The 115343-nt window shown below is 38.5% G+C and carries 83 protein-coding genes, 1 tRNA gene and 1 pseudogene (2 of these 85 running past the window's edge); 27 read left to right on the top strand and 58 right to left on the bottom strand.

All coding sequences use genetic code 11. From position 1 onward, the window contains the following. From nrdA to yfaE, 3 genes are all read left to right on the top strand, one after another. On the top strand, positions 1–94 hold the final stretch of the coding sequence (nrdA, locus tag WNY79_RS07995; RefSeq protein ID WP_024600256.1) for a class 1a ribonucleoside-diphosphate reductase subunit alpha. The gene continues 2189 nt to the left of window position 1, outside the view; only the last 94 of its 2283 coding nucleotides appear in the window; its start codon lies beyond the left edge, outside the window; its stop codon occupies positions 92–94. 65 nt (positions 95–159) lie between these two features. Then, entirely contained in the window at positions 160–1290 is a 1131-nt protein-coding gene (gene nrdB, locus WNY79_RS07990; protein WP_002961159.1) for a class Ia ribonucleoside-diphosphate reductase subunit beta, read from the top strand. After that, a complete protein-coding gene (gene yfaE, locus WNY79_RS07985; RefSeq protein WP_007583035.1) occupies positions 1290–1562 on the top strand; it encodes a class I ribonucleotide reductase maintenance protein YfaE in 273 nt (90 codons plus the stop codon). Before nrdB ends, yfaE begins: the two co-directional genes overlap by 1 nt. A 79-nt stretch (positions 1563–1641) precedes the next feature. Here the strand turns inward: yfaE and pbpC are convergent, their stop codons facing one another. The 4 genes from pbpC to WNY79_RS07965 all read right to left on the bottom strand — a co-directional run bounded on the left by pbpC (position 1642) and on the right by WNY79_RS07965 (position 11091). Then, positions 1642–3987 (bottom strand): penicillin-binding protein 1C, encoded by a 2346-nt coding sequence (gene pbpC, locus WNY79_RS07980; protein WP_231616734.1) that lies wholly within the window; start codon positions 3985–3987, stop codon positions 1642–1644. A 16-nt stretch (positions 3988–4003) separates the two neighbouring features. Continuing rightward, positions 4004–9928: an alpha-2-macroglobulin gene (locus tag WNY79_RS07975; protein WP_342875590.1), complete on the bottom strand. Its 5925-nt coding sequence runs from the start codon at positions 9926–9928 to the stop codon at positions 4004–4006. 65 nt (positions 9929–9993) lie between these two features. Next, positions 9994–10590: a DUF1287 domain-containing protein gene (locus WNY79_RS07970; RefSeq protein ID WP_342875589.1), complete on the bottom strand. Its 597-nt coding sequence runs from the start codon at positions 10588–10590 to the stop codon at positions 9994–9996. Between the two features lie 27 nt (positions 10591–10617). Beyond that, on the bottom strand, positions 10618–11091 hold the full coding sequence (locus WNY79_RS07965; RefSeq protein WP_342875588.1) for a hypothetical protein: 474 nt from the start codon (positions 11089–11091) through the stop codon (positions 10618–10620). A 284-nt stretch (positions 11092–11375) separates the two neighbouring features. On the opposite strand from WNY79_RS07965, the gene WNY79_RS07960 reads away from it, so the two are divergent. Then, positions 11376–12371, top strand: coding sequence for an alpha/beta hydrolase (locus tag WNY79_RS07960; RefSeq protein WP_342875587.1), 996 nt, complete (start codon positions 11376–11378; stop codon positions 12369–12371). A gap of 136 nt (positions 12372–12507) precedes the next feature. Here the strand turns inward: WNY79_RS07960 and WNY79_RS07955 are convergent, their stop codons facing one another. Both WNY79_RS07955 and WNY79_RS07950 read right to left on the bottom strand, forming a co-directional pair. After that, positions 12508–12936 carry a hypothetical protein gene (locus tag WNY79_RS07955; protein WP_024600261.1) on the bottom strand — a complete coding sequence of 143 codons (429 nt, stop codon included), beginning with the start codon at positions 12934–12936 and terminating at the stop codon, positions 12508–12510. A gap of 199 nt (positions 12937–13135) precedes the next feature. Then, positions 13136–13315 carry a hypothetical protein gene (locus WNY79_RS07950; RefSeq protein WP_024592379.1) on the bottom strand — a complete coding sequence of 60 codons (180 nt, stop codon included), beginning with the start codon at positions 13313–13315 and terminating at the stop codon, positions 13136–13138. 282 nt (positions 13316–13597) lie between these two features. Here WNY79_RS07950 and WNY79_RS07945 point away from each other — a divergent pair, with 282 nt between their 5' ends. Both WNY79_RS07945 and WNY79_RS07940 read left to right on the top strand, forming a co-directional pair. Continuing rightward, positions 13598–13987 (top strand): YkgJ family cysteine cluster protein, encoded by a 390-nt coding sequence (locus tag WNY79_RS07945; RefSeq protein ID WP_182736467.1) that lies wholly within the window; start codon positions 13598–13600, stop codon positions 13985–13987. Between the two features lie 215 nt (positions 13988–14202). Further along, positions 14203–16587 carry a TonB-dependent receptor gene (locus WNY79_RS07940; protein ID WP_342875586.1) on the top strand — a complete coding sequence of 795 codons (2385 nt, stop codon included), beginning with the start codon at positions 14203–14205 and terminating at the stop codon, positions 16585–16587. A gap of 156 nt (positions 16588–16743) precedes the next feature. Here the strand turns inward: WNY79_RS07940 and WNY79_RS07935 are convergent, their stop codons facing one another. The 7 genes from WNY79_RS07935 to WNY79_RS07905 all read right to left on the bottom strand — a co-directional run bounded on the left by WNY79_RS07935 (position 16744) and on the right by WNY79_RS07905 (position 22118). Continuing rightward, entirely contained in the window at positions 16744–17364 is a 621-nt protein-coding gene (locus tag WNY79_RS07935; RefSeq protein WP_024600265.1) for an FKBP-type peptidyl-prolyl cis-trans isomerase, read from the bottom strand. A gap of 69 nt (positions 17365–17433) precedes the next feature. Continuing rightward, the gene (locus tag WNY79_RS07930) at positions 17434–17820 is read right to left on the bottom strand and encodes a hypothetical protein (protein ID WP_083707547.1); all 387 of its coding nucleotides are present in this window, start codon (positions 17818–17820) and stop codon (positions 17434–17436) included. A 53-nt stretch (positions 17821–17873) separates the two neighbouring features. Continuing rightward, positions 17874–17964, bottom strand: a tRNA-Ser gene (locus tag WNY79_RS07925). A gap of 158 nt (positions 17965–18122) precedes the next feature. Beyond that, positions 18123–18500 carry a hypothetical protein gene (locus tag WNY79_RS07920; RefSeq protein ID WP_007582705.1) on the bottom strand — a complete coding sequence of 126 codons (378 nt, stop codon included), beginning with the start codon at positions 18498–18500 and terminating at the stop codon, positions 18123–18125. A 203-nt stretch (positions 18501–18703) separates the two neighbouring features. Then, positions 18704–19252: an NAD(P)H nitroreductase gene (locus WNY79_RS07915; protein WP_170070976.1), complete on the bottom strand. Its 549-nt coding sequence runs from the start codon at positions 19250–19252 to the stop codon at positions 18704–18706. 127 nt (positions 19253–19379) lie between these two features. Next, positions 19380–20063, bottom strand: coding sequence for a DoxX family protein (locus WNY79_RS07910; RefSeq protein WP_342875585.1), 684 nt, complete (start codon positions 20061–20063; stop codon positions 19380–19382). 93 nt (positions 20064–20156) lie between these two features. Then, positions 20157–22118, bottom strand: a complete 1962-nt coding sequence (locus WNY79_RS07905) for an NADPH-dependent 2,4-dienoyl-CoA reductase (RefSeq protein ID WP_342875584.1) — start codon at positions 22116–22118, stop codon at positions 20157–20159. A gap of 219 nt (positions 22119–22337) precedes the next feature. On the opposite strand from WNY79_RS07905, the gene sppA reads away from it, so the two are divergent. Then, the gene (sppA, locus tag WNY79_RS07900; RefSeq protein WP_342875583.1) at positions 22338–24203 is read left to right on the top strand and encodes a signal peptide peptidase SppA; all 1866 of its coding nucleotides are present in this window, start codon (positions 22338–22340) and stop codon (positions 24201–24203) included. Positions 24204–24285: 82 nt separating this feature from the next. Next, positions 24286–25296: an asparaginase gene (gene ansA / locus WNY79_RS07895; RefSeq protein ID WP_024600271.1), complete on the top strand. Its 1011-nt coding sequence runs from the start codon at positions 24286–24288 to the stop codon at positions 25294–25296. A gap of 68 nt (positions 25297–25364) precedes the next feature. Here ansA and gndA read toward each other — a convergent pair whose 3' ends face one another. After that, a complete protein-coding gene (gndA, locus tag WNY79_RS07890; RefSeq protein ID WP_010554474.1) occupies positions 25365–26738 on the bottom strand; it encodes an NADP-dependent phosphogluconate dehydrogenase in 1374 nt (457 codons plus the stop codon). 377 nt (positions 26739–27115) lie between these two features. On the opposite strand from gndA, the gene pyk reads away from it, so the two are divergent. After that, the gene (gene pyk, locus WNY79_RS07885) at positions 27116–28552 is read left to right on the top strand and encodes a pyruvate kinase (protein ID WP_007582689.1); all 1437 of its coding nucleotides are present in this window, start codon (positions 27116–27118) and stop codon (positions 28550–28552) included. Positions 28553–28788: 236 nt separating this feature from the next. Here pyk and WNY79_RS07880 read toward each other — a convergent pair whose 3' ends face one another. From WNY79_RS07880 to thrS, 10 genes are all read right to left on the bottom strand, one after another. Next, positions 28789–29613, bottom strand: a complete 825-nt coding sequence (locus WNY79_RS07880; protein ID WP_024600272.1) for a LytTR family DNA-binding domain-containing protein — start codon at positions 29611–29613, stop codon at positions 28789–28791. Beyond that, positions 29606–30682 (bottom strand): histidine kinase, encoded by a 1077-nt coding sequence (locus tag WNY79_RS07875; protein WP_007582687.1) that lies wholly within the window; start codon positions 30680–30682, stop codon positions 29606–29608. The genes WNY79_RS07880 and WNY79_RS07875 overlap by 8 nt, the downstream gene beginning before the upstream one ends. Positions 30683–30933: 251 nt before the next feature. Continuing rightward, the gene (locus WNY79_RS07870) at positions 30934–32490 is read right to left on the bottom strand and encodes a SulP family inorganic anion transporter (RefSeq protein WP_342875582.1); all 1557 of its coding nucleotides are present in this window, start codon (positions 32488–32490) and stop codon (positions 30934–30936) included. Between the two features lie 127 nt (positions 32491–32617). Next, positions 32618–33076, bottom strand: a complete 459-nt coding sequence (locus WNY79_RS07865; RefSeq protein WP_007375323.1) for an Lrp/AsnC family transcriptional regulator — start codon at positions 33074–33076, stop codon at positions 32618–32620. A gap of 107 nt (positions 33077–33183) precedes the next feature. Then, the gene (locus tag WNY79_RS07860) at positions 33184–33825 is read right to left on the bottom strand and encodes an MBL fold metallo-hydrolase (RefSeq protein ID WP_197184994.1); all 642 of its coding nucleotides are present in this window, start codon (positions 33823–33825) and stop codon (positions 33184–33186) included. A gap of 1 nt (position 33826) precedes the next feature. Next, positions 33827–35644, bottom strand: coding sequence for a M14 family metallopeptidase (locus tag WNY79_RS07855; RefSeq protein WP_342875581.1), 1818 nt, complete (start codon positions 35642–35644; stop codon positions 33827–33829). Positions 35645–36166: 522 nt separating this feature from the next. Beyond that, entirely contained in the window at positions 36167–36526 is a 360-nt protein-coding gene (gene rplT, locus WNY79_RS07850) for a 50S ribosomal protein L20 (protein WP_002960711.1), read from the bottom strand. Positions 36527–36541: 15 nt separating this feature from the next. Further along, a complete protein-coding gene (gene rpmI / locus WNY79_RS07845) occupies positions 36542–36742 on the bottom strand; it encodes a 50S ribosomal protein L35 (RefSeq protein WP_002960713.1) in 201 nt (66 codons plus the stop codon). Positions 36743–36954: 212 nt separating this feature from the next. Next, positions 36955–37515 carry a translation initiation factor IF-3 gene (gene infC, locus WNY79_RS07840; RefSeq protein WP_002960714.1) on the bottom strand — a complete coding sequence of 187 codons (561 nt, stop codon included), beginning with the start codon at positions 37513–37515 and terminating at the stop codon, positions 36955–36957. Between the two features lie 59 nt (positions 37516–37574). Then, the gene (thrS, locus tag WNY79_RS07835) at positions 37575–39485 is read right to left on the bottom strand and encodes a threonine--tRNA ligase (RefSeq protein WP_342875580.1); all 1911 of its coding nucleotides are present in this window, start codon (positions 39483–39485) and stop codon (positions 37575–37577) included. Between the two features lie 355 nt (positions 39486–39840). Here thrS and WNY79_RS07830 point away from each other — a divergent pair, with 355 nt between their 5' ends. Both WNY79_RS07830 and WNY79_RS07825 read left to right on the top strand, forming a co-directional pair. Further along, positions 39841–40287 carry a DUF3010 family protein gene (locus WNY79_RS07830; protein WP_007582681.1) on the top strand — a complete coding sequence of 149 codons (447 nt, stop codon included), beginning with the start codon at positions 39841–39843 and terminating at the stop codon, positions 40285–40287. A gap of 185 nt (positions 40288–40472) precedes the next feature. Then, a complete protein-coding gene (locus tag WNY79_RS07825) occupies positions 40473–42206 on the top strand; it encodes an AMP-binding protein (RefSeq protein WP_342875579.1) in 1734 nt (577 codons plus the stop codon). A 98-nt stretch (positions 42207–42304) separates the two neighbouring features. Here WNY79_RS07825 and hflX read toward each other — a convergent pair whose 3' ends face one another. The 7 genes from hflX to WNY79_RS07790 all read right to left on the bottom strand — a co-directional run bounded on the left by hflX (position 42305) and on the right by WNY79_RS07790 (position 50302). Beyond that, complete coding sequence (gene hflX / locus WNY79_RS07820; protein WP_342875578.1) at positions 42305–43660, bottom strand: GTPase HflX; 1356 nt, start codon at positions 43658–43660, stop codon at positions 42305–42307. A 174-nt stretch (positions 43661–43834) separates the two neighbouring features. Continuing rightward, positions 43835–45187: an NADP-specific glutamate dehydrogenase gene (gene gdhA, locus WNY79_RS07815; protein WP_342875577.1), complete on the bottom strand. Its 1353-nt coding sequence runs from the start codon at positions 45185–45187 to the stop codon at positions 43835–43837. A 370-nt stretch (positions 45188–45557) separates the two neighbouring features. Further along, positions 45558–46031 (bottom strand): DUF1456 family protein, encoded by a 474-nt coding sequence (locus tag WNY79_RS07810; RefSeq protein WP_342875576.1) that lies wholly within the window; start codon positions 46029–46031, stop codon positions 45558–45560. A 108-nt stretch (positions 46032–46139) separates the two neighbouring features. Further along, the gene (locus WNY79_RS07805; protein ID WP_342875575.1) at positions 46140–47384 is read right to left on the bottom strand and encodes a lipoprotein-releasing ABC transporter permease subunit; all 1245 of its coding nucleotides are present in this window, start codon (positions 47382–47384) and stop codon (positions 46140–46142) included. Further along, a complete protein-coding gene (lolD, locus tag WNY79_RS07800; protein WP_342875574.1) occupies positions 47374–48072 on the bottom strand; it encodes a lipoprotein-releasing ABC transporter ATP-binding protein LolD in 699 nt (232 codons plus the stop codon). The genes WNY79_RS07805 and lolD overlap by 11 nt, the downstream gene beginning before the upstream one ends. Beyond that, the gene (locus WNY79_RS07795; protein WP_342875573.1) at positions 48065–49282 is read right to left on the bottom strand and encodes a lipoprotein-releasing ABC transporter permease subunit; all 1218 of its coding nucleotides are present in this window, start codon (positions 49280–49282) and stop codon (positions 48065–48067) included. Before WNY79_RS07795 ends, lolD begins: the two co-directional genes overlap by 8 nt. Before the next feature lie 147 nt (positions 49283–49429). Next, positions 49430–50302, bottom strand: a complete 873-nt coding sequence (locus WNY79_RS07790; protein ID WP_342875572.1) for a LysR family transcriptional regulator — start codon at positions 50300–50302, stop codon at positions 49430–49432. Positions 50303–50436: 134 nt separating this feature from the next. Here WNY79_RS07790 and WNY79_RS07785 point away from each other — a divergent pair, with 134 nt between their 5' ends. Next, positions 50437–51558 (top strand): S-(hydroxymethyl)glutathione dehydrogenase/class III alcohol dehydrogenase, encoded by a 1122-nt coding sequence (locus WNY79_RS07785; RefSeq protein ID WP_076923952.1) that lies wholly within the window; start codon positions 50437–50439, stop codon positions 51556–51558. A gap of 66 nt (positions 51559–51624) precedes the next feature. Further along, on the top strand, positions 51625–52467 hold the full coding sequence (gene fghA, locus WNY79_RS07780; protein WP_342875571.1) for an S-formylglutathione hydrolase: 843 nt from the start codon (positions 51625–51627) through the stop codon (positions 52465–52467). Here fghA and WNY79_RS07775 read toward each other — a convergent pair. Together WNY79_RS07775 and WNY79_RS07770 are read right to left on the bottom strand one after the other, a co-directional pair. Beyond that, the gene (locus tag WNY79_RS07775; RefSeq protein ID WP_294120610.1) at positions 52421–52759 is read right to left on the bottom strand and encodes a hypothetical protein; all 339 of its coding nucleotides are present in this window, start codon (positions 52757–52759) and stop codon (positions 52421–52423) included. The genes fghA and WNY79_RS07775 overlap by 47 nt on opposite strands. A 72-nt stretch (positions 52760–52831) precedes the next feature. Continuing rightward, on the bottom strand, positions 52832–54349 hold the full coding sequence (locus tag WNY79_RS07770) for a BCCT family transporter (RefSeq protein ID WP_342875570.1): 1518 nt from the start codon (positions 54347–54349) through the stop codon (positions 52832–52834). A gap of 213 nt (positions 54350–54562) precedes the next feature. Here WNY79_RS07770 and WNY79_RS07765 point away from each other — a divergent pair, with 213 nt between their 5' ends. Next, entirely contained in the window at positions 54563–54979 is a 417-nt protein-coding gene (locus WNY79_RS07765; protein ID WP_024600286.1) for an MgtC/SapB family protein, read from the top strand. 105 nt (positions 54980–55084) lie between these two features. On the opposite strand, the gene WNY79_RS07760 is transcribed toward WNY79_RS07765, so the two are convergent. Both WNY79_RS07760 and WNY79_RS07755 read right to left on the bottom strand, forming a co-directional pair. After that, a complete protein-coding gene (locus tag WNY79_RS07760; protein ID WP_342875569.1) occupies positions 55085–56110 on the bottom strand; it encodes an energy transducer TonB in 1026 nt (341 codons plus the stop codon). A gap of 191 nt (positions 56111–56301) precedes the next feature. After that, on the bottom strand, positions 56302–58209 hold the full coding sequence (locus tag WNY79_RS07755) for a beta-ketoacyl synthase (protein WP_342875568.1): 1908 nt from the start codon (positions 58207–58209) through the stop codon (positions 56302–56304). 126 nt (positions 58210–58335) lie between these two features. Between WNY79_RS07755 and WNY79_RS07750 the strand changes: the two genes are divergently transcribed. Together WNY79_RS07750 and WNY79_RS07745 are read left to right on the top strand one after the other, a co-directional pair. Beyond that, the gene (locus WNY79_RS07750; RefSeq protein WP_342875567.1) at positions 58336–59346 is read left to right on the top strand and encodes a helix-turn-helix domain-containing protein; all 1011 of its coding nucleotides are present in this window, start codon (positions 58336–58338) and stop codon (positions 59344–59346) included. Positions 59347–59434: 88 nt separating this feature from the next. Next, entirely contained in the window at positions 59435–60661 is a 1227-nt protein-coding gene (locus WNY79_RS07745) for an EAL domain-containing protein (RefSeq protein ID WP_342875566.1), read from the top strand. Between the two features lie 15 nt (positions 60662–60676). Here WNY79_RS07745 and WNY79_RS07740 read toward each other — a convergent pair whose 3' ends face one another. Genes WNY79_RS07740 through WNY79_RS07730 form a run of 3 tightly spaced genes read right to left on the bottom strand, consistent with a single transcriptional unit; the run spans position 60677 to position 63709 of the window. Next, positions 60677–61189 (bottom strand): MgtC/SapB family protein, encoded by a 513-nt coding sequence (locus WNY79_RS07740; RefSeq protein ID WP_024600291.1) that lies wholly within the window; start codon positions 61187–61189, stop codon positions 60677–60679. 8 nt (positions 61190–61197) lie between these two features. Further along, entirely contained in the window at positions 61198–62310 is a 1113-nt protein-coding gene (locus WNY79_RS07735) for a GNAT family N-acetyltransferase/peptidase C39 family protein (RefSeq protein WP_342875565.1), read from the bottom strand. Positions 62311–62314: 4 nt separating this feature from the next. Next, complete coding sequence (locus WNY79_RS07730; protein ID WP_342875564.1) at positions 62315–63709, bottom strand: RimK family protein; 1395 nt, start codon at positions 63707–63709, stop codon at positions 62315–62317. 305 nt (positions 63710–64014) lie between these two features. On the opposite strand from WNY79_RS07730, the gene WNY79_RS07725 reads away from it, so the two are divergent. After that, positions 64015–64365 carry a zinc ribbon domain-containing protein YjdM gene (locus WNY79_RS07725; RefSeq protein WP_342875563.1) on the top strand — a complete coding sequence of 117 codons (351 nt, stop codon included), beginning with the start codon at positions 64015–64017 and terminating at the stop codon, positions 64363–64365. A 172-nt stretch (positions 64366–64537) separates the two neighbouring features. On the opposite strand, the gene WNY79_RS07720 is transcribed toward WNY79_RS07725, so the two are convergent. Next, positions 64538–66148: an oleate hydratase gene (locus tag WNY79_RS07720; protein ID WP_342875562.1), complete on the bottom strand. Its 1611-nt coding sequence runs from the start codon at positions 66146–66148 to the stop codon at positions 64538–64540. Between the two features lie 189 nt (positions 66149–66337). Here WNY79_RS07720 and WNY79_RS07715 point away from each other — a divergent pair. Beyond that, positions 66338–66920, top strand: a pseudogene (locus tag WNY79_RS07715) (transposase); the annotation flags it as partial. Between the two features lie 35 nt (positions 66921–66955). Here the strand turns inward: WNY79_RS07715 and WNY79_RS07710 are convergent. From WNY79_RS07710 to WNY79_RS07685, 6 genes are all read right to left on the bottom strand, one after another. Further along, positions 66956–67336 (bottom strand): hypothetical protein, encoded by a 381-nt coding sequence (locus tag WNY79_RS07710; protein ID WP_342875561.1) that lies wholly within the window; start codon positions 67334–67336, stop codon positions 66956–66958. A gap of 782 nt (positions 67337–68118) precedes the next feature. Continuing rightward, complete coding sequence (locus tag WNY79_RS07705; protein WP_342875560.1) at positions 68119–69576, bottom strand: hypothetical protein; 1458 nt, start codon at positions 69574–69576, stop codon at positions 68119–68121. A 265-nt stretch (positions 69577–69841) separates the two neighbouring features. Next, complete coding sequence (locus WNY79_RS07700; RefSeq protein WP_342875559.1) at positions 69842–70318, bottom strand: GreA/GreB family elongation factor; 477 nt, start codon at positions 70316–70318, stop codon at positions 69842–69844. 180 nt (positions 70319–70498) lie between these two features. Then, a complete protein-coding gene (gene secF / locus WNY79_RS07695) occupies positions 70499–71434 on the bottom strand; it encodes a protein translocase subunit SecF (RefSeq protein WP_342875558.1) in 936 nt (311 codons plus the stop codon). After that, complete coding sequence (secD, locus tag WNY79_RS07690; RefSeq protein ID WP_342875557.1) at positions 71427–73265, bottom strand: protein translocase subunit SecD; 1839 nt, start codon at positions 73263–73265, stop codon at positions 71427–71429. The genes secF and secD overlap by 8 nt, the downstream gene beginning before the upstream one ends. Before the next feature lie 108 nt (positions 73266–73373). Further along, the gene (locus WNY79_RS07685) at positions 73374–73835 is read right to left on the bottom strand and encodes a hypothetical protein (protein WP_170071004.1); all 462 of its coding nucleotides are present in this window, start codon (positions 73833–73835) and stop codon (positions 73374–73376) included. 471 nt (positions 73836–74306) lie between these two features. Between WNY79_RS07685 and WNY79_RS07680 the strand changes: the two genes are divergently transcribed. The 5 genes from WNY79_RS07680 to WNY79_RS07660 all read left to right on the top strand — a co-directional run bounded on the left by WNY79_RS07680 (position 74307) and on the right by WNY79_RS07660 (position 82942). Then, on the top strand, positions 74307–76370 hold the full coding sequence (locus tag WNY79_RS07680; RefSeq protein WP_342875556.1) for a hypothetical protein: 2064 nt from the start codon (positions 74307–74309) through the stop codon (positions 76368–76370). Between the two features lie 135 nt (positions 76371–76505). Next, positions 76506–78284: an ABC transporter ATP-binding protein/permease gene (locus tag WNY79_RS07675; RefSeq protein WP_342875555.1), complete on the top strand. Its 1779-nt coding sequence runs from the start codon at positions 76506–76508 to the stop codon at positions 78282–78284. 240 nt (positions 78285–78524) lie between these two features. Next, positions 78525–80603, top strand: coding sequence for a M13 family metallopeptidase (locus tag WNY79_RS07670; RefSeq protein ID WP_342875554.1), 2079 nt, complete (start codon positions 78525–78527; stop codon positions 80601–80603). 258 nt (positions 80604–80861) lie between these two features. Next, positions 80862–81575 (top strand): YebC/PmpR family DNA-binding transcriptional regulator, encoded by a 714-nt coding sequence (locus WNY79_RS07665; RefSeq protein WP_010555049.1) that lies wholly within the window; start codon positions 80862–80864, stop codon positions 81573–81575. A gap of 77 nt (positions 81576–81652) precedes the next feature. Further along, entirely contained in the window at positions 81653–82942 is a 1290-nt protein-coding gene (locus WNY79_RS07660; RefSeq protein ID WP_342875553.1) for a leucine-rich repeat-containing protein kinase family protein, read from the top strand. Between the two features lie 93 nt (positions 82943–83035). Here the strand turns inward: WNY79_RS07660 and WNY79_RS07655 are convergent, their stop codons facing one another. The 6 genes from WNY79_RS07655 to glk form a co-directional block, all read right to left on the bottom strand. Beyond that, complete coding sequence (locus WNY79_RS07655; RefSeq protein WP_342875552.1) at positions 83036–84160, bottom strand: sterol desaturase family protein; 1125 nt, start codon at positions 84158–84160, stop codon at positions 83036–83038. Positions 84161–84365: 205 nt separating this feature from the next. After that, on the bottom strand, positions 84366–85370 hold the full coding sequence (gene gap / locus WNY79_RS07650) for a type I glyceraldehyde-3-phosphate dehydrogenase (RefSeq protein WP_076923935.1): 1005 nt from the start codon (positions 85368–85370) through the stop codon (positions 84366–84368). Positions 85371–85379: 9 nt separating this feature from the next. Further along, on the bottom strand, positions 85380–86000 hold the full coding sequence (gene eda, locus WNY79_RS07645; protein WP_002959756.1) for a bifunctional 4-hydroxy-2-oxoglutarate aldolase/2-dehydro-3-deoxy-phosphogluconate aldolase: 621 nt from the start codon (positions 85998–86000) through the stop codon (positions 85380–85382). Positions 86001–86033: 33 nt separating this feature from the next. Then, positions 86034–87884 (bottom strand): phosphogluconate dehydratase, encoded by a 1851-nt coding sequence (gene edd, locus WNY79_RS07640; RefSeq protein WP_294120447.1) that lies wholly within the window; start codon positions 87882–87884, stop codon positions 86034–86036. 336 nt (positions 87885–88220) lie between these two features. Further along, a complete protein-coding gene (locus tag WNY79_RS07635) occupies positions 88221–89234 on the bottom strand; it encodes a LacI family DNA-binding transcriptional regulator (protein ID WP_076923932.1) in 1014 nt (337 codons plus the stop codon). Between the two features lie 36 nt (positions 89235–89270). Then, a complete protein-coding gene (glk, locus tag WNY79_RS07630) occupies positions 89271–90263 on the bottom strand; it encodes a glucokinase (protein ID WP_170071009.1) in 993 nt (330 codons plus the stop codon). Between the two features lie 291 nt (positions 90264–90554). Here glk and WNY79_RS07625 point away from each other — a divergent pair, with 291 nt between their 5' ends. Continuing rightward, on the top strand, positions 90555–91571 hold the full coding sequence (locus WNY79_RS07625; RefSeq protein ID WP_007582612.1) for a LacI family DNA-binding transcriptional regulator: 1017 nt from the start codon (positions 90555–90557) through the stop codon (positions 91569–91571). Between the two features lie 206 nt (positions 91572–91777). Here WNY79_RS07625 and WNY79_RS07620 read toward each other — a convergent pair whose 3' ends face one another. Beyond that, positions 91778–94705: a TonB-dependent receptor gene (locus WNY79_RS07620; protein WP_342875551.1), complete on the bottom strand. Its 2928-nt coding sequence runs from the start codon at positions 94703–94705 to the stop codon at positions 91778–91780. A 1235-nt stretch (positions 94706–95940) separates the two neighbouring features. Between WNY79_RS07620 and WNY79_RS07615 the strand changes: the two genes are divergently transcribed. Together WNY79_RS07615 and WNY79_RS07610 are read left to right on the top strand one after the other, a co-directional pair. Next, complete coding sequence (locus tag WNY79_RS07615; protein WP_342875550.1) at positions 95941–99126, top strand: TonB-dependent receptor; 3186 nt, start codon at positions 95941–95943, stop codon at positions 99124–99126. A gap of 72 nt (positions 99127–99198) precedes the next feature. Next, entirely contained in the window at positions 99199–101106 is a 1908-nt protein-coding gene (locus WNY79_RS07610) for a prolyl oligopeptidase family serine peptidase (RefSeq protein ID WP_342875549.1), read from the top strand. 290 nt (positions 101107–101396) lie between these two features. Here WNY79_RS07610 and WNY79_RS07605 read toward each other — a convergent pair whose 3' ends face one another. The 6 genes from WNY79_RS07605 to WNY79_RS07580 all read right to left on the bottom strand — a co-directional run bounded on the left by WNY79_RS07605 (position 101397) and on the right by WNY79_RS07580 (position 113766). Next, the gene (locus tag WNY79_RS07605) at positions 101397–103805 is read right to left on the bottom strand and encodes a glucan 1,4-alpha-glucosidase (RefSeq protein WP_342875548.1); all 2409 of its coding nucleotides are present in this window, start codon (positions 103803–103805) and stop codon (positions 101397–101399) included. 10 nt (positions 103806–103815) lie between these two features. Further along, the gene (locus WNY79_RS07600) at positions 103816–105321 is read right to left on the bottom strand and encodes an MFS transporter (RefSeq protein ID WP_342875547.1); all 1506 of its coding nucleotides are present in this window, start codon (positions 105319–105321) and stop codon (positions 103816–103818) included. Next, the gene (locus WNY79_RS07595; protein WP_342875546.1) at positions 105314–107173 is read right to left on the bottom strand and encodes an alpha-amylase family glycosyl hydrolase; all 1860 of its coding nucleotides are present in this window, start codon (positions 107171–107173) and stop codon (positions 105314–105316) included. The genes WNY79_RS07600 and WNY79_RS07595 overlap by 8 nt, the downstream gene beginning before the upstream one ends. 90 nt (positions 107174–107263) lie before the next feature. Further along, complete coding sequence (locus WNY79_RS07590) at positions 107264–109114, bottom strand: glycoside hydrolase family 13 protein (RefSeq protein WP_342875545.1); 1851 nt, start codon at positions 109112–109114, stop codon at positions 107264–107266. A gap of 2 nt (positions 109115–109116) precedes the next feature. Next, complete coding sequence (locus WNY79_RS07585; protein WP_342875544.1) at positions 109117–110607, bottom strand: tryptophan halogenase family protein; 1491 nt, start codon at positions 110605–110607, stop codon at positions 109117–109119. 375 nt (positions 110608–110982) lie between these two features. Continuing rightward, a complete protein-coding gene (locus WNY79_RS07580; RefSeq protein ID WP_342875543.1) occupies positions 110983–113766 on the bottom strand; it encodes a TonB-dependent receptor in 2784 nt (927 codons plus the stop codon). A gap of 662 nt (positions 113767–114428) precedes the next feature. On the opposite strand from WNY79_RS07580, the gene WNY79_RS07575 reads away from it, so the two are divergent. Beyond that, positions 114429–115343: the 5' portion of an alpha-glucosidase family protein gene (locus WNY79_RS07575; protein ID WP_342875542.1), read on the top strand. The gene runs 708 nt beyond the window's last position; 915 of the gene's 1623 nt are visible here — the first part of the coding sequence; its start codon is at positions 114429–114431; its stop codon lies off the right edge, out of view.

The raw sequence follows: 115343 nt of genomic DNA, 5'->3' as shown, positions 1-115343 counted from the left end.
TTACCACAATACTCGCGATGGCGCCTCAGATTCACAAGAAGATGCTCCAGAAGTGGAAGATGACGATTGTGAAGGCGGCGCGTGTAAAATATAACTGCTGATTTTTATTTTAAGCGGGCATTTAGCCCGCTTTTTCTGATAGTTTTTTGAGTGATAAACATGTCTTATACTACTTTTAGCCGAAACCATAATAACCAAATGCAAGAGCCAATGTTTTTTGGCCAAACTGTAAACGTATCTCGTTACGACCAACAAAAATACCCAATTTTTGAAAAGTTAATTGAAAAGCAACTGTCTTTCTTTTGGCGTCCTGAGGAAGTAGATGTAAGTAAAGACCGTTTAGACTTTCAAGCATTACCAGATCACGAAAAGCATATATTTTTAAGCAACTTAAAATACCAAACACTGCTTGATAGTGTACAAGGTCGTTCGCCAAACGTGGCTCTACTTCCAATCGTATCGCTACCAGAGCTTGAAACATGGATAGAAACATGGGCGTTCAGTGAAACAATTCACAGCCGCTCATACACACATATTATCCGTAACGTAACACAAGCACCTGAGCTTATTTTTGATGACATTGTTAGCAACGATAAAATTAGCGAACGTGCTGATGCCGTAACTAAATACTACGATGACTTAATTAACTCTGTTTCGCTTTACAACTTATACGGTGAAGGCAAACACGAGATTAACGGTAAAACAGTTATCATTAATTTATTTGAGCTTAAAAAGAAGCTTTACCTTGCAATGATGTCTGTAAATATTCTTGAAGCAATTCGCTTTTACGTAAGCTTTGCATGTTCGTTTGCGTTTGCTGAGCGCGAGCTAATGGAAGGTAACGCTAAAATCATCAAGCTAATTGCACGCGATGAAGCACTTCACCTTTCGGGTACTCAGCATATTTTAAACATTATGCAAGACGGTAAAGATGACCCAGAAATGGCGATTGTTGCAGCCCAATGCCGCGACGAAGCGATTAAAATGTTTGTTGATGCTGCAGAGCAAGAAAAAGAGTGGGCTGAGTATTTATTTAAAGATGGTTCAATGATTGGCTTAAATAAACATATTTTATGTCAGTACGTTGAATACATTACTAATGCACGTATGACTGCCATTGGCTTGCCAGCACAATTTGAAAATAACAGTAACCCTATCCCATGGATAAACTCGTGGTTAGTGTCTGATAACGTGCAAGTAGCGCCTCAAGAAGCAGAAATTAGCTCATACCTTGTTGGTCAAATAGACTCTCAAGTTGATGCATCAGAATTTGGTGATTTTGATTTATAATGAGTGACAAGTCTACTGCAAGCATAACGCTTGCAGAAAACAGCCAGTGTATAGAATTTACCGCTGGCTGCCCTTCTCTTCTACAGTGCTTAGAATCCATGAAAATAGACGTTGCATTCCAATGCCGCGAAGGTTACTGCGGCGCCTGTAGAGCAACGTTAGTGTCAGGTAGTGTTGAATATAACGAAGAGCCACTTGCGTTTGTGCGCGAAGGCGAAATACTCCTGTGCTGCTGTAAACCCAATGGCAATGTAAGTATTAATTTAAAGTAGTCTAAACGCTAAATACAGTTTATAAACGCCAATCTAATTGTTTAATACCCGATAACTAGCTCTTTAGCTTATTTACGTATCACTGAACGAGCTTTACACGCATTGAAACTGATGCGCTACGCCCTAAATTATCAACCACTCTTACGTCAAATTCGCCTACTTGCGGGTGCCAGAAAAAAGGCGTATCTCGCTCTACTTTACCAACAAAGCTGTTATCTACAAACCAATATAAAATACGTGAGTCTGTATCTGTGATTGCGCTAAAAGGCAGGCCTTCTTGCTTCAATTTACTGGCTCTTATCGTGTAGCTAATTAAATTACTCGGGGATGTAATACTCGGTGCTGAGCCTCGTGTACTCGTGTCATTAATTAAGCATGAATCTAAATAAGGTGGAGGCTGGCGTTTAACAATGCCTGCTTGTTTAAATAATCTGACTAAGTCAGATGGCCAAAATTCATAAACTGCCTTTGTAGTTGTAGATTCAACATACTGACAAGCACGTAATCCCGATACTTTATCAATATAAATTTCACGATGTACATCGGACACTTTAATTGGCGACTTACCTGGAATAAAAAGCCCTTTTTCTGTTTTAGGGCAATGCACATCAGGTAAATCACCTGTTGTTGAACAAATATCTACTTCTGTAATATTTAAACCACCTGGTTTTATATTGCCTTTGATTAAGCCGTAACTATCTAATGAACGTATTATTTCAAAAAATAAAGGCGCGGCTGCTTGTCGCCCAATAAACGATGGGTGCCCTTCTCCTGAGAAATTACCGACCCATGTAGCTAAAACATACGGACCAACAATACCTACTGACCATGCATCGCGAAAAGCAAATGAAGTACCTGTTTTCCAATATACAGGATATGATTGTCTTCTTTCTTTTTGAAATGAAATTTCATCAACTGCACTATTTTTACTTAGCATTTGTAAAGTCAGGTAGGCTGCCTCTGGGCTGATGAGTTGCTTGATATGATTGTTTTGATTATTTGGGTTGTTTTGGTTAATAACAGTGGCGTCTTTTTTTAATATAACTTCATCCTTATACACCCCTAAATTAGCTAACATAGCGTATAACTTAACGAGCTCTAGCATCGTTACTTCACTGCCGCCCAGCGCAAGCGCTAAACCATAAAACTCTTTGGGCTGAAGCTTTTTAACATCGGCTGCAACGAGTAAATCGTATAGCCCAACTTTTTGTAAGCGATACATCAAATTAACAGCAGGCACATTACGGCTCAGCACTAGCGATTCAGTAGCCGATATAGGCCCTAAAAACTGCTGATCGTAATTCTCTGGTGTATATCCTCCAAAGCGTTTGGGGGCATCTTTTACAAGCGTTAATGGATGAATTAACCCTTCGTCTATAGCAAGCGCATAAATAAATGGTTTAAGGGTTGAACCTGGTGAACGTTTAGCTCTTACACCATTTACTTGACCGCTAATGTCATTATTAAAAAAATCCACAGAGCCTAATTCAGCAACTACTTCCATAGTTTTATAATTTAGTAAAATAGCAGACGTATTACTGAGCCCGTCTCTATGCCTGCGATTAATGTAATTTCTTGCATGGCGCTGAAGTAAGTTTTGTAAATTAAGGCCTATCGACGTTTTATATTCTCCAGGCTTTAGGTGCGGGTACTCGCTTTGTAAATTGTCAATAAAATGTGGAGCTTCAAAAGGCAAGTCTGAAGAGGCATATACCTTTATCGGTAATTGCATAGCTGCTAGCCAATGTTTATCGTCTGGGTGGGTTTCAAGCCAACGAGTAAACAGTTTTTTTCTTGTTTCTAGCAATACCAGTTTAGCCGATTTTTTAATGGGATTTCGTTTGGTTGGGTTTTGCGGGATTAAGCTAAGTAATAATGACTCAGGTAAATTAAGATCAATAGCTGGTTTCTTAAAATAAATTAAACTGGCTGCACCAACACCTTCAATATTTGATCCATAAGGCGCTAAGTTAAAATACGCCTCGAGTATTTGGTTTTTACTGTAGTGTCTCTCAATTTGTAACGCTCGAAGTATTTGTTCTACTTTTCCAAAAATAACATGCGTGTTCATCCCAAAGTGCAACCGGGCTACTTGCATTGTTATTGTTGACGCACCGACTCGGTGACTTCTTTTAATATAGCTAGTATAAAACGCATTTATTAAAGCAATAAAATCGATACCAATATGCTCATAAAAGTCTTGGTCTTCATACAATAAAGTAGCTTGTTGAACGCTCAAAGGAATTTTATCTATTGGCGTCCATAATCTATATCTATCGTCTGCGGCTAAATTTAAACGAAGTAATTTATCACTGCTATCGTAAAAAGCCGTTGAGTAAGCATTGGGCTGGGTAATATCAGGCTTTGGAGTAAACAAATACAACAGCACTGCAAGCAGTGCTGTTGTAAAAAAAGCCGTTTTCATTATAAAACTAAACTTTTTATTTAGCGGCGGTAACATCAAAACGACCCGATTTTGAGTGCGCTTTAATACTTAAATCATACATAGATTCAGCATAAGCCGATGGCACTACAAAGCTGCCAGATGTAGTAGCCTTAATCTTGTAAGTAAGCTCAGTCATGCTATCGCCAAAGCTGCCATACAATATAACGCGATCCTCTCGTATATCTTTATAATCAGAGGTCCAGCGATTATAACTATTGCGAACGCTGTCTCTGAGTACTTCAAACCCACCAGGTAGTAAATCAATAACAGCAACATCCGAAATATTTTTACCCGTTGTACTACGCACTCGTAATACAACGTTTAGTTCTTGACCTTGAACAGCGGTGGTTATCACATTACCTTTATCGTCTTGGTATTCTCTGACAACTTCTAAACCATTACTTAATGACTTTTGTGGCACGTTTGTATCAAAACCAGCTTGGCTCATCATGTAAAATGAGCGAGGTGGCGCTAATACATCAAGCGTTTTAACGTCATTTAAAAACGAGGCTTTAGGATAAGGTGTATAGGTTATGTCTAATGCCTCTTTTTCTGCCATTGTCGTTGTTGCCATTATTTTTACATCTTCAGGCTGGGCTTGTGATAACGCAACTTTTGAGTATGCCGTCATAGCAAGTACAGACCAAGCAGACGACAACGTGTTGTAGTCTCCTTTAAAAATAGGGTCAACGACATTAAACAAATCATCTTTAGTTAACTGCTTTAAGCGAGCAGGAAAATGTTTTGATAACAAATAAATATACTGTCCGTCGTGAGCTAAACGTGAGTCGTAAGCGCCCCAATTATCGTGCTGGGTATCTTGCCCAATTTTATAGCTATTGATCAGTGCTTGCGCTTTATCGCTTGCACGTAATAGCTGATAAGTTGCGCCCATAAACGCGGACGTTATATCTTGTTGCCATACTTTGCTATTACTCGCATTTACACTTTTTTCTAAATCAGATAAGTAATTAGTTGTTACCTCACCTTGTCGTGTTAGCAAATAAATAGCATAAGCGCGGTTTCTGTCATTCGTCTCTAAAGTTCCGCTCGCTATACTGCGCACACCTTCAAAACCACTGTTCCACATATCATAAGGTATTGCTACGCCCGCTTCTTTTGCATCTAATAAAAAATGCATAACATAAAGAGAAGAATAAATAGATGCACTAGAATTACCCGGCCATAACATAAATCTGCCATCAGGTAACTGACGTTGACGAAGGGTATCTATTAAGTTGTTTATACGCTCATGTTTATAAGATACATTGCCCATATAACTTGGGTGTTCTAAATAACTCAGCACCGGAAACACACTACTCACTACTTGCTCGGTACACATATGAGGAAAGTTATCTAAATAACTAATAAGACCATCAACAAGCGCTAACGGGCTTTGTGAAGCGGTAATATTATTTTGTGATAAGTTAGGATATAGCTGTCTCGAAACCACTATTTCTTTTTTACCTGATTCACTAAAGCCACTTTCAAAGCTACTAACAAATGCAACCGCAGGGCGCACACTTAACGTTGCCGTGCGTTGGCTAACATTGTCACCCGATAACGCAGTAAATGTAATTGATGCAGCGCCAAGCTTATCAAGCACTTTCACTCTAAACGTTAATGTGTCTTCTGATTTTTCATCAATATTTAGCGTTAATTTTTTATCGCTTATTATTTCAATGTTGCTTGAAGTAAGCGCTTCTACCGTAATTGGCAGTTGTTTACCTGAATCCTCAACGCCATTAGCAATACCAAGTACAATATTAAACTCATCGCCTGGTGCTGCTGTCGTTAATACATTAGGAGTTAATACAAAGGGCCCTTTCACAAGTGTTGTACTTTCTTTAACACCAACACCCTCGTCATTTACGGCAATAGCAATTACACGTACCTGACCTGCAAAAGTATCTGGGATAGTAAACGTATGTTTTTTCGTTTTAGCATCAGCCGATAAAATACCAGACCAAAATGCGACTGGTTTTTGTACCTTACGAGAAAACGGGTTAAGTTGCTTGCTCTTGCGGTTCATTGCCATTGATTCTGCATAACCACCACCCGCAGCTGCAAGCTCTTGCACTAGTTTAAATTCAGGTAAAATAAGATCAACAATTTGCATGGTACTGACTTCTAAAGCACGTTTTTGTAAGAAGTGATTTAACGGCTTTGGCGTCCGATAATTCGCCACTTGTAAAATACCTTCATCTACAGCAAATAACAGAACACGTGAAGGTGATTTGGCACTATATGAAATGACTAAATCGTCACCTGGTTTTACTTTATCAGGTATGTTTACGTCAAAATCTATTGCGCGTTTACTACGATCAATCGCAAATGGTTTAACTGCGTAGCTTAATGGGCTTGTAAATATTTCTTTCGATTCAAGGCTTCGAACAAATGAAACATTAACATACGCATTGCCTTCTATCCCTTGAGGTAACGTTATGGTTTGTATGCTACTTGTTGTTTTACTCTCAAACCATTTAAAAGCGTGTACTTTATTAGTTTCAATTGTAATTAAACCCGAGCCAACATAAGGCGCTACAATACTTATTTCAATTGTTTCGCCCGGTTTGTAATCCGGTTTATTTAATTGAACTTGCAGTTCAGCATTCTTTTCAAGCTTACCCGCTAAGTTACCCGTGCCGGTTATCGTAAATGATACCCTACTAACGGTATTCCCTTTTCCATCAACGAGTTCTATTAAGTAATCACCTGGTTCAGCAGTGGGTAATTCGTAGTTTGCGCCATCTTGTTTAATGTAAAACGGATTGCTTGATACCTGTTTGTTTTTTCTAACCGATTGGTACTTATAAGTGCCGTTATTTTGTTGCACCAACGTAGATACATATTGTTGTTCTATTAAATTTAGCGATAAATCATCACGAGCTACTTGCTCAGTTTCTGAATTAATATTAATAAATTTTACAACACGTTTTGACTCTTTTGATATGTAGCTTAAATCGCCATCGGCTTTATAACCAACTAACTGCTCAACGGGTGAAACAAGCACCGAGCTGCTTGCACGAACACTTTTACCACCGCCTTCTTCATACCCTTGTACTGCAAAATTTAACTGATAAGTACCTGCCTCATAGCGAGTTAAGTCAATATCAAATTCTGCCTTGCCTTGTTCATCAGTTTTGGTTTCGGTTAATGATTCATAACTGTGTCTAATATTTTTTCCTTCACTGTGGGGATCAGAAAACACATAATCTTTGTATTCATTAAAGTAAAAACCAGCTGGAGATAAATGTAAATCAGCAGTAACACGTCTATTTTGAGCAGGTGTACCAAATAAGTTTTGAAGGCTCACCAATGCTTTAAATTTTGAGCTGTTTACCCACCCCTTTGCAGATGATTGAGAAAATTGACTACTAATTTTCAATCTATCGGGTACAAACTCTTCAACTTTAAACTGAGTACTGCCTAATTGGTCGCGGCTATTATTATTTTTAATAAGTTGAACCGATACATAATACGTTCCGGTATTGGCGCTATTTTGTGTTTTAAAGTCAAAATCAAGCAATCCATACTTATCTAAGCTCACTCGTTTATTATAAACAGTTGTCCCTTTAGGATCGGTAATTATAAGTTCAAGCGGTATATCGCCCAGTTTTGCAAAGTTTTGTTGCTTCACAATCGTGGCAAGTTTAACACTATCGCCTGGTCGATAAATTCCACGGTCAGAAAAAACAAACGCATCTATTTTATTACTACCACTGAGCCCAGAACTTACACCGCCGGTATCAAACCGAGAGTAGTTAACCATTCGAGCATAGCGATTATAAGGAATAAAAGACATGTCACTTTTAGTTTCGACTACAAAAGCAACGGGAGTTTGATCATCAGTAAACCACGTTGTGTTGTCGAAAAATGCGTGCCCGTCAGAATCTGTTTTAGCATTTAAAATAACTAATCCGTTTTTACCCAATAACGACACCTTCGCTTTTGCTACCGGTTTTCCTGTTTCAATAGATTGGACAAATATATCGCGAGATCCATCTGCATTATTTTTTACCAAAATACCTAAATCAGTAATAAGGATAAGTCGTTTTTCTTGGGGTCCATATACGTAATTATCTTCTGTATTTAACGCTTGAGCATTTATAAAAAATAAGCCTAAACCAACTGACTCATTATACTTACTACTCAAATCAATAGATGAATAGACCGCTTTTTTAGGGTGCTCCGATTTTAAATTAACTTGTCTGGTAAAAATTGAACTTATGTTTTCTTCTGTAAAGTAATAATTATTAAATTCTGGATTAGAAATATCACCACTGGTTTGACTTATAAGGTGGTTAATTTGATTGGCTTCTACCCTACCTACTTTAACTTGAAGTGCGTTTACACCGCGGGTCAAAAATGACAATTTATGATCGCCATTTTTTGATAATATAGACCCTTTAGACATAATATTTACTTGTGTCGGATAAGCCGGCGTATCTAAAATAGTGTCGTATTTATTCACCATCCTAAACTCACCCGTCGACTTCAATCCCTTATCAATCGCGATATAAACTTGCTGGTTTTGAGGGGCGTCAAACGTAAAACTGTGTAACTTAGCGGTATCTTGCGCGGTAGGAATCGCATTTAACTTAACTTTTTGAGATTGCTTAAGCACTGCATCAGTAACCTCTCGTGGACTACCGAAGTACTTATAATTACCTTTTGAATCTTTAGTCGGTAATACGTAAGCAACTGTTTTACTAACCACATCTTGCGATGAAATATCATCTGTGAAGTCTAAAACAAGTGTTTGTTCGGGCTCCCCTTGCGTATTTTTTACCATCAACACATTGGCAGTATTTACTCTAAAAAAGCTATTTACACTTGGGATCAACACGGCGTCTTTAATCTCTACTGTTGTTTGAGAAGGACCCATAACCGGCTTTACACCGCTATTAAGAACAAAATACAGATAGCTTTCGGTATCTTGAATACGTATTTGCTCTGAAGTAATGTAAATCTCTCGTTGATGCTTGTCGTAAGTAACATCAAATTTGTATTGTGCTAGTTCGTTTTTGCCATCTTGCTCAAGCGATTGAGTCAGCTTTAAATTATTTTTTATGGTGCTTATATCTGTTGGGTGAGTCGCTTTTAATGTTGCAATCACCTTGTGACTTTTTTTAACGTTAGGATCTTGATAAAAAGCGAGTGAGCTAAGCGTTAGTTCAAAATCGGGAGTTTTAAATACATGCTCATTATCGCTTAGATGTATATCACTTTTAAAAATAGATGAATCAAAACGTACCTTATATTCTTGCCCTGCTGACCAATCTTGTTTTGGGATAAATTTAAGCTGGCTTTCACTATTCCAAGACCACTGTCCAATTAGCTCAGGCGTGACTTTTATACCTGTGGGAATCACTTTGCCAACAAGCGCAAGCTTGGCCACAGAGTAAGACACTGCATCCGTGTTTTCTACATCATCTAAAACGGGAGTAAAATCAATATAAAGCGGTTCAGGGTTTAAAACATCAGATAAAGTGGTAACAGCAGGTGTAGAGTGAGTTGCTTTGTAACTAATTGGCTGTGGTAAGGAAAGAAAAAAACAATAGCCTGCTATAATTAATATCAACATTAGCACGGCGCTAAAAAATGCTGTTTTGCGCTCTTTAGCAAACCTAAGCACATTATTTATAGCAGTAATTAACCATTTCGGTTTATGCCAAATAATGACACCAAATACATTTAAAATAACAAAAAATGTGGTCAGTAAAACCCACACACTGCCAACTGTTTTTTCGGTTACATTCACGTTGCCAAGTAAGCTTGCAACCAAACTAAACAAACCCGTTCCTATGGCTGAAAAAGCAATACTCATAAATAAACTAGCTATTTTGGGAGCGAGTTTACTTTGTTTAAGATTAACCTCTTTTGGGTTAGCCTCTTTTGAATCGGTTTTTGTATTCACGTTCAAAATCCTTTTTATTTATACTGCAATATCAATAAATGAGAGAACTCATACTTATAATCTGGTTATTTATATTCTTGTGGGACGAAACGGTAATGCCCCGTAATTTTAAAATCGAAAAGCATGTCGCTTTTTTCAGGTCCTCGACCAATATTATGAACGATTAATGGATTCCCTGTGTCTTTTGCTAACTCATTCACAACCATACCAATGTGCGGCACATTACCTGGCAGCATCCACGTTACAATGTCACCCGTTTTATAGTCGTTCACGTTACTTGATTTAGCGAGCACTTGGCCATGATTTTTAAAGTAAGCCTGTAAGTTTGGCACACGGCGGTGGTCTATATTTTTATCCGGTTTGGTTAAACCCCAAATACGCTTAGAGGGATATAGCTCAAAGCTTTTTAACATGTCCTCATGCACAAGCTTTTGCAAATCAATACCTAAAAGTCGATATGATCGAATAACTACATCGGTACACACCCCTACATTATTAGCGGGCACATCGCCACCCGGATAAGTAATAGAGCGATAAGACCCATCATAGGTAACGTTATGTGTTGTTCTTTCAAGTAACGCAGCCACAATATCGTCATCAAACGATGCCGCATAGGCATTTACACTCAGTAAGCTCAGTAAAAAAACAGTAAAGCGTGTCATATGCAATCCTTTGAAAATGTTAATTAACTACAACGCTTGAACCACGAGTTCAGGCACGTTTATTTTCTTGCCATTATTTGTAAAGTGCTTATCAAGACCATACGCCATGACTTCAAGTGGCGCAGCATCATAACCAACCTGCTGAATTTCGGTTATGTAACGCAACATAAAAGCCTCGGCGCCAAGTTCACTCCATTGGGCTACGTGAACAAGTTCATGAAAATGCACAGCTAAATTATCAGCTACGTAAGGAAGCATGTAATAAGTGTTTTTGTATGTAGTACCTGCGGCATCCATGTCAATAAAATCGTCTAATCCCATTTCACGCAAAAAAGGAAAGTTAGGTTTGGGTATTTCATCGACAATAACGTAAAAGGCATTTTTTAAAAATTCGACAGGATAAAACCCTGCAAACTCACTGGCAAATTTCTCACAGCTAATTCTTTGGGTTTTATATTTAATATTTGTTGCATCAATCCATTGTTCTATTTGTTCGAGCACGTCCTTCCTCCAAAATACTCACTTAACATTGTATAAATGTTGTAAGCCAACAACTCAATTATAACAAAAGTAAATTAACGAATCTCTTTTTAAAGTACAAAAAGCTGCTAAAAAACCACTTACCCTCTAATCAACTATATATTTGGTAATGTGCTTTAAAAGCACAGGTATTGTTACTGTGTCCTTATTAGTAGTAACTTGTAATTATTAACTGAATGCAATTGTGTAAATAACGGGTCTGGTAAATTAATAAAGCGTCATTACCAAAAATAACGAGTTTACTTATGCCCCCAGATATACAAAAAAGCCTTAAAGTAAAACCTGCTCACATCATCTCATTTATTGTGTTTTTACTAGTTTCAATGTCTACGCTTACCGCTCAGGTATATGCCGCTGATGCTGTATGGCCTTCAAAAACCGCTTACAAATATGCAAATGTAAACGGTAAAAAGATATTTTACCGAGAAGCTGGCATGCAACATAAGCAAACCATTGTGCTTTTACATGGCTATCCGTCGTCTTCACACAGCTACCGAGAATTGATCCCGCTTTTATCAGGTCGTTATCATGTAATTGCACCCGATTATTTAGGTTCAGGATACAGCGAACGCCCAAACCCAGAAACTCAAAAATATACGTTTGAATTACTAGCTCAATACGTTGAAGGGTTACTAACAACGCTTAAAGTAAAGAGATACAGCCTATATATACAAGACTTTGGGGCACCTGTAGGCTTTAGAATGTTGTTAAATAATCCTAATAAACTTGATGCACTTATTGTACAAAATGGTAATGCGTATTTAGATGGACTAACCGTAGCGAGGCAAGCGTTTTTTAAAGCCGCGAATGAGGATAGTTCGAAAGCTCAGCAAGATAAAATTTATTCGTTCACGTCTGAACAAGCTATTATTAATAAGCAGTATTTACGAGACGTACAAAGTAACCCAGAAGTGATGAGCCCAGATAGCTGGACGCACGATCTTCACTTTTTACAAACCAAATCTGATAGAGTAATTCAAGTACAGCTACTACAAGATTACTACAACAACCTTCTCGACTATCCAGAGTGGCAAGCTTATTTACGCAAGTACCAACCACCAACGTTAATTGTATGGGGTAAAAATGACCCTGCGTTTATAGCCGCAGGCGCTAAAGCATACTTAAAAGATGTACCGAGCGCTGAACTACATTTACTCGATTCAGGGCACTTTAGCGTTGAAGAAAAACCAGTAGAAATTGCAAAGTACATTGTCGATTTTATGAATAAGCTAGCTCAATAGTAAGCCTTTTCTTTTGGTTTAGTATTTATAGCGAACATAAAAAAGCGCTGAGGGTATAAACCATCAGCGCTTTATTAAGCTCAAGCTAAATCCACAAAAATCACATTTAATATGGATAAGTTATGCTTTTATGTATTTAACCTTCTTCTTCAATAAGCGACTCTAGTAGGTCGTGTATCTCAGCTTTAAGCTCTTTGTCTTCAATTTTATTGGCGCTGACTTTAGCATTTTGAAGGTTTTTAATAGCTTCATCTTTTTGGCCAAGCTCAAGCTGTAATGTAGCCATTGAAAAAGAAACCGACGACATGTGATCTTTGTTATTAATCGCAATCGACTTTTCTAATGCTTTTTCGTAAGTAGTGATTGCCTCTTCTAACTCTTCGGTAAAATCAGCTAAGGTTTCCCATTGTACAGGGTGATCTTTTGAGGTGTTTTCGTTTTCAATACAAATAGCTTTTAACTCTGCAAATAACGACTCAAACTTTTCACGGTTATTTTTGTTAGCCGCCGCCATTAAATCTTCTGCAAGGTCGTGTACCGCTTTATATACTTTTGTGTTCATCATCACTGGTTATCCTTTAATGCAGCTAAACTTATTTATTCACTCAATTTAGCTAAAATGTATCATTACAGTCATTATAAAATGTATTTTAACAACTGATTTATTTAATTTGGTGTATAGCGTAATAATACATTAATAATGAACATCGCGTAGGCGTTAAACACTCTGTGATTAAACTTTATCGCAATTTCTCTTGGTAAACTTACACGCTGAATAAACTTGCAACCCAATCCAACGTAAAAATGGTCGTAAACACTTTAAGTGCAATGACAACTAAAAATAATAGGATGATTGCCGCTTTAGCTTTGCTACTTTTAAGATTGTTCCAATACAATAACTTTGCATTAAATTCTGTTTTTAACTTAGTAACAGCCTCTTTCATAATAACGCCCTGCTTAGGTATCTGCGCTCAGCAACATTTAACAATCACACAATTGCTCAAGCGGGGTTTGTAACATTTTTCGCTACCTTTAGAGTAAACCATTAAATAAAGCCTGTACTATATAAAATGTAACAAGAGGTTTTAACAAGTTATTGTATCTAACTATTGTTTAAGCACCCAAAAATTAAAGGATAGGTAAATTCAGTAGAGCGTTAATAATAAATTTGGTGCTACACTAATAAATAACTTAAATTCGTTAACAGCCAACTAAATTAGCCAATTATGAAAGAATGCAACCAGTGTGGTAAATGCTGTATTAAATATGGCGGTGGCGATTTAAGCGCAACGAAAGAAGAAATAGATTTATGGGAGCTTTTTAACCCCGAAATTTATGAATACGTTAAAAACTACGAAATTTGGTTTGACCCAAAAACAGGCTTAAGACTTCAAGTGTGCCCATTTTTAGAAATTGCGCCCAAAAAAGATCCACTCGCTAAAAACATGTATACCTGCAGCATTTACCTCGACCGCCCAGAAGACTGCCGCCACTACCCTAGTCTTATTTCAGAGATGATCCGCGACGAATGCGAAATGATTGAATCTGTAGATATAACAAACCAGACAAGAGCGCAGCATAAACTAGATGCGATAATGATAGATAGCCGCTATTAAATACATAGAATTACCAGCTAGCGCTATGAGTTATTCGGCCATATGGATAAGTTTTCTATTCACAAACCTATTATTTGAATTTCTATAATATTGGCTTAATCGTCATTTTTAGATTATTCATCGCAAAATACAAAGTTATACTATAACATTGTTGATTCGTTAATTTTGCGGTGTTATATTATATCACAACATAATAACCACGAACCAATATATCCATGACAAAGTTAACATTAATCTCCTCTGCTATTTTTTCTGTTTTATGTTCTCAATCAGCTTTGGCTGCAACCGTTACTGGTAAAGTAATGGATGATAAAAATCAACCAATTAAAAATGCCTCTATCCATGTTCATGGCAAAAACCAAAGCGTAAAAAGTAATGATTTAGGCGAGTTTGCTATCGAAATCGATGCAAACAGCCAATTACATATTAGTAAAGACAACTACATAGACTCTCGTATTGCTGTTACCGAATCTTCAAACAATCTGTCTGTATCACTTAAACCAACATCGGTTGAAACAGTGGTTGTTTATGCCTCTGCACTTCATAAAAACAGCTTAGAAATGATATCGCCAGTAAGCGTGCTCTCAGGTGATGAATTAAGAAATAAATCTAAACCAACACTTGGCGAAACTCTTAAAGGTTTACCCGGCGTAAATGCAAGTTACTTTGGCCCAGTATCATCAAGCCCGATTATTCGCGGTTTAGATGGCCCTCGCGTTAAAATCACACAAAATGGATTAGATGCCAGCGATGCATCGCGTATTGGCCCAGACCACGCGACATCAAGCGACAGCCTAGCGGCAGAACAAATTGAAGTATTACGCGGTCCAAGCACCCTACTTTATGGCTCTGGTGCAATTGGTGGCGTTGTAAACGTGGTTGATAACCGTATTCCTACTAGCAATATCGACGAGCTTACAGGTGCAGCTGAATACAGCCACGATACTGTATCTAACGCAAATACAGTTGCTGCAAAACTTGAAACCGGTAATGAGGGTTTTAACTTTCATTTTGATGGTACAAAACGCAGCGGCGATGATTACCAAACACCAAACTTTACTATCACCGATGATGATGGCGATGTCGAAAAAGAAGATTCAGTAGAGAATACCTTTATTGATAGCGAAACGCTTAACTTTGGTACTAGCTATGTTGGAGAGCACCTAACGGTTGGTTTTTCTTACGGTAGCATTGATACCGATTACGGGATTCCGGGACATGAACATCACCACGAGCATGATCACGAAGGCGAAACTGAAGAAGAACACGAAGAGCATGAAGATGAAGAGGCTGAAGAAGCCGTTTATGCACATTTAGAGCAAGACCGTTGGCAGGGTTTAATAAGCTATGCACTGCATAACAATTGGATTGAAACCATTAACCTACGTGTTGGCTATACCGATTACTCGCATAGCGAAATTGAAGACGGTGCTATTGGTACAACTTTTACCAATAAAACCACTGAAGCACGCTTAAATGTAGAACATAAATTTGCTGATTGGCATGGCATGGTTGGCTATCACTACAGCGACTCTGATTACGATGCAATTGGTGAAGAAGCATTTACACCAGCAAGTGTAACGACAACTAATGCACTTTATTTATTAGAAGAACGTGAATTTGGTGATGTAACCGTTGAACTTGGCGCGCGTATCGAAGATTACAAAATAGAAAGCCAAATTTCGGAAGTTGAGCATGGTCATGATCACGACGATGACGAAGCTGAAGAAGAACACGACGAAGAAACACTTGGTTACAGTCAAAGCTTTACTAATTTAAGTGTATCAGCGGGTGCAATATGGCAGTACAAACCGGGCCATAGTATTGCGACAAGTATTTCTCATTCAGAGCGAGCTCCACTTTCTGCAGAGCTTTTGTCAAATGGTTTACACATTGCAACAGGTACGTATGAGCTTGGCCTTGGTTACAACATTGAAGGTAATGAAGCGCATTTTGAGCCTGAAAATATTAAGCAAGAAACTTCAACTAACTTAGATTTAAGCTTTAGACGTTTTAGCGGTGATTTTGGTTACACAGTTAACTTTTTCTATAACGATATTAAAAACTTCTACTTCCAAAAAAATACAGGTTTAGTTTACGATGAAGAAGATGGTTTAGAATCTGCTATTGGTGCACATGATGATGCCGTTGCGGTTTATCAGTTTACCAGCAAAGATGCAGAGCTATATGGTATTGAATTTGATGCTCACTATCAAATTACATCAAGCGCTATGGTTAAAGTATTTGGTGACTCAACTCGTGCAAAACTTAAAGATGATGAAGGTAACCTACCGCGTATTCCAGCCAATAAATTAGGCTCGGAGCTGCAATATGATTTAGGTGATTTACAACTAACGCTTACAGGTACTCATTACTTTGATCAAAACGATGTAACTGCGTTTGAAACACAAACCGATGGTTATACGTTATTTGACGCGCAAGCTAATTACCAACTTGATTTAGGTGCGGTAGATGCACAACTTTATATAAATGTAGATAACATTACCGACGAGTTAGGTTTTGTACATAGCTCATTTATTAAAGATAAAGCACCGTTACCTGGCAGAAACTTTCGCTTTGGTATCCGCGGTTATTTTTAATAGCTAACAAATACCTCTTTACTTTATATATTTAAAAACCGCATTTTATTAATGCGGTTTTTTATTTTTAGCATACATAAAGTTCTTAAATTACAGACACAAAAAAGCCGCGTTCAAATTGAACACGGCTTTTTAAATTCTTAATTAATATTTAAATTAAGAAAGGATTTCGTGTAACTCAACATCAAATACAAGCGTTGAGAAAGGTGCGATTGCAGCACCTGCGCCACGTTCACCATAAGCTAGCTCATGAGGAACGTAGATACGCCATTTAGTACCTACAGGCATCATTTGTAATGCTTCAGTCCAACCTTTGATCACGCCACCAACTGGAAATTCAGCAGGTTGACCGCGCTCGTATGAGCTATCAAAAACAGTACCGTTTACTAGTGTACCGTGGTAATCAACACGTACTGTAGACTCAGCTGTTGGCTTTTCGCCTTCGCCAGTTGCTAATACTTCATATTGAAGACCAGACTCAGTTACTGTGATTTCAGGACGTTTTGCGTTTTCTTCTAAGAATGCAATACCTTCCGCAGAAAGTACTTTTGACTCTTCTTCACGACGAGCTTGAATCTCTTCGTTAATTTTTTCGAATGCAGCTTGGATCTCAGGGATCTCAACTTGAAAAGCGCTACCAGCGTACGCATCTTTCATGCCTTCAAATACTGAATTTAGGTTTAAGCCTTCAAAAGGATTAGACTTAAGTTGTTCACCCATTTGTAAGCCAATACCGTAACTTGCTTTTTCAGCATCTGTAGTAAAATTATCTGACATAATGTGTTTTTCACGTTTTGTTAGTTAAAAGACGCATATATGCTATCACAAAATAAACCGTGTTTGGGGCTAGTTTTTGCTGAGTTTCACCTTAATTAGGCCAACAATGTAGCTACAAAGCGGTAAACTGAATAAAATTCCAGCAAGTAAAGGAATTGCTAGCAATGCTGACTCACCAAACAGTAAATAAGGTACGCCAAGGAGTCCTACACAACCAATAAAAATAGAACCGATTACCGGCCAATGTTTGTCGTATTTGGTAATTAGATGAGCAGCTAAAATATTAAAGCCCACACAATAAACTAAAGCGGTAATAAGAGAATTTTCTGGCTGTGCGTCACTCGCCATTTTGACTAATAAAGTAATGGCACTTTGATAGCAGTAACCAAACACAGTCCATAATAAAACATGCTTTATTAATTGCTGCGAGGTTGAAAGGTTTGTTGCTTTTGTCACTTACTAAACTCCACAAAGCAAAAAACCGCCCATAAGGCGGTTTCTTTAAATAATGGTGGAGAGATAGGGATTTGAACCCTAGATGGGCTATAAACCCATGCCGGTTTTCAAGACCGGTGCATTCGACCACTCTGCCATCTCTCCGCACGGCGCGAATAATATGGCTAAATACGTAACTTGTAAAGAGCTAAATATAAATTAATATAAAATATTAATTTATTGGATGAAATACATCCACTTTGTTATTTTATTAAGCTATTCACTTTAATGAAAGTCTAGTTAATGGACTAAAATGAAACGCATTAATAATATTGTTTTGGTCTGCGAGCAATCCAAGAACAAATTAAACAAGCCAATATACTCAGTGCAGTAAAGGTAACGCCTTGAAAAATTAAATCAAATCGATTTAAATCATCACTTGGTACTACAACAAACATAAAAGCAGGTAGCACACTAAGCGATAAAACGTAGCAGCATACTTTAAATGCACGCCCGAAGTCGAAACGTTTGGACTGGTGCATCCACCATGTTAACAACACAAGCATACCCATTGCTGAACCGGCTATGAAATGTGATGCGTTTGTGCTCATTGCAACATACAGTGTTACAAAAGCACCAATGATTCCCCAAATTGACCATGCTAGCCAATTCTCTTTTTCACGTAAAAATAAATTTCCCATAGTTTTCGTCTTCTTTATCGTTATTTTTATTAAGACTTTCCATAATGTATCAAAAAACAACCGATTAAAAAACAAACTGAAGAAGATTTAGTAAATTTAGTGCTTCCAAGCGCTTCTTACAGCCAAGCCATTAACTTTTGAATAATACTCTTTGTAACCTTAATGAATTATGACTATGTAAATTGCGCAAAGTTCATACTATTTCACAAATTACTAAAATAGTGTTCTGGCTTATGGCGAGGCGACTTTTTACAATCGACTTCTGGTGTACCTATATATAAATACCCTACTATTTCATCTTGCTCATGTAAGTTAAGCGCTTTTTTAACTGCTGCACTTTGTGCAAAGTAGCCTGTACGCCAAACACCACCTAATCCTTGAGCGAATGCAGCTTGTTGCATCGCAAGTACGCTGCACCCTGCGCTTTGTACTTGTTCTATTCGAGGAACTTTTGGGTGTTCTTGATATTTAGCAATTGCTATTACAATCATAGGCGCACGAAGGGGAAGCTCTTTAGCACGATTAATTACTTTTTCTGCCTGTTGCTCTGCTACCGCACTTTGATGGTAAATTTCACCTAGTTTATCGCGTGCATCACCTTGAGCAACAATAAACTGCCAAGGCGCAATACAACCATGATCAGGAACACGTAATGCTGCTTGCTTAATTATGTCGAGCTGCTCAGGCGTAGGACCCGGCTCTGTTAGTTTAGAGTCTGATTGGCGGGTAAGTAAAAGCTCGATAGCGTTCATAACGATTCCTCAAAATTCAAAACGCTAGAGTAACATTTAAAACCTTAATAAATAAATACTGGGAGTCTAAAACGTAAAACAGCCGCACAAAATGGGTTTATGCGGCCTTTTTTTAATAGGTTTAGCGCTATTGATTTAAAATATTTCGCTTTAACCAGTAATCAATACTAACAAAGCGCCCTCCTCCCATAAAAAATAAGCTAAGGAGCATTGCAAAGTATATTGCCGAAAATTCTATACCATTATTTAAAATAGAGGGTTTGCCTTTTTCGTAGAGATAATCAGGAAAACCGTGTTCTTCAACTAAGCCACGAATTTTTTCTATTCGCTCTTGTACTTCTAATGAGTTTTCGAGGCTTTCTTTAGCGCCCGGAATTGATAACCAATTGAGTACTTGTGCAGCGCTTGTTTCTGGATTAGTTGGCGCAATTGCAAACCAACCATTATGCCAATGCACTGATGTTGCAGCAACGACCATTGTGAACATGAGCGGAATACTGACCAAACGAGTTAAAAGGCCAAGTAATAAAAACCAACCCCCTAAAAACTCACTCCAACCCGCTAAAAAGGCTAGTAAGTCTGGAAACGGTAATCCTAAACCCCATTCATTATTACCAAACCATTGAACTACATCTGGAGATGCTAAAAAGTTATCGAAAAAACTTTCTGCTTCACCGCTTATAGCAAGTTTGTTATAACCTGCAATGATCATAACCGGGGCTAAAATTAAGCGAAATAGCAATGCAGGTAAACCATCTAAAAATGATAATTTACTCAATATTGCATCGTAAAGGCTGGTTAGTTTATTCATGCGTATCCTGTGTGTTCAATGTTTATTAAGTTATAGACTATAAACATCAAAGACCGCACGAATTAATAAACTATTTCAACTTGTTTACAAAGCTTAAATACTTCTAGCTACCTGAAGTGCTTCAAAAATAGCGCGTTTGGCATCAATAGCAGCAGCTAGTTGAGCGCCGCCTATAACATGTACCTTTGCGTTATCTGCGTAATTTTCTAGCACTTCGTTATTAGAAACCTGACCAATACAGGCAATAACCGTGTCTACCGGCAGTACTTGAGTTTCACCAGCAACATTAATAGTAAGTCCGCTTTTATCAAAGCTTTGGTATTGGCAATCAGCAATTTGCTTCACGCCATGCTGCTTAGCAACTTGGCGATGTATCCAACCCGTTGTTTTACCAAGCTCGCTACCAAAACGACCCGCACTGCGTTTTAACATATACAATTGGCGTTCGTCTTTATGTGGTTGGGCTTCACACTCAATACCCCATTGCGTTTTAAACTCGCTAATAGTTTGCGATTTGTGCTCGCTTAAAAACGCAACCATATCAAAACCTATACCACCGGCACCTAAAATGGCAATTGATTTACCAAGCTCTACTTCGCCGCGTATAACTTCGTCATAAGCAAACACACGCTTGTTATCACTACATTTAATTGATGCTTCACGTGGGCGAACGCCAGTTGCAAATACAATATCGTCATAGTTTTTAAGCATTGAATCGTCATAAGCTTTGCCAAGCTCTACAGTTACTTTGAATCGTTCGAGTTCATTAGTAAAGTAAGTAAGTGTATGGTTAAAGTCTTCTTTACCCGGTATTTGCATAGCTAAATTAAATTGGCCACCCATTTGCGATTTTTGGTCAATTAGCGTGACGTTATGCCCTTTTTGTGCCAAGTAACAACTTGCCGATAAACCAGCAGGGCCTGCACCGACTACTAATACATTTTTAGCTCTGGTTGCTTGTTCTAACGGATAATCTAGCTCAAATGCAGCTTGTGGATTAACTAAACACGTTGCACGTTTATTTTTAAATACGTGATCTAGACAACCTTGGTTACACCCTATACAAATATTAATTTGCTTGGATTGATTATTCGCATATTTATTAAAAAACTCTGGATCGGCAAGTAGCGGCCTTGCCATCGAAATTAAATCGGCTTCGCCTGCATTTAAAATATCGTTAGCAATTTTTGGAGTATTAATTCGGTTAACAGCAATAACTGGCACGCTCACCACGTCTTTTAAGCGTTTTGATGCTTCTTTAAATGCACCCGGAGGTACCATACTCGCAATAGTCGGTACACGCGCTTCGTGCCAACCAATGCCTGTGTTAAAAATATCAACGCCCGCTTTTTCAAGCTCGGAAGCTTGAATGACAACTTCCTCTGGCGTTGAGCCGTTTGGAATTAAATCAATGACCGACAATCTAAAAATAATTAAGAATTGTTCAGATACTTTTGCTCTTACAGCTTTCACTATTTCAAGCGCAAGTCGCATTCTATTTTCTAGGCTGCCACCAAATTCATCTTCACGTTTATTGGTGTGCGGCGCCATAAACTCATTAATCAAATACCCTTCAGAACCCATAACTTCAACGCCATCGTAGCCGGCTTTTTCAGCCATATAGGCAGAATGCGCAAAGTCTTTAATTGTTTTTTTAATCGAGCCAAGCGACATCGCTTTAGGTTTGTAAGGATTAATCGGTGCTTTTATTGCACTTGGTGCTTGATTGAATGGATGATACGCATAACGTCCAGCGTGTAATAATTGCAAACAAATTTTTCCGCCGTGTTTGTGCACAGCATCTGTGTAAGCGCGATGTTTGAATACATCGTAATAGCTATTAAATGAAGATGAAATAGGTGTTAATTTGCCACGTAAATTAGGGCTATATCCACCCGTAATTAACATTGCGGTGCCGCCTTTTGCACGTGCTTCATAAAATGCACGTAAGCGTTTGCGGTTATGCCAGCCCTCTTCAAGGCCTGTATGCATTGAGCCCATCACTAAGCGGTTACGTAATTGTGTGTGTTTTAATTGTAATTGTTGTTCTAACATCCTGTGCCCCGTTAACTGGTCTAACCTGTATACCTTAGCTAATTCTGCTTTAATGGCAAGCAATAAGCAATATGTGCCTTCATTTAATTAAAAAAAGCCGTAAAACCATGTATTAATAGCACCTCATAAACACTTCGTTACGATTTAGCAGTTAAATTTATTTTTATTCTAGGCTAAGATGGAACTAATGTATTAACTGTACCAAATTAAGGAGCTATTTTGATAGCAAAGGTATTTAAAGGTATTTGGGCTGGAATTAACTTTTCTCGTCGTTTAATACTCAACATTCTGTTTTTATTACTGGTAATTGTTTTCTTAGTGTCACTCTCAAGTGACGACGATAAAATAATAGTTGAAAATGGCTCTGTGCTTAGGCTTAACCTAAATGGCCCTATTGTTGAAGAAAAAACATACATAGACCCGTTCGAAGCTGCAATTAGTGATGCGACTTCTGGTTCTGAAGCGCCAAGCGAAATATTACTCGATGATATTGTTGAAGTAATAAACGAAGCAACTAAAGACGATCGCATTACGGTGATACTGCTTGATTTACAAGAAATGCCTAAAGCGCATTTAAACAAACTTAAGCAAATTACCAATGCTATTGATGCATTTAAACAAGCTGGCAAAAAAGTGATTGCATCGGGTTATTACTATACCCAAGCACAATACTATATTGCATCACATGCTGATGAAATAGCTATGCACCCATACGGTAGCGTAGGTATTGAAGGTTACGGCATGTATCCGCTTTACTTTAAAGATGCACTTGAAAAGCTTGAAGTAACGCAGCATATTTTCCGTGTTGGTACCTTTAAGTCAGCAGTAGAACCTTTCATTCGTAACGACATGTCTGAAGCAGCCAAGGAAGCTAACCGTGTTTGGTTAGGTGCTCTTTGGAGCGAATACAAACAAGATGTTGCTGCGGTTCGCCCATTTGATGAGTCAAATTTTGACGAGACAATGGACGTATATCTTGCAAAAATGAAAGCTGCTGATGGCGATGCAGGTAAATATGCACTTGACCACCATTGGGTTGATTCTTTAAAAACAAATCAACAAGTTCGCCAACAGTTAATAGACTTAGTAGGCGCGCAAGAAGATGGCAAAACATTTAAGCAAGTTTCATTTCGTGAATATTTAAGCTTGGTTAAACCACCTATTGAATTTGATAACCCTATTACCGAAAAAGTGGCCGTTGTTATTGCTAAAGGTACGATTGTTGATGGTGAGCGTAAAGCGGGCGAAATTGGTGGCGACTCTACAGCAGCTCTACTTCGTAAAGCACGTCTAGATGACAAAGTTAAAGCGGTTGTACTGCGCATTGATTCAGGTGGCGGTAGTATGTTTGCCTCTGAAGTTATTCGTGCAGAAGTATTAGCGCTTAAAGCTGCTGGTAAGCCAGTTATTGCCTCTATGAGCTCTGTAGCTGCATCAGGTGGTTATTGGATTGCCTCTGCTGCTAACGAAATTTGGGCAGCACCAAGTACAATTACAGGCTCAATTGGTGTATTTGGTACGTTTATGACATTTGAAAAAACTTTATCTAAGATTGGTGTTTATTCAGATGGTGTTGCAACAACCGAAATGGCTGGCTTTTCAATCACCCGACCTCTTAACGAAAAAATGGGTGAAGTAATTCAAATGAGTGTTGAAGAAGCATACGGTCGCTTTTTAAATGTTGTTGCTGATGCACGTAATATGACGCCTGAGCAAGTTGATAAAATTGCCCAAGGCCGCGTATGGATTGCATCTCAAGCACTTGAGCTAGGTTTAGTAGACAAACTTGGTGATAAACAAGATGCTATAAAAGCAGCTGCTGCACTTGCTAAACTTAATCATTATGAAGTTAAAACCATTAAACAAGATTTAAGCCCGCAAGAAAAAATGATTCAAGACATTTTTGGTAACGCGTCTATTAAATCTATGCTTGGTTTACAAACACAAAAAACATCAGTGCTGGCAACGCAAGCTAACTTGCAAAGCGTTATAAACCAATTAAGTACTGAAGTAGAAAACCTTAAAGATTACAACGATCCACAAGGAGTATATGCTCGCTGTTTAGTGTGTAACGTTGCACAATAAAAGTGCATAGCTTCACCTAATCAGCTGTATTTAAAGTTACTTAACGTTATACTAAGCCCAGTTTTTTTACTGGGCTTTTTTTATGAAACGTAAACGCATTTATATCGCTTATACTGGCGGTACTATAGGGATGAAAAAATCGAGCCGAGGCTATATACCGGCTGAAGGTTTTTTAACAGAAACAGTGGTTAATAACGCAGAATTTAACCGTGATGAAATGCCTTTATTTGATATTCACGAATATTGCCCGCTTATAGATTCTTCAGATATGTCTCCTGAGCATTGGCAACTTATTGCTGATGACATTAAAAACAAATACCAAGATTATGATGGTTTTGTTGTGCTTCATGGCACCGATACCATGGCATATACAGCCTCAGCGCTATCGTTTATGTTTGAAAATTTAACTAAACCTGTGATTGTAACTGGCTCACAAATACCACTTTCTCAATTGCGATCTGACGGGCAAGTCAACTTACTCAATGCCATGTATTTAGCAGCCAACTACCCTATTGCTGAAGTAAGTCTATTTTTTAATAACCAACTGTTTAGGGGTAACAGAGCAACTAAAGCCCATGCTGATGGTTTTAATGCATTTGCCTCCCCTAATCTTGATCCCTTAGCGTTATCGGGTATTAATATTCAATTGATTAAAGGCCAACTTAGTCCTTATGTTGAAAATGAGCTTCAAGTTACCCCCATCACACCTCAAGCCATTGGTGTGCTTTATTTATACCCTGGTATTAGTCAAGAAGTGGTTAAAAGCTTAGTCAACGGCAATATTAAAGCCTTGGTGTTACTTAGTTTTGGTGTAGGTAATGCACCGCAAGATCCTAACTTTTTATCAATACTTGAAGAAGCAAGTAAACGTGGCGTCGTTATTATTAATTTAACGCAGTGCTTAAAAGGCCATGTAAATATGGGCGGCTACGCGACGGGTAATGCACTGTTAAATATTGGTGTTATTAGTGGATACGATATGACCCTTGAAGCATGCTTAACTAAATTACATTATCTATTTAGCCAAAAATTAGAGGTCGAAACTATTCGTCATTTAATGCAAGACAATTTACGCGGTGAATTAAGCCGTTAAATTTCGCAGGACTAAAATACAAAAGGCACGCTAAATAGCGTGCCTTTATCGTTTTAAACAACTGTTTATTATCTAACTTTAGCGTCTATATCCACTAGGTCAGTTAAATGGCATGTTTCACCGCTATGGGTTTTAACGCCGTGCTCACCAAAGTAATCACGCTGGGCTTGAACTAAATGCCCATTACTCGGTGTAGTTAATGTTGCTAAATACGTTTGTGTAGCTCCCAATACAGGGAATGCTAAACCAGTCATTATTGCTTGACCGGTAATTTTACGCAAAGAGTTAGACTCTTTCTCAAGGGTATCAATAAATTCAACACCTTGTGCAACGCTATCGAGGTAGTCAGCACGAATAATACAACCCGCGCGCCATGTTTGAAGCGTTTTAGATAAATCAACTTTCCACTGATGAGTACGTGATGCACCTTTAATTAATGCTAAACCTTGGCGATACGCTAGTAAGCTTGCAAGTAAGAACGCTTCTTTTAGTTCTTCTAAATCAATTTCAACATTGTTAGTTGATTTAGATGCGTACGTCATCTCTTGTGCAGCCGTTGTATTACATGCATTAGTTAAATGACGAGCTTGTACAGCAGCAACAAGTGAAGGCACAGCAATACCAAGTTCTAGTGCATTTTGCGCAGTCCAAAGACCAGTACCTTTAGCGCCAACTTTATTATCAATTAAGTCCGCAAGCGGTACATTATTATGATTTTCAAGTGACAATATGTGGCTAGAAATAGACAGTAAGTAGCTATTTAATTGACCTTCTGACCAGTCATTAAATATCTCAGCCACTTCTTTTGGAGAACGATTAGTACCTAAACGAAGTAATTGGTACACTTCTGCAATAAGTTGCATAAGTGCGTATTCAATACCGTTATGAACCATTTTTACAAAATGACCACTTGCTGATTGACCAACACGTGCAAAACACGAGTCGCCATTATAGCTAGCAGCAACTTTTTCAAACCATGGCTCAATACGTTCCCAACCACCTTCAGAACCACTTGCCATCATTGCAGGACCATGGCGAGCGCCTTCTGCACCGCCAGAAATTCCCATAGTGGCAAATTCAAATTTATTTTGGTATTTAAGTTTACGCGTTATACCGTCTTTATAATTACTATTACCGCAATCGACTATCATATCGTCACAGTTAACGCCGGCCTCTACAAGTTCATTACAAACTGTATCAACTAACTCACCCGCAGGAACAAGTAATAAAATAGAACGAGGTGCTTCTAAACGCCTTACCATGTCTCTTAAATCAGAGACGATGTGAAGCCTATCAGCCATGCCTTGAGATTTAGCACAACTTAGTAACTCTTCACCCGCATGTGGGTTTTTGTCATAAGCGACTAGCGTTATCCCTTTTTCAATCAAGTTTAGGGCAAGATTTTTTCCCATAACGCCTAACCCTACTAATGCAACTTGCATCTAGTGTCCTCCTCGGTAACAACTATTTGGTTAGAAAATTCAGTGTATAAATTAAATAATACCGCGTGCATTATACTCATACAGTCATAAAATACTAATCATGAGCTAATACAACATGCTTTTTTATTACAGATAAATAAGCTACGTAATTATATCAAACATCAATGGTCTCGGGGTGACTAAAAGCAAAGCTAATTGAAATTAAGATCATTGACGCATTCTGACACCGGTGTCATAATGATGACACAATAGTTTTGTATAAAATAGTGGCAAACCTTTGAAGTTTGCACATAACTAAAATATTTTATTCTAATATAGATATTTTAAGTCAACAAAATAACGTCAACATGCTTTCACCAAGCAAACAGGAGAAATTGATGCTAAGACGCACGAAAATAGTCGCTACCCTTGGACCTGCTACCGATAGAGATAACAACTTAGAAAAAATTATTATCGCTGGGGCTAATGTAGTACGTTTAAACTTCTCACATGGTGTTGCCCAAGATCATAAAGACCGTGCACAAGCTGTACGCGATATTGCAAAAAGATTAGGCAAGCATATTGCTATCCTTGCTGACCTTCAAGGTCCTAAAATCCGCGTTTCTACTTTTAAAGAAGGTAAAGTAACGCTTGCTGTGGGTGCAAAATTTACCCTTGATGCAAAAATGGAAAAAGGCGAAGGCGACATAAACTCTGTAGGTATTGATTATAAAGAATTACCTAACGATGTAAGCCCTAACGATTTACTACTTCTAAACGATGGCCTTATTCAATTAAGTGTTGATGAAGTAGCTGGGCATTTAGTGCATTGTACAGTGACTGTTGGCGGTGTTTTATCTAACAATAAAGGTATTAACCGTTTAGGTGGTGGTTTAACTGCTCCAGCATTTACTGAAAAAGACAAAGAAGATTTAATAACTGCCGCTGAAATTGACGTAGATTACATTGCCGTATCATTCCCACGTAGTGGCGACGATATGCGCTACGTGCGCTCGCTTGCTGAAGCTGCTGGTTCAAAAGCACAGTTACTTGCTAAAATTGAACGTGCTGAAGCCGTTGAAACGCAAGAAGCTGTTGATGACATCATTTTAGCGTCTGACGCTGTAATGGTTGCTCGTGGTGATTTAGGTGTTGAAATTGGTGATGCTGCTCTTATGGGCAAACAAAAACTAATTATTCGTCGTGCTCGTTCATTAAACCGTACTGTAGTAACAGCAACGCAAATGATGGAATCGATGATCGATAACCCTATGCCTACACGTGCAGAAGTAATGGATGTTGCAAATGCTGTTCTTGATGGAACAGATGCAGTTATGCTTTCAGCTGAAACAGCTGCCGGTGATTATCCTGAAGAAACCGTTGCAACTATGGCACGTGTTTGTTTAGGTGCTGAATCGCAAAAAGAAACGCACGTTTCTAAGCACCGTTTAGATAGTCGCTTTTCTAACAATGCTGAATCAATTGCGCTTTCTGCTATGTATGCAGCTAATCACTTAGATTCTGTTAAAGCAATTATCACACTTACTGAATCTGGTAGTACGGCTAAATTAATGTCGCGTATCAGCTCAGGCTTACCAATCTACTCGCTTTCACGTCATGCGAGTACATTAGGTCAAACAGCACTTTATCGTGGTGTTTACCCAGTATTTTTTGATTCTACAAAAACTGAAAAAGACGGTATGGTAAAAGCCGCGCTTGATACTTTAGTTTCTCAAGGGTCTTTACAGTCTGGCGATACAGTAATTATTACTCACGGTGACTCAATGGAAACTGTGGGTGCAACTAACACAATGAAAATTGTAACCGTTGCATAATACCAATTTTATTAAAAACATGATTATTCTATCGCATTAAATAGCGCTCTCACTGCGTTGAAAATTATTCATATAGAACAACTATATGTCATAATTTTCGCCTTATTATAGCGCTATTTACTTAGCGCTATAATAGATTACTTATTTAACGCAATTGGTATAATTAATTACAAATATAAAAAATGCGAGCTAAGCTCGCATTTTTTGTGTCTGTAATAAAAGCGTTGGTTTTGGTTTTAACTTGCTAACGCTGCTTTAACCTTATCTCGATAGCTACGGCTCACTTTTAATTCTTGTCCGTTTTCAAGTACTAATAAATACTCACCACTTACCTGCGTAACCAACTTACTAATTTGCTTTGTATTTACTATTGCACTTCGGTGTACGCGTACAAACAACTGAGGGTCCAACTCTTGCTCTAGCTCTTTCATTGTTTTGCGTAAAATATGCGTTTGTCCATCTTCACAGTGTAAACACATGTAGTCACCCGCAGCATCAACCCATTGGATAGTCGCTACTGGTACACGAATAATTTCGCCCTGCTCTTTCACTGCAAGTGATTCTGGGTAACGCCTGTCTGTTAGCGTGTCGCCAGTGGCTAATTTTTTAAGTATTTCTTCGCAATTGTTACCAGTAATACCGGCTACAAAACTCGCTAGTTTTTTCTTATGGGCGTTGTCTTGCTGCGTTTTTAAGTAGGTATGCACTTTTTCTACCGCCTGTTTTAGTCTGTTATCATCAACGGGTTTTAAAATGTAATCGAGAGCATGAATTTCAAACGCTTTTACGGCAAACTGATCAAAGGCAGTTACAAACACAATCGCAGGTAGTGCTTTTGTACTTTCGCTGAGCGCTCTTGCTACCTCAAAACCATTCATACCTGGCATTTGAATATCTAAAAAAACCAAGTCGATTTTCTCACTTTGGCACATTTCAATTGCATCAGCGCCTGAACTACACAATTTAATTACTTCAATATCAGAGTATTCTTCAAGCCTTACCGCTAAACCCTTTCTTGCTAACGGTTCATCATCAACAATGAGTGTTTTTATTTTAGTCATTTTTCACAGCCTTCTCAAAAGGTACTCGCAGATTAACTTTTAATCCACTTGGCGTATTATGTGATAATACAAACGAATAATTATTTTCATACAGCGTTTTTAATCTATCTTTAGTATTAGCGACACCTACACCTTGAGCGTTAACTAATTGACCATCAAGTATGTCAGTACCTGGGCCGTTGTCACCCACTTCTAGTAATAATTCATTCGCAAATACTTGTGCTTTTATATCAATTACACCACCTTCTGTCAGATGGGCAATGGCATATTTAATCGCGTTTTCTATAATTGGTTGCAAAATTAAGCTAGGTACTAAAGCCTCTTTTGCTTGCTCGCTAATATCTACATTTACTTTCAATCGCTCATCAAAACGGACGCGCTCTATTTCTAAATAAAGCATGAGCGCATGTAGCTCTTGCTCTAGTGGTACTTTTTTAATTGGATCGGTATTTAATGTATAACGTAAAAAGTCACTTAACCTTGCTACCATTAAGTTAGCATCTTTGTTTTCTTTAACCAAAATTAAAGTAGAAATAGCGTTGAGTGTATTGAATAAAAAATGGGGGTTGAGCTGATACCTAAGCATTTTTAATTGCGCTTCGTGTGCCATAGTTGTGGCTTTGAGCGCTTTTTGTCGCTCGCTTTGTAATAGTTGGTAATATTTAACGCCAAAGTACAGACCACTCCAACATAAAATAATATAAACAGAATCTAAACCTTGCTGCAGGTAATAAAACCACTCTTCGGGTCTATAACCATGGCGGTATATTTCCCACAAATTAAATTTTTGAACGACAGCCCATAAAGTACCCGTTACATAAGAGGCACCAAATACTACAATCATTAATACCCAAGGCGAGGCATTCCAAATTTTACGGTAAATATACCTAAGCGGTACTGTCATTAAGCAACCAGCGTAAGCATTTAATAAAATAACAAATACGTATATATCACGCATTTCAAATACTTTAGAGCCAATATAATTTACTAACGCATAACCAATCCAGCCTGCAATTTGCAAAAGCCAAAAGAAACGTTGTCTGTTATCGACTAAAGATTGCCAGTTCAAAATAGATGTTTACTCCGTATAGTTAAAGACTAATTTCATAGAATAGGCGCTTGTTATTCATTATTATTTTTACCTATGTAGGGCTAATTTTCATAAAATTAGATAATCTTATTATATAGATTTATGAGTTTGCATAGCACTACAGCCTACCTTGCTTTTTAAGAGTCTTACCGCAAACAAATAGTAGAGACACTAAAAAAGCGAAAGGTTATTCACCTTTCGCTTTTTAAATATAAATAGCTTTGTGTAAATTAAGCTAGTTTGTCTGATGCTACTTTGTATGTTGGATCTTCAATCACATTCACTTCAACCAAATCGCGTGCTTTATGCAGCAACTGCGTACAGTCTTTACTTAAGTGACGTAAGTGAAGTTGCTTACCTGCTTTTGTGTACTTATCAGCAAGTGTGTCAATTGCTTCAATTGCACTGTGATCAGATACGCGGCTATGCTTAAATTCAACAATTACATTTTTAGGGTCATTTTTAACATCAAATAACTCTGCAAAGTTTTTAACTGAACCAAAGAAAAGTGGGCCATGTAACTCATATACTTTAGCGCCTTCTTCATCTATATAGTTAGTTGTGTATATGTGCTTAGCATGCTGCCAAGCAAATACTAATGCAGATACAATAACACCTACACATACTGCAATTGCTAAATCAAATTTAACCGTCACTCCAGATACAAGTACGATTACAAATGCATCAGATAATGGCACACGCTTCATCATTTTAAAGCTCGCCCATTCAAATGTGCCAAGTACTACCATAAACATCACACCAACTAATGCAGCAAGCGGAATCATTTCAATTAAGCTAGATGCAAAAATAATGAAGGCTAATAATATTAATGCAGCGCTAATACCTGATAAGCGTGAACGACCACCTGAATTAATGTTGATCATAGACTGCCCAATCATGGCGCAACCACCCATTGCGCCAAACATGCCACAAGTAACATTTGCAGCGCCTTGCCCTATACACTCTTTATTACTATGACCACGTGTATCTGTTATTTCATCAATTAAGCTAAGTGTTAATAAAGACTCTATTAAACCAATAGCTGCTAAAATAATCGCATACGGAAAAATAATATAGAGTGTATCTAGTGTAAATGGCACTATAGGAATGTGAAACTCAGGTAAGCCACCTGCAATAGTTGCCGCTTCATTTCCTGTCATCCCTTTTAAGAAATCAAGTACTGTATGCGCTTCTAAATCAAGACCAATAACTAAAGCGGTGACTGTAATAATAGCGACTAATGTAGAGGGCACAGCCGTGGTTAGTTTTGGTAAAAACTGAATAATAGCCATAGTTAAAGCCACTAAACCAAGCATAATGTATAGCGGATTACCCGTCATCCACTCTTGTCCGCCCATACCATCAGGCACTTTAAATTGTCCTAATTGGGCTAAAAATATAACAATAGCTAAGCCGTTTACAAAACCAAGCATTACCGGATGAGGAACCATGCGGATAAACTTACCGAGTTTAAATACACCCGCGAGTATCTGCAGTATGCCCATGAGCAATACGGTCGCAAATAAATACTCAACTCCATGATCAAGCACTAAACTTACCATAACAACAGCTAGTGCACCGGTTGCACCTGAAATCATACCAGGGCGGCCACCAAATATAGCCGTAATTAAACCAACGATAAACGCGGCATATAGACCAACTAAAGGTTCTACATTTGCAACAAAAGCAAACGCAACAGCTTCTGGCACTAGGGCAAGCGCCACAGTTAATCCAGATAGAATATCGTTTTTAGCAGAGCTAGGCGCCCTACTGAGTAAGTTAAACATTGAGTTCCTCAAATGGTGTTATGGGTATAAAAAAAGCGCTAAATTCTAACAAATTAGCGCTCAGTTAACAATTGTCATTATGTGGTTAAGCTAAACTAAAAGAGGTTTAGCTTTTAAAGAAGTGCTTTTATAAAGGAAGAGATGTACTACGTTTTACACATGTCATTGTTACATTAGAATGTACTTCTTGTACGTATTCTAAGCTTAGTAAATTATCGCGTACAAAGTGCTCATAACCTTCTATGCCTTGTGAAATTATGCGTAGCATAAAGTCCATTGTTCCGGCCATGGTGTAACACTCTGTTACTTGATCATAACTCATTATAAGTTTTTCAAATTCAGCAAGGTTCTTTTTACCGTGGTTTGATAAACGTACATGTGCATATACAAGCATATCAAAGCCAAGTTTTTTCTCATCTAAGAGAGCCACTTTGCTTTTTATATAACCATCTTGCTCTAGCTTGGCAATTCGACGCCAGCATGGAGATTGAGACAAGCCTACTTTATCAGCAATTTCTGCGGTTGATAAACTAGCATCTTGTTGTAAAAGTGCCAATATTTGGCGATCTACGTGATTTAGAGACATTTTATTTCTTATTTATCAAATAAACTGGTTAAATTATACAACCATTTTAAAACTCAGTCTGCTTATTTTTAATTTTTATGCAGTTTGCCAAACTTAAAATAAGTAACTTAACCAAACTTACCACTCACAAAAGGATTTGTTTGTTTTTCAAATCCAACCGTAGTGTCGCCCCCATGCCCTGACAATATTTTAGTATTATCAGGTAAGGTTAGAATATGCGTCTTAATCGACTCTATAAGTTGTTCGCTGTTCCCCTTAGGGAAATCAGTTCGCCCTACTGAGCCTTTAAAAATAACATCACCTACAATAACGCATTCATAGTCTTGTTGATAAAACACAATATGACCAGGTGTATGCCCCGGACAATGCTTCACTAAAAAGCTAAGTTTACCTACGCTCACGGTGTCGTTATGGTTTAGCCAAATATCCGGGTAAAAAGGCTCAATGGGTTTAAACCCGAACATTTGTGCTTGCATAGGTAAATTTTCAAACCAGAAGTACTCATCTTTTTGTGGGCCAATAATTTGTACGTTAAATTGATTACGTAAAATATCAGCCCCACCCACATGGTCTAAATGCCCGTGCGTTAACCAAATAGCACTTAACTCTAGTTTATGCTCATTAAGGGCTGCTACTATTTTATCAGGGTCACCACCTGGGTCTATGACTACGGCTTGTTTAGTTTCACTACACCAAATAATACGACTATTTTGTGCAAATGCAGTGACGGGTATGGTTATAATTTGCATATTAGATTTCTTTACTTTTTTGATCCGGGATAACAACTTCTTCTTCGAATGACATCAATATTGGGTACTTTAAGTACGCTTGATCATAAAATGGACTTTGCTCATATAACCAGTTTAATCTCGCTTCAGCGTCGCTTGCGAACGATTTATCTTTAAGCTTTTCATCAAACTTAAGCGCTAGCTTTGGATTGTCTTTTAGCATTTGGCGCGCAAACGGAATTAGTGCATAGTTTTCCATATACTCAGTACGCTGAAAAATAGTATTAAATTCCCCCCATGCAAAAAACGAATCGGGTGCTTCAGGATGCAATAAATGCACAGCAAGCTCACCTGCTTTTTGTTGAGTATTGACTTGATACCAACCATCTAAATCTACATTTATAGCGGGGACATAATCAAAACTTGCTGACACTCTAAAACGGCCTTCAAATGGTGCTTTATCAAACGTGTAGTCTGCCACCTTTGCTACTTTTAAAGGCTGTGTGTTTGCCCCTTCAAGTTTATTAATAGAGACGCCGTGTAACTTTAGTTTCTTAATAATATTGCGATATACAGGCGGAATAAAAAAAGCTTTAGGTACTTCAACTGTATGTTGTACATCTTTTTGCCAATAAATAGGTAAGTCGATATATGTATGTGCTTTACCCAAATACTTCACTTCATTTTGGCCTGAGAGTGCACTCATGCTTGATGAATATTCAATACCTTTAAACTGTGTAATCGTGTCAGCATTCTTGGCATAGCCACGCTTTACTATTAACTGTTTAGGAACAAATTCTTGCTCTTTTTTTACTGCATTAGCTAACTCATGACTATGCTTTGATAGCGCAGTAATAGCACCATCTAAAAATACGTAAGTTCCTAATACACGTTGCTTGTAAGGTTTTAATGAATGATTTTCAACTAAAATAGTCGGTAATGACTTTAAATCCCCCCAACCATTTGAAAAGCGCGGTGTAGCAACCCACCCCGCTAATCCTTTTTTAAAGTCGCGCTTATCCATAACAAAAATAAGTGGCCCTGGCATGTGCCCTTGCTTAGCGAGCGTATCGTCAATCAGAGGTTTAAAAAACTGGTTTAGTGCATCAGATACCGCAGGCGACTCGCTTGAAAAAACCGGGTTGTAGCCATAAGTCACATCATATTGATAATCTGCGCCATCGGTTACGTGTACATCAATATATAAATTTGGGCTGTAGTCGTTAATAACCTTTAAAACACTTCTAACTTCTGGGGTATCTAATTTGGTAAAATCACGATTTAAATTAAGGTTATTAGCATTTGTTCTAAAGCCCATTTTTGCAGGGCCCCGTTGATTGATGCGATTGAATGCACTACTACGTTCGTGTCCATCAACATTTAAAATAGGAATAAATAATATATTTACCTTTTTTAAAATGTCACGGCGCTTACCCGTTGCTATATCCCTAAGCAGCATAAACATGGCATCTTTACCGTCTATTTCACCAGAGTGTATCCCTGCCTGAATAAAAATAGTTGGCTTAGTGCTATTAGCCATTTGCCTTGCTTCAAAGAAGCCTTGCTCACTGGCAATCAGCATTTTGATTGCACGTTTGCTATTACTATAGCCAATGGTTTGAGATTGAAACTGAGTAGGGTTTGCAGCAACTAACCTATCTACAAATGCCATTGTATTTGCATAATCGGGTGACGCTTCACCTGCTGACAACTCAAAATCAGTAGTTAACGGCCCTTGTTTTTGTAAAAGCTCCACGCTTTTCCCCTGCCACTCAATTAATGGAGGTAAGTGTGCGTCATACGCAACACTTGCAGATAAAACTAGTAAACTTGCAAACATAAAATTCTCTAACAAACGCCTCAATTATATAAATTATATCAACTAATTTTTTTATAATGAGGAAACTGCGGTGATTCAACAAAAAAATGCAGCCAATTACATATCCCCTATTTACGGCTGTCTTTAGGGGCTTTATAAACTTATTAAGTCTAGGGCGTGTTGTTCTTTGTGGATTGAAATTTGTTCAATCTAGGGGAGGTTTAATCGCGGTGCGAGGTTTGTACCTGTGGGCTCGATAACTGCTCCTACGTTATTCTATTGGGTTACATCCATTTAAGCATAAGTAAAAACCGAGCAACAAAGGGTTAACCGTCCCAAGATCGAGCTCAAAGGGCAGCATATATTTGGTATTTGCTTAAAAGCCAAGCATACTACTGCAAATTCAACCACCAAGGTTCAACACGCCTTGGCAGTTCAGTACATGACTATTTATAAACTTAATTCCAAAAAAATGTATGTTACTAAATAACAGGCACAAAAAAAGGAGCCATAGGCTCCTTTTTAATACTTATATAAAAAAGCTTAAGCGGCTAGGCCTTCTTTTGCTTTTTCTACAAGCGCTGCGAATGCAACTTGGTCGTAAACAGCGATATCTGCAAGGATCTTACGATCGATTTCTACAGATGTCTTTTTAAGACCATTGATAAAACGGCTGTAAGACAGACCATTTTGACGTGAAGCAGCATTGATACGTGCAATCCATAATTGACGGAAAGTACGTTTCTTCGCACGACGGTCACGGTAAGCGTATTGACCCGCTTTAGTAACAGCCTGGAAAGCTACGCGGTAAACACGTGAACGTGCTCCGTAGTAACCTTTTGCTTGTTTTAAAACTTTTTTGTGACGTGCACGTGCGACAACGCCGCGTTTAACTCTTGCCATTTCTAAAAACCCCTATTAAGCGAACGGTAACATACGTGAAACTAGACCATGGTCATTTTTATGAACCATCATCTTAGGACGTAGGTGTAACTTACGCTTAGAAGTTTTCTTAGTCAGAATATGACGAAGATGCGCTTGTTTACGCTTGAAACCGCCAGAAGCAGTCTTTTTGAAACGCTTAGCAGCGCCACTGTGACTTTTTAGCTTATAAGCCATTGCAATAACTCCAAATTGTATTGCTTTTAAATTAGTAAGCAGGCGTGAGATATATTTCTATAGCTCCACTTTTAGGCCTAACTTACTGCCATGTTCCGGTGAAGACCCAACATAAATGCCGCAATCTTACTTTAATACCGGTTAACTCAGGTGAATATTCGCATATTACTTGCAGACCTGAGCTAATTTCGGTGCGTATTATCGCTTAAAAATTATTTTTTAGCAACAGGCGCCATCATCATAACCATTTGGCGACCTTCAACACGATTTGGGAAAGACTCAACTACTGCAAGTTCTTCTAAATCGGCTTTGATACGGTTTAATAATTCTATACCAATTTCTTGGTGAGCCATTTCACGGCCACGGAAGCGGATCGTAATCTTAGCTTTATCGCCAGCTTCTAAGAACTTACGTAAGTTGCGAAGCTTAACCTGATAGTCACCTTCATCCGTACCAGGACGGAATTTGATTTCTTTAATCTGGATTTGCTTTTGCTTCTTTTTCTGCTCTTTTAGTTCTTTGCTTTTTTCAAAGATGAACTTACCGTAGTCCATGATTCTACAAACAGGCGGCTCAGCGTTTGGACTGATCTCAACAAGATCAACACCCGCTGCATCGGCCATAGTTTGCGCGTCTTGTAATGACTGAATTCCAGCTTGTTCGCCTTCAATGTCAATTAAACGAACTTCTTGCGCTGTAATTTCTTCGTTAATACGATTTTTTTGAGCTGTTTGTTGCCCTTTCTTGCCGCCTCTAATAGTACGTTCCTCCAAGAATATCAATAATATAAGCGTGTAATTGGCTGTTTGTTAATGCCTTACACGCTCGATTTTTACTGTCGATTTTTAATTTCTTCGCTAATTTTAGCTACAAAATCATCAACATTAAATTTGCCTAGGTCTTCACCTGTGCGAGTACGCACTGCTACTTCTTGTTGTTCAACTTCTTTATCGCCAACAACAAGCAAGTATGGAATACGCTTCAGTGTATGCTCACGGATTTTAAAGCCAATCTTCTCATTTCTCAAGTCAGCAGCGGCTCTAATTCCAAGTTTATTTAATTTTTGTACAACTTCTTTAACATAAGGAGCCTGTTTATCGGTAATATTCATAATTACCACTTGCTTTGGCGCAAGCCACGTTGGGAATAAACCAGCGTACTCTTCAGTTAAAATGCCAATAAAGCGTTCGATAGAACCTAAAATAGCACGATGTATCATTACAGGTGTACGACGTTCGTTATTTTCTGCTACATAAGTAGCACCTAAACGACCCGGTAATGCAAAGTCTAATTGCACTGTACCACACTGCCACGCTCTGTCTAAACAATCGTATAAAGTAAATTCAATCTTCGGGCCATAAAACGCGCCTTCACCCGGAAGATAATCAAATTCAATATCGTTTAGCTTAAGTGCTTCGGCTAGTGCAAGCTCAGCTTTATCCCACATATGGTCTTCACCAATGCGTTCTTCTGGGCGAGTAGATAGCTTAACTACAATCTTCTCAAATCCGAATGTCTCATATGTATCATAAACCATCTTAATACATGCTGAAACCTCGTCCATTATCTGCTCTTCAGTACAAAAAATGTGAGCATCATCTTGTGTAAAGCCACGTACACGCATTAAACCGTGTAGTGCACCTGATGGTTCATTACGATGACAACAACCAAATTCAGCCATACGAAGTGGTAAATCACGGTACGATTTTAAACCTTGGTTAAATATTTGCACATGGCCTGGGCAGTTCATTGGTTTAATTGCGTATTCACGCTTTTCAGACTCAGTGGTAAACATTGCTTCTGAATACTTTTCCCAGTGACCTGATTTTTCCCAAAGTGAACGGTCCATCATCATTGGACCTTTTACTTCTTCGTACTCATATTCACGTAATTTTTCACGTACAAACTCTTCAAGCTCGCGGTAAATGCTCCAACCATCGTTGTGCCAAAATACCATGCCTGGCGCTTCTTCTTGCCAGTGCCATAAATCAAGCGCTTTACCAATACGACGGTGATCGCGTTTTTCAGCTTCTTCAAGGCGTTTTAAATACGCTTTAAGTTGCTTTTTATCGCCCCACGCTGTGCCGTAAATGCGTTGTAGCATTTTGTTTTCTGAATCACCGCGCCAATATGCACCCGCCACTTTCATTATTTTGAAGTTTTGGCAAAATTTCATGTTAGGCACGTGAGGCCCACGACACATGTCTACATATTCTTCGTGATGATATAACCCTGGACGATCGTCTTTAGCAATATTCTCGTCCAAAATTTCTATTTTGTATGTTTCGCCACGCGCTTCAAAAGTATCGCGTGCTTCTTGCCAGCTTACTGTTTTTTTCACTACGTCGTAGTTTGTTTTTGCAAGTTGCAACATACGCTTTTCAATTGCTTCAAGATCATCTTGTGATAATGAATGTTCCATATCGATATCGTAGTAAAAACCGTTATCAATGGTAGGACCAATTGCCATTTTTGCGTCTGGGAAAAGTTGCTTAACTGCATGACCAATTAAGTGAGCACAAGAGTGACGAATAATTTCAAGACCGTCATCGTCTTTTGCGGTGATGATCTCAAGGCGAGAATCTTCACTAATTAAATCACATGCATCAACACGGTCGCCATTAACACGACCTGCAATGGTCGCTTTAGCTAAACCAGGACCAATATCGTTTGCAACATCAAGCGTACTTACAGGGTTTTCAAAACTACGTTGACTTCCGTCTGGAAGAGTAATAACTGGCATTATAAATCCTTACTACAGTGGTGACACCTACAATGTATCACGTGTATTTTTATTAAATTAAATGAGAATGGCTCGACAACGCTTTTACGAATAAGCATTGACTAATTAATGTAGATGACGAGTCTGTTCAACTACAAGGATATATTGTCGCGTGCTGTGCATTTAATTACAAGTTTAAAGGGGTGAAATCCTCCCGTTTTGAGCACTAAATGCAGCTTTTAGTGCAAAAAAAATCATTTAGTTAAAATATAAAAGCATCAACGCGCTAATTACGCACCTACAACTATACCTATACTCGCATTTTAATGTGCGTTGCGTATAATACTGCGTAATTAAGTTATTTTAGAGAATAGACATGAGAACATGTGGTGTAGAAATTACCGGTAGTGATGTACTACTTTGTATTTTAAGTAAAGATAATGACGTATTTGATATTCGCGATGTGCGCCAAACACGCTTTACCTTAGGTAACGGTAACGACACTGAAGTAATGCGTAAATTTCAATTCGATTTTGCAAAACTAATGCAAGATTACCAAATTGATTCTGTTGCAATCCGTGAGCGTCAGCCTAAAGGTAAATTTGCTGGCAGCGCGAAGGGATTCAAAATGGAAACTGCGATTCAATTAATCGACAATTTAGATGTACGTTTGTTTACCACAACTGAAATTAAAGAACAGGTAAAGCGTAATCCTATCCCTATTGATTTTGAAGAAACAGGCCTTAAAAAGTACCAAGAAAATGCATTTGTAAACGCTTACGTTTACATCATGAAAAAAACATACCGCAGCGACGAAATGTAAACTCATTACTCGTTAAAAAACGCGTACTTACATTGTAAGACGCGTTTTTTTGTGTCTAAAAAGTAGTATTAGCTTTTATTAATCTAATAATACATTAGTCTAACTGCACTTCTCTTTGTCGACAATATGTGTTTATTTTAACTTTGTAGTTTACATAACTCACACACATTTTCATGGAGAGAGCAATGCACACACACACTATTGCGGTAAAAGAAGTAGAACAAATAAATCACTTACCGTTATCGCAAAGCTATTTTAAAGGTATACAAAGCACACCTTTAACAAATTCAACCATTGGCGAGTACTTTGACTTTATTGTCGACAAAAACCCAGAGGCGTTAGCTGTTGTAGTTCATCATCAGGGTATTCGTTTAACGTATAAGGAATTTCAAAAAGAAGTTAATCAACTCGCTATGGGGTTGCTGGCACTTGGCGTGAAACCAGGCGAACGTGTTGGTATTTGGTCTCCTAATAATATTGAGTGGTGCTTAACCCAATTCGCAACAGCTAAAATTGGCGCAATAATGGTGTGTATTAACCCTGCATATCGCCCTAACGAATTACAATACGCCTTAAATAGTGTTGAATGCTCCACCTTAATTACAGCATCAAACTTCAAAGGCAGTGATTATATAGAAATGCTTAATTGTTTGGCTCCAGAACTTGCAACTTGCGATAAAGACACACTTAATTTAAAAGCACTGCCCACTCTTAAAAATATAGTCCGCATTGGCGATGAAGCATCTCCTGGTATGCATTCTTTTAATGATGTTATTAACTTGCCAACAGCAGCACATGAGCGTGAATTAAAAGCAATAGGTGCACACTTAAATGCTGAGCAAGACATCAATATACAATTTACATCAGGCACAACAGGCAACCCAAAAGGCGCAACGCTCACTCATAAAAATATTTTAAATAATGCGCTATTCGTCGCCGAATCCATGCATTTTACAAGCAATGACAAGTTATGCATTCCGATCCCGCTGTATCATTGCTTTGCTATGGTACTAGGTAGCTTATTATGTGTAAGTAAAGGTGCTGCAGCCATTTACCCAGGTAATTCGTTCGATGCAAAAACAACCCTTGATGTAGTGCAACAAGAAGGCTGCACAGCGCTGCATGGAGTACCCACTATGTTTATTAGTGAGCTTGAACTAAGTAATTTTAACGACTATGACTTGAGTACTTTACGCACGGGTGTAATGGCAGGCTCAACGTGCCCTGAGCAAGTAATGCGGAAAGTACAAACACAAATGAACATGCATCAAGTGCTCATTGCTTACGGACAAACTGAGTGCAGCCCAATAAACAACATTACCGAAACAGACTCTTCAATAGAGCGCCAAGTAACGACTGTTGGCCGTGCGCTTGCACATACCGAGGTTAAAATTATTGACGAGCTGGGTAACATTCAACAAATTGGTCAACCTGGCGAAGTGTGTAGTAAAGGTGCAGGTATAATGCGCTGCTATTGGAATGACGAATCTAAAACAAAAGCCACAATAGATGACAGCGGTTGGTTGCACTCTGGTGATTTAGGTGTTATGGATACTGAAGGGTTTGTCACCATAGTGGGCCGTATTAAAGATATGATTATTCGCGGCGGCGAAAACATTTACCCGCGCGAAATAGAAGAAGTGCTTTACACCTACCCGGGCATTCAAGATGCAGCCATATTTGGTATAACAGATGAAAAGTATGGCGAGGAAGTGTGCGCTTGGATCCAACCAAAAGAAGATGCAGTGCTGGATGAGCTAGCAGTTCGTGAGTTTTTGAAAGACAAACTAGCCTACTTTAAAATGCCACGACATATCCGTTTTGTAGAAAACTACCCAATGACAGTAACAGGTAAACTGCAAAAATTTAAAATGCGAGAGCAAATGCAAGAAGAGCTAAGCGATAAGGCTTTCTCTTAATTTCTCTTCTATGGAAAATCTGTATTGCGAATAATAAACCCACCTCAAGCAACTATTAAAAAGCACAGCCAATTGGCTGTGCTTTTTGTGTTTTGAATTTATTTTATATCCAACATTCTCTTTTTTAAACGCTCTAAATCAATCGCACTTGAGCGTACTGTTAATTTAATATGGCTGTATTCATATTCTTCTTTAACAACACTCATACTCGATCGAATTTCGCCCACGATACCTTTGGCTGTGTACGGTATAACAATCTCTTCTTCAATCATGTCTTCTTGAGCAATATCAACAATATATTTATGCAGTTTACTAATATCATCAGGGTTACGCGTAGAGGTCATCATTGCATCAGGAAACTCATCCATTAGCGATTGCTGCTGCTCAGTACTTAATTGGTCTGATTTATTCAGCACTAATAATTTTTTACTGCCTTCAACACCGACTTCTGCCAGTACTTTATGTACTACTTCAAGCTGTGAACGAAAAGAAGGGTCTGATGCATCAACCACATACAAAAGTAGCGACGCATCATGTGCTTCAGCGAGTGTTGAGTGAAACGAAGCAACCAAATCGTGCGGTAACTTTTTAATAAAACCAACTGTATCAGATACGAGTATACGAGGCTGTGTAATGGGATATAACGCACGAACTGTAGTATCTAGCGTAGCAAAAAGTTTGTTTTCGCCTTCCACATCACTGCCTGTAATTGCACGCATCATTGATGACTTACCAGCATTGGTATAACCAATTAAAGCTACTGAAAATAGCTCAGAGCGCTGCGTACGTCTGTCCATCATTACATCTTGGACACTAACAAGCTCACGCTTTAATTCTGCTAATTGATCGCGCACCTTACGGCGATTTAGCTCAAGGGTGGTTTCACCCGCCCCTTTACCCATTTGGCGTTCTTTATCACCTGTTGATGTTTCACGAAGTCGTGGCGCGACATAATTAAGGCGAGCAATTTCAACTTGTAATTTTGCTGTTTTAGTTCGCGCATGGCGGCTAAATATTTCAATGATTATGCCTGTGCGGTCAAATACTTCTACACCTAATTGGTTCTCAACATTACGTAGCTGAGAAGGCGTTAGATCGCAATCAAATACTACAACATCGGCACACGCAAAATCTAAATCGTCTGATGGGATTTCTGACGGCATGTCAGATAATGGATCGTCATCAAGAACATTTTCATCTTCTTGCTCATCTGCAGCAGACCCTTTATTACCGGTAAGGTGCGCTATTTCTGCTAGTTTGCCTGAGCCAAGTACATTAACCTTTTGGGTAGAACTTTGCTTTTGCGATTGAGTACCTACTACTTTAAACCCTAAAGTAGTCACCAAGCGCGCAAGTTCTGCAAGCGACTCTGTAGCTTCGTCTCCTTTAAACTGTGGTGTGCTAATAGAAATAAGTAAGGCGTTTGGAAGTGATGCTTTTGCAGTTGTTTGCATAAATTTTTGTGTTAATGCACTAAGGTGCAAACCTATTTTTCATTCGAAAGTAAGTTGATCCTACGCTGTTATAGCTCAGCTTTATAGAGTTATAATTAACTAATCACTTTTATAACTAAATCTAGCCACAATTAGGTATAAATTTATGGCTAAATTTGGCACTCAATCGTATTTTTATACTACGCCTTGCTCAATCATTGCATCGGCAACGCGCCTAAAGCCTGCAATATTAGCACCCAATAAAAGGTTTCCTGGCTCACCAAATTCTATAGCGGTATCGTTGGCTGTCACAAATATATTTTTCATAATTTGCTTTAGTTTCTCGTCAACCTCTTCAAAGGTCCAACTTTGCATACTCGCATTTTGTGCCATTTCTAATTGGCTTGTTGCAACGCCGCCGGCATTGGCCGCTTTGCCTGGTCCATACGCAATTTTTGCAGCAATAAAGCAATCAATAGCCTCTTTTGTTGAAGGCATATTTGCGCCTTCACTTACTAATAAACAGCCGCCAGATAATAATGCGTTAGCGTCTGCCTGTGTTAATTCATTTTGTGTGGCGCACGGAAAAGCAGCGGCAGCATTAAAGCGCCAAACAGCATGCCCATCTTTAGGGTAGTCATTTACAGCAATATAAATAGCATCAGGATGAGTTTGTTTGTATACGCTCAAGCAATCACGCGATTGCTCTTTCAAACATTTAACAAGATTTAAATCTATACCCGACTCATGATACACAGTGCCACGAGAGTCGCTGCAACTTACTGGTGTTGCACCCATTTGATAAAGTTTTTCCATAGCATAAATAGCAACATTACCTGCGCCCGAGACTAAGCAGCGCTTACCTTGTAGGCTATCACCGCGCGCTTGCAACATGTAGTCAGCAAAATAAACAGCGCCGTATCCCGTGGCTTCTTTTCGTACAAGCGATCCACCCCACAATAAGCTTTTACCTGTTAAAACGCCTTCATAGCGACCAGTTAAACGTTTATATTGACCAAACAAGTAACCTATTTCTCTCGCCCCTACTCCAATGTCTCCAGCGGGTACGTCGGTTGTAGGGCCAATATGACGATAGAGCTCGCTCATAAATGATTGGCAAAAACGCATTATTTCAGCATCCGATCGCCCTTTTGGATCAAAGTTTGCCCCGCTTTTACCACCACCGATTGGTAAACCTGTTAAAGCATTTTTAAATATTTGCTCAAACCCTAAAAATTTAATTATGCTGGCATTTACACTTGGGTGAAAACGTAAGCCACCTTTATAGGGGCCAAGTGCAGAGTTAAACTCAATTCTGTAGCCTTTATTTACCTGAATATTGCCTTCGTCATCAACCCAAGGAACTCTAAACATAATTTGGCGTTCGGGTTCAACTAAGCGTTGTATAATGGCATTTTTTTTGTATTTTTCTGAGTTTTCTAAGATCGGTTCGAGTGATTCAAGTACTTCTTCAACAGCTTGATAAAACTCGCATTGTGCAGGACTACTATTTTTTAATTGTGCAATTGTGCTATGGATATAATTCATAATTATTCTTCCGTGTTAATAATAAAAGTATTTATCAGATGTTAAAGTAAACGTGATCAAGTTTATGACTCATGCTTTAAGGTCTTAATTTAATATAATTAACTGTTACCTTAGCATGGAAAATTAAGATATTTAACGTGCAGCACTTGAATTATTTTGATTGGAAGCTTGATTTTTATTTATTAAAGATGAATTTAAATTCACAGCTGTACGTAAGTATTCGTACAAGCTAAATTGTAATGTTTTAAAAGGGAATTTTAGAAGTATTAGTTAGGTGTGGGTTTGTTTAAAAATATAACAATTAATGGGCTTTATACTGCATTGCGCTCGCAAAAAACCCATTAACTAAAAGCTAATTAGCTAAAACCAGTTACTCAACAGACTCTTCTGGACGGTGCTGCTTTTGTACGCCGGTTAAAAACAAGCGTAATATTTGATCGTTACAAACACGGTAATGTTTGTTATCTACTTTTCGAGAAAACGCACTTAACTCATGTTTACTTAAATCAAAATCAACAAGTGCAAGTGTTGCTATAACATCTTCTGCTTTCATGTTTAAAGCAATACGTAGCTTCATAAAAATAATATTGTTATTTAGCTTTTTCTCAGGCTCTGGCTGCTCACCTTCGCGTTTGCCACGTTGGGTATTAATAAACCCATTTAAAAAGCTAGCAAACTCAGTATCACTTATTGGGGTAAAAGCCTCTTCATCTTCTTTAGTTAACCATGCAATTACTTGCTCTTTAGTGACCGTATGCTCTGCTGATGCAAAAACATTGACCATAGCAGTATCAGTTAAGTTAAAAGTGTAGCGAATGCGGCGTAAAATATCGTTATTAGTCAAAGTAAATCCCAAAGTGAGGTATAGCAACCAAGCAGTTATTGCTTAATTTTAAATAAGCACCTAGTTTAACAGGTTTACTAATACCACCCTATTAATTTTTATCTGAGCTTAATTACCAAGCACCTTGGCAGGATCTACGCGCGTTGCTTGCCATGCAGGATAAATAGTGGCAAGTATCGCAAGCACAAACGTAACAATCACTGTAATACCAATGTCTTCAAGTACTAATTTACTTGGTAAAAACTCTATAAAATAAACACCTTCAAGCGGATTGGCTCCAAATAATAGGCTTATCCACGTAAAAAGCTCACTTATATTAAGCGCTAATACCACACCAATTAGTGTTCCTAGTGCCACGCCTACAAATGCTTGCATTAAGCCCTGCATTACAAAGGTGGCTAAAATAGTGCTGTCTTTCGCGCCCATGGTTTTTAAAATAGCAATATTGCCTTGTTTTTCGCGCACTTCCATCACCAAGGAAGACACAATATTAAAACTAGCTACTGCAATAATTAAAAACACCACAATATAAACAATGGTACGTACCATTTGAATATCTTGATACAGGCTGCCTTGGGTTCTGAACCAACTAGAAATATACACATAGTCGTCAATAGTTTGGCCCACTTTTAACGCTATTTGATGCGCTGAAAATACATCATCAACACTTAATCGCAGCCCTGTGACTTGAGTCTCGTCGTAACCCAATGTTTGCTGCGCTTTGTTAATATGTATAAACGCAGCGGTACTATCAATCGGCCCGCCCATTTCTATAACACCTGCAAGATTAAGTGTTACGCGTTTCGGCGCTAATAACGACTGACCTTTTTGACTAATTTGCGGAATAAGTAACGTAATGTTGTCGCCTACTTTGGCATCTAACTGTTTTAATATTTGCTTGCCTAAGATAACGTCATCAAAGCCTAACTGGCTCACTAATTTACCACTGGTAAACTGGTTTACCGCCGATACATTACTCTCAAGCGATGGCTCTACACCACGAATTTCAACTGCTTTTAACTGGCTTTTATATTGCGCCATCCCATTTACAGCAATAAATGGCGCAGCCCCTGTTACATGCGGTTGTGTTTGTAAATCCTCAACCTTTTGCGACCAATTCGCGATGGGTCTACTTGGTGCTACATATTCAACCTGCGGTACAACACTCAGTAAGCGGTGTACTAGTTGCTGCTCAAAGCCATTAATTACAGACAGCGCCACAATTAAAACCGCGACACCTAATAAAATACCAATAGTCGATGCTTTAGCGATAAAACTAACAAAGCCGTTTTTTTCGTCTTTATGGCCTGAGTAAGCTCTAAAGCGTTTACTTAAAAATGCACTAAGCAACATACTGCGACTCTTTAATAGCTAGTTTTCCATCGTCTAAATACGCTATTTTACCCAGCTTATCGGCAAGCTCTAAATCGTGTGTAACCACTACAAAACTCGTGTTTAAACTTTGGTTCAGCTCGTTAATTAAATCGTAAATTTTAATCGCGTTTTGTTTGTCTAAATTACCGGTTGGTTCATCAGCAAGCACAAGCGCAGGTTTTGTAACCAGTGCACGGGCAATAGCCACGCGTTGGCGCTCTCCACCAGAAAGTGCAGACGGTTTATGTGAACTGCGATGTACAAGGCCTACTTTTTCGAGCATATCGAGCGCTTGTACTTTGGCCTCTTTTGCACTTAAACCTTTAATTAATAATGGCATAGCTACGTTTTCTACCGCGCTAAACTCCATTAATAAATGATGAAATTGATAGATAAACCCTAAATTTTGGTTTCTGAATGCGGCTTGCTCTGTTCGCGAAAGCTTGGCAACTTCTTGGTTTTTAATTTTAGCGCTACCCGAACTTGCGGTATCTAATGTGCCAAGTATATGTAAAAGCGTACTTTTACCTGAGCCAGAGCTACCCACAATCGCGAGCATTTCGCCTTGCTGAAGTGCTAAATCAACGCCTTTTAATACTTCAACTTGGTTGCTGCCGTCTTGATAAACCTTACTTAAATTTTCACAACTAATCACTAAATCATTCATAACGTAATACCTCTGCTGGTTTTACTTTTGCGGCTTTACGCGCAGGATATAAGGTAGCTAAAAAGCTCATAGCAATACTGGCAAACGCTATTATTACTAAACTCAAAATATCAAATTTTACCGGAAGCTCTATACCCGCCAGTAAGTTTAAACCTACTAATGCAAGTAACTCATTTATATACAAACTAAATATCAAACCTAAAAACGCACCTATTGCAGTACCTATTACACCGTTATATAAGCCTTGTACCATAAAGACTTTTTGTACTTGCGAAGGAGTTAAACCTAACGTTTGTAGTATGGCTACCTCGCCTTGTTTTTCACTCACCATCATGGTTAAAGCCGATACAATATTAAACACAGCCACCAATACAATGAGGGCAAGCAACATAGACATAATGCGCTTTTCCATAGCAACGGCTGCAAATAGAGTACCTTGGGTACTGCGCCAATCACTATAATTATGATCGTTTAAAATACGCTGGCTGGCTTCAATAAATTCATCTAGCTCGAACGGTTCGTGCAACGAGATACTTAAATTAGGGGCGGTGTTTTTATCGAGCTTAAGCACGCGTTGCAGCGAAGCGCCGCTGGTAAACGCAAGTGCCATATCGATTTCAGAGCCGGTTTCGTATATTGCGGCAACTTTAAATAAACGCTGGCTAGGTACTCGCCCAAGTGGTGTATAAGTTGAAGCATTAGGCATAATAACGCGCAGCTTATCACCCACGCTAACGCCTAATTTACGACTCAAATAACGGCTTATAGCAATACTGTAGTTTTTGTTAAGTACGGTTTTCCAATCGCCTTGCACTATTTTGTCGGTAATTTTATATAAAGAGCCTTTATCGTCGTAAAGGCCTTGCAGTAACACGCCGTGTAAATCTTTATTAGTTTGTAAAATAGCTTCGCCGTGGCGATACAAGCTTACATGGTCAACATAGGGAGATTGTTCGAGATCGGTTTTTAAGTCATTCATTTGTGTAGCGGTATGTGCTTCCGCTTTTATTTCAACGTGAGGAATAAGCCCTAGCATGTTCGTTTTTAAGCTATTTTCAAAGCCATTCATTACACTGCTGACCGTAAATAAAGCCATTAAACCAATAGCGATACCGGCAATAGAAAAAAACGATATAAAGGATATAAACGCATTTCCCTTAGAGGAGCGACTGTATCTAAGCCCAATAAATAAGCTAACCGGTTGAAACATATTATTTTTAACACTTATCCTAAAAGTATTGAGCAATAGTAGCACGAAAAAAGTGCCTTTGGGTATGGCATAAAATGTAAGAAATAATTTAAAAATCTGATACTTGGCTATATTTAAAGCAATATGTATTTAACCATTAACTCGTGGTTAAGTTTTAAGCCCTTTAACTAAATAATCGAGTAAAACGCGTACATTTGTGGCCACAAACTGCCTTGGTGGATACACGCCCCATACACCCTCTTGCTGTGGTTGATAAGCCGTTAGAATAGGGACTAATTCTCCAGAGGAAATTTCGTTGCCAATGTAGTAGTCGGGTAACTGTACAATACCCAACCCTTTTTTTGCTCCATCTACCAGTGCCCAACCGCTGTTACACTGCAATCGGCCCGTAATTTTAATATGTTTATCACGATTATTTTCGTTTACGCGCCAATAACTACTATTGCCAACCAAGCATTGATGATTATTTAATTCACCTAAAGTATGTGGCTCACCAAATCGCGTTAAATACTGTGGTGCGGCGCACATAATAAAGCGCCTTGCACTTAACCTGCGCGCTTTTAAGCTCGAATCTTTTAAGTGCCCTAGCCTTATTGCTAAATCAAATCCGCCTTCTAGCAAGTTTTCTTGCTCGTTGCTTAATGTGGCAACCACTTCTACCTCAGGATGGTCATACATAAAGTTATTCACTAAAGGCATTATGAACGTTTCCCCGTACATAACCGGAGCAGTGAGTTTAATTTTACCCTTTGGTGTAGTTTGGTGCGTGGCAAGACCTTGCGTTGCTTCATCCATAGCATATTGTAAATGCTTTATTTGATGTAAATACGCTTCACCCTCTTTGGTCAAAACGACTTTACGGGTTGTACGGGTTAAAAGTTGAGTATTTAAACGTTGCTCAAGCGCTGTAACATGGCGGCTAATATGCGCAACCGAAAGCCCAAGCATTTTTGCAGCCGCGGTAAAGCTGCCCTCTTCACCAACCGCTATAAACTCATCAATTCCATCCCAACGCGCCATTATTACCATACTGTAAAAGTGTTTTAATAAATCAGAGATTATCATTGTTTGAGAAACAAATACAATACGCGCATCACCCAAGCAAATTGGGTCTACAATTATTTTTTAATAGCCAGTTAAAGGAAATAAAACACATGTCTGAATTTATTAAATCAAAAGCTGCCATTGCTTGGGGTCCTAATCAACCACTTAGTGTTGAAGAAGTTGATGTGATGATGCCTAAAAAAGGCGAAGTAATGGTAAAAATTACCGCTACTGGTGTATGTCATACCGATGCATTTACATTATCGGGTGAAGATCCTGAAGGCATATTTCCTGCTATTTTAGGCCATGAAGGCGCTGGTGTTGTCTATGCCGTTGGCGAAGGTGTGACAAGTGTTGAAGTAGGCGATCATGTTATTCCTCTATACACTGCTGAATGTGGCGTATGTAAAATGTGTACTTCAGGTAAAACTAACCTGTGTTCAGCTGTACGCGAAACTCAAGGTAAAGGTCTAATGCCAGATGGCACAACACGCTTTTTTAAAGACGGCCAACCAATTTATCACTACATGGGTACATCAACGTTTTCTGAGTACACCGTACTACCAGAAATTTCACTCGCTAAAGTAAATAAAGAAGCCTCTTTAGAAGAGATTTGCTTACTAGGCTGTGGTGTAACAACAGGTATGGGTGCAGTAACAAATACAGCTAACGTAAAACCTGGTGATACGGTTGCTATATTCGGCTTAGGTGGTATTGGTTTATCGGCCATTATTGGCGCAAAAATGGCTGGTGCGGGTCGTATTATTGGTGTTGATATAAACACCACTAAATTCGATTTAGCAACAAAACTTGGTGCAACTGATTTAATTAATCCAAAAGATTTCGACAAGCCAATTCAAGAAGTTATTGTTGAAATGACTGACGGTGGCGTTGACTACTCGTTTGAATGTATTGGTAATGTTGATGTTATGCGCTCAGCGCTTGAGTGTTGTCATAAAGGTTGGGGCGAATCGGTAATTATTGGTGTAGCCGGTGCTGGCCAAGAAATATCAACCCGTCCGTTTCAACTGGTAACTGGGCGTGTATGGCGTGGCAGTGCATTTGGTGGCGTTAAAGGCCGTTCACAACTTCCTGAAATAGTAGAGCGTTATATGGCTGGCGAATTTGCTCTTAACGACTTTATTACCCATACAATGGGCCTTGAAGATATTAACGAAGCATTTGATTTAATGCACGAAGGTAAAAGCATTCGTACAGTAATTCATTACTAATATTTGCTTAAATACGTTTAATAATGAGCCGTAATACTTCTAAGTTTACGGCTTTAAGGATTAAGTATGTTAGAAAATATTTCAAGTGTAAAAGTGTCTGGCGGTTGGCATAAACAATATACTCACAGCTCGCAAAGTACACATTGCACTATGCGCTTTGCCGTATTTTTACCACCTGGTGCAAGTGAAGCAAACAAAGCACCGGTACTTTATTGGCTATCAGGTTTAACTTGTACTGACGAAAATTTTATGCAAAAAGCCGGCGCATTTAAAAAAGCTGCCGAGCTGGGTATTGCTATTGTAGCGCCTGACACTAGCCCACGCGGCGAAAACGTCCCCAACGAAGACAGCTACGACTTTGCTCAAGGCGCAGGCTTTTACGTAAATGCTACGCAAGCTCCTTACAACACCCATTTTAATATGTACGATTATATTGTTAGTGAGTTACCAGCACTTATAGAACAACATTTTCCGGTAACAAGCACAAAAGCAATTAGCGGTCACTCTATGGGCGGGCATGGTGCATTGATGGTTGCACTTAAAAACCCGACTGCGTTTGTAAGTGCCTCGGCTTTTAGCCCTATTGTAAATCCGATTGAATGCCCTTGGGGTGTAAAAGCATTTTCTGGTTATTTAGGAAATGATAAAGCGCTTTGGTCACAATATGACAGCTGCGAGTTAATGAAAAGCGCAGAGCAAGCTAATTACTTACCCATGTTAGTGAGTCAGGGTGATGCTGATGGCTTTTTACAAGAGCAACTTAAGCCAGAAAACCTAGTCGCTATTGCTGATAAAAAAGGCTACCCGCTTACACTTGAAATGCAAGCCGGCTACGATCATAGCTACTTTTTTATAAGCAGCTTTATTGACCAACACTTATTATTTCATCATCAGTTTTTAACTGCTTAGATTCAGTAGTGTGTAGAGATGACTTTTCTACCTCTACACACTCTTTCAATACTTTACTCACTTGCCTGCATACTTGTACCGTATTGTTATTGCCCTTACCTTTAATAAATTCAACTATAGCCATATCGGCTTCAACACCGAGTTTAGTAAAGCTAAATCCCTCTTTATCTTTTACAACAGGCCCCGCATTTACTGGGCCAGGTTGAGAGCGCGCTGCCCCATCGAAAATTATACCCGCAGCAGCGCAACCAATTAATACATTTGAAAATAAAATAATCAATAAAGTACGCATTATTAACCCCACCAATATAATTACCTAAATTATATACAATTTTAAAAATAGCATTGTAAAAAAATGTAAGCCTTAGTGCTTAAATTCACGTATGAACTCTTTAATAAAACCCACCAGCTGTAAAATAAAAATAATCAAAAAAGGAAGCGCGCCAATAATAGCAACGCTTCTGTTTAATGGTTCATTGTTTTGTACTAACAAAACAAAAGCGCATAACCCTAGTGCAAACGACCAAGCATACAAACTCCATGTTTGAGCTTCACTTGCACCACTTAATTCACGAATTACCAAAACAGCAGAGTCTGCTGATGTGGCTACAAAAATGAGTAAAAGCAATAAACTTGACCAAATTAATAGACCGCCTTGCCACCCTAATTGATCGAAAAATACAAACAGCCCTTGTGTATAATCAGCTTTAATAGCCGCTAAAATGCCTGCATTGTGCGTTTGATCCCAGGAAATTGCAGAGCCCGAAAACACACTAAACCATATAATAGTCACAAAGGTTGGTACAAATACAACACCTACAATATATTGCCAAACCGGCCGTCCTTGGCTAATTTTTGCCAAAAACACACCAACAAACGGGCCCCAAGCTAACCACCAAAAATAGTAATTGTATGTCCAACCTGTTGCCCATGCGGGGTCATTAAGTACGCTTTCAAACTGCCATGTACCTGTGGTTATAAGCTGAATGTAATCCCATGTTCCGCCTATCGCTATGTCTATAATTGGCTGTATAGGCACAAAAATTAATAGCCATGCTATAAGTGCAAAGGCTAAAAACATATTAAACTTACTAAGAGTTTGAATGCCTTTTTTAAGCCCCAACTTTGCAGAAATGGTATAAAGCAGTGCAATTAAAAAAATAATAATAAACCCCGAAAGTAAAGCCGATTCAACCCCTAGCTCAAGCTCGAGCCCTTTACGCAGTAATAAAGTTGAATTAGCAATTGTGCCCACTACACCAAAAAATATTGCAAGTATGGCAATTAATTTAATGCTAAAGCTCAGCTGTAACTGCCAAGCCCGATTAATAACGCCCTTAGTTGCACTGATCACTGGCGCACTAATATCGCCCGCTTTACCACTATTGCGAGTAAACCCAGCTAATACTAAGCCAAATACTGCATAGAGCGCCCATGCATGCGCACCCCAATTAACTAGTGTAAGTGCCAAACCACTTGTTTGATTGTTAGGATACAAGCTTTGCTTTAAAGGCGAGTTAACCGTGTGTAGTGCAGGCTCTGCTACTCCCCAAAATATTAGTCCTGAGCCCATTCCTGCTGCAAACAACATAGAAAACCAACCAAAGGTACTAAACTCAACAAGTGCTTGCGATCCTCCTATTTTTCGTTGCCCTAATGGGCTTATAGCAATAGCTATCACAGAAAAAAGTAACAAGTTTACCAATATAAAAAATGGCGACCCTAAATAACCTAAAATTTTATTAATAGCGGGTTGTAAGTGCTCTATGAGTAATTCAGGAAATAAAAAAGCAATAACAGATAGCCCAACGCAAAATAGTAAGGCTGTTTTTTCAAGCTTAGTGGGTGTGCTTAATGTTTTATTTAAAGGCAAGAGATTCACATAGGTGTCTTTTAGTCTGGATAAAAGAATACGGGGCTTTAAAACTCAGATCAAATTAACTATTGCGTAAAATAGTAATAAAAACATGTAAAAGTTTCCTCAATAATTCTTATTAAACATAGATATTAACAATAACTCATTGATTAATGGTCATTTATACTATGGCTTGCTGTTTGCTTATTATTAACAAAATTAACCAGCACAGGCTCAATAATGGAAATTGATTTACAGTGGAATGAAATCATCGATAATTTAATACATTTAGGTATTGCTTACCTACTTGCACTACCCATGGCTTACGACAGAGAGCGTAGTCATGATGGCGCAGGGCTTAGAACCTTTCCGCTAGTTGCGGTAGCATCATGCGGGTATGCACTTATTGCTATGTCGGTTTTAGATGGTGCAGAAGCTCAATCTAAAATGTTGCAAGGTATAATTACTGGTATTGGTTTTATTGGCGGTGGCGCAATTTTAAAAAATAACCGTACGACCTCAGGCACTGCAACCGCAGCCAGTATTTGGAATATGGGCTTAATAGGTATTGCTGTTGCGTACAGCCGTTACGAAATAGCCATTTTACTTGCCATTATTAATTTTATAACGCTTAGGTATGTAAAAAAGTTTAAGTGATAGTTTTTTAATAAGTATTGCAGCAAAATTTCAATGCATTGTTTGAATAGCCAATACTTATTAATACGATAACTCCCCATAATTTATATGTGGGGAGTTACATTTTTATAAAAAACTTTCACCGCTTTGCTTAAGTGTAATTGTTTGTACTTGAGCGCTTTTTATTAATAATCCACAACGTAAATCATTTTTCGAAATAACAATTTTATCAATTGTATTAGTGTCATAGTCAACGACTTTGTTTTCGCATCTAAGTTGCACTTTGCTCAGTGGTAATTCTGATTGTAATTTAACCTCAGACTTCGACATCATAGGCATTACAGCTTGCTCTGAAGCTAAACTAAATTGTTGTTCAATATCTCCCGAGTTTTTATAAATATCGTTCACTTGGGTTAACAACTGTTCCTTATTTTGATCTGTAAAAGTTATAGATTCAATATTGCCTAGTGCATCTATTGCATCATAGGCTCGTACATAATCTTGCTTTGATATAAACCACTGTAAAGCATTTTTAATCACACGTTTTTGAATTTGATCAGGTAAGTTACCTCTAAATAAGAACGCTTCGTTGATATGCTGATCAAAGCTCTTCCAATCTTGTACAAAATAACTGTGCTGGCTTTTAAGCCACGCAAGTAAAACAATTTCAACCGTATTTTTGGTATGTTCATTTTCTAGTTCATCAATAAGGCTTTTAGCTTCATCGTATTTCTTTTCATCGATTAATTTACTAGCTTGCTCATAATCATTAAAAAAGCCACGCGATGCCTTATCGTTTGAAAACCCAACATGTAAATTTTGTGAACTTACAGTAATAGTTTTTGCTACAGGTATAGTCTCACCATTTAATTTTGCGCTTTTGTAATTTAGTTTAGATACGTAATCCATTACTTCTCTTTGGTACTTTTTTTGCCCGACCGTAGCTACAATTTCTATATCACTAACCTGCCCGCTTTTATCGACCACGTAACTGCTTAAGTTAATCCCCTCTAACCTCGAAGCGCGCGAGGAAGTATTAGTGAGCTGATCGTAGTTTTTATTAATCACTTCTGCAGGAACAAAGTCGTCTGCAAAAGCAGGAAGTTGAGTAAAAGCAGAAGTTAAAGAAAGCGCTAATATGAGTTTTTTCATCGGTTTTATCCATCCTAGATAGTGTTTATATAATAGAAACAAACGATCAACATAAAAGCAAGTATAAACACAAAAAATAAGTTCAATTAATAAGCTAAATTTGGGGGGTAACAAAAATAATCTAATAGCTACATATATTTTAGGCATTAAAAAAGGCGCTTAAAAAGCGCCTTGCTAACAAGTATGTGTGCTTAAAACATATCTTGATAGGAATTTGTTGTGCTAAACGTAATTGCTTTTTCAAAGCCTGGTAACTGAATACTTTGCTCGTCTATTAAAATGTCATTGTCATCAATAAGTCCGTCGCCAAAGCGGTAAATTAGCTCATACTGGCCTAAATCAGCTTGAGCTTGATACGTTTGTTGCGCGGCTTTAATTGCCACGTTTTTTTGAGCGTAACTAGTCATAACGTCATCGCCGTGGCGCTTAGCGAGCATTTGCATTGTCACTTTTGGTGAAAGTACTATTGCTGTTGCATTGTTACCGCCAAAGCCTTTTGAATTTATAAAAGCTATATCCATTTCACTGCATTCGTAATGGCTATTACGAATATCAAGATGATCGGTGTAAACATCATCAGCCACTTTATCAATTGTGGTAATGCCCGGCATAATGTTGTGACTAAATACACCGAGAGCTATCGCTAATTGGTCGCCACTTGCAGGAGCTATAGTATGACCAACATAGGCTTTAGGCGCTGTCACTTTCCAATTATCAATAGCGAACGTTTGTGCCACTTTGTGATATATCAGCGACTCTGTTACGCGGTTTAACGGTGTACTTGAGCCATGCGCTAAAATAAAGCTACGTTCTTGCAAAGCTTCTTTGCCTAAAAGGCTCGTTGCTAAAGCAGCCGATTTAGCCATGGTAATGTAGTTACCAGGACCAGGTGACGTAATTGATTTTTTTATACCATCTGCATTTACAAATACATCCGGCACAGAGCCCATTATGTCAGCGCCTAATTCAAGGGCTAATGCATCGTCCATTAAAATAGCAACTTGTGCGCCTTCACCTAATGTAAAGCCGCAGTTATCCCCAAACGGGCGGCTACTTTTGCGATAATCTGGTTCTTCATCATGTGATAAGTTATCTAAGCGGCGCAAACCTTCAACATTTGCAAGTGCGCTCATGTTACCAAAGCCTTCAATCACTTCGGGTGTAATAGCACACTCAACACTTGCGACAACCGCAACGCGTGTACGCCCTGCTTGTATGTCGTTTACTGCTGCACGTAAGTTGTATAAAAACGTAGCACAGGCGCCCGAGGTCGAAAACGTAGTTCCCACATTGCCCGTAACATACGCGTTAATAAAATCGGTAGACATTGTATTTAAGCCCAGTGCTAACTGCTTAGTACTAACACGGTCGCCTTGTTGGCGCGCCTTTACTAAACCGCCTAGGCCTTTGTCGTCCATTTGGCCAATTACCGATGCTGAATAGGTACCAATTTTATCTGGCTCTACGCTATTCATAATGTGTTGCCAATCAAGCCCTGTTGATTTAATCGCATCGGTAGCTGCAAAAATAGTCGCTTGCAAACCACGAGGCTGATAGCGGCTGTTATACATAACAGACGGATCAAACCCAGTAGGAAATTGCCCTGCAGATTTAATTGGATTATCGCGTGTTGAGTCATGCTTAACATCTAAGTCGGCTGCAATAGTTACTTTTACTTTTTTGCCTTCAAGTTCTTCAACTTGCCAGCTAGCTGGAACAGGTACCGGTAAGTCGCGAGCGCGAGTTTCAAACACAATTGCGTTATCGCTTGATGCGTTTAGCGTCATTTTTTGCTGCCACGGTGTGGCATCGGCATCAAAGTGTTCTTTTTCAATTTTACGAATAAGTGTACCGGCAATAATTTGCTCACCAAAGCGTGCTTCTATGTCGCTTTGCTCAACATTATTACCTTGTGTATCTTGTAATTGGCCGTTTACAACGCTTACTAGATTCATCAGTGTGGCGAGGCCTAAAAATGTTTCACTGCGATCTTTAGCGTTTAAACTATCTAACACGATACGGCGATAACCTTGATGAAAAGAAGTACGGCCAGCGGCGTTAATGCCACCCATGCCTACTATAACGGGTAATGCAGTCATAATTTACCTTTAAAAAACGTGTTATAAGATGAACACGCAGTTTAAATGGATTACGCACCATGCATTGTGCTTTAATAGCCAAATATTCAGCACAAAAGGCCAAAAAGTACTGGTCGGAGCATTTACATGACTGAAAAAAACACTAATCCACCATTAAACATTGCTATAGCGGTTTATCCGCATTTATTAGTTACCAGTTTAACGCTACCTATTGAGATGTTAAGAGCCGGCGAGGCCTTTGCTAAAGGCCATCTTGATAAGCAAAATTTTAGACCGCTTGCTATAAATTTAGTGGCTAAAAGTGCAGAATCTATAGCTACTCGCGCAGGCCTTGCGATAGTTCCTGATTGCATAACAACTAATGCGCCCTACAGCGATTTAATTATAGTCCCGGGTATTTGGCGAAACCCGCGCCCAGTAGTGCGTACAAATCAAGACGTAGTTGATTGGCTAAGCGAAAGCTTTAGCGCAGGCAGTCATATAATTGGTGTAGGTACTGGCAACTGCTTATTAGCTGAGGCTGGCTTACTTGATGGGCACCCAGCTACCACACATTGGCACTACGCCAATCAATTTAGCCATGACTATCCGTTAGTGCGTTTAAAACCCGACTTTTTTATAACCCAATCAGAGCGTATGTATACCGTAGCGAGTCTTAATGCCCTTGCAGATGTGATCGTACATATTATTAGTCAGTACTATACAAAAGCCGCAGCTCAGCATGTAGAGCGTAATTTTTCGCACGAAATACGTAAACCCTACGAAGATCAACGCTATTTAGAAGGTGCAGTAGACCGTCACCCCGATGAGCTAATTGCGCAAATTCAGTTTTGGCTAAAAACCAATTTAGCCACCGAGCTAAACCTACAAGAAGTCGCTGCCCAATTTAGCTTGAGCTACCGTACTTTTACCCGCCGTTTTAGAGCAGCCACTAATCAAAGCCCTATTGAGTATTGGCAACAATTACGCGTAGAAGGTGCGAAGGAGTTATTAGCATCATCAAATTTATCAATTCAAGAAGTGGCTTTAGAAGTGGGATATAACGACCAAGGGCATTTAACACGCGTGTTTAAAAAAGTATTAAGCCAAACACCCAGTGGTTACAGAAAAGTAGTTAGACGAAAGTTATTTGGATAACCAGCGACGGCACTCTAAATTGGCATTTTTTTATACATAAATTATACTCTTATCAATAATATAATTTATGCCATACCAAGGTAACTGCATGAAAGATAAACTTAGTAAGCACCTTTTTGATCCACAAAGCGATGCTTCTATTGAATCAAAGTTATTAAAGTTACTTTCACTCGTACGAAAACATTTGAGCATGGAAGTTGCGTTTATTTCAGAATTCACCAATAATGATCGCGTTTTTAAAGTGGTAGATAACCAAACCACAAATATCTGCGTATCCGTGGGTAACTCAGATCCAATTTGCGAAACTTACTGTAAAAAAATATCCGATAACGAGCTAGAACAAATAATCCCTAATACCCTTGAGCACCCTATAACCCGCAATATGCCAGTTACAGAAAAGCTAAATATTGGCTCGTATATAGGTGTACCTATTGTCTTATCTACAGGTAAAGTTTACGGCACTTTTTGCTGTTATAAAACCATATTAGATAATACCTTGAACGATAAAGATTTGTCATTTCTTAGGTTAATTTCTGAAATAGCTACGGAGTTAATCGAAAAAAATGTTCAATCTAACATTTTAAATAATGAGTCAAAGTCGCTTATTGAAAATATTATAAAAACAAACGATATTACGATTTATTTTCAGCCCATATTTAATTTATCAACCAATCAACTTTCGGGTTATGAGTCTCTGTCACGCTTTTTTATTGAACCCTATAAAACACCTGACATTTGGTTTAAAGATGCTGAAAAGCTAGGTCTAGGAGAAGCATTAGAGATACTTGCTATACAAAATACATTACATTGCTTGGATAAATTTGATGAAAAAGCTTATATCACTATCAACACTTCACCTCAGCATATTTTATCAGGCTCAATAGACAAAGTATTACAAAGCATCGATTGTAATAGAATAATTTTAGAAGTGACTGAACATTCACCTATTTTAGACTACCAAGCGATGCGAACCGCACTTCAACCATTAAGAAACCGAGGTTTAAAACTCGCTATCGATGATGTAGGTGCTGGATTTTCATCTTTTCAGCATATTTTAGAATTAGAGGCAGATATCATTAAGTTAGACATAAGCCTTACTCAAAATATAAATACAGATCGTAGAAAGTTTTTATTAGCTAAGGCACTATGCGGATTTGCCAAAGCGATTAATTGCTCAATAGTTGCAGAGGGAATAGAAAATCAAGAAGAATTAAGTACGCTGAGAAAGCTAGGCGTTGATAACGTGCAAGGTTACTTTATAGGCCGCCCTGCCCCGCTTGAAGACGCTATTCATTTTCAAACAGTCAGGCTTTAATAAAAAACGCCACTTTTAGTGGCGTTCTGAGTCGTTAAATTCTTTTCGATAATAGCGTTTTTGATAGTTTTTTACTTTAGTGTGTACGCCTTTGCTTAAGCTTTTAAATTTAGCCTCGAGTACGTCTACACCGTATAAAATACCGACCACCAGCACCGAGAGCTTTATTGCAGCGCCAAGGTTTTCGGTCGCTATCATAACGCCTATTGATGCAAGCACCCAGATGGTTGCAGCAGAGGTTACACCAACTACCGCACCATCTTTTGCGAGCATAACACCAGCCCCTAAAAAGCCAATACCTGTAATTATTTGCCCAACTACACGAGAATGATCTATCACATCCCCTTGTAAATTAAACGCGGTCGATAAAAACAAATACGTACCCAAGGTTATTAACGCAGAGGTACGAATACCTACAGGTTTGCCGCGCAATTGGCGCTCTATACCAATAATGGCACCGCAAAAAGCTGCAGTACCAATAGCTGCCCACGAATACGGGGCTACATCAATTAAATCTAAAAAAGTCACTGTTAACCCTATATTTTATTAGCTATAGCCACCGCCGTTCGTAAACGTTGGCTACCAAACGCTGACATTTTACTAAAATCACTTCGCGCAATAGGTACATATTGGCAATCTATTGCGAGCTGTTTATCACTGCCCGGCTCACAAAACGGATCGTGAACATACACGCAGTGCTCATCAAGGTGCGTAACACACACCCAGTGTGGCGATTTTTTACCATCAAAACTGTATGTACTAATTAATAACAGCACACTAAAGCCTTTACTTAACCACTGCTCAATATGCCCAAGCTCTACATCTTTATACGTAAGCGGTATATTTGCTTGCGCTATGCCATCTACAAATTGCTGGTGTACGGTAGCTAACACCACTTTTTTGTTCTCATTGCGTACGCCATCTAAAAACAAAGGCTCGGTGGTATTAACCATTACCTCGCTTTTAAAACCACGCTTATTAGCGGCAAGTGCCAAACCAAACGGATGGCAACCACCATGACCCGAGGTCATAAAAATGGTGGTACCTTCACGCCAAAGTGCTAACTCATGTGATTGGCTAAGCTCAGTTGTTGGCTCAAGTGCCCCCATTGCCATTAATAGTGCAGCAGGTCCGCATGTAAACTCGGTAGTTTGCTGATACCACGGCGTTAAACGCGCCACTTTTAACTCACTCGTTTGTCGAATGTTTTTTTGCATTCGTAGTGCATCACTGTGGTCATCGTAATAATCGCTATATTGGCCAAACACTCTGTAACCTAAACTTTTATAAAGCCCTATCGCACCTTCGTTATTTACAGCCACTTCTAAACGAAGGTAAATACGCCCGCGCTCACACGTTTCTTTTTCAAGGCTAGTAAGCAGTGCTTTTGCAATCCCCTTACCTTGCATTGTGGGTTTTACAGCAAGCGAATATAAGCGCGCTAAACGAGTCCCTTTATGGCACCACACTAGCCCATAGCCGCATATTTGCTCGCCATTTTCTGCAACGAGTAAAATACCGTGCTTAGCACTTAGCCAGCGCTTTAAACTGCGCGGGCTCAATTTATCGTTATTAAAGCAGGCGTTTTCAACGTCAATCAATGCGTTTAAATCACTGCCAAGCGCCTTTCGAATAACAAGGTTGCTCATGTTATTACCCACGACCTCGTGCTTCTAAGCGTTGTTTAAACTCATCCATAATGATCATATATAACTCGTCACCTAAATAGCCGTCTTCTACTTTGTGATCAATACTTGGGTTGTCGTTTACTTCAAGCACGTATGCTTTGCCTTGATGCTCTTTAACATCTACGCCATATAAACCCCTGCCCACTGTTTTACATGCTTTTAATGCGGCATCTAATACCGTTTTTGGTAACTCAAAGGTTGGCAACGTTTCAAAGCCACCAGAGAAAAACCGTTTAGCATCGTGGTTATAAATTTGCCAATGGTTACGCGCCATTAAATAACGACATGCATAAATTGCACGGCCATTTAATACACCCACTCGCCAATCGTATTCGGTATACATGTACTCTTGTGCAAGCACTAATGCGCTAAACTCAAACAGCTCTGTAAGCTTAGCTTCAAGCTCATCACGATTTGAAACTTTAAACACACCTTTTGAGAAAGATCCTTCAGGCATTTTTAAAACAAGCGGATACGTAAACGCTTCTTCTAATTGCTCAAGCGTTTCACTTGATTGATCAGCCACTACAACCGTTTTTAAACTTGGCACTTTTTGATAATTAAACGCATCGTGTAAATACACTTTATTACAACAACGTAAAATAGACTCAGCGTCGTCAATAACCACTAAACCCAGGCTTTGCGCTTTGCTTGCAAGGCGATACGTTGGATGGTCAATCGCTGTAGTTTGGCGAATAAATAACGCATCAAACTGGGCAATATTGTCAATTTCGTCAAAGCTTAATGCTTGTGCATAAATGCCGTGTTTAGCGGCGGCTTTAATAAAACGTGCAATGGCGTCTTTATCACTCGGCGGTACTTTTTCGTTATGATCAACAAGTATTGCCATGTCCCATCTAAAACGACGTTGCACTGAGCCAATACGCCACTGCGTTTTAGTAAAGTTATCTAGTTTGGCTACAAATTCGCTGTACTGCTGCTCGCTTAAAGACGATAAAGACCCTTGTTGCAATAAGCCTTGTTCATCAACAAATAAAATAGGCGTTGGGTATTGTTTAAATACCGACTTTGCCGCTTTTGATTGTAAATCGTTTTGTGTATTACCAAAGTAAAGTGTGCCATCTATTTGGCCCACATTTAACATAGGGGCTTGACCACTACGCAATGCGTTTATTGTTTTTACACTTGGCAAAACTTGGTGCTTGCGCGCCTCAGCAAGTAACGAGCAATAATAACCTTTGCTCAAGTATTGGCTTGAGTCGCACAGATTAATAATGCGTGTTTTTGGTTCATTTTGTTTTGGGTAATCACGTAAGTAGGTATTGAACGTAATTACATTTTCGAACGATTGAGCAAGCGTTTGCTCGTTGTTATCAACCACAATTAAGGTTTTAAACACGACTTTTCCTAGTTAAGTCAAAATATAAAAAGCATGCTTAAGTAACATTACTAAGCATTATAAATAGAAACACCCATCGTACTAAGTGGGCATTGCGCGTATCACTTAATATGATGGGTGCTTTAACAGGTACCTACTGTACGAGTTAGCGCTTAAATTGCTTAAGCGACATGTGCTTTATATGCCCTTTTTTAAAAACGCACAAACGAGATATTTTTAGCGTGAAGATGAAAAATATTGATTAACTATATTTTCCAACTAATGCCGATTAAAATACGCAAAACAATACCTTAAGAGAGTTAAAAATGTCGCTGCCTGCTTGCCCAAAATGCCAATGTGAATATGTTTACCAAGACCTACAACTGCTTATTTGCCCCGAGTGCGCCCATGAGTGGAACCCAAATAATATAAACGATGAAGCCGCCATTTTAGTTAAAGATGCCAACGGCACTGTACTAAGTGATGGCGACAAAGTGACAGTAGCCAAAGATTTAAAAATTAAAGGCAGCTCGCAAGTCATTAAAATTGGCACCAAAGCGGTCGTTAGAAGAGTGCTTGATAAAAAAGATCACGAACTTGATTGTAAAGTAGAAGGCATTGGCGAAATGATGGTAACAGCAAAGTTTGTGAAAAAGGCGAACTCGCAGGTCGGATAAATGGCGAATCCATGCCATCCAAAAATCAATTCATAAATATTAATAAGCGCGTTTATTGTGTTAGTAATTAGGATGGGTGTCATCCTAATTATTTCATTAAATAGATAGCTTTTGTTGTTTAATTTTTTATACCTCACTTATAGCACTCGTTACAAACGAGCGTTCGTGGGGATTAACTTAAAATTGCTTTTGCATTTTTTAAATTATCCCATAGATGGTGTTGACCAAAGTACATTTCAGGTGGCTTTATTGATGGGTCTATTAATTTGTTAATGGCTAATATAGCTCCACGAACACTATATTCGGTTGTGAAAACTATCCCATCTGGTATTTCAACAAATTGTCCTAACAGCGCAAAGTTTTGCGAGCCTTTAGGTACAACAGGAGGTCTGTCACCTTCGGTTCTAGGTAAGAACTGAGAGATCCCGTAAGGTAATCTACAAGGTATACAGTAAGATGTTTCAAGCAGTTCTGTTTTTTCATCTTCATCTAAATCACCCCATAAATGTCCTAAAAGCTCTTCTAAAATCTCTTTTCCAGTACATTCATACATAGGTTTTTTTACAAACTGACCAATCTTATCTTCACCTAATGCTGAAACCCAAATTACACAAGTATCTGCCGCTTGACCCGGGAAAAAGGGCTGACGATAGGTGTGCAAATGCATTACCCATGGAGATTGTGTTAAAGGTAAGGGGCTTTGTACTCCCATTTGTCGTTCAACTAACCATTGGAATTTTCTTTCAAACAGGTTTCCTCTAAACGTGACGGTAAAGTGCATCATTCTAGAAAGTAAAACATCACGTAAATAACGCTCTGGTCTACCTAAGTCAGCTTGTTTAGCTACAATGTTTTGCCATAACTCGTAAGCTTCGCCTTGTTTTTCTACCGATGTTGTAGATACAGGCTCATCATGAGAACCATAAGAATGATTAGAAACAATTGAGCCAATTGTCAAGAATGCCTTGTCTTGTGGTCTAACTTCTATTGAATCTAAGGTTTTATCTTCTGAATTTTTTAAATGTAAGCGTTCTACCCAGCGTTTATCATCACTTTCTTTAAAGTCCACGTCCGTAATACAAGTATCATAATGTATTTGAACGCCTTTTTTTGTTATGAGTTTAATAGCCGGTAGAACAAACGAATGGTAGTTTGTGTAACGTGTACGTTCTAAAGAGGTCATTTTATCCATATCAGACATACGGTGATAAAATAGTTTCATGTAGCGCTTCATTTCTATAGCAGAATGCCATGGCTGAAAAGCAAAAAGAGCACGCCACATATACCAGTAATTACTCTTGAAAAAATCGTCACTAAAATAATCAGTGATTTTAGCATCCGCTGTTATTTTAGATTCTGGTATTTCTATTAATCGAGCCATTTGAAGGGCTTCAGTCGCACCTAATCCAAGATCGTGTCCCGTATCTTTCTCACCATTTGCATGTAATAGTCTAACCACAGTGTCCATATGGCATTCTTCAGCATTGGCTTCATAATCGTCTAGGCATGAACCATTTTCGTCATAAGGTATTAATGACCAAAATTCTTTGGTGCAGCTATATACTTTATCTTCGTACATGCGGCTGCCTCGCATTATGTAAACAGGTTTACCATCAACCATTTTAAAAGAAGCATCCATTGACCCACCGACTAAATCAGTTTCAGGATTTTTTTCAAAAATGTGAATGTTTTCTGGGGCGAAGCCAACTTTTTGCACTAAGTAAACAGCAGCTGATAAGGAACCTAATCCTAATCCGTTTAAATAAATTTTAGAATTGCTCATAGTATGTACTTCGTTAAAAAATGATTTTATAAGTAAAAATATACGCTTCGATTTTTTTCAGTCAAATGTTTGTTCACACAAATTAAAGTTTAAATGATATAGAATAACTTTAGTCAGTTTTGAGAGAAAACTGTTTGCATAGCTTAGCTTTTTGTATTCCAGTTATTAATTTAATTAGATACTCAGAAAGGACAACGTGCAAAAACAGATAAATTAGATGCTCAACTGATTGCGCATTATAGCGAAGCAATTAAGCCTAAATTATCACAGCTAAAACCCGAAACAATGCAAGCTATGAGCGATTTAGTAACGCGTAGAAATCAATTATTAACTATGCAAACCATGGAAAAGAATCGCTTACAAATTATGCCTTAAGCATTAGCCATGACGATTAAACTTATTCAAAAACCAAATTATTAAAATAGAAGAAAAAATAGCAAAACTGATTGAGAGTTGTCCTGAATATAAAGCTAAAAATTAAATACTACAAAGCATGACTGGCATTGGAAAAATAGCCGCAGCTTCTATCATCAGTAACTTGCCTATATTGGGCTATATAAACAGTAAACAAGCAAGTAGCCTGATTGGTGTTGCATCGATAAATCGAGAAAGTGGACTATTTAAAGGTCATCAAAAAATACAAGGTGGACGACCACAAGTCAGAACCGTTTTATACATGGCCATTATTGCATGCATTAGAAAGATAATTGTTATCTTAAATTCAATGCTAAGAGACGGTGTTTCATGGGAAGCGTCAAAAGTTATAAATTAACTATTGACGCCATAGTCTCTTGTTAGGTGCAAATTTTAATACTGCCCTTTTAGCCATCTTTTTGCTGTGATTTTTTCAAGCTTTCGTCTGTACTTTTTTGGTGAAAACTCTTCTACAATACCATTCATAACATCGAAAATATCTGCTGATATAATTGTTCCAATAGCATGAATTGTTTCATGCCTATTCAAGCCTTGTCTAATGAGTCTTGCGAAAGTTTCTGGTATTAATTCAACCTTCATAGCTAATTGATTTTCCACTATTACATGAATTGATGAATGTACACTTAAAGCATCCTCGGTTAATTCGTGATCTAAACCAATATGGAAATCATGAACTAATTCAATTCTTGTAGCTTCATCTAGGGCTAACCAGTTTTCGGGTTCTACTGCTTTATTGGGATTATATGTATCCATGTTGCCTCGAATGCTGAGTTGTCTTTGCACCTAACGAGCCTGTAGATTAACTCGTTTTTTATTTGTTTTTATTGATAAACAAACCATAGCTGAGTTCCTATTTTGGTTCAATCGATTACTGTACTTTGCGTAGAATATAAAGAAGTGTTTGGTGTTGTTTTAATTGGTGTTTTGGACAGAATTACGGGTGGTTGAGTAGCTTTAATTTAGGTTAAAAGGGCTTCCCTTCTTAATGCATCGCGTTTTGCAGTTTTTCTATATTATGAACTAGGCAATGTTGCCGTACAATAAAGTAAAGGCATTCACTTTCACCTGACCGCGTAAGATCAATTTATTCATTCCTTTATTCACTGTAATGTTCCGCTATTTATTTAATGGAAAGCCGGTTCGATACAGCCGAGTCGTTTGCCACTCTTTAATAAACAGCTATCGTCGCCCGATTGGGCTGTTTATTTTTACTTTCATTTTTTCTACATAGCTCAGCTTTGTGCGTGATTCATTATTTATAATAACGTACTCTTCATGCTGTTTTTATTGGCTTTTTTCGTAATAATTAGGATGGGTGTCATCTTAATTATTTGTGAAAGAGGCTAACTCGTAGGTCGGATAAGTGGCGAAGCCATGCCATCCGACAATAGATTTATGAACAAGGATAGGCGTTTATTGTGTTGGTAATTAGGATGAGTATCATCCTAATTAAACCTCTTTTAAAATTAGGCAATACCTAAATCTTTACTAGTCGCCCACTTTAAGGCGTGTTCTTATACGCCTTTATTGACTTATTATGTAACTGCTTTTTTGGTTCTTTCTATTGCGCTTAAAAAACCATCGACACCTTCATGCATAGGAGATTTATCTCCATGTTTTTTATCCAACGTATCTGATGCATTTTTCGATACTGCATCGATAGCTGAGCTAAGTAACTTTTTCATTAAGTCAGGATCTGATTGACCCAATGCTTCAATTTGCATTTTGAAATTTTGATATGATTTTGCTAATGCCTCTTTATGAGCATACTCTTGTTGTAATCGCTGACTTTCACTTCTTCTCTTAGACGCAAATAAAGTAAGCCATAAAACTGGTAACACAATAGGTAACTTATACAAAATGTTTGAAGCTAGCTTACTTAGGTCTGTAATTTCAACAAACTTAATAAAGAAAAATCCAATTTCTTGAGTGATAGATAAAAAAGCAACTAAAACTAATACGGATATTGAGCTATAAAATAGCTTTGAATAATTTTCAATTGGTGTATTAAAAGACTCTTTAAGATCATAGTAGGCTGTTGCTAATCCTGCACTTGTTGCCCCAGGTAATAAGCTTTCAATTTCATCATTTAGAGTTTTATATTTTAATTCTTGTTGCTTTTTAAATTCTTCTAAATGTCTTTCTCTAGCAATAATTTCGTCCTTTAGACCTCCTTCGAAATTCCCTTCGTCATTCTTAATTCCAAATACATCTGAATGATATTCTCTAAAATCTTTTAGCTTACCTTTAACTTCATTAAGTAAACTTTTGATAGTTTCTGATTCTGTTTCTGCTAATTCCAATGCACTATTTATTTCAGAAGCAATTGATTCATTACTGTTATCCCCATCAAGCAAATTGATTTTATACTGTTGAATTTTTTCATAGTTTTCTTCAATTTTTTCCTCAAAACTATCAATTTTTGTACTTAAGCTTTCTTCTTCACTATCATCAAAGTAACGTGTTTCTAATTCTTTAATACGTTGATTAGAAAGCTCTGATTCTGAAGCGAGGCTTAACGCACTCTCCTTATACTTAGATATTATATCCAAAATAGAACTGGCTTCAGTTTGAAATGAATTTAACTTCGAATTAATTGTTTTAGTGTACGCTACGAATGAAGCACTTGCAGACTTTGCAGCTTTACCTGCCACCACTTGATAAGGCCTAATATAAGTTAATAAATTATCTAGATGCTTATTAGCATTTGTAATATGAGCAATATTCCGATTACTTTGATAGCTTTTTATTTGCTGTAAGCACGAATTACATTGAGCGTGATAATTATCCCAAGTTGAAGGCGGTATTAGTTCTGGATCACAAGCTTCTAATAGACAATCTAAATAATTAACTACTTTTTTTAATCTTGCTATTTCCTCAACACTCGTTACGACAGTTTCATCGTCAACAAGCACCTCCTCAGTTACATCAAGTATTTTCCCCCATACTGGTTGAAAAGCATGATTTTCAAATTGTTGAATCCAACGACTCATATAGTTCCCTTATATTTTAATTCGCCGAAGCTTAAATACAACGACTGCCATATAGCATGATGCAGAACACCATTTTAGTGATTAATAACACCCCAAAACGGCGTATATTACTTAGCTCAATAATTCCACTAAATAACTTCAATGTAAACAAATGATTAGCCATGTAATAAAATAGGCTCTGTTGTTTTGCACCAAAATGACTTTTAATAATGCTAAGAGACCGAGTTACCTTTGTCGGATAGCGTATCACTTAAAAACCAAAGCTTTATAAAATCTCTACTACCGCATATTCGTGGACTTTACCTGCGATTGTTAACGTAATTTCATCATCACATTGTTTGTTTAATAACTGCTTACCCATTGGTGCGCCTGGTGTTACAACGGCAATTGCGTGCTGTTTAACGTTTACCGTTAATCCACCAGCGGCTGGGCCTAAATAAAACCATTTTTGGGCTGCGTTATCATCTTCTAAACATACCAGCGAACCGATAGCTATTTTGTCGGTTGGCTTTTCGTTAAAGGCAGGTTCGAACAATTCTATGCTTTTATAGCAATCGTTTACGCGCTGGGCTTGGCCTTGAGCTAAATAAGCGGCTTCGAGCCCTAGCGTATCGTATTTATTTTCGGCTATGTTTTCTTCATGTGTGGCGGTGTCGTGCGCAGTTTTTGCCGCTACTTTTGCTGTTGTAAGCTGCGCTTCTAGCGCAAAACGAAGGTGTTCGATAACGTGGGTTTTATTCATGGGGATTAATACAATACAGGCTGTAAAAATAAGGCAGATAGTTTAACATTTTTGCGGGGCCTAAAACCATTGTTTTAAACCCCGCAAGTTTGGTTGGGATACTAGCGGGGTTTAAATAAGCATTAAACAAGCAAAGAGCCGTTGATTGGTGCAGCTCTTTGCTTATGCTTTATTAAAACCTTATGGCATATCTAATAATGTTTGCGTGTGGGCATCTACTTTAACTTCGTAGTTTTTAGCGCTTAATCCCAATAGCTCTGGCAAGGTTGCCGCTATACAAATAGATGAGAACGTACCCACTACAATGCCGGTAAATAATGCAATAGCGAAGCCTTGCAGTGGTGCGCCTGCAAGTAACCAAACGCTGGCAACCGTTGCAAGTGTGGTACCCGACGTTATTAAGGTGCGCGTAAGTGTGCTTTTAATCGCATTATTAATAATAGTCGCTGAGCTAAGTACATTATTTGACTTAACACGTAAAAGCTCGCGCACTCTATCCCCTACTATTATTGAGTCGTTAAGTGAGTAACCAATAATAGCCAGCAAGCTTGCCAGCACGGTTAGGTTAAATTCAATTTGTAATAGTGAAAATAACCCAAGTACAAGTATTAAATCGTGCACTAGCGCAACCACAGAGCCGAGTGCTAAGCGCCATTCAAAACGCACTGCAAGGTAAATCATTACCGCAATCATTGCAGCAAACATTGCTAAACAGCCTTGATCAAATAACTCATCGCCCACTTGTGAGCCAATATAAGCTGACGATAATACCTGTGCGTTTATATCATCGTTTTGTGTAACTGCGCTTTGCCAATCAAGGCTATTAGCTGTTGTTGATGCACTTGGTGCTTCTCTTAATTGAAAATGGCTATTACCTTGCGCGGTTAGCTCAAACTCACCGTTATGATTTTTAGCAATAAACGATTGAAGCTCTTTTAGCTCAACACTTTGGCTGGTTGTAAACTCAGTTAAATAACCGCCGGTAAAATCTAGGCCAAAATTTAGACCCTTTTGCGTAAGCGTAAATACGGATAGCAGCACTAACATGGCGCTTAAAAGCATGCCCATAAAGCGTAAACGTGTGCCCGCTTCGCCTTTCAAAAAATAATTAAGCATGTACTTTTACTCCTGCTTTTTTACCCATTTTTAAATACAACGTTTGGCTTAATATTTTTGATACATACACACCTGTAAATACAGACGTTAAAAGTCCCAGTGCGAGTGTAATGGCAAAACCTTTAACGGGCCCATAGCCTATGCCGTATAAGATAAGTGCGGTGATCATGGTGGTTATATTGGCATCAAATATTGTATTTGCGGCTTGTTTATAACCCTCTTGAATAGCTTGATATGGTGCACGGCCTTGGCGACGTTCTTCTTTAATGCGTTCAAATATTATTACGTTAGTGTCTACCGCCATACCTATGGTTAGCACCAAACCTGCAATACCCGGCAGCGTTAACACAACCCCTGGTAATAATGACATTAAGCCCACCAGCGACGTTAAATTTAATATAAGCGCCACGTTTGCAATAAGGCCTAAACGGCGATACCAAAGCGCCATAAATGCAAGGGTAATACCCATACCTAACATAAGCGCGGCTAAGCCATTACTAATGTTTTCGCTGCCGAGGCTTGGCCCTATTGTTTGTTCGTGCACAATTGTAACAGGTGCTGTAAGCGAGCCTGCGCGTAGTAACAATGCTAGGTCGGCTGCAGCTTGTTGGCTTTTCATATTGGTAATACTAAAACGAGAACTTAAATGCTGAGCAATATTGGCAACATTAATAACTTCGCTTTTTTTAACTACTTCGCCTTTAGCGTTTTGAGAATACTCAGAGTAAACCGTTGCCATTGGCTTCCCAATATTGGCTTTTGAAAACGCCGACATTGCATCCCCGCCTTGACCGTCTAAGCTTAGTTGTACCAGTGGTTTACCCCAATCATCGCGGCCTATGGTTGCATTATTAATATGATCCCCTGTAAAAATTGGCACAGGATCGAGCTTTATCGTTCCGCCCGATTGCATATTAAATGTTTGCCCGCCTATTTCTTTTAATTGATAAAAACCAAGCGATGCGGTTGCACCAATAATACGCTTAGCTTCGGTTGGATCTTGCACGCCTGGTAGTTCTATACGAATACGGTGCTTACCTTGTCGCTGTGTTACGGCTTCGGTAATACCTAATTCTTCAATACGTGAACGAAGGGTTGTAAGTGTTTGCCCCATTACTTCTTTATCAAAGCTGCTGCGGCCTTGCTCTGAATAACTAAATTTGGCAGTTTTAACGCTGCCGTTATTGCTTGTTACCACGGCTAAATTAGCAAATCGGCTTTGTAGCTCTTCAATAACGGGGGTTAACTTGTCGGTTGCATTAGGCAGTGCGTTTATTTCAAACCCGTGCTGAGTTTGCTGTGCTTTTACGCCATGTGCTTTTTGCTTAATAATAATTGATTTAGCTTGTTGATACGCACTGACTAATTGCTCATCAACGGCTTTATCTAAATCTACGTCTAGTACAAATAGCACACCGCCATTTAAATCAAGACCTAGCTTTATTGGTGATAAACCAAAATCTTGTAACCATGTGGGGCTAGTTGCATGCTCAACAATTTTAACTTGCGTGTTTGGGTACTGTGCTTTTATAGCCGCTTGCGCCTGAGCGCTTTTAGTTGGCTCGTTTAAAAGTACATTAATAGTTGATTGCTTATCTAAACCCTGCTCAACCTCTAACCCTTGGTTATTTAAAAAAGTAACTAGCGTTTTAGTGCTCGGTAAAGATTGCATTTCGCTGTGCGGGGCAGCACTTATGTGCAACCATGATTTATTTGGATATAGGTTTGGTAATGCGCTGATAGCTAATAAAACCAATACTATTAGCATGGCGATATAGCTTAATTTAAATTTAGCCGTAGACGGCTTTTTATCTTTTTTAAAACTTAACATCTTTAATCCTTATTGCCAGCAAAGCTAGCAACGTACTTTTTAAAAGCACAATTAATCTGCAGGCTAAAACTTTAAAAGTTAAAACCTAATAAAATTAAATAAGGAAAATTAAGCGTGGTAGGTAGTTACAGCTCTGTAGAGTAAGTTAACGTCTTTCCAGCCACTCAAGCGCGACTTTTTACTATTAGTTACAAGCGTATACCAAGGCTGTATAGGATTAACGGCTCTTGGTCGTAAGAATATATGCCTAACAAGGTTTTGAGCGAAAAATTCAAAAACCACATCGTATTCTGGTTCACTTTGAACAGTGTGCAAAAACAATGATGAATTATTGGCAGTTAACCTTGGTTGGTGCGCGTCAAAATCGGTTTGATGCGTTTTTTTATGCTGCGTAATATCTACAGACTTACTAATAGGCTGTATTTTAGTTAAATCGCCAATATCAGTAAGCGAAACCTGCGTACTAACAGAAATATTTAAATTTTGTGAGGCGCCCATAGCATTGCTCTGCACACTAAAAAGTGCAGCAAGTAGCAAAAAGGCAGTTAATAACACTCTAAATTTAAACATTCACGTTTTAAAACTAAAATAAGGGATGCGTAGTATATTAGGGCTAGTATTTGAAATACAATAGCCTGCTATGTATTTAGTTTAACTTTCCCCGTAGCTTTACTTTCGCCTCAGAGCGCTAAAGTTACTTTAGATCGAGCGAATTATTTAAATTTTCTTTTGAAAATCTAATTTACAAAATATGTTACGTTTAAATCTACTACTTCGGCAACATACCTTCCCCTTACCCAACGAAAACCGAGTAATGATTTAGGCTTGCTAAGCTTCTAATATTTGCAGTTTTATTATTCATTTAACATTCATTTAGTGGTTTTTTTTGGTAAAATAACAGGTAACCTCTGATGCTTCGTACTATTAAATGCGTTAGTTGCAGCGGATATACGAAATTAGTATAATTAAATGTAAACAAATAGCTAAATTTTGATTTTCTTAATTATGTTATGGATAGTAAATAAGGCAGGGAAAGTCATTATGAAAAAAAACATATTTAGTAAAATTGTCGCAAAATTTTACAATAAAAGCTTAAAGCTAATAAATACCCTAAGTAATGACACTGACCTAAAAAAGCTAATAGACAACAGTGAAATAGTCTCTTTCGATATTTTCGATACAGTGATCCTCAGAAAAGTCCTCGAACCAGCTGATATTTTTACAATAGTTGAAAATTTATATAATGATGAACATAAAAAGCTAGACATAGATTTTAAAAGTATCCGAAGTAAAGCAGAACCAGAAGCGACAAAGATACTAACTGAGCTGAATGGTACTCAATCCATAGGTTTGGATGAAATATATGCACACATACAAAAAACACAAGATCTAGATAGCAAAACAATAAATACATTGAAAGCGCTAGAAATCGAAATAGAATTAAAATTTTGTGTTAAAAATGAATATATGCACTCTTTTTATCAATACTGTATTGATAATGATAAAAAGGTAATTTTCACCTCAGACATGTACTTACCAGAATGCGTGATAAAAAAAATTCTTTCCGATAATGGTTATACAAAATTCCATCAATTATTTTTATCCTCTGTAATCCGTAAATCAAAGTCTAAAGGTGGATTATATCCACATATACTTAAAGAACTATCCTGTAAACCATCTAAGCTATTACATATTGGCGATTATTACTTCGCCGATGTGATTAATGCGATGAAAGAAGGCATCAAACCTTACTATTACAAAAAAACCAGTGAATATGCGCTTAGCCATCATTCATTTAAAAGGCTAAGGGAGCTATATCCTTCGAAACTCTCTATAGAAGAATCTATTTATTTTGCGACTATCATCAACAAAACGTTTACCCAAAGAAATAATAACAATGAAAATATTTGGTACGACTTCGGTTATGTTTATTGTGGAATAATATATTTTGGCTTAACTCGCTGGCTTACTAGTCAGGTAATACATCAAGAAATAGAACATATATTTTTCCTTGCGCGCGACGGCTATATAATGCATAAAGTGTATAGCCTTATGAATCAAGGAATTAAAACCCCTGTTAGTAAATATATGTATGCATCAAGGCGAGCTATAAACATCCCCACTATATACAATGGCATCGATGAATATTCGATAAAGGTACTTTGTCATTTTGTTCCTAATTTGAGCGTCGCAAACTACCTTGATAGAGTTGATATAGAAGCGGAAAAACATATTGAAAAAATAAAAAAAGTAGGCTTTTCTGATCAAAATCATACAATAGAAACAGATAGCGATAAGGATAAATTAGCAAGACTCTTTCATTTATTAGTTGATGATATATGTAGTAATGCAGCGCTCGAAAGAGAAAACCTATTAACTTACCTGGATCAAATTGGGTTTATGGATACCAAAAAAGTCGCGATTGTTGACATTGGATGGCAAGGGACAATCCAGAATTCACTGAATAAGCTAATGCTATTAGAAAATAATGAAATAGATATTCATGGTTATTACCTAGGTACATTTCAAACTGCAATGAAGTTTGCTGAAAAAGGGTTTCCGATGTCTGGCTATATGTGTAACTTTTCAGAACCTAAAAATAATTTTCAAGTGTTATCGGAAGGTGTGCATATGCTCGAATTTATTTTTTCAGCACCTCACGGCTCTGTAATTAAATTCGATAAAAAAAATGATGACATAGTAGCTATATTCGAACCTAATGACTTTTCTAATGATAAGCTAAATACAATAAACGAATTTCAAAAAGGGGCTATGGACTTTATTTCTGATTTTATGGCTATTGAGAGAGACTATAAAAAAATAAATATCGCTCCTGAAACGGCTATAAAACCTATATCTCGACTATTAAAGACCCCTACTTATAGCGAATCCGTAAACTTTGGTAATCTAAAACACTCTGAGTATGTCGGAGCAAATAGCCATGAAAGTTATTTTGCTAAAACGTCCGATCCATTAAAAATGTTTCTTAACCCGATTAAGTTTAAGCAAACCTATAGCAAATCATTATGGAAAGCTGGTTTCAGAAAACGTTATATGCGATATATTCTACCGGAAAATATATACTGCTATTTTAGAAAGCATTAAGTTGGTAACTCCATTTTAATGCTTATAAATTAATATTCAAAAAAACTAAAAAATATCTTCCCTTGTTTCAATTTACTGCGTTTACTTAACTTATAAGTGATTTTATCTACCCACATACCAATTCTGAGATACTGAATGCGCCCCAGACAAAGCAGTGAAAAACGACCAGACGCCATGAATTTACGCCAAAGTGTAAAAACGCTGTGGCCCTACCTTACAAAATTTAAAGGCCGTGTTTTTATTGCACTTATGGCGCTTATTGGCGCAAAAGGTGCCACGCTTTTGATGCCTTGGGCGCTCAAAGAAATAATAGACTCGGTAGATAAGTCGATTAACCCACTGTTAGTTATTCCCGCGTTATTGTTATTAATGTACGGAGCACTGCGTTTTGCTAGCGTATTTTTAGGTGAAGTGCGCGATGCTGTATTTTCTCGTGTAACCGAGCACGCTATGCGTGATATTGGTTTAAAAGTATTTAAGCATTTGCACTCACTTGAGCTGGCTTTTCATTTAGATAGGCAAACCGGTGGCATTAGCCGCGATATAGAACGCGGTACTAGCGGGTTAAGTTTTTTAATGCGTTTTTTAATGTTTAACATTGTGCCTACTTTATTTGAAATACTGACCGTTGCGATTATTTTTGGCACGTTGTTTTCTGTTTGGTTTGCGCTTATTACATTATTGGCAGTTGCTATTTATATTACCTTTACTGTGGTGGTTACTCAGTGGAGAAACCGCTTTATTAGAGAAGCAAATGCTGCCGACAATCAAAGTAATACCCGTGCCATAGACAGCCTGCTTAATTATGAAACTGTAAAATATTTTAATAATGAGCAGTTTGAAGCAAAAACGTACGACACCTTTTTAGCAAACTGGGAAAAAGCCCGTTTAAAAAATAGAATGTCGTTGCTCGCCCTCAACTCAGGCCAAGCACTTATTATCGCTTGTGCTATTACCGCTTTAATGTGGTTGGGCTCAACCGAGGTAGTTGCAGGTACACTCACTATTGGTGAACTTGTGATGATTAACGCGTATATGATTCAGCTATTTTTACCACTTAACTTTTTAGGTTTTGTGTACCGCGAAATAAGACGCGCCCTAACCGACCTTGAAAACATGCTTGGGCTACTTAACAAAAAACCACAAATAACCGATGCACTTAATGCTAAAGAGCTCAATATTAGCCAAGGTGAAATAACATTTAATAATGTAAATTTTAGTTACGATGCGCACCGCCCGATCCTTAATAACCTTAGCTTTAGTGTTAAAGCTGGCAGCAAAGTAGCCATTGTTGGTGCCAGTGGTGCTGGTAAAAGCTCATTAGCCCGACTGCTTTATCGTTTTTATGATGTAAGCGCTGGTGAAATTAGTATTGATAATCAAGCAATAAACTCAGTAACACTTAATAGTTTACGAAAAGCCATTGCAATAGTGCCGCAAGACACCGTGCTGTTTAACACTACTATTCGTGAGAATATCGCTTACGGCAGACCATCAGCAAGTGATGCAGAAATTGATGAAGCCATTGCTATGGCGCATTTAAAAGACTTTATAGCAACACTTGATAAAGGCGATAAAACACTGGTTGGCGAGCGCGGTTTAAAAGTATCAGGCGGCGAAAAACAGCGTATTGCCATTGCACGTGCTATTTTGAAAAAGTCCCCTATTTTAATTTTTGATGAAGCAACATCTGCACTCGATTCTCATTCTGAGCAAGCAATACTTGCTGCAATGCGTGAAGTTGCCAGTAACCATACGAGTATTGTTATTGCCCATCGCCTTTCTACTATTACCGATGCAGACACCATTATTGTGCTCAAAGCCGGACGAATTATTGAGCAAGGTAAGCACGATGAGTTACTTACACTCGCCGGAGAATACGCCCGTATGTGGGAGCTTCAGCATAAAAAATAAATAGTGTGTGACCCCTCTTAGCTCGGATACTTTCAAGTATTCGAGCTAAATAAAGCTTTTATAGCGCCTATTAGCCTTTCTCTTTTCCTCTATATTAGTTTTATCGAGCACTGTGGTGATTCACCTCAAAAGGTTTGTTTGTCTGATTAATATCAATAACAATCGATAAGTTAAATATTCGTAACAATAAAAATGATTCACTGCTGCTTTAATTCAATCAGTGATACTCAGGAGTAAGTAATGAAAAAGAGTTTAATTGCCGCAGCATTAGCTGCCACATTTATTACCGGTTGTTCAGAGCCGCAAACAACAAAAACAGACGAGCAACAACCTAAAGTAGCCACTGCAGCAGTAGCAGAGAAAGCAGAGTTAGGTAGTTTTGGTGTTGATTTAACAGCCCGCAACGAAGCCGTTAAACCAGGCGATGATTTTTTTATGTATGCCAGTGGCACGTGGTATGACAACTACGTAATGCCTGCAGATAAAACCCGCTACGGTGCATTTTCAGGATTAGCTGAGCGCAGCGAAGACGATGTTAAAGCTATTATTGAAGAAATAGCCGCACGTAAAGATTTAAACGCAGAAGAAAAACTCGTTGCTGATTTTTACAATGCCTATATGGATACCGAAACACTTAATAAACTAGGTGTAGCGCCTATTAAGCCATTGTTAAGTGAAATTAATGATATATCGTCGACTGACGATTTAGCTAAAATGTTTGGTAAGTCTTGGTTAACCGGTAATAAAGCCCCTTTTGGCGGCGGTATGTGGTTTAACCGCTTAGACCCTAATAAATATGAAATGTCACTAGGTGCGGGTGGGTTAGGCCTACCAGATCGCTCTTACTACCTTGAAGACGCTGAGCGTTTTGTTAAAACACGTGCAGCTTATGTAGCTCACATTGCTGACATGCTTGAGTTTACAGGAGTCGAAAATACCGCTGAGCGCGCTCAAGCAATTGTTGATCTTGAAACCAAAATTGCACAAGGTCACTGGCCACGTGAAAAGCGTCGTAATCGCGATTTAACCTTAAACCAAGTTGAACGTGCCGATTTAAGCACTGCTTATCCTGGCTTTAACTGGGATTTATACTTTGCACAAACAGGTTATAAAGTACCTCAGTTAAATGTATCTCAGCCTGAACCAATAAAAGCGATGATTGAGCTAATCAATCAAGAAGATATTGCAGTATGGAAAGACTACCTAACGTATCACGCTATTAGCGGTAACGCAGGTTTACTATCAGAAGACGTATTTAATACTAACTTTGCTTTTTTTGGTAAAGAACTAAACGGACAGCAAGAGCCTCGCCCTCGTTGGAAACGTGCAATAAGTGAAATGTCGGGCACAAGTTCGCTTGGTTTTGCTATTGGTAAAATATACGTAGCGCGTTACTTCCCTGAGTCATCAAAACAACAAATGTCAGAGCTGGTTGAAAACCTTCGAACAGCCCTTGGTGAACGTATTGATAATCTAGAATGGATGGGTGATGCAACTAAAGTAAATGCGCGCGCTAAGCTTGCTGCATTTGTACCAAAAATTGGTTACCCCGATGTTTGGCAGTCTTATGAAGGTTTAAGCATTACTAAAAACGATTTGATTGGTAATGTGAAAAACATGCGTGAGTTTTTCCACGCAGAAAGTGTTGAAAAAGAGCTACAAAAAACAGACCGTAACCGCTGGGGCATGACGCCACAACGCGTAAACGCTTACTACAATAGCTCGTTTAATGAAATTGTATTTCCGGCTGCGATATTACAACCGCCGTTTTTCGATCCAAATGCCGATCCGGCTGTAAACTATGGCGGTATTGGCGCTGTAATTGGTCACGAAATGGGTCATGGATTTGACGATCAAGGTTCAAAATCAGACGAAAACGGTGTGCAACGTAATTGGTGGACTGATGCTGACCGCGCTGCATTTGACAAAAAAGCCGATCAACTGGCTGCGCAGTACAGTAAATACGAGCCAATTGAAGGTAATTTTGTTAATGGTCGAAATAGCCTTGGCGAAAATATTGGTGATGTGGGTGGTTTGTCGATGGCTTATCACGCTTACAAGCTAAGTTTAAATGGTAAAGAAGCGCCTGTTATTGACGGCGTTACTGGCGATCAGCGTTTCTTCCTTGCGTGGGCACAAGTATGGAAAGAAAAACGTACTGAGCAAAGCATGCTTAACCAACTGCGTGGTGGCACACATGCCCCAGGTCGCTTTAGAGCACAAGCGCCGCGTAACCACGATGCATGGTACAAAGCGTTTGATGTAAAACCAGGCGATGAGTTATACCTTCCTGAAGATGAACGTGTACGTATTTGGTAAGTAATACTTACTTTTTATTACTTAGTAAGGCAACCTGTTATACAGGTTGCCTTTTTTATTGAGTTAAATTTACAATAATAGATATAATTCCAACGTCAAAATCCCTCGATAATCTCCTCACTAAAATGCACTTTAGATGGACTTTAAACGCTACAGTTTTAATCGGCTTTAATACTTACTAGCCCTTGAATGCATTTACCTTTAGAATACGCATTATAATTTTATTCTATTATTTACATATATTAAGGCGAAACGCAGATGGGAAGAGCTTACCAAAACAAAAAAGATTCAATGGCTAAGACTGCGGGTGCTAAAACTAAAGTTTATTCTAAGTACGGCAAAGAAATTTATATTTGTGCTAAAAACGGCGGTGTAGATCCAGATGGTAACTTATCATTACGTCGTTTAATTGAACGCGCTAAAAAAGACCAAGTGCCAGCACACGTTATTGACCGCGCAATAGACAAAGCAAAAGGCGGCGGCGGCGAAGACTACTCAGCAACACGTTACGAAGGTTACGGCCCAGGTAACTGTATGATTATTGTTGATTGTTTAACAGATAACAACAAACGTACCTTTGCTGATGTACGTGTTTGCTTTACTAAAGCAAATGCTAAAATTGGCGCTCAAAACTCTGTTTCACATTTATTTGATCACCTTGCTATTTTTGTATTTGACGGTGATGACGACGAAGCAGTACTTGAAGCACTAATGATGGCTGATGTTGATGTAACTGACGTAGAAGTTGATGACGGTAAAGTCACTGTTTTTGCTCCTCACACAGAGTACAACAACACACGTACAGCGCTTGAAGAAATGGGCGTGACTGAATTTGACGAAGACCTAATTAGCTTTGTGCCACAAATTGAAACGCCTATTGAAGGCGAAGACGTAGAAGTTATGGAACGCTTTTTAGCCATGCTAGAAGATTGCGACGACGTACAAAACGTTTACCATAACGCGCAATTCTAAAATTAGTTAACTAAGTTAGAACGACTTTAAGCCAACAGCTATGTTGGCTTTTTCATTTTAGAACGTGGTATAAATATATGAATAATCTTACGGAGCTTAAAAGTGGCAAACTTGTTGGTGCTACTCGCCTGCAATTAGTAGAAGAGCTAAACACATTCCCTGAAGAAATTTTTAGCTTAGCTGACACGCTTGAAGTACTCGATTTATCAAATAATAATTTATCAACACTACCTGATGAATTTGCCTGTTTAGCACGCCTTAAGCGAGTATTTTTATCGTTTAATCAGTTTAAACATATTCCTGCGGTTTTAGCTAAATGCCCTGCTCTGATAATGGTTGCATTTAAAGGCTGTAAAATAACTGAGTTTGGCGATTATTGTTTACCAAAAAATATTGAATGGCTCATACTTACCGACAATAATATTACTGAGCTTCCACAAAGTTTTGGCCAATTTACTCAGCTCAAAAAGCTCGCGCTTGCGGGCAATCAACTTAAGCAACTACCAAGTAGCATGGCGCAGTGTAAAAACCTCGAGCTTGTTAGGCTCTCTGCTAATAACTTAACACACGTAGACGACTGGCTGTTTGAATTGCCTAAACTTGCTTGGCTTGCGTTTGCCGGTAACGATTTTAATAAAGCCCAGTGCCTTACAAAATGCAGCTTAGAAAATAAACCTCTTAACGATTACACACTTAGTCATGTTATTGGCCAAGGTGCATCGGGCGTTATTCATTTAGCACAAGCTGCTGATAGCGCTGTAGCGATTAAATTATTTAAAGGTTCAATTACCAGCGACGGCTACCCACTTGATGAAGTAAATTGCTGCTTACAAGCAGGCGATCACGCTAATTTAATTAAAGTACTTGCCTACATAGAACAAAGTGATCAGCTAGGTTTAGTAATGGAGCTAATAGATAAAAGCTTTGCTAATTTAGGGCTGCCTCCAAGCCTTGAAACCTGTACGCGTGATACATTTAACAATGATTGCCATTACTCAACTCAAGCTATTTTAAGAATTACACAGCAAATGGTAAGTACACTGCATCACTTGCATGTTCGTAAAGTAAGTCACGGCGACATTTATGCACATAATACTATGGTTAACCAAAACCATGCCGTTCTGTTTGGTGACTTTGGTGCTGCAACTAATTTAACGATGCTAAGTGAGTATCAGCAAAAGCAACTAGAGTTGATAGAAGTAAGCGCTTTAGGCTGTTTAATTGAAGACTTATTAAGCACGGTAACCGGCGATGATAGACAAAGCGAGCTATTTGTTAAAATGTCCGATATGGCAAAACGTGCTATGCAACCTTTATTAAATCAAAGACCTACATTTACTGAGTTATTAGAAGAGCTAAATATATGACTCAGTATTAATTAAATAAATTCTAAAAGGGAGCAACGTGTAACACGTTGTTCCCTGTTAGTTTGTATTGTGTATTTATTCGATCATTCGAATTTATTTAGTGCGCTTAAACGGATAAACCTGTTGTTTTAGCATACCTATCGGCATGTAATCCCCGACTACACCATATGCTTCTGGCCACTCTTTTTGGCCTTTAACAGCTGTACCAAACGCATAATCTAAAAACGAAAAATGCGCAGCGTAATTACGATCAATCGCGGCTTTATCTGACGCATGATGCCAATGGTGAAACTGCGGTGTAACCATAAAATATTTTAGCCAACCAAATCTAACACGTACATTTGCATGATTAAACACAGCCTGCAAACCCACAATTATTACGTATAAACTAATTATTTGCTGTGAAAATCCAAGTACAAATATGGGCGTGAGCACTAAGCTGCGAGTAACCAGTATTTCAAGAATATGTTGGCGAGAGCCCGCTAACCAATCCATTTCTTTAGCGCTGTGATGTACGCCATGAAAACGCCATAACAAAGGGACTTCGTGATAAGCACGATGCACCCAATACTGCATTAAATCGGCCACAAGTATTATTAAAAACAACTGCACTACAAAGGGTGCTTGCTCTATATAACCTTGTACTGTAGATGATACAGCCCAACCAAAGCCATAATGTACAAAATGGTTAGTAACAAGTAATACAAAACCAATAATTAAATGATTTACAAAAAAGTGGTTTAAATCACCTCGCCATTCACTACGCAATATTTTTTGATCTTTCCGATGCGGTAGCAGCTTTTCAATAACAATAAATATGAGTGTTGAGCCGAGTAAGTCTAAAATAAACCAATCGAGTCCTATGTAAGGTGTGTCGCTGGCAAACTCGTTTACCTCAACATTTGGTCCGCCAAAAATAATAGCCAATATAATAAAAAACCACGCTGTAGCTCCTAAGCGCTTATTGGTATTACGTACAAAGTTAAGTAGTCCTAAACTGCCCGAGACCAATAATGATGCGAACATAAGCTGACGTAAAAAGTCGACGCTGTAGCTTTTTCTCAGTTCTGGTGTGGTTAAGTATTCGGGAAAGTGAAAAGCTAATACGCCTAAACAACTCAGTATTGCTAAAAAACAGGCTATGTAGCCACTTATGTTGCCCTCACCTATCTGAAGGTGGTTTGTGCGAAATACCTTTCGTGATAAAGCTCTGATCATTTTTATTATCCCTTGCTTCGTTGAGTTGATTACATACAACGAAATTCCATTGATTTATACACCCACATATTAACAAAATTCAGGGTATAAAAAATACAAATAGTTCCCTCCATAGTCTGAGTTGCAAATATACAGATAAACCAAACGCAAAAAAGCCACGCAATGCGTGGCTTGGTTGGATAAAGCTAAACTTTTACAAGGTCAATTATAAGTACTGACCTAGTGCTTTAACTTGGTCTAGCATGCGGTTTGAGAAACCCCATTCGTTGTCGTACCAAGCCATTACTTTAACTAGATTACCATCGGCTTTAGTTTGCGTTGCATCAAAGATAGATGACGCTGGGTTATGGTTAAAGTCGATAGAAACAAGCGGAAGCTCGTTGTATTGTAAAATATCTTTCATTGAACCCGTAGACGCTTCTTTCATGATTGCATTGATTTCTTCTGCAGTCGTATCGCGCTTAGTAATAAACGTAAAATCAACTAAAGATACGTTGATTGTCGGTACACGTACCGACATACCGTCTAATTTACCAGCAAGTTCTGGTAATACTAAACCAACAGCTGCCGCAGCACCTGTTTTAGTTGGGATCATAGATTGAGTTGCACTACGAGCACGGTATAGATCTGGGTGATATACGTCAGATAGGTTTTGATCATTCGTATAAGAATGAATCGTTGTCATACTACCTTTTTCAATACCTACTGTGTCATTAATTGCTTTTGCAAGTGGTGCTAAACAGTTAGTAGTACACGATGCATTTGAGATAATTTGGCTATCAGCGTTAATTACATCACTGTTTACACCATGAACCACTGTTGCATCCATGTCTTTACCTGGAGCAGAAACGATTACTTTTTTAGCGCCCGCTGTAATGTGCTTAGCAGCGTCATCACGTTTAGTGAAAAAACCAGTACATTCTAAAACGATATCTACGTTTAGTGCTTTCCACGGTAAATTTGCAGGGTCACGCTCTTGCGTTAACGTAATTACGTCGTCATCAATTAACATGGTGTTATTTTCAAGTGTTACTTTTTTAGAAAATTGACCATGAACTGAGTCATACTGCGTTAAATGTGCATTAACGTTAGCAGGTGCTAAATCGTTAATTGCTACAATTTTAATTTCGCTGTTTTGAGCTGACTCATAAAGTGCACGTAAAACATTTCTACCGATACGGCCGTAACCGTTAATTGCTACATTAATCATTTTAGACTCCTATTTAAGTTCACTTGCTTGGCGAGCAAGCGCTTCAATTGCTTGCCAGTCTTTATTTTCAATTAGTTGTTTATCTAGCATCCACGTACCACCAACACAAATAACGTTGTTAAGCGCTAAATAGTTCGGTGCAGTTGCTAGGCTAATGCCGCCAGTTGGGCAAAAAGTAATATGTGGTAACGGGCCACCGATTGATTTAAGCATTGCTGTTCCGCCTGCAGCTTCTGCAGGGAAGAATTTTAAATACTTAAAACCATGCGACGCAAGTTGCATAACTTCACTTGCAGTTGCAGCGCCTGGTAAAAATGGTATATCTGATGTTTTAGCCAAAGCAATAAGCTCATCGCTAACACCTGGACTCACCATAAAATCTGCACCTGCGGCAACCGAAAGATCAAAGCTTGCTTTATCTACTACCGTACCAGTACCTACATAGGCTTCAGGTACTTCTGCTTTCATCAGCTTTACAGCTTCTGCAGCAATAGGTGTACGTAGTGTTATTTCTAAGGCTTTTAAGCCACCGTTATATAACGCTCTTGCAAGTGGTGCTGCATCTTCTAATTTTTCGATTACAACCACTGGCACTACGGGTGCCGATGCTAAGATTTTTTCAATACTCATTACTTGTTCCTCATTACCCAGTATGGCTAATATTTATTCAAGTCCAAAAGCACTCGCGCCTAAATCGGCACTGCTTACGATATTTCTAAATCCAGTAAATAATTCACGTCCTGTACCAAATGTTGCACTTGGCAGGCTAAGTTCTGCTTCACGTTTAGCAAGTTCTTCGTCGCTAACGTGTACTTTTAATATTCCGTTTGGCGCATCAAGTGTCACTAAATCACCTTCTCGGATTTTAGCAATAACGCCGCCTTCGACTGCCTCTGGTGCTAAGTGAATAGCAGCTGGTACTTTACCTGATGCACCCGACATACGACCGTCAGTAACAATGGCTACTTTAAAGCCTTCATCTTGAAGCGTTGCCATTACTGGCGTTAATTTATGTAGCTCTGGCATACCTTTAGCTTTAGGGCCTTGCTCTTTTAGCACGGCAATAAAGTCTTGGTTTAATTCGCCACGCGTGTATGCATCTTGCAGAGCACTTTGTGAGCTAAATACTTTTGCAGGAGCAGTAACAACCTGATGTTCGATAGCAACAGCTGACACTTTAATAACAGCTTTACCTAAGTTACCCGTTAGGAGTTGCAGACCACCTTGCTTACTAAAAGGGTTACTCACTGGGCGAAGTACTTCTTCATCATGTGAGTTTGCTGGGCAATCTACCCATTTTACTTTAGTTGGGCCCGTTGAGTTGCTCATGATCAGGCTATCGTCTTTATCTAAACGTGGCTCTGTCATGTAAGGTGCTAAACCATCGCCTAGCATTGTTTTAACATCTGTGTGTAAGTAACCAGCGCTTGCTAGCTCTCGCATTAAGAAACCCATACCGCCAGCTGCTTGGAAGTGGTTTACATCAGCTGAGCCGTTAGGGTAAATACGTGTAAGTAGTGGTACAACTTCTGATAAATCAGACATGTCTTTCCACGTAACCTGAATGCCCGCCGCTTTTGCTATCGCAACAATATGAATAGCATGGTTAGTAGAACCACCTGTAGAAAGCAAGCCGACTAAACCGTTTATGATCGTTTTTTCGCTGATCACATCGGCTAAACACGGGCTTTCTTTATCATCTGTAAGCTGCTTAAGCATGGTTTCTACAGCATTACCTGTAAGACCATCGCGAAGCTCAGTGTAAGGATTAATAAACGAGCTACCAGGAAGGTGTAAGCCCATTATTTCCATTAACATTTGATTTGAGTTTGCAGTACCGTAGAACGTACAAGTACCTGCGCTGTGATAAGACGCGCTTTCAGCCTCTAATAAGTCTTCGCGACTTACTAAACCTTGTGCAAATTTTTGACGAATACGTGCTTTTTCTTTATTAGGAATACCTGATTGCATTGGACCTGCTGGTAAAAAGAACACAGGTAAATGACCAAACGACAATGCACCAATTAATAAACCCGGGACAATTTTGTCGCAAACGCCTAAACAAAAAACGCCATCAAACACATCGTGTGAAAGCGATATTGCCGTAGACATAGCAATTACATCACGAGAAAAAAGCGAAAGCTCCATGCCGTCACGCCCTTGCGTAACACCATCACACATTGCAGGAACACCACCAGCAACTTGTGCTGTAGCATCGAATTTTGTTGCAATGTCTTTAATTAAATCTGGGTAATCTTTGTATGGCACATGAGCCGAAAGCATGTCGTTATATGAGTTGATAATAGCAAGATTTGGCTGCTCATCAGCCTTTAAGCGCGCTTTGTCATCACTGCTACATGCAGCCATAACATGGGCTATATTTCCGCAACCTAAACCGGCACGAACTCTTGTTTGTTTTTTTGCGTGCGAAATACGTTCTAAATAATCTTGACGGGTATTTTTACTGCGTTCGATAACGCGCTGGGTAACTTCTTGGATACGAGGATGTAACATAATTTAACTCATCTCTATTAGTTAGAGGATAAAGGCTCAGTAGCAACTACAGACTCCACGTAAATAACTGTACTGAGCATCTTTGATTTACCCGTTCAAAGGTACGCTACCAGGGAGCCTCTCACAACAGCCCTGACACCGGTGTCACTGTATTAACGCATAGCAATGACACCGGTGTCAACCCCGGGTAACAAAAATAGTTTAATATTTTAACATGACCGAATAATGACCTAATTGATTTTTAGGCACAAAGTATATTTTAGCAAGTTCAGAGCAAAAAAAAGCCCAAATAAGCGTCACTCATATTCGGGCTACTGTGAAAGTTTTTTTAACTCACTATTTTATCGCAGAGGTAGACTCGCGTGTAATTAAGCGCGACTCAAGTGTTACCTGATAAGGCTTTTCTTGTGGTTGAGCTATGTGTGAAATAAGTTGAGTTACGGCCTGTTTAGTCATCTCTTCAACCGGTTGTGCAATAGTTGTTAAACCAGGCCAAATATGACGCGCAATGGGTGCATTATCAAAACCAGCTATTGAAATGTCATCAGGCACTTTTAATTGGCGCTGGGTAGCTAATTTTAATACCGCTGCCGCCATGTAATCGTTGGATGCAAATACAGCTGTTGGCCTAGGGGACAAATCTAAAATACTGCGTGCACTATCTACACCTGAGTGATAACTAAAGTTACCCTCCTCTACTAAGCGCTCATCAAACTCTATTCCATGGCTTGCAAGTGAACGCCTGTAGCCTTTAAAGCGTTGTTGCGTGGCACTGTGATCCGGGTGCCCTTTAATAAACGCTATAGATTTATGCCCAAGACTAATTAGATGCTCAGTAATTTCAAATGCGCCTTGTTCATCATTACTACGAACTGAAATAGAATCATCTTGAAGTAAAGCTGATGCAACTCTTGCGTAAGGAATTTTTTTAGATTTTAAAAAAGAAGCCAGCTCAGCAAAATCACCAAAAGGAGGTGTTAGCACAATGCCATCTAATCGAGAAGTCTGCAGTAATTGCTCAATATTATTTATAAGGGCATCACCACGAAACTCACAGGGGTGTATCAATAGATTATAATTATTTTCTTTGCATGCTTCTAGAGCACCCGTTTGCACGCGAGTGATGTAGCTTTTACTTGGGTTATCGTAAAGACAGCCAATAATAAAGCTACGATTTTGTGCAAGCCCTCGTGCAATTGGGTTTGGGGTATAATCGAGTTCTTTAAATACCGCAAGCACCTTTTCTCGGGTTGCAGCACTAACATTAGGCTCGTTATTTAAAACGCGTGATACGGTTTTTTTAGAAACACCAGCATGACTTGCCACACTGTTTATTGTTACTTTTTTCATCACTCTATTTTTCCAAATGCGAACAAGGAAAGCTCCTTATTTGCTGTTGTGCAAACACGCTGCGGCACCAATTAGTGGAATATTATCTTGTGTTACAAGTGTTACAGGAATTTGCCCTGCGTACTGCGACATAATACCCTTTTGCGAAAATCGTTCAACAAAACGACTTTCTAGAAGTCTTGCTTGCATTCGAGGCAGTATTCCACCGCCGATAAATAGTCCACCTAGAGCCCCGTAAACAACAGCTAAATCGCCAGCTACACTGCCAATCCAATCACAAAACTGGTTTAGCGTTGCATCACACACATCACATTCACCGCTATTTGCTAGGCTACTAATTTGCGCTGCATCTAAATTTTTAGCTGTTACACCCTTAACCGCAGACATCGCTTTATATAAATGCGTTATGCCAGGTCCTGAAAATACAGTTTCGATAGAAACGTGGGGGTGGTCTTTACGTAATTCATTTAATAATAAAGTATCGAGTTCATTAACGGGTGCAAGTGATATGTGCCCACCTTCTGAACTTAAAACAGCGGTAGATTGCGATGTTCTTACTAAACATGCAGCACCAAAACCAGTACCTGGGCCTATAACACCAATGTTTGCATTGTCATCAGCTTGACCTGATTTAACAATTACATTTTGTGTAGGATCTAAGTAAGGAGCAGCGTACGCAAAAGCAGCAAAATCGTTAATGACTTCTAGTTGAAGTAAATTAAAGTGTGCTTTAAATTCACTAACACTAAAATGCCAACCTAAATTGGTTAAGTGTACCTGCCCAGCTTTTATTGGACCTGCAACGGCTAAGCATGCGCGTTTAGGGGTAATATGCGAAACTGTTTGTAAATATTGTTCTAGCGCACTTTCAAGTGAACCAAAATTAGCACTAGGGAATATATTAATGTGCTCTATTACAAATTGGTTAGTGTCTTCATTAAAACCAGTTATTAAAGCAAAGCGGGCATTAGTGCCGCCAACATCAGCAACTAAGATGGGATCAAATTGGGCAGAAGAGTTTAGGCTCATAGTATTATCTCTTTTGTTAAGCGACTCGTGCTTATTATTTTACAATGGTATACCATTGTTATTTATACTTTGAGCTATCACCTCAAAGTAGCTATCACAGTAAAAAATGCTGTCTATAAAAGATATTGACAGCGAATACGTTTTGACAACAAAATGATAAAACACTGACATTATGACACCGGTGTCATGAATTTATCAATAAAAATATACGTTAATTCACAAAAAGCTTGAAATTATTCATTAATAAACGAAAATGACACAATTATTTATCAATTTAATTAAGTTGTAACAATGAAAGGTAAAGCCACCTCATTTGATATTGCCCACTATGCAGGGGTATCTCAATCAACTGTATCTCGCGCTTTACGTAACAGCCATCTTGTTAACGAAGAAACACGTAAGCGTGTGTTCGATATAGCTAAAAAACTTAATTACAAAGTTGATAAAAATGCCAGCAACTTGCGAACTCAGCAAAGCAGTACGCTAGCATTACTTCTTTTCGAAGACCCTACTTCTGATGAGTCACAAATTAATCCGTTCTTTTTAGCCATGCTTGGCAGCATTACCCGTGCTTGCGCTAAAGAAGGTTACGATTTATTAGTATCATTTCAATCGGCCAGCGCTGATTGGCAAGCAGACTATGAAGATAGCCACAGAGCCGATGGTATTATTTTACTCGGTTATGGCGATTACATTGATTACCAACCAAAATTTAATACCTTACTTGAACAAAACACCAAGTTTGTTTGTTGGGGTGCAACGGTAGATAATCGCCCAGATTTAACTGTTTGTTGTGACAACTACGGTGGCGGTAAGCTTGCCGCTGAGCACTTTATTGCTCACAGCAGAACTGATTGCGCTTTTATTGGTGATGCATCTGATCATAGCCCCGAATTTTTTAGTCGTTTTCAGGGCTTTAAAGATGAGCTATTGGCTAACAACGTAAAAATAAACGAACGTAAAATGGCTAATGCTATATCTACGGAAGAATCTGGGTATCACGCCACTCGTTCGCTTATCGCTAATAATATTAAATTTAACGCCTTATTTGCCGCAAGCGACTTAATCGCTATTGGCGCTATACGTGCGCTTAAAGAAGCAAATATCAACGTACCAAAAGATGTTGCGGTAGTCGGCTTTGATAACATAGCCATTGCTAGTTATGTAAACCCACCGCTGACGACGATAGAGCAAAACACCACTGTTGCTGGGCAAATGCTTGTAGAGAACTTATTAAAACTGATACGTGGTGAAGAAGTACAAAGTACCCTATTAGCTCCTATTCTCATTCCTAGAAGGTCAAGCTGAGCCTGCCTGATAAAATAAAGCAGAATTAACAAACCATTTTAATTGGCAGTTACAACTACTTAAATTTTATTCAGTATCTTTTTATCTATTCATTTCACTTTTCTTTCTGATGTATTCATATCTCACAAAAATTCAAAATTTAGATAAAAAAAAGCCTCTAACGAGGCTTTTTTATTAAACAACTTTTAACTCATACTAACAAGTTGTTAGAAATCGTAAGACGCTGATAATTGAATTCTACGAGGAGACTGGTAAGCCTGAGCTAAACCAAATGTAGCATTTCCATCGCCAGCAGCTATTTCTGCAGCTTCGTCGTAACGAGTTTCAGTAGCAGCATCAAATACGTTAAATATATCCATAGCTAAACGAACTTTCTGATCGTTAAAGCGAAGATTATAAGTAAAGTTAAGATCTAAACGTGCTGTCCATGGTGTAGTACCCATGCTGCCACGAGGGAAACGTTTGTCACCTACATAGTAAGTATCACCGTATACGTATTGATCAGGGTCTGGAGTATAACCTTGACCTAGCGCAGTCCAAGGACGTCCAGATGCGATATTTACATTAGCACCAATTAAGAAGTCTTCTGTAACAGCAAAAGCACCATAAATTTTGATGTTATGACGACGATCTGCAGGTAGATTACCATTAGCACCATCCATTAAATAAGGGTAATCCCAATCTTGCGTAAGACCAGCATCATCTTGAGCATTATCAGATTTAACAAAACCTTCTGTATTACCATAGTTGTGAGACCACGTGTATAGAGCTTTTAAAGACCAAACCTGATCCCATGTTTTCTCTAATGTTAAATCAACTGATGCATATTTACGCTTAGCTTCCGGGTAACCTAACTCTTGTGCACTAAAGCTATATTCTTCAGTGGTGCCGTCACCATCAAGATCGAAATTGAAAGTAGCACCATTACCTGGATTGAATAAGAACCAGTTTTCACCTAAGTATTCACCATTTTCATCACTAAAGATATAAGAACCGTCATCAATTTGATTACCTAAAACACGGTAAGTTGCTTTGATACCCCATGACCAATCATCATTAATTGCTGCTTGATAACCAATCATATACTCATCGTTATACATTGGTTCAAGATCTTTATCAGATAATGTATTTGATGGTTTTGCAGTACCGTCACCACCATTAGAAATAGCAGGATCACCTAGCTGAGTACCTAAACCAACAGGAGTACCGTCTGCGTTTAAGCCTTCATATGCATACCATGTTTGAATATAAGTCTCTGCACCAGCTAAACGGATATTAGTATTAGCTGCTACAGGTAGGTAATAACGACCAGCAGTGAAGAACAACTTACTATCGCCATCTCCATTAATATCCCAAGAACCACCTAAGCGAGGGGCAATTTGGTTATCGATAGAAACAAACTCTTCGCCATCTGCATTGTAGTTAGTAAAACTATCATTACGAAGACCTAGTGTTAATGTTAAATCTTCTGTAACCGACCATTGATCTTCAATATAAATAGCCCAGTTTTCTACTTCAAACGAACCGCCATTTTTATAATCGCGTACACGTGTTGTCTTCATTTCTTCAGGTAAGACATAACCATTAGCCAATCTAGCGCCTTCTTCGTATGTACGATAATAGTAGTAAACGCCACCAGAGTTTTGTGTTGTTGAATCAGCTGTATTAGTTTCAGAATCATAACCAAATTTTAGCGTATGCTCATCGTTTAGGTAGTAATCAAAGTCAACGCGCAATTGCTCACGTTTATCTTCATTTTCACCAACGGTAAAGTTTACATAACACGTAGTATCCTCACCTAAATCGGCATCATAACCTGTAGGACAATCATCAAAGTCTGAGTAATCAGTTTCTGAAAATTTAACTTGGCCATACATTGCTGACATACTTAAATCTTCCGTCAGGTTACCAGTGTAACGAACAGCAAAACTTTCACCGCCTCGCTTGTGATAAGCTGTACCACCATCTTCAGTATAATTACCATTTCCTTCAGGATCTGAAATTGTTTTTTCTGAATAAGTTCGTTTATCACTAAAGCCCCAAAGCATTAGTTGATGATCTTCGTTAATATTCCAATCAAAACGAGCTAGATAATATGGGTCATCATCTTTTTCAACTGTTAAATCTGTTTGAGACGCATTACCGTATTCGTAGTCATTATCTCTTGCAGTATAAATACCATAGAAAAATAATGTGTCTTCAACTATCGCACCTGAAGCATAAATACTTGTTTCAAATGAATTGTCGTAGTCGTCTTGGTTATTAACATATAAATCACCAATACAATGCCCGTCTGCATCTTCACAACGATCATTTTGCTTGTAAAGTGAGTTAGGAGCTTGCTCGCTTAACGAGTCAGATGAATAAATCGTTTCAACACCAAAGTGAAAATCATTAGAACCAGACTTAGTAACTGATGAGATTAATCCACCAGTGGTACGCCCGAATTCTGCAGAATAACCACCTGTTTTAACTTGGAAGCTATCGTACGCTGTGAATGGGATTGTTGCACCACCAAGACCATTACGGAAATTAGTCATATTTAGACCATTCACGTAATAAGCATTTTCAGCTACAGAAGCACCACCAAATGAAGCTTGGTCGCCAAAACGACTGTCCCCTTCAGTTGCGCCAGGCGCAAGCAATGCTACTGAAGTTACTGAGCGAGATATTGGTAGTAGCTCTAATTCTTCAGAGCTAATGTTTAATGAAGATTCTGATGCAGAAACATCTATTGCGCGAATAGAACCACCTACAACAGCAATTCTTTCGATATTACCTGTAGTTAGTGGAATTTCAATAAGAGCTGTTTTACCAACTCCTATAACCACATCTTTAACTTGAGCTTGGTCAAAACCAGCTTGAGAAACGACAATATTATATTTACCAACTGGTACCTGTTTTAGATCGAACTCGCCGTTCGAATCTGCAATAAGCGTTTTTGAATAGCCTTTCGTGTCATCTGTTATTGTTATTGATGCACCCGCTAGTGAAACACCTGACTGAGCCGTTAAGCTACCTTTGATAGCGCCGTTAACGTTATCTGCCATTGCAGGCATTGCCGCACTTAACGTCATTGCAACTGCTGCGGCAGTGAATGAGCGTTTAAAGGTCTTAGAAAAATTATGGTTCATTTTTGATTTATCCCTAGATAATTAGATTTTTATTTTTTATGTATTTCATCAAATACTTTATATAACGGTTACTTATTTAAAGTATTTAATCCCCCCTTAATCTATAAGGGGAAACAAATTAATAACACAATAAAAACAAACTTGCCAACAAAATGAGACAGCAATTAACAGGAAAATCACTATAAAAAACAATAAATTAACAAAAAACCAAGGATAAAACCAAAAAACAAAATAAAAGCAAAAAAAACAAACATATAATTTACATTGCTAGTTGTTTGCAAAACTAACAAAATGAATAAAAAGCAGGCTCCATTATTTATAAAAACAGCGCCATAAACACCATTAAAAGACAACCCTTATACAATTCACTTAAAAATCCTACCAAAATACTATCCCACTTAATTAGCATAAATATTCACACCACACTTCACAAACCCTATACCGTTGCAAAAAACGGAATTTAATTTAGAAAAAAAACGCCTAAGTAAAATCTTTTTTTATGTCATATAATTTCAAAACCATTACTTAAAACAACGCGGAAACCACCAAATAATGATCCCAAACTCGTTTACCACAGAGTAAACTTACCTGCTTAATATATTTTGCATATATCCAAACTTTAGGTGTAGCTGAGTTTATGCTCTCACTTAGCTCTTTTACATGATTATTTTAATATTAGCTTTTTTCATCACTTAGCGCATTACTTGCTAGTAACGTAACGTAAAATTAAACTCCTTATTTGCTGCAAGCGAGTTAATTATATCGGCACTATATATGTGCTTAAAAAGGCTAATATTAAAGTAACAAAAGATCTTGCGTTAGTCGGCTTTAATAGCATAACCATTGCAAGTTATCTGACTCCCTGACTACAATAGAACGAAACTCCTCTGTTGCAGAGCTAATACGTGGTTAAGAAATACAAAGTACACTATTACTTCCAATTTTTTGTTCCTAAAAGGTGAATCTGAGCTTTCGCTTTTTGTAAATACCCGCTCAAATCTGTTCACATTCATTTACAAATAACATAAAACCAATAAAAACAATAAATTAAAGAAAATAGCACCTAAAAAATTATATTTTTTAGTTAAATAAACACCAATTACTGCCTACTTAACTACGGCCACTCGTTAACCATATTTACTATTTTGTTTCCTTAATGTAAATTTATTGTGCCGCTATGATCTTACCTTCTAATTTTATAGCTTAAATAACAATAATACCTCAGGGATCTACATATGTTTAAAACTAAAGCTCTATCAAATGCAATAAGATACTCCTTATTGCTAGGCTCTGTAGCCTTAGCGCCTAACGCGCTGGCTCAAGAAAATGACTTAAATTCAGACGTGGAATTAGAAGAAGAAGCACCTGAACGAATAGTTGTAACAGGCTCACGTATAAGAAAAGCTGAATTTTCTAATGCATCACCAATTCAAATTATCAACGGTGACTTATCTCGTGAAATGGGTTTATTTGATGCAGGTTCAATGCTGCAATCAACTAGCCAAGCGGCTGGTGCTCAAATAGATAATACATTTGGTGGTTTTGTACTAGATAACGGTCCGGGCGCTGCAACAATCGGGTTTCGTGGTTTGGGTGCAGAGCGAACTCTTGTACTTATTAATGGCCGAAGAATGGCTCCTGCAGGCGTTGGTGGCGCACCAACATCTCCTGATTTAAATTTAATACCTGGCGTAATGATTGAGCGTGTAGAGAATTTATTTGACGGCGCATCAACAGTTTATGGTTCTGATGCGGTAGCTGGTGTAGCTAACGTAATATTGAAAAAAGATGTGGAAGGCTTCATTGTTGATGCATCTTATCGTCAACCTAAAGGTGAAGGTGGTGAAGAAACTGTACTTTCGGGTATGTGGGGTAAAACCATGGATAATGGCTTTATCACTGTAGGTGTTGAATATTCAGAACAAAAATCTCAATCTTTATCTGGCAACCCTTTTGTTAAAGGGTGTGAAGAGCGTATTTGGGAAGCTGAAGATGGCAGTATCGTAACGCGAAACAGTGGCTATGGTCCTGTAGCAAGCGGTGAAGATTCATGTGACATTTTCCCTCTAACAAACCGCATTAGCGTACCTTCTTTCTTTGGTAGTGTTTATTACACTCCTAACTTTACAAACACTGGTATTCCAAACTTCAGCGAATCAACTGTACCATCAAGTCTTGAAGGATTTTTACCTTCATGGGTAGCTGGCGATTTCGATGGCGATGGTATTAATGATGGTGTATTTGTTGATGGTAACGGCGATGGTTTCCGTGACGTTGACTTCCAAGACCCTCTATACGCTTTCCAACAATCGGATTACTACAAAAGCGGTGATTACAGAAGTAAAAATGAACGTATCTCACTAATGCTTAATGGTGAATATAACTTCCAAGATGATAACGATACAACTTTCTACTACGAAGGTTTATATGCGAGTCGTAAATCACCAATTTTTAGCCCTGGTGCACAAATATTCCAACAAGTAGCGGCATCAAATCCGTATAACCCTTGTGGTACAAACGGTATTGACTGTTTTGGCGTGTTAGGTGTGGGCCCTGGTGGACCTGAAGCCGTTCAGCCAATCATCAACATTCGTGGTGACCGTGATCAAACTGAGGTTGAAGTTTCACAATATCGTTTAGTTACTGGTGTTACTGGTAACCTCGGCATGTTTGAAAACATTGGTTTAGACAATTGGTACTACGACGCGTCTGTATCGTACAGCGCATCTAAAGGTACTGACCACCGTGTTGGTATTGATGAAGAGCGCTTAATTAACTCATTAGAAACCGCTGTTCTTAATGATGATGGGACTGTTACCTGTGGTACCGGTTCTGATGGATGTGTTCCTGTTAATTTATTTGCAGACAGTATTTACCAAGAAGGCGGCGGTACGCTTTCACCTGAAGAAGCGGCCTATTTATTTATTGATCGCGACATCGAAACTAAAGTAAACCAGTTTGTTTTTAATGCATTCATGGGTGGTGACTTCTTTGCACTACCATGGAATAACGAAACTGTTGCAGGTATCGTTGGTATTGAATATCGTCGTGATGAGATTGAATCAAATCCAAATGCTGCAGCATCTCAAGGCCTACTATGGGGCTACTTTGCTGACCAAGGCGCTGATGGTTCTCGTAATCTAAAAGAAATATTCACAGAAGTTGACTTCCCTTTACTTAAAGGAGTTAAAGGTGCTGAAGAACTTACATTTACAGCTTCTGGCCGTGTTTCTGAAGAATCTTTCTACGATGCTGAATCAACTTATAGTCTTAAAACTATCTACCGTCCTGTTGATTGGTTTACTCTTCGTGCTACAAAAGGTACTTCTTATAGAGCGCCAAACTTACGTGAACGTTTCTTAAACGGTACGTCTGGTTTTAATACAGTTGCCGATCCATGTGTTGTTCCGGAAGATGCTCGTAATATAGACCCATTGAACCCAGGTTCAGCAGCTACATATAATGCGGCTGAAGAAACACGTGATACAGCGGTACTAAACGCTTGTCAAGCATCAGGTATTGATCCAACTACTCTTGGTTTAGGTCAAGGTGGGACTGATTCATATACTGGAACTTATAGCGCTGAGATTGAAACTGGCGGTACAACTGAGCTTAGTGCTGAAACATCAGTGGCTAAAACATACGGTTTTATCTTTGAACAACCGTTCACTGATGCATTTGATTTAACAATGTCATTAACTCGTTTTGATATTGAAGTAACAAATAGTATTGCAGAGCCAAGTGCTTTCTACAGTATTGGTCAGTGTTATTCTGCTGATGGTAATGATGCTTTCTGTAGCCGTATAGGGCGTGACGAAAATGGTCAAATTGATTTAGTTGATGCTAGCTTTATCAATATTGGTTTAATCTCATCTAAAGGTTTTGATTACAATATCTACTTTGAAACAGATACGGTAATTGCAGAAGAAAACTTAGGTATTACACTAGACCTTCAAGCTACGCGCATGACAGAGCAAGTTTTTGATGTACTTGGTACTATTGATGACAATATGGGTGAGCCAGATTCACCAGAATGGCGCGGTACAGCACGCTTACAACTTAAATATTCTGATTTTAGATTTAACTGGGAAACACGTTTCATCGGTAAAGGTCGTGAAGATGAAGATGATTTAGGTGAATTCGAAGAAGGTACTGCAGGTTGTCGTGGTTTAACTGACGCAAATGGTGCTCCACTTAAATGTCGCCCTGTAGGTTTCACTGATGACTACTTTGTGCATAACATTGGTATGACTTGGTCTAACGATGCTTATAAAGTGAACTTTGGTGTACGTAACGTATTTAATGAAGCTCCACCAAAAGTAGATCCAAATGGTTCTTTCTCAAATACTAACATCCCTCTAGGTGTTGGTTATGATACCTCAGGACGTAGCCCATACATCAGTTTTACAGCTTCTTTTTAATTAGAATTGGCTGAGTATATATTCAATCCAGATGGCCTAAAATTTTAGGCCATTTTTTTTGAGGGAATAAAAATGAAACTTAAAAAAAGAATGTTAGTAGGATTTACCTTACTAAGCCTATCTTCTTTCGCTAATAGCGAAACTGAAGATGCGACACAAATGAGCAGTATCGATGCTTTTTCAATGTCATCGGCTATCCGTAGTGTTGTAGCATCACCTGATGGTAAGAAGCTTGCTATTTTAAGAGCCACTACCAAAAATGGTGACTATATAATTGAGATAAGAGATCCAAATAACCTAGAAGCAGACCCCGTAAGGTTGGGCGCTGATAAAATGCTGATATCTTCCATCGTATGGTTAAACGATGAAAAAATTGGCGTTATGTTTAGACAAATACTAGAAGATGGTAGTCGCAAGTATTGGGTTAATAAGTTTGCAATAACTGATGCAGATGGTAAAGGCGACTGGTTATTGCCATTTAAGAAAAAACGAAATATTCAATTTAATATAATAAATATACTTCCTGACAAAAAAGATGAAGTATTAGTAGAGGTTGATATTAATAATAACTACATTCCAGATGTAGTGCGCTTTAATATTAATACTGGACGAAGCGTTACTGTAATGCGCGGAAATGAAAAAGTATCAGGCTCGTTTGTTTCTGACTACGATGGTGAAATAAGAATAGCCCAAGGTTGGAATAAGTCTGATAACGCAATCGATTATTATGCCCGAGATAAAGGCAATGATGATTGGAAAGTAATTAAGCAAGTTAGCCCTAAAAAGCGTGAAAATTTTGAGATATTAGGGTTCGCAAAAAGTAATCCTAACGAAGTTTATGTTAACGCCAACTTAGGCGAAAATACGACTGGCATTTATATTTACAATATTAAAACAGGTCAGTATTCTGAACGCCAATTTGGCCTTAAATCGGTAGATACCGACGGTGTTATACTTGATACAGACGGTACTTTACAAGGCTTTCGCTATACCACCAAGCAACCTAAGTTTTATTTCACAGATCCTAACCTTCAAGCACTTAACGAATCTGTTGCTTCTTTATTTAAAGATAAGTTCGTGCAAATCATTAGTAGTTCTGATAACGATAATGTATTAGTAGTGAGAGTATCTGCTGACGATAACCCAGGCAGCTATTACATTGTTACTAATAAACAGAAGTTAACCAAAATTGGTGATCGACTTCCGTTTATTGATAAAAGTAAACTAGGATCCGTTAAATATATCTCTTATAAAGCAAGAGATGGACGCAAAATAAAAGCGTATGTAACAATTCCTGCGACTAAAGGTCCTTACCCCGCAATAGTACTCCCTCACGGTGGTCCTTGGGTGCGCGACTCTATTGTTTTTGATGATTGGGCGCAGTTACTCGCCTATCATGGTTACGTTGTTATTCAACCAAACTATCGTGGTTCTACTGGTTACGGTTTAGAGCATTGGATAGCAGGTGATAATAACTGGGGCTTGAAAAAACAAGATGATTTAGACGATGCCGCGCAGTATTTGATCGATAAAGGCTTAGCAACAAAAGATAAGCTTGCTTTATTTGGTTGGAGTTATGGCGGTTATGCTGCATTTGCTGCATCTATGCGTGAAAACAACATATATAAATGTGTTGTTGCCGGTGCGGGTGTAAGTGATTTGAGTCGTATCAATGCAACTCTTAACGAAAATCGCTTTTTAAGTATTTTACAACGCCCTACTATTTCTGGTGTCTCTCCTGTAGAGCAAGTAAATAAAGTAAATATTCCGATACTGATTGTACATGGTGATATAGATAGTCGTGTTCCAGTAAAACACAGTAGAGACTTCGTATCTGAGCTTCAAAAGTACAAAAAAGACTTTAAATATATTGAGCTAGAAGATGCCGATCACTTTTCTGATACGCTTTTTTACGATCATAAAAAAGAGTTTTATACTGAGTTATTATCGTGGTTTGATAATAAATGTGGGCTCAAATAATATAATTAAAGGGTGACATTCATTTTTGTGAAGAGAATTCTTTAGTTTTAATACCGAGTTACTACATAATAAAAAGGCTTCTAAATTTATTTAGAAGCCTTTTTTAATCACTACAGCATTTTATACCAATCCGCAATAATACTTAATCATTTTGCGGGGCTAAACGTATCGCTAACTGCGTTAAAAAATTCTTATTTAGAACAACTAAATAGCGAATTTTTTGCCTAGCTATCAACACGTTTTTCCTGCCTCAAAATAGATCACTTAATTAAGCGAATTGGTATTATATATTATTTTTTTAGAGACTCGGCAACCACCGGATAATAATCCCAAACTTGTTTATCACTGAGTGAGCGTACAAGCTTAATATATTCTGCGTGTGTCCAAGCTAGAGGTGTTGCTGAGTTTGTACCCTCGCCTAACTCATAACCTGCTTTATTTACGCCTACGCCATCCCATACTTGCTCCGGTAGCATCATGCCGCTATTGGCAAACTGCTCTAAACCTTTTACGTAACTATTTTTAATGTCCGCTTGTTTTGCATCATCAAGCGCATTATTTGCATTTGCAGCTGCTATTTCATAATGTCCGCGCTCACCTGTAAAAAATGGCCATACACGACCACGTTGGCCTGGAGTGTTGCTCCCGCTTTCGGCGTAATTAGTACCTGTGGTTTCATCTTCGCCGTAACCGTCGTTGCCATAACGGCGATAGCCTGCAAATGTGCCGCTACCATCGGTAAAGTTAAAGCTGTATTTAACCTGTAAGTTATCTTCAAGCGTTTCGTCGTCATACTCAGGCAGGGTTTTAACTATACTTGAATCGTTGGCACTTCTTACTCCATAGCGGACTAATTCTAAAAAACCACCGTCTAAAATCTGCTTTTTGTTAAAACCTTCACGGCCATTGTTGGCGTTAATTTTAGTATTAGAGTTAGCGTCGGTGTCTTGACCTATACGAATAAAATACTCGCCATCGGTGCTATCACCTTTTAAATTACCTTCGGTGGTAAACATTTGCGATTCTATATCACTGTTGTACTTTTTAGCCGTTGCTAAATAACGATCTGCATTTTGAGTATCACCACTGAGTGTTGCTATGTCACTGGCTGTTATAAGGCCAGCAACTACGGCAGCCGTTGTAGAGGGAGAATAACCACTTTGCTCTTCCCAGCGCTCTTGCTGTGTTGCGGGTGGAGTGATTTGCATGTCGTTCCATAAAATTTTAGCTCTTCCGCCATTAACTAAAAAGTCAGCTGCCGGTTTTAGCATGCGTGCGTACCAATCTTTAAGTTCGTTATCACTTAGTACGTTTGCTTGATGTAGCTTCCACGCGAGCATAATTGGCATAGCCGTTTGATCTAGCTGTACCCCTACCCATTCAAGTTCACCGTCAACATGTGTTTTTTGTAAAAACCAGCCAGTGTCGCCATTGTTACCGAGGGTTTTGCTAGTAACTTGTACTTTTTCAAGGTATTCGAAGGCCGTTTTTGCAGTGGCTGTATCGCCTAAGGCCATAAATGCCATAGCTACTTGATAAAAATCACGAACCCATACCGCTTTGTAACCAGTAGAACCCTCTTTGGCTGAAACAGTTTCACCCCAAGGATTAGAAAGTGAGGCAATGAGCGCACCCGCATTGGTTTTGTCCTCTTGCGCTTTTAGCACCATTGCACTGGTATAAAGTAGCTTACCGTCATCTGCTGTTTGATTAACCATGGCGTTTAATGGCTCAAGACTTTGTAGATAATCTTCCCAGCCTAGCGCTTCACCTTTACCGTTGTAGGCATCAAGCACATTTTGATAACCTTTAGATAAGCTCTGTGCACCTTGTTGTTGGCTTTGCTGCTGCGTTTTACCAAAACTTAGTGCTAAATCAAATGTGGTATTACTACTTATACTGCCAAGCTCTGCCAGCAGAGTGACGTTACCGGCCTTATCGCCTGTGTTTGAATATTTTTTGCTTAGTGTGTGTTGTTTTTTAAGTGAGGTGATGCCATCGCTCACACCTGTAAAGCCTACACTTTGCATTTTGAATGGCGTAGATGATTGCAACGTTAAAAAATTATCATCTTCCCATGCTACTAAGCCTTGCTCAGTGGTTTTTGCAAAATCACCCAAGCCGTTGTTGTTTATATAAGGGTTAACAGCAACATACGCTTTCACGCCTTTAAGTGATGTATTAAAAATACTGCGTACAAACAATGTTTGTCCGCCTGGATCGGTGAATATGTGTTTTTCGAGGGTAAAACGTCCTTGCTTATCTGTGCTTGTTACTTTGTAAGCAAGCGATAGTGGTCTACCTTTATCGTCTTTATGTAAGTAATCAATTGTAACGTCTAAGTCGTCAGCTTCAGTGACTGTAAAGTCTTTACCGGTTACTACAAACTGCATATCTTTGATTTGTGCTTGGTGAATGAGTCCAAACATAGTTTCGGTGATCATACCTTTAGCAATTGAAAACCATACTTTTGATACTTCACCTGTCGCAGCGTTGTCATTATACTGGCCGTTTTGGTATTGCTCAAAAGAAGTACCAATTCCGGTTTTACCCGCGTAAGCCCAAAATGGTTCAGCACCTGGTGCGCCAGGAGCGACTGAAACTGTAGCGTCAATATTTTCGTTATTCGTATTTTGTGCACCACAGGCTGTTAAACCCAAAGTTAAAAGAGCGGTGGTAATAAGGTTATATTTTTTCATTGTGTGACCCTTAGTTTGAATTTTTAACGCGCATTACAGCAATTGCAGCAACAACGAATGATGCAGCACCAATTAATAATGCGTAAATAGGCTGATTAGAAAATACGTGTCGTAAAATAAGCCCTAAAATACTAGCGGCAAGCAATTGCGGTATAACAATAAAGAAGTTAAAAATACCCATATACACGCCCATTTTGTTACTCGGTAGTGCATTACTTAACATTGCATAAGGAAGCGATAAAATAGAAGCCCATGCAAAGCCAACGCCTATCATTGGAATAAGGAGCATTTTTGGATCTGTTATAAACATAAAGCTCGCAAGGCCCAATGCGCCTAGTAATAAGTTAAAGCAATGCGCGCCTTTTAATCCCATTTTTTTAACTAAAAACGGAATACACATAGCAGCAATAGCCGCAAAGCCATTGTAAGCTGCAAATAAAATACCGACCCAATCAGCCCCATCGTTAAAGGCTTTACTTGTTGCGTCACTGCTGCCGTAATGAAAGCTTGTTACTGCGGCTGTGGTGTATATCCACATAGCAAATAACGTAAACCAGCTAAAAAACTGCACCCAAGCAAGCTGCTTCATTGCCTCTGGCATGGTAAATACATCTTGTACTACTTGGTAAAAACCGCCTTGTATTTTGTTAGCAGCCTTTAATGCGCTTGCTATCCACTGCACAATACCAAACGCTAGTAAGCCACCAGCAAGTAGGTATAACTCTTTTTCAAGCGATAAACCCATTACTAATGCAAGGGTTGCTAAACCTAGCACCACAAAAGTAATGGCACCTTTATTGAAGTTGATATCTACTAATACTGTGTTCGTTGGTTTGGCAGTTTTATTTTCAAAAGCAGCTAATTGCTCAGGGCTATATTCTTTGGTTCGCATAACTGTCCAAAGAACTGCAACTAGCAACACAACCCCACCCCAATAAAATGAATATTTAACAGATTCAGGGATTTGCCCTGGCGCAGCGGTATTACTTACGTCAAACCAATTGGTCATCATCCATGGTAGTGCTGAGGCTAATACCGCACCAATACCAATAAAAAAGCTTTGCAAGCCATAGCCCGTAGCACGTTGTTTTTCTGGCAGGTTATCGCCTACAAGTGCTCTAAAAGGTTCCATAGTGACGTTGATTGATGCATCCATAATCCACAACATACCTGCAGCAATCCAAAGGGTTGGTGAATGCGGCATGATAAAGAGTGAGATAGTAGTAAGTACCGCCCCTATGAAAAAGAATGGACGTCGACGACCAAAACGCCCCCATGTTTTATCACTCCAATAACCAATTATTGGTTGCACTATTAAGCCCGTTAGCGGTGCTGCAACCCATAAAATTGGAATATCATCAACTTGTGCGCCTAGGGTTTGAAAAATACGGCTCACATTGCCGTTTTGTAGTGCAAAACCAAATTGAATGCCTAAAAAGCCAAAACACATATTCCATATTTGCCAAAAACTTAGATTTGGTTTGTTGCTGTCATAATTATTATTTTGATTATTCATGATTAGCCTTATTAGTTAAAACTGCGCTACTAAATGCATCTAGCGAAAGCATAAGCTTTGTAATTTCTTTGTCAGTGATGATCTTTACCGTATTTTGTTCTAGTAAGTCGTGTAGCGGTTTATTTCGCTCAAAGGTATTTGCTTGCTCTGGTGTTAAATTAATTAATACCGTTTGTGGCTCCTCACTAAAATTACTAAAAACATAAATAGATTGCTGTCCCAGCGTGCGTACAAAACCAACAACGCGCTCGCTACCACTAACCGAAAGCGCTGTCATGGTTCCACCTACAATAGCGGGTAAACTATTAAGAGCCATTATTGCTTTATAATAATCACGAAGTGATGCTTGTTCGCTCGTTAAGTTAGCGCCGTCGAATTTGCCTTTATTCATCCATGCTTGATGCGCTGGTACACCAATATAATCAAAAATGCTGGTGCGAGTAGGCGTTCCAAAACCTGCGTTTTCAGATCCGTCCTCTCCCACATCTTGCGCAAAATATAATAAAGTGGGTGCGCGACTAATTAAGCTAGAAACTACCATTGCTGGTTTCCCCCAGCGTGCATCACCTGCAAAATCAGGGCTAGCAATGCGTTGTTCGTCGTGATTTTCTAAAAAGTGCAGCATGTGCGCTTCAATATCAGTAACTTGGCTTTGGGCTGCAAAAATAGTATTGGCAGCTTGCTTATTCTGCATAATGGCTTTTAATGTGTCGTAAAAGCCGACTTTGTCATACAAGTAATCCATTTTTCCTTGCTGAATATACGCTCTGTACATTTGTGGGTTGTAAACTTCAGCCAATAAAAACGCATCGGGCTTTTGCATTTTTATTGATGAATTTAAAAAGCTCCAAAATTCAACCGGTACCATCTCGGCCATATCGTACCTAAAGCCATCAACGCCTTTATCGAGCCAGTACAAAGTGATGTCTCTAAATTTATACCAACTATTAGGAAGCTCTTTATTTTGCCAAAACGCATAATGAGCTCGATAATCTTGGTTTTCTAGCTCTTTAGGTAATGCAGGAAAGTCATAGCTGCCATCAGGCTTAACGCCATAATTCACTCTTACGGTTTCGTACCAATCGTTAATATCTGGCTTTGGTGCACGCGCACCATTACCCGTCCATTTTGCTGGGGTTTCATCAAAAAAACCGTCAGCTAAAGGGTGAGTATTACCCCCTAAAACTATATAGCTTTGTGATGTTGGAACCTGAAAGGACTGACCTGGTACATAATAAAAGTTATTATTTTTATCGTACTCTTTGCTGGTGTCGTCTTGTTCACCAAAGTCTTTTATTCCCTTGGGTTTTGCTACTGATTTATAATTACGAGCCACATGGTTAGGTACAATATCTATAACCACTTTCATGCCATGCTTATGAGTGCGTTCAATCAGGTCACTAAACTCACCCATTCTATTGGTCACATTTATGGCTAAATCTGGGTTTACGTCGTAGTAATCTTTTATTGCATAAGGTGAACCTGCACGGCCTTTAACTACATCAGGGTCGTCTTGCGTAATTCCATACTCGGTATAATCGCCCACTAGCGCATGATGTAAAACACCGGTATACCAAATATGGGTCGTCCCCAATTCTTTAATACCTTTAAGTGCAGCATCGTTAAAGTCGGAAAATTTACCTACGCCATTTTGCTCTTTCGTACCCCAAGGCACATTCGCGGTCTGTGTGTTGCCAAATAAGCGTGTAAATACTTGGTATACAACAGGCTTTGTTAACTCATTTTGCGCCTGTTTAGGCGCTTGCTGTTGTTCGGTTTCATTATTGTCTGAGCACGCACTTGTTATAAGTGCGCTACATAGTAATGCAGGTACATAAACTGATTTTTTCATTGTGTGTCTTTTTGTCAGTAGTGTTATAGCTTTATACTAAAGATATCTGCAGCAAGCATACAGTTGCTGCATACGTATTCACTTAAACATTCACGGCGTATTAATCACTAATACCGTAGCAGCCATTGGCTTTAAGTTAATACTGTTAGTTAGTTTAAAAGTGTGTTGTTTGAATAATGCCTGCGCATTGGCATTTTTTGGTATAACTTCTTGCATGTAATCAAGATTATGCTTTTGTGTTACTTTGTTTTTATTCATAAAAACTAATACTGTTTGCGTATCACTAACGCGAGCATAACTATACACACCATTGTTCGGGCTGAAATGAACGAGCTTACCCTTTGTAAGTGCCGGGCTTTGCTTTCTAAAGTTAAGAAGCGTGCTTATAGTCTTGTGCATATCGCGCTGCTCTTTACTTAAACCTATTCCAGTAAACGCATTGGCGTTTTGATTTTTAAACCCACCTGGAAAATCAATACGTATATCACCATGATCTTTACTCGGCGTGTTATCCAATAATATTTCGGTTCCATAATATATTTGTGCAATGCCACGCGTTGTTAAAAACAAAGTCATCGCCATTTTAGTTTTAGCTAAGTCTTGCCCAAGCTCCGTATATACACGGCTCATATCGTGGTTATCAGCAAACACCATAATGTTATTGGTGTCTGGGTATAAAAAATCGTTAGCTAATGACTGATATACTTTAACCCAGCCTGTGCTCCAACTTTCATCTTCATTTAAAGCTCGAATTACCGCCTCTTGCAACGAAAAGTCCATCACACTGGGTAAGCTTGACACATACCCATCTTGATTAACTTTGCCGCGCTGCCAATACGACGCTATTGCAGAGTTTGAAGTCCACTCTTCGCCAACAATATTAAAGTGTGGGTATTCATCCATAATGGCCTTGGTCCAATCACTTAAAAACGCTTTATCTGAATAAGAATAGGTATCTACACGAATACCGCTTAAATCTGCGTATTCAATCCACCAAATTGCATTTTGAATTAAATACTCATTTAATAATGGTTGGCGCTGATTTAAATCGGGCATGCTAGCGACAAACCAACCATCGCTAAATTGGCGTTTATCGTAGTTACTTGCGTGTGGATCTTGAATTGTTTGGCGCGCATGGCTTGTGGCATTTTTGCCATTTTCAAACTGCCCATTAAAGTTAATCCAATCTTGAGTTGGTTTATCCTTCATCCAGAGGTGCTCAGAGCCAAAATGATTAAGCACCATGTCCATAATAAGCCCAATGCCCTGCTCTTTAGCCTTTGTTGACAACGTTTTATACAACTGGTTTGAACCCATACGTGGATCAACGTTGTAAAAGTCTGTGATCGCGTAACCATGATAAGAATAGTCAGGCATGTTGTTTTCAAGCACAGGTGTTAACCAAAGCTGTGTCACGCCTAAATTATTTAAATACGGTAGCGCATTAATTACACCTTGAATATCACCGCCATGTCGCCCGCCTTTAAAGCTTGGATTTGCACCCTCTAACATACCTTTAACTGTATCGTTTTTTTCATCACCATTTACAAAGCGATCTGGGTTAATTAAATATAAAGCATCTGCATTTGTGAAACCTTGGCGTTGCACGCTATGTTTATCTCGGGTAAGTAAAGGAAATTCAAAGCTATGTACTGGATCGCTACTCTTAAATTGAAGCGTTCCTGCTTTGGCGTTATCGCTAATATTTAAATGTAGAAAAGCATAATTAGGGTTGTCAGTACGTGTTACGTTATTAAGTTCAACCCCTTTATACTTATCTAATTTAAATTCTTCGTTCGCTATATTTTGCTCATGCACGAGTACTGTAACGTTATTGTTATTCATGCCTACCCACCAATTGGCAGGCTCTACATTAAGTGCATAACTAAAGCTTGGTAAGCTACATGCGCTTACTAGTAAAAGTGTGTTTAAAAATCGCATTGTTATACCTTTTTAATGCTGGCTAAAAAATTCTGGTGAGTTGGTAGCTGCGCAACTGTTGAGTTTATCAATGTTTTTAAGGTAGTGAATAAATCACTCAGTTGATCATCACTTAGTGAATCAACAATACTGTTATAGTCATCAGGGATAAGCCCTTGCCCTATCATGACTTGCTGCCAAGCAACTTCAGCGAATAGTTCATCATCTTCCCGCACTACTTTGCCTGTTTGTTTAAATAAACTCAGTTTATGGGTAAGGGAATTTGGTATATCCATTTGCATGCATTGACGCCAAAACGGGGTATCTTCTCGCTCGGTGAGTTTATAATGCAAAATAATAAAATCGCGTATATGCTCTATTTCTATAACGCTTTGTTTATTAAACTGCGTTACTAACGCATCGCTAATGCCATTATGTGGAAATAGTTTAATTAAGCGTGTAACCGCAGTTTGAATTAAATGAATACTGGTTGACTCAAGCGGCTCTAAAAATCCACTTGATAAACCAACCGCGACCACGTTTTTATGCCACTGCTTTAAGCGCCGACCTGTTTTGAATTTTATAATACGGGGCTCTGTAATTGACTCAGCGGGTAAGCTTTTTAGCAGTAACTGCTTAGCATCATCATCTGACAAGTATCTACTGCAATAAACAAGGCCATTGCCAATACGATTTTGCAGTGGTATTTGCCATTGCCAACCAGCACTATGTGCAATAGATCGCGTATAAGGTTTTAGCTCATTGGTACTTTGCGTTTGAACAGCCACTGCACTATCACATGGTAAGTAATGAGACCAATCAATAAACCCTGTATTAAGTGTTTGCTCAATTAACAAGGCACGCAGCCCAGTGCAATCTATAAATAAATCACCACTAATTTGACTATCGTTATTAAGTGTTAGGCTTTTAATATTGCCTGTATAGCATTGTTCAACATGGTCTATTTTTGCATCTATATGTTTAACACCGCGCGATATAGCCAACTTTTTTAGATATTCAGCGTAAAGCGTCGCATCAAAATGATATGCGTAACTCAGCCCAGGTAGTTGAGTATTTGGGATGGTATTTAAAGGGGCAAACCTATGCTGTTTAGCCGCTTGGTAATTGAGTGAAAAATCCCATAGTTCGTCTTCGCAGCCCGTAACTTGGCCTTTTAACCAAAAATTATAAAAATCACAAAAGGGAAAATCTTTACCAAACGAGCCAAACGCATGCATGTAGCTATGCGATTGGGTTTTCCAGTTTTCGAACTCTATACCTAATTTTATTGAAGCATTAGTGGCATTAATAAAATCTTGCTCGTTTATACCCAGCGCGTTATTAAGTTGAATAATAGGCGGTATTGTTGCTTCACCCACTCCTACCGTACCAATAGCTGATGATTCTATTAGTGTGATATTAATTACTTTACCTAACACTTTATTAAGCAGTGCTGCTGTTATCCAGCCTGCGGTACCACCGCCTGCAATTACCACGTGTTTTATTGGTTTCATATTATTATCCACGTTTTATTAAATTTAAGTACGGTTAAAAAGTTAGGTAAACTAGGGTCTGTTGATCTTTGCGGATTAAAATTTGTTCAAACTAGGGGCTATTTAATCGCGGCGCGAGGTTTGTAACCTAGTGGGCTAAGTAAAAACCGAGCAACAAAGAGTAAATAGCCCCTAGGAAGAACCCTTTGGGCAGCGCCTGTTTGGCATTAATGCTACGTTATCGCCCATTTATGGGGAATAACCACACTACATAGGCTCTGCCTTGCCTAAATACCAAACAGACTGCTGCAAATTTAACCTTGAAAGATCAACAGACCCTAGCTATAAAAAAACCCCTGTAACACAAATTACAAGGGCTTCTACACACAGCTTTTATTATAGCTTGTAGCTAAAGCCTAACAAGTAAGTGCGACCGTAATCTTGGTAATCACGTACTTGTAAAGCATTGTCGCCTGAAAGCGACGTAAACGGTTCTTCGGTTAGGTTTTGTACTTGGAACTGAATTGATAAACCTTCAAGGCTCTCTATACCGGCTTCACTAAAGTCGTAACCCGCTTGAACATCCCAAATAGTTTCACCTAAAATATCAACTTGTTCCGTATCAAAGCCTAAACCATATACATCGCCTTTAAAGGCACTGCGTTTGCGCATACTGGTACGTAACTGCATACCATGCATTTCGTAGTAAACCGTTAAGCTTTGAATTTTATCTGAAAGACCAGGTAGTTCGTATTCGTTACCGTTTTGGTCCTCAATATCAGACTCAATACCAGTATGGCTGGCAATTAAACCAAAACCTTCAAGAGACGGATGGAAAATTTTAAACGGTAATGCCAGTGACAACTCATAACCATATAGATCGCCACCGCCGCCATTTATTTTACCACTGCCAGTACCCGATGATGTTGCTGGTAATTCTCCGGTAGATGGATCTGCAACACCCGACATATCAATTGCGTAAGTACCGTCAAAAATCCACTGAGTTAAATCTTTATAGAAAAACGCTGCAGAGAAGTAACCCTCATCACTAAAGTAATTCTCGTAAGTAAAATCGTAGCCTGTTGCTTCTTTAGGCTCTAAATTTGGATTACCACCCGATACAGACCAATAGTTACCATTTTCATCTGGCGTTTGATTATATGACGCATTAACTGATGAATTCATTTCATCTAAGCGTGCACGAGAAATTGTTTTAGCAGCACCAAAACGTATCGTTTGTTGCTCATCAATCGCAAGTGACAGGTTTAAGCTAGGTAAAACGTGTGAGTAATCATGACTTATGTTTGTAGGTGATGTAACAACCACACCATCAACAGTACTAAATGCATTACCTTGTGATGATTGATCAGTTTGTACATAACGCACGCCCACGTTACCCGTTAATGCAAGACCGCTTACTTCAGCATTAATATTTGCTTGAACAAATGCAGAAGTAATTTCTTCTTTTACAGTCCACGATTTCGTCGCATGACTTGTATTTGTTAAGCTCTCTGCAAGTAAGTCGTAATAACCATCGTTAACTAAGCCATTTACGTCATAAGCAATCATATCGCCCATGCCTATAAAGCCTAGGTCAACACTTCCGTTACGGTACTGTTCTGGCACGCTAAGCATGCCTGGGTTATCAAGCGAAAAGCTAGATAACGTCATAAAGTAACCTTCTGAATCTTTTGTTTTCTCACGCTCTTTGTAAGACATACCAAATTCAATAGAGCTTATGTACTCGTTTTCTAATACCTTTGAAGCCGCTATTTTTAATGTTGATAATTCATCTTCAATGGTCGGTGCATTAATAAAACCATCTTGCGCTTGGTTTTCATACTCAGTGCCAGTCAAACCATATTTATCGTTAAGTGCAGAGCTTGCACCCCACGATAGTGGGCCACCTAATTGTATTAAACCATAATCGCTATAATCTAAATCATGTGAAAAAGTAGCTCCAGTGTTACCACCATTAAATGTGTAACCCAAGTTATCTGCTACCCCGCGAGCATCACCACGACCAGTGCCTGAATAGCTTTCAACACTCCATATTTTGCGCTCTACTTGTGAGTAACTTGCATCAAACTCAACTGACCATGAATCGTCAATATCGTATTTAGTATTAAAACCAAAGGCTGTAAGTTCGGCTTCGCGTTCTTCATAATCGTTACGAACTACAACACGCTGACCTTGTGTTACTGCACTTGTTATAAAGCCAGATGCTTCATCAACTACAACACTATTTGGATCAATACTACCTTGTCCCCATGCAAATGGAACTTCAATACCGCGTAGAATTTTTTCATCTGTAAAATCTACATATAACGCATCAAACGTCATATTTAATTTATCTGTGGGCGCCGCTTCTAAAACAAGCATTGCCGAATCACGCTCAAGCGTTGATGAACGTACGTAAGGTTTAGCACCACCTAAAATTGAATAATCGTTACCATTTTCAGTGAATTCCGGATAACCCCATGAGTTCCAACGTTTTTCTTGATTTGGTGAACTCATGGTGTTTAGTGCAAATGCAACACCAATGGTATCGTCTGCAAATTGATCAATGTATGAAATAGTGCCTCGGTAACCGTCGTCGTTGCCGTCAGGGTTTAATTTACTAAAGCTGGTTTGCTCATACTGTCCATTTACTTGTACAACACGTTCGCCTTTGCTTAAAGGACGAACTGTTTGCATATTAATAACACCAGCAATACCCTCAGCATCAATACTTGCATTTGGCGTTTTATAAACAGTTACACCGCTCATTATTTCTGATGGGTAAAGGTCAAACTCTACACCACGGTTATCACCAATCGATACTTGTTCACGACCATTAAACGTTGTGCCACTTTCATTCTCGCCAAAACCACGAATAGAGACACGACTTGCTCGGCCGTCTAAGCGCTGAGCTGTTAAACCGGGTAAACGCGCAATCGATTCAGCAATTGAAGAATCTGGCAATTTGCCAATATCTTCAGCCGATATAGATTCTACAACCTGAGTAGAGAAGCGTTTTGTGTTAATAGACTCAACCACACTGCCACGAAAGCCTTTAACTTCGATAACTTCTACATCATCTTTTTTTATTGTATCTTCTTGAGCAGCCTGTGTAGCAAAGCTCGATAAGCCTGCAGCTGTTAATGCCAAAGTTAATATACTTGGTTTGAACATAGACATAATGTTTTCCCGTTACCCATATTGTGATACCCGCGTTCAATGTTTAAGTGATAGTTAAACAAGGCGAGCTAATTTTGTTGTCAGGATGAATATTAACGCCAGATTTATTTTATTAACAACTTTATGCATACGTATTCAACAATTTCAATATAGCCTAACATTAACATATATTACACACGTGCACTTTTAACCAATTGATTTTATTGGTAATAAGGTAGATAAAAAACACAAGACAAACATCAATAGTCAAATCAATTCTATTGAAACTTAATGGCACTTTTACTTAAATGTAAACAAGGTGAAATTAATTATCACTGTCAAATAATGTTTAAATTATTCCACATTTACCAAGCGTTAAATTGGTCAGACCATTTCATATAGATCCTGGGATATATTTCCCTTACAGTACAATCTGTTAGATTCAATTTAACTAATAAATCAATGACTGACGTAATTGGTAAACAATAGATACGCAAAATGAACGCTACTAAAGCCACTCTAACCACTTATTTTTAATAAATTTATTGCATTATTTTTAGTGCATACGTATGCAGACTTTTTACAGGATTAAAGGCTTCACGTATGCTTTTTGCAAATAACGTGATTAATCGTAATCACAATAAAGAATAGTCTAAATACTGTGTGGAATGACGGAGAAAAGCATGACCCAAAAGCAGTGGTATAAAGGTGCGGTTATTTATCAAGTTTATCCGCGTAGCTTTCAAGATAGCAACAACGATGGTATTGGTGATTTAAAAGGGATTATTAATCGTATTGATTACATTAAAAGCTTAGGCGTTGATGCAATTTGGATTTCACCTTTTTTCAAATCGCCAATGAAAGACTTTGGCTACGATATTAGTGACTACCGTGACATTGACCCGCTTTTTGGTGATTTAAACGATTTTGATGAACTTATTAGCCAAGCCCATGATCGCAATATTAAAATTATAATTGACCAAGTACTAAGCCATACATCAGATCAACACCAATGGTTTACAGATAGCCGCGAAAATCAAAATAACGATAAAGCGGATTGGTATGTTTGGGCTGAAGCCAAAGATGACGGCACAGCACCTAATAATTGGCTGTCTATTTTTGGTGGTAGCGCATGGCAGTGGGAACCTCGCCGTGGGCAATATTATTTGCATAACTTTTTAACCGAACAACCCGATTTAAACTTTCATAATCCTGACGTAAGACAAGCTGTACTTGATAACGTAGAGTTTTGGCTTAAAAAAGGCGTAGATGGCTTTAGATTAGATGCTATTAACTTTTGCTATCACGATGCACAACTTCGCGATAACCCAGCTAAACCAAAAGATAAGCGCCAGGGTCGTGGTTTTAGTGAGGATAACCCATACGCATTTCAGTATCATTACTACAACAACACTCAGCCAGAAAATATTGAGTTTATGCAAGACATTCGCACATTACTTAATAAATACCCTGGTACTGTATCGCTTGGCGAAATCTCATCAGAGGATTCATTAGCGACAATGGCGCAGTACACCCAAGGTGGCGATAAGCTGCACATGGGATATAGCTTTGAGCTCTTAACAAATGATTATTCAAGT

It is taken from the genome of Pseudoalteromonas sp. AS84 (genome assembly GCF_038900255.1).
In the GTDB taxonomy this organism is placed as follows: Bacteria; Pseudomonadota; Gammaproteobacteria; order Enterobacterales; family Alteromonadaceae; genus Pseudoalteromonas.
This window is presented reverse-complemented; position numbering and strand designations above follow the sequence as displayed.

What these genes read in the sequence shown, in the direction of transcription:
- WNY79_RS07665 (WP_010555049.1), top strand. Translation starts at nt 80,862, where the DNA reads ATGGGAAGAGCTTACCAAAACAAAAAAGATTCAATGGCTAAGACTGCG.
- WNY79_RS07580 (WP_342875543.1), bottom strand. Translation starts at nt 113,766, where the DNA reads ATGTCTATGTTCAAACCAAGTATATTAACTTTGGCATTAACAGCTGCA.
- WNY79_RS07745 (WP_342875566.1), top strand. Translation starts at nt 59,435, where the DNA reads ATGAAAGATAAACTTAGTAAGCACCTTTTTGATCCACAAAGCGATGCT.
- WNY79_RS07595 (WP_342875546.1), bottom strand. Translation starts at nt 107,173, where the DNA reads ATGAAAAAATCAGTTTATGTACCTGCATTACTATGTAGCGCACTTATA.
- glk (WP_170071009.1), bottom strand. Translation starts at nt 90,263, where the DNA reads ATGAGCCTAAACTCTTCTGCCCAATTTGATCCCATCTTAGTTGCTGAT.
- WNY79_RS07660 (WP_342875553.1), top strand. Translation starts at nt 81,653, where the DNA reads ATGAATAATCTTACGGAGCTTAAAAGTGGCAAACTTGTTGGTGCTACT.
- WNY79_RS07790 (WP_342875572.1), bottom strand. Translation starts at nt 50,302, where the DNA reads ATGGCGCGTTGGGATGGAATTGATGAGTTTATAGCGGTTGGTGAAGAG.
- gap (WP_076923935.1), bottom strand. Translation starts at nt 85,370, where the DNA reads ATGATTAATGTAGCAATTAACGGTTACGGCCGTATCGGTAGAAATGTT.
- rplT (WP_002960711.1), bottom strand. Translation starts at nt 36,526, where the DNA reads ATGGCAAGAGTTAAACGCGGCGTTGTCGCACGTGCACGTCACAAAAAA.
- WNY79_RS07860 (WP_197184994.1), bottom strand. Translation starts at nt 33,825, where the DNA reads ATGCAAATTATAACCATACCCGTCACTGCATTTGCACAAAATAGTCGT.
- WNY79_RS07625 (WP_007582612.1), top strand. Translation starts at nt 90,555, where the DNA reads ATGAAAGGTAAAGCCACCTCATTTGATATTGCCCACTATGCAGGGGTA.
- WNY79_RS07585 (WP_342875544.1), bottom strand. Translation starts at nt 110,607, where the DNA reads ATGAAACCAATAAAACACGTGGTAATTGCAGGCGGTGGTACCGCAGGC.
- WNY79_RS07750 (WP_342875567.1), top strand. Translation starts at nt 58,336, where the DNA reads ATGACTGAAAAAAACACTAATCCACCATTAAACATTGCTATAGCGGTT.
- WNY79_RS07620 (WP_342875551.1), bottom strand. Translation starts at nt 94,705, where the DNA reads ATGAACCATAATTTTTCTAAGACCTTTAAACGCTCATTCACTGCCGCA.
- WNY79_RS07955 (WP_024600261.1), bottom strand. Translation starts at nt 12,936, where the DNA reads ATGATGAACACAAAAGTATATAAAGCGGTACACGACCTTGCAGAAGAT.
- fghA (WP_342875571.1), top strand. Translation starts at nt 51,625, where the DNA reads ATGTTAGAAAATATTTCAAGTGTAAAAGTGTCTGGCGGTTGGCATAAA.
- WNY79_RS07870 (WP_342875582.1), bottom strand. Translation starts at nt 32,490, where the DNA reads ATGTTTAACTTACTCAGTAGGGCGCCTAGCTCTGCTAAAAACGATATT.
- WNY79_RS07610 (WP_342875549.1), top strand. Translation starts at nt 99,199, where the DNA reads ATGAAACTTAAAAAAAGAATGTTAGTAGGATTTACCTTACTAAGCCTA.
- WNY79_RS07880 (WP_024600272.1), bottom strand. Translation starts at nt 29,613, where the DNA reads ATGACTAAAATAAAAACACTCATTGTTGATGATGAACCGTTAGCAAGA.
- WNY79_RS07655 (WP_342875552.1), bottom strand. Translation starts at nt 84,160, where the DNA reads ATGATCAGAGCTTTATCACGAAAGGTATTTCGCACAAACCACCTTCAG.
- WNY79_RS07940 (WP_342875586.1), top strand. Translation starts at nt 14,203, where the DNA reads ATGACAAAGTTAACATTAATCTCCTCTGCTATTTTTTCTGTTTTATGT.
- WNY79_RS07905 (WP_342875584.1), bottom strand. Translation starts at nt 22,118, where the DNA reads ATGTTAGAACAACAATTACAATTAAAACACACACAATTACGTAACCGC.
- nrdB (WP_002961159.1), top strand. Translation starts at nt 160, where the DNA reads ATGTCTTATACTACTTTTAGCCGAAACCATAATAACCAAATGCAAGAG.
- WNY79_RS07785 (WP_076923952.1), top strand. Translation starts at nt 50,437, where the DNA reads ATGTCTGAATTTATTAAATCAAAAGCTGCCATTGCTTGGGGTCCTAAT.
- WNY79_RS07855 (WP_342875581.1), bottom strand. Translation starts at nt 35,644, where the DNA reads ATGTTTGCAAGTTTACTAGTTTTATCTGCAAGTGTTGCGTATGACGCA.
- WNY79_RS07705 (WP_342875560.1), bottom strand. Translation starts at nt 69,576, where the DNA reads ATGAGTCGTTGGATTCAACAATTTGAAAATCATGCTTTTCAACCAGTA.
- WNY79_RS07670 (WP_342875554.1), top strand. Translation starts at nt 78,525, where the DNA reads ATGAAAAAGAGTTTAATTGCCGCAGCATTAGCTGCCACATTTATTACC.
- pbpC (WP_231616734.1), bottom strand. Translation starts at nt 3,987, where the DNA reads ATGAAAACGGCTTTTTTTACAACAGCACTGCTTGCAGTGCTGTTGTAT.
- WNY79_RS07960 (WP_342875587.1), top strand. Translation starts at nt 11,376, where the DNA reads ATGCCCCCAGATATACAAAAAAGCCTTAAAGTAAAACCTGCTCACATC.
- WNY79_RS07910 (WP_342875585.1), bottom strand. Translation starts at nt 20,063, where the DNA reads ATGAATAAACTAACCAGCCTTTACGATGCAATATTGAGTAAATTATCA.
- WNY79_RS07760 (WP_342875569.1), bottom strand. Translation starts at nt 56,110, where the DNA reads ATGAAAAAACTCATATTAGCGCTTTCTTTAACTTCTGCTTTTACTCAA.
- WNY79_RS07775 (WP_294120610.1), bottom strand. Translation starts at nt 52,759, where the DNA reads ATGCGTACTTTATTGATTATTTTATTTTCAAATGTATTAATTGGTTGC.
- WNY79_RS07945 (WP_182736467.1), top strand. Translation starts at nt 13,598, where the DNA reads ATGAAAGAATGCAACCAGTGTGGTAAATGCTGTATTAAATATGGCGGT.
- WNY79_RS07970 (WP_342875589.1), bottom strand. Translation starts at nt 10,590, where the DNA reads ATGACACGCTTTACTGTTTTTTTACTGAGCTTACTGAGTGTAAATGCC.
- WNY79_RS07685 (WP_170071004.1), bottom strand. Translation starts at nt 73,835, where the DNA reads ATGTTTAAATTTAGAGTGTTATTAACTGCCTTTTTGCTACTTGCTGCA.
- rpmI (WP_002960713.1), bottom strand. Translation starts at nt 36,742, where the DNA reads ATGGCTTATAAGCTAAAAAGTCACAGTGGCGCTGCTAAGCGTTTCAAA.
- WNY79_RS07755 (WP_342875568.1), bottom strand. Translation starts at nt 58,209, where the DNA reads ATGACTGCATTACCCGTTATAGTAGGCATGGGTGGCATTAACGCCGCT.
- secF (WP_342875558.1), bottom strand. Translation starts at nt 71,434, where the DNA reads ATGCTTAATTATTTTTTGAAAGGCGAAGCGGGCACACGTTTACGCTTT.
- WNY79_RS07805 (WP_342875575.1), bottom strand. Translation starts at nt 47,384, where the DNA reads ATGTTGCTTAGTGCATTTTTAAGTAAACGCTTTAGAGCTTACTCAGGC.
- WNY79_RS07720 (WP_342875562.1), bottom strand. Translation starts at nt 66,148, where the DNA reads ATGAGCAATTCTAAAATTTATTTAAACGGATTAGGATTAGGTTCCTTA.
- pyk (WP_007582689.1), top strand. Translation starts at nt 27,116, where the DNA reads ATGCTAAGACGCACGAAAATAGTCGCTACCCTTGGACCTGCTACCGAT.
- WNY79_RS07865 (WP_007375323.1), bottom strand. Translation starts at nt 33,076, where the DNA reads ATGTCTCTAAATCACGTAGATCGCCAAATATTGGCACTTTTACAACAA.
- yfaE (WP_007583035.1), top strand. Translation starts at nt 1,290, where the DNA reads ATGAGTGACAAGTCTACTGCAAGCATAACGCTTGCAGAAAACAGCCAG.
- WNY79_RS07680 (WP_342875556.1), top strand. Translation starts at nt 74,307, where the DNA reads ATGAAAAAAAACATATTTAGTAAAATTGTCGCAAAATTTTACAATAAA.
- gndA (WP_010554474.1), bottom strand. Translation starts at nt 26,738, where the DNA reads ATGCAAGTTGCATTAGTAGGGTTAGGCGTTATGGGAAAAAATCTTGCC.
- WNY79_RS07710 (WP_342875561.1), bottom strand. Translation starts at nt 67,336, where the DNA reads ATGGATACATATAATCCCAATAAAGCAGTAGAACCCGAAAACTGGTTA.
- gdhA (WP_342875577.1), bottom strand. Translation starts at nt 45,187, where the DNA reads ATGAATTATATCCATAGCACAATTGCACAATTAAAAAATAGTAGTCCT.
- WNY79_RS07735 (WP_342875565.1), bottom strand. Translation starts at nt 62,310, where the DNA reads ATGAGCAACCTTGTTATTCGAAAGGCGCTTGGCAGTGATTTAAACGCA.
- thrS (WP_342875580.1), bottom strand. Translation starts at nt 39,485, where the DNA reads ATGCCAGTTATTACTCTTCCAGACGGAAGTCAACGTAGTTTTGAAAAC.
- WNY79_RS07675 (WP_342875555.1), top strand. Translation starts at nt 76,506, where the DNA reads ATGCGCCCCAGACAAAGCAGTGAAAAACGACCAGACGCCATGAATTTA.
- WNY79_RS07950 (WP_024592379.1), bottom strand. Translation starts at nt 13,315, where the DNA reads ATGAAAGAGGCTGTTACTAAGTTAAAAACAGAATTTAATGCAAAGTTA.
- WNY79_RS07600 (WP_342875547.1), bottom strand. Translation starts at nt 105,321, where the DNA reads ATGAATAATCAAAATAATAATTATGACAGCAACAAACCAAATCTAAGT.
- WNY79_RS07605 (WP_342875548.1), bottom strand. Translation starts at nt 103,805, where the DNA reads ATGAAAAAATATAACCTTATTACCACCGCTCTTTTAACTTTGGGTTTA.
- WNY79_RS07725 (WP_342875563.1), top strand. Translation starts at nt 64,015, where the DNA reads ATGTCGCTGCCTGCTTGCCCAAAATGCCAATGTGAATATGTTTACCAA.
- WNY79_RS07830 (WP_007582681.1), top strand. Translation starts at nt 39,841, where the DNA reads ATGAGAACATGTGGTGTAGAAATTACCGGTAGTGATGTACTACTTTGT.
- ansA (WP_024600271.1), top strand. Translation starts at nt 24,286, where the DNA reads ATGAAACGTAAACGCATTTATATCGCTTATACTGGCGGTACTATAGGG.
- WNY79_RS07615 (WP_342875550.1), top strand. Translation starts at nt 95,941, where the DNA reads ATGTTTAAAACTAAAGCTCTATCAAATGCAATAAGATACTCCTTATTG.
- WNY79_RS07765 (WP_024600286.1), top strand. Translation starts at nt 54,563, where the DNA reads ATGGAAATTGATTTACAGTGGAATGAAATCATCGATAATTTAATACAT.
- WNY79_RS07590 (WP_342875545.1), bottom strand. Translation starts at nt 109,114, where the DNA reads ATGCGATTTTTAAACACACTTTTACTAGTAAGCGCATGTAGCTTACCA.
- hflX (WP_342875578.1), bottom strand. Translation starts at nt 43,660, where the DNA reads ATGCAAACAACTGCAAAAGCATCACTTCCAAACGCCTTACTTATTTCT.
- secD (WP_342875557.1), bottom strand. Translation starts at nt 73,265, where the DNA reads ATGTTAAGTTTTAAAAAAGATAAAAAGCCGTCTACGGCTAAATTTAAA.
- edd (WP_294120447.1), bottom strand. Translation starts at nt 87,884, where the DNA reads ATGTTACATCCTCGTATCCAAGAAGTTACCCAGCGCGTTATCGAACGC.
- WNY79_RS07700 (WP_342875559.1), bottom strand. Translation starts at nt 70,318, where the DNA reads ATGAATAAAACCCACGTTATCGAACACCTTCGTTTTGCGCTAGAAGCG.
- WNY79_RS07825 (WP_342875579.1), top strand. Translation starts at nt 40,473, where the DNA reads ATGCACACACACACTATTGCGGTAAAAGAAGTAGAACAAATAAATCAC.
- eda (WP_002959756.1), bottom strand. Translation starts at nt 86,000, where the DNA reads ATGAGTATTGAAAAAATCTTAGCATCGGCACCCGTAGTGCCAGTGGTT.
- lolD (WP_342875574.1), bottom strand. Translation starts at nt 48,072, where the DNA reads ATGAATGATTTAGTGATTAGTTGTGAAAATTTAAGTAAGGTTTATCAA.
- WNY79_RS07795 (WP_342875573.1), bottom strand. Translation starts at nt 49,282, where the DNA reads ATGTTTCAACCGGTTAGCTTATTTATTGGGCTTAGATACAGTCGCTCC.
- WNY79_RS07635 (WP_076923932.1), bottom strand. Translation starts at nt 89,234, where the DNA reads ATGAAAAAAGTAACAATAAACAGTGTGGCAAGTCATGCTGGTGTTTCT.
- WNY79_RS07920 (WP_007582705.1), bottom strand. Translation starts at nt 18,500, where the DNA reads ATGGGAAATTTATTTTTACGTGAAAAAGAGAATTGGCTAGCATGGTCA.
- WNY79_RS07915 (WP_170070976.1), bottom strand. Translation starts at nt 19,252, where the DNA reads ATGAACGCTATCGAGCTTTTACTTACCCGCCAATCAGACTCTAAACTA.
- WNY79_RS07935 (WP_024600265.1), bottom strand. Translation starts at nt 17,364, where the DNA reads ATGTCAGATAATTTTACTACAGATGCTGAAAAAGCAAGTTACGGTATT.